This is a genomic window from Streptomyces sp. ISL-1 (genome assembly GCF_018614585.1).
GTDB classification, from domain to species: domain Bacteria; phylum Actinomycetota; class Actinomycetes; order Streptomycetales; family Streptomycetaceae; genus Streptomyces; species Streptomyces maoxianensis.
This window is the reverse complement of sequence record NZ_JAGGOI010000023.1, coordinates 168,215-278,608: the sequence shown is the minus strand read 5'-3', so window position 1 is coordinate 278,608 and position 110,394 is coordinate 168,215. Positions and strand designations below refer to the sequence as shown.

107 protein-coding genes, 2 tRNA genes, 6 pseudogenes and 1 riboswitch (2 of these 116 only partly in view) are annotated in these 110,394 nt (G+C 69.5%); of the genes and pseudogenes, 64 read left to right on the top strand and 51 right to left on the bottom strand.

Annotation, left to right across the window (positions count from 1 at the left end; genetic code table 11):
• On the bottom strand, positions 1–2,039 hold the 5' portion of the coding sequence (locus tag J7E87_RS18065) for an RNA degradosome polyphosphate kinase (protein ID WP_215095123.1). Its footprint begins 190 nt before the window's first position; 2,039 of the gene's 2,229 nt are visible here — the first part of the coding sequence; the start codon lies at positions 2,037–2,039; the stop codon falls past the left edge of the window.
• A gap of 352 nt (positions 2,040–2,391) precedes the next feature.
• Positions 2,392–3,315, bottom strand: a complete 924-nt coding sequence (mshD, locus tag J7E87_RS18060; protein WP_215095121.1) for a mycothiol synthase — start codon at positions 3,313–3,315, stop codon at positions 2,392–2,394.
• Between the two features lie 196 nt (positions 3,316–3,511).
• On the opposite strand from mshD, the gene J7E87_RS18055 reads away from it, so the two are divergent.
• Both J7E87_RS18055 and J7E87_RS18050 read left to right on the top strand, forming a co-directional pair.
• Positions 3,512–5,332, top strand: coding sequence for a bifunctional UDP-sugar hydrolase/5'-nucleotidase (locus tag J7E87_RS18055; protein ID WP_215095119.1), 1,821 nt, complete (start codon positions 3,512–3,514; stop codon positions 5,330–5,332).
• A 142-nt stretch (positions 5,333–5,474) separates the two neighbouring features.
• Entirely contained in the window at positions 5,475–6,350 is an 876-nt protein-coding gene (locus tag J7E87_RS18050; RefSeq protein WP_215095117.1) for a phosphatidylinositol-specific phospholipase C, read from the top strand.
• A 200-nt stretch (positions 6,351–6,550) separates the two neighbouring features.
• On the opposite strand, the gene J7E87_RS18045 is transcribed toward J7E87_RS18050, so the two are convergent.
• The 5 genes from J7E87_RS18045 to J7E87_RS18025 all read right to left on the bottom strand — a co-directional run bounded on the left by J7E87_RS18045 (position 6,551) and on the right by J7E87_RS18025 (position 11,910).
• Positions 6,551–7,993 (bottom strand): cell wall metabolism sensor histidine kinase WalK, encoded by a 1,443-nt coding sequence (locus J7E87_RS18045; RefSeq protein ID WP_215095115.1) that lies wholly within the window; start codon positions 7,991–7,993, stop codon positions 6,551–6,553.
• Positions 7,990–8,712, bottom strand: a complete 723-nt coding sequence (locus J7E87_RS18040) for a response regulator transcription factor (protein ID WP_215095113.1) — start codon at positions 8,710–8,712, stop codon at positions 7,990–7,992. Before J7E87_RS18040 ends, J7E87_RS18045 begins: the two co-directional genes overlap by 4 nt.
• Before the next feature lie 20 nt (positions 8,713–8,732).
• Positions 8,733–9,689, bottom strand: a complete 957-nt coding sequence (locus tag J7E87_RS18035) for a S1C family serine protease (RefSeq protein WP_215095111.1) — start codon at positions 9,687–9,689, stop codon at positions 8,733–8,735.
• A gap of 394 nt (positions 9,690–10,083) precedes the next feature.
• Complete coding sequence (locus J7E87_RS18030; protein ID WP_215095109.1) at positions 10,084–11,106, bottom strand: LacI family DNA-binding transcriptional regulator; 1,023 nt, start codon at positions 11,104–11,106, stop codon at positions 10,084–10,086.
• Between the two features lie 24 nt (positions 11,107–11,130).
• Positions 11,131–11,910, bottom strand: a complete 780-nt coding sequence (locus J7E87_RS18025; RefSeq protein WP_215095107.1) for a response regulator transcription factor — start codon at positions 11,908–11,910, stop codon at positions 11,131–11,133.
• Between the two features lie 638 nt (positions 11,911–12,548).
• On the opposite strand from J7E87_RS18025, the gene J7E87_RS18020 reads away from it, so the two are divergent.
• The 7 genes from J7E87_RS18020 (at position 12,549) to J7E87_RS17995 (ending at position 16,868) form a co-directional block, all read left to right on the top strand.
• The gene (locus J7E87_RS18020; protein ID WP_215095105.1) at positions 12,549–12,803 is read left to right on the top strand and encodes a MoaD/ThiS family protein; all 255 of its coding nucleotides are present in this window, start codon (positions 12,549–12,551) and stop codon (positions 12,801–12,803) included.
• A gap of 10 nt (positions 12,804–12,813) precedes the next feature.
• Entirely contained in the window at positions 12,814–13,968 is a 1,155-nt protein-coding gene (locus J7E87_RS18015; RefSeq protein WP_215095103.1) for a hypothetical protein, read from the top strand.
• A 193-nt stretch (positions 13,969–14,161) separates the two neighbouring features.
• A complete protein-coding gene (locus tag J7E87_RS18010; RefSeq protein WP_215095101.1) occupies positions 14,162–14,911 on the top strand; it encodes a DUF2993 domain-containing protein in 750 nt (249 codons plus the stop codon).
• Between the two features lie 220 nt (positions 14,912–15,131).
• Positions 15,132–15,212 (top strand): putative leader peptide, encoded by an 81-nt coding sequence (locus J7E87_RS36495; RefSeq protein ID WP_355172694.1) that lies wholly within the window; start codon positions 15,132–15,134, stop codon positions 15,210–15,212.
• A gap of 139 nt (positions 15,213–15,351) precedes the next feature.
• A complete protein-coding gene (locus J7E87_RS18005; protein ID WP_215095099.1) occupies positions 15,352–16,197 on the top strand; it encodes a sulfurtransferase in 846 nt (281 codons plus the stop codon).
• Positions 16,198–16,227: 30 nt separating this feature from the next.
• Entirely contained in the window at positions 16,228–16,515 is a 288-nt protein-coding gene (locus J7E87_RS18000; protein ID WP_215095097.1) for a DUF1416 domain-containing protein, read from the top strand.
• Between the two features lie 86 nt (positions 16,516–16,601).
• Positions 16,602–16,868: a DUF3099 domain-containing protein gene (locus J7E87_RS17995; protein ID WP_215095095.1), complete on the top strand. Its 267-nt coding sequence runs from the start codon at positions 16,602–16,604 to the stop codon at positions 16,866–16,868.
• A gap of 99 nt (positions 16,869–16,967) precedes the next feature.
• Here J7E87_RS17995 and J7E87_RS17990 read toward each other — a convergent pair whose 3' ends face one another.
• Entirely contained in the window at positions 16,968–17,330 is a 363-nt protein-coding gene (locus J7E87_RS17990) for a DsrE family protein (protein WP_215095093.1), read from the bottom strand.
• Positions 17,331–17,587: 257 nt separating this feature from the next.
• Between J7E87_RS17990 and J7E87_RS17985 the strand changes: the two genes are divergently transcribed.
• From J7E87_RS17985 to J7E87_RS17975, 3 genes are all read left to right on the top strand, one after another.
• Positions 17,588–18,160: an FABP family protein gene (locus J7E87_RS17985; RefSeq protein WP_215095091.1), complete on the top strand. Its 573-nt coding sequence runs from the start codon at positions 17,588–17,590 to the stop codon at positions 18,158–18,160.
• A gap of 149 nt (positions 18,161–18,309) precedes the next feature.
• Complete coding sequence (locus J7E87_RS17980; RefSeq protein ID WP_215095089.1) at positions 18,310–18,747, top strand: Fur family transcriptional regulator; 438 nt, start codon at positions 18,310–18,312, stop codon at positions 18,745–18,747.
• Positions 18,748–18,760: 13 nt separating this feature from the next.
• On the top strand, positions 18,761–19,726 hold the full coding sequence (locus J7E87_RS17975) for a folate-binding protein YgfZ (RefSeq protein ID WP_215095212.1): 966 nt from the start codon (positions 18,761–18,763) through the stop codon (positions 19,724–19,726).
• A gap of 42 nt (positions 19,727–19,768) precedes the next feature.
• On the opposite strand, the gene dtd is transcribed toward J7E87_RS17975, so the two are convergent.
• A complete protein-coding gene (gene dtd, locus J7E87_RS17970; protein WP_215095087.1) occupies positions 19,769–20,194 on the bottom strand; it encodes a D-aminoacyl-tRNA deacylase in 426 nt (141 codons plus the stop codon).
• 146 nt (positions 20,195–20,340) lie between these two features.
• Here dtd and J7E87_RS17965 point away from each other — a divergent pair, with 146 nt between their 5' ends.
• Both J7E87_RS17965 and J7E87_RS17960 read left to right on the top strand, forming a co-directional pair.
• Positions 20,341–20,982: a hypothetical protein gene (locus J7E87_RS17965; protein ID WP_215095085.1), complete on the top strand. Its 642-nt coding sequence runs from the start codon at positions 20,341–20,343 to the stop codon at positions 20,980–20,982.
• Positions 20,983–21,124: 142 nt separating this feature from the next.
• Entirely contained in the window at positions 21,125–22,372 is a 1,248-nt protein-coding gene (locus tag J7E87_RS17960) for a GNAT family N-acetyltransferase (RefSeq protein WP_215095083.1), read from the top strand.
• An 18-nt stretch (positions 22,373–22,390) separates the two neighbouring features.
• Here J7E87_RS17960 and J7E87_RS17955 read toward each other — a convergent pair whose 3' ends face one another.
• Positions 22,391–22,558, bottom strand: coding sequence for a hypothetical protein (locus J7E87_RS17955; RefSeq protein ID WP_215095081.1), 168 nt, complete (start codon positions 22,556–22,558; stop codon positions 22,391–22,393).
• A gap of 300 nt (positions 22,559–22,858) precedes the next feature.
• Between J7E87_RS17955 and J7E87_RS17950 the strand changes: the two genes are divergently transcribed.
• Genes J7E87_RS17950 through J7E87_RS17935 form a run of 4 tightly spaced genes read left to right on the top strand, consistent with a single transcriptional unit; the run spans position 22,859 to position 26,508 of the window.
• Positions 22,859–23,737 carry a winged helix-turn-helix domain-containing protein gene (locus tag J7E87_RS17950; RefSeq protein ID WP_308312965.1) on the top strand — a complete coding sequence of 293 codons (879 nt, stop codon included), beginning with the start codon at positions 22,859–22,861 and terminating at the stop codon, positions 23,735–23,737.
• A gap of 2 nt (positions 23,738–23,739) precedes the next feature.
• Positions 23,740–24,477: an HAD-IA family hydrolase gene (locus J7E87_RS17945; RefSeq protein ID WP_308312964.1), complete on the top strand. Its 738-nt coding sequence runs from the start codon at positions 23,740–23,742 to the stop codon at positions 24,475–24,477.
• Between the two features lie 36 nt (positions 24,478–24,513).
• Positions 24,514–25,371, top strand: a complete 858-nt coding sequence (locus J7E87_RS17940; protein WP_215095077.1) for a winged helix-turn-helix domain-containing protein — start codon at positions 24,514–24,516, stop codon at positions 25,369–25,371.
• A 33-nt stretch (positions 25,372–25,404) separates the two neighbouring features.
• A complete protein-coding gene (locus J7E87_RS17935; protein ID WP_215095075.1) occupies positions 25,405–26,508 on the top strand; it encodes a phosphotransferase in 1,104 nt (367 codons plus the stop codon).
• Here the strand turns inward: J7E87_RS17935 and J7E87_RS17930 are convergent.
• Together J7E87_RS17930 and J7E87_RS17925 are read right to left on the bottom strand one after the other, a co-directional pair.
• Positions 26,489–27,244, bottom strand: coding sequence for an ABC transporter permease (locus J7E87_RS17930; RefSeq protein WP_215095073.1), 756 nt, complete (start codon positions 27,242–27,244; stop codon positions 26,489–26,491). The genes J7E87_RS17935 and J7E87_RS17930 overlap by 20 nt on opposite strands.
• Positions 27,237–28,169 carry an ATP-binding cassette domain-containing protein gene (locus tag J7E87_RS17925; protein ID WP_215095071.1) on the bottom strand — a complete coding sequence of 311 codons (933 nt, stop codon included), beginning with the start codon at positions 28,167–28,169 and terminating at the stop codon, positions 27,237–27,239. The genes J7E87_RS17930 and J7E87_RS17925 overlap by 8 nt, the downstream gene beginning before the upstream one ends.
• A 115-nt stretch (positions 28,170–28,284) precedes the next feature.
• Between J7E87_RS17925 and J7E87_RS17920 the strand changes: the two genes are divergently transcribed.
• Positions 28,285–29,085 carry a TetR/AcrR family transcriptional regulator gene (locus J7E87_RS17920; RefSeq protein WP_215095069.1) on the top strand — a complete coding sequence of 267 codons (801 nt, stop codon included), beginning with the start codon at positions 28,285–28,287 and terminating at the stop codon, positions 29,083–29,085.
• A 204-nt stretch (positions 29,086–29,289) separates the two neighbouring features.
• On the opposite strand, the gene J7E87_RS17915 is transcribed toward J7E87_RS17920, so the two are convergent.
• Positions 29,290–30,261 carry a zinc-binding dehydrogenase gene (locus J7E87_RS17915; protein WP_215095067.1) on the bottom strand — a complete coding sequence of 324 codons (972 nt, stop codon included), beginning with the start codon at positions 30,259–30,261 and terminating at the stop codon, positions 29,290–29,292.
• Between the two features lie 93 nt (positions 30,262–30,354).
• On the opposite strand from J7E87_RS17915, the pseudogene J7E87_RS17910 reads away from it, so the two are divergent.
• Positions 30,355–30,717, top strand: a pseudogene (locus J7E87_RS17910) (TetR/AcrR family transcriptional regulator); the annotation flags it as partial.
• A 62-nt stretch (positions 30,718–30,779) separates the two neighbouring features.
• Here the strand turns inward: J7E87_RS17910 and J7E87_RS17905 are convergent.
• The gene (locus J7E87_RS17905) at positions 30,780–31,286 is read right to left on the bottom strand and encodes a DinB family protein (RefSeq protein ID WP_215095064.1); all 507 of its coding nucleotides are present in this window, start codon (positions 31,284–31,286) and stop codon (positions 30,780–30,782) included.
• A 107-nt stretch (positions 31,287–31,393) separates the two neighbouring features.
• Positions 31,394–32,458: a YafY family protein gene (locus tag J7E87_RS17900; protein WP_215095062.1), complete on the bottom strand. Its 1,065-nt coding sequence runs from the start codon at positions 32,456–32,458 to the stop codon at positions 31,394–31,396.
• A gap of 62 nt (positions 32,459–32,520) precedes the next feature.
• Between J7E87_RS17900 and J7E87_RS17895 the strand changes: the two genes are divergently transcribed.
• Together J7E87_RS17895 and J7E87_RS17890 are read left to right on the top strand one after the other, a co-directional pair.
• Positions 32,521–33,993, top strand: a complete 1,473-nt coding sequence (locus J7E87_RS17895) for an MFS transporter (RefSeq protein ID WP_215095061.1) — start codon at positions 32,521–32,523, stop codon at positions 33,991–33,993.
• Positions 33,994–34,086: 93 nt separating this feature from the next.
• Positions 34,087–34,542: a carboxymuconolactone decarboxylase family protein gene (locus J7E87_RS17890; protein WP_215095059.1), complete on the top strand. Its 456-nt coding sequence runs from the start codon at positions 34,087–34,089 to the stop codon at positions 34,540–34,542.
• Between the two features lie 496 nt (positions 34,543–35,038).
• Here the strand turns inward: J7E87_RS17890 and J7E87_RS17885 are convergent, their stop codons facing one another.
• Entirely contained in the window at positions 35,039–35,287 is a 249-nt protein-coding gene (locus tag J7E87_RS17885) for a hypothetical protein (protein WP_215095057.1), read from the bottom strand.
• A 7-nt stretch (positions 35,288–35,294) separates the two neighbouring features.
• On the bottom strand, positions 35,295–35,405 hold the full coding sequence (locus tag J7E87_RS35140; RefSeq protein WP_251017615.1) for a DUF6461 domain-containing protein: 111 nt from the start codon (positions 35,403–35,405) through the stop codon (positions 35,295–35,297).
• 153 nt (positions 35,406–35,558) lie between these two features.
• On the opposite strand from J7E87_RS35140, the gene J7E87_RS17875 reads away from it, so the two are divergent.
• The 3 genes from J7E87_RS17875 (at position 35,559) to J7E87_RS17865 (ending at position 37,474) form a co-directional block, all read left to right on the top strand.
• Entirely contained in the window at positions 35,559–36,299 is a 741-nt protein-coding gene (locus J7E87_RS17875; protein WP_215095053.1) for a hypothetical protein, read from the top strand.
• Positions 36,300–36,310: 11 nt separating this feature from the next.
• Positions 36,311–36,829 carry a hypothetical protein gene (locus tag J7E87_RS17870; protein WP_215095050.1) on the top strand — a complete coding sequence of 173 codons (519 nt, stop codon included), beginning with the start codon at positions 36,311–36,313 and terminating at the stop codon, positions 36,827–36,829.
• Between the two features lie 402 nt (positions 36,830–37,231).
• On the top strand, positions 37,232–37,474 hold the full coding sequence (locus J7E87_RS17865; protein ID WP_215095048.1) for a hypothetical protein: 243 nt from the start codon (positions 37,232–37,234) through the stop codon (positions 37,472–37,474).
• Positions 37,475–37,507: 33 nt separating this feature from the next.
• Here the strand turns inward: J7E87_RS17865 and J7E87_RS17860 are convergent, their stop codons facing one another.
• The 8 genes and pseudogenes from J7E87_RS17860 to J7E87_RS17835 form a co-directional block, all read right to left on the bottom strand.
• On the bottom strand, positions 37,508–39,901 hold the full coding sequence (locus J7E87_RS17860) for an excinuclease ABC subunit UvrA (protein ID WP_215095046.1): 2,394 nt from the start codon (positions 39,899–39,901) through the stop codon (positions 37,508–37,510).
• Between the two features lie 154 nt (positions 39,902–40,055).
• Positions 40,056–40,533 (bottom strand): annotated as a pseudogene (locus J7E87_RS35135) (pyridoxamine 5'-phosphate oxidase family protein).
• Complete coding sequence (locus J7E87_RS17855; protein ID WP_127354770.1) at positions 40,534–40,890, bottom strand: VOC family protein; 357 nt, start codon at positions 40,888–40,890, stop codon at positions 40,534–40,536. It lies immediately after the preceding pseudogene.
• A gap of 117 nt (positions 40,891–41,007) precedes the next feature.
• Positions 41,008–41,133: a hypothetical protein gene (locus J7E87_RS35895; RefSeq protein ID WP_285427345.1), complete on the bottom strand. Its 126-nt coding sequence runs from the start codon at positions 41,131–41,133 to the stop codon at positions 41,008–41,010.
• A gap of 633 nt (positions 41,134–41,766) precedes the next feature.
• Positions 41,767–42,846 carry a MerR family transcriptional regulator gene (locus J7E87_RS17850; protein WP_215095044.1) on the bottom strand — a complete coding sequence of 360 codons (1,080 nt, stop codon included), beginning with the start codon at positions 42,844–42,846 and terminating at the stop codon, positions 41,767–41,769.
• A gap of 652 nt (positions 42,847–43,498) precedes the next feature.
• Positions 43,499–44,041 carry a DapH/DapD/GlmU-related protein gene (locus J7E87_RS17845; RefSeq protein WP_215095042.1) on the bottom strand — a complete coding sequence of 181 codons (543 nt, stop codon included), beginning with the start codon at positions 44,039–44,041 and terminating at the stop codon, positions 43,499–43,501.
• 90 nt (positions 44,042–44,131) lie between these two features.
• A pseudogene (locus J7E87_RS17840) lies at positions 44,132–44,976 on the bottom strand (IS5 family transposase).
• Between the two features lie 301 nt (positions 44,977–45,277).
• Positions 45,278–46,195: a GNAT family N-acetyltransferase gene (locus J7E87_RS17835; RefSeq protein ID WP_215095039.1), complete on the bottom strand. Its 918-nt coding sequence runs from the start codon at positions 46,193–46,195 to the stop codon at positions 45,278–45,280.
• Between the two features lie 168 nt (positions 46,196–46,363).
• On the opposite strand from J7E87_RS17835, the gene J7E87_RS17830 reads away from it, so the two are divergent.
• The 3 genes from J7E87_RS17830 (at position 46,364) to J7E87_RS17820 (ending at position 48,008) form a co-directional block, all read left to right on the top strand.
• A complete protein-coding gene (locus J7E87_RS17830) occupies positions 46,364–46,801 on the top strand; it encodes a helix-turn-helix domain-containing protein (RefSeq protein WP_215095037.1) in 438 nt (145 codons plus the stop codon).
• A 33-nt stretch (positions 46,802–46,834) separates the two neighbouring features.
• Positions 46,835–47,437 (top strand): hypothetical protein, encoded by a 603-nt coding sequence (locus J7E87_RS17825; protein WP_215095035.1) that lies wholly within the window; start codon positions 46,835–46,837, stop codon positions 47,435–47,437.
• Positions 47,438–47,669: 232 nt separating this feature from the next.
• Positions 47,670–48,008: a DUF2516 family protein gene (locus J7E87_RS17820; protein ID WP_215095033.1), complete on the top strand. Its 339-nt coding sequence runs from the start codon at positions 47,670–47,672 to the stop codon at positions 48,006–48,008.
• 27 nt (positions 48,009–48,035) lie between these two features.
• Here J7E87_RS17820 and J7E87_RS17815 read toward each other — a convergent pair whose 3' ends face one another.
• The 3 genes from J7E87_RS17815 to J7E87_RS17805 form a co-directional block, all read right to left on the bottom strand.
• Entirely contained in the window at positions 48,036–49,274 is a 1,239-nt protein-coding gene (locus tag J7E87_RS17815; protein ID WP_215095031.1) for a PP2C family protein-serine/threonine phosphatase, read from the bottom strand.
• 209 nt (positions 49,275–49,483) lie between these two features.
• The gene (locus J7E87_RS17810; RefSeq protein WP_215095029.1) at positions 49,484–50,542 is read right to left on the bottom strand and encodes a C40 family peptidase; all 1,059 of its coding nucleotides are present in this window, start codon (positions 50,540–50,542) and stop codon (positions 49,484–49,486) included.
• A gap of 207 nt (positions 50,543–50,749) precedes the next feature.
• Entirely contained in the window at positions 50,750–51,532 is a 783-nt protein-coding gene (locus J7E87_RS17805; RefSeq protein ID WP_215095027.1) for a class I SAM-dependent methyltransferase, read from the bottom strand.
• A 156-nt stretch (positions 51,533–51,688) separates the two neighbouring features.
• Between J7E87_RS17805 and mshA the strand changes: the two genes are divergently transcribed.
• The 3 genes from mshA (at position 51,689) to J7E87_RS17790 (ending at position 55,407) form a co-directional block, all read left to right on the top strand.
• Positions 51,689–53,029 carry a D-inositol-3-phosphate glycosyltransferase gene (gene mshA, locus J7E87_RS17800; protein ID WP_215095025.1) on the top strand — a complete coding sequence of 447 codons (1,341 nt, stop codon included), beginning with the start codon at positions 51,689–51,691 and terminating at the stop codon, positions 53,027–53,029.
• A complete protein-coding gene (locus J7E87_RS17795) occupies positions 53,022–53,537 on the top strand; it encodes a YbjN domain-containing protein (protein WP_215095023.1) in 516 nt (171 codons plus the stop codon). Before mshA ends, J7E87_RS17795 begins: the two co-directional genes overlap by 8 nt.
• A gap of 139 nt (positions 53,538–53,676) precedes the next feature.
• Positions 53,677–55,407: a glycoside hydrolase family 55 protein gene (locus tag J7E87_RS17790; RefSeq protein ID WP_251017578.1), complete on the top strand. Its 1,731-nt coding sequence runs from the start codon at positions 53,677–53,679 to the stop codon at positions 55,405–55,407.
• On the opposite strand, the gene J7E87_RS17785 is transcribed toward J7E87_RS17790, so the two are convergent.
• Positions 55,382–56,689, bottom strand: a complete 1,308-nt coding sequence (locus tag J7E87_RS17785; protein ID WP_215095020.1) for an MFS transporter — start codon at positions 56,687–56,689, stop codon at positions 55,382–55,384. The genes J7E87_RS17790 and J7E87_RS17785 overlap by 26 nt on opposite strands.
• A gap of 122 nt (positions 56,690–56,811) precedes the next feature.
• On the opposite strand from J7E87_RS17785, the gene J7E87_RS17780 reads away from it, so the two are divergent.
• The gene (locus tag J7E87_RS17780) at positions 56,812–57,573 is read left to right on the top strand and encodes a phosphoglyceromutase (RefSeq protein WP_215095018.1); all 762 of its coding nucleotides are present in this window, start codon (positions 56,812–56,814) and stop codon (positions 57,571–57,573) included.
• A gap of 89 nt (positions 57,574–57,662) precedes the next feature.
• Here J7E87_RS17780 and J7E87_RS17775 read toward each other — a convergent pair whose 3' ends face one another.
• Both J7E87_RS17775 and phoU read right to left on the bottom strand, forming a co-directional pair.
• Positions 57,663–57,812 carry a hypothetical protein gene (locus J7E87_RS17775; protein WP_215095016.1) on the bottom strand — a complete coding sequence of 50 codons (150 nt, stop codon included), beginning with the start codon at positions 57,810–57,812 and terminating at the stop codon, positions 57,663–57,665.
• Between the two features lie 113 nt (positions 57,813–57,925).
• Positions 57,926–58,603, bottom strand: a complete 678-nt coding sequence (gene phoU, locus J7E87_RS17770; protein ID WP_215095014.1) for a phosphate signaling complex protein PhoU — start codon at positions 58,601–58,603, stop codon at positions 57,926–57,928.
• A gap of 198 nt (positions 58,604–58,801) precedes the next feature.
• Between phoU and J7E87_RS17765 the strand changes: the two genes are divergently transcribed.
• On the top strand, positions 58,802–60,073 hold the full coding sequence (locus J7E87_RS17765; protein WP_215095012.1) for a cell wall metabolism sensor histidine kinase WalK: 1,272 nt from the start codon (positions 58,802–58,804) through the stop codon (positions 60,071–60,073).
• Positions 60,070–60,750, top strand: a complete 681-nt coding sequence (locus J7E87_RS17760; protein ID WP_108149499.1) for a response regulator transcription factor — start codon at positions 60,070–60,072, stop codon at positions 60,748–60,750. The genes J7E87_RS17765 and J7E87_RS17760 overlap by 4 nt, the downstream gene beginning before the upstream one ends.
• 167 nt (positions 60,751–60,917) lie before the next feature.
• Here the strand turns inward: J7E87_RS17760 and J7E87_RS17755 are convergent, their stop codons facing one another.
• Complete coding sequence (locus J7E87_RS17755; protein WP_215095010.1) at positions 60,918–61,604, bottom strand: DUF461 domain-containing protein; 687 nt, start codon at positions 61,602–61,604, stop codon at positions 60,918–60,920.
• Between the two features lie 577 nt (positions 61,605–62,181).
• On the opposite strand from J7E87_RS17755, the gene J7E87_RS17750 reads away from it, so the two are divergent.
• The 6 genes from J7E87_RS17750 to J7E87_RS17725 all read left to right on the top strand — a co-directional run bounded on the left by J7E87_RS17750 (position 62,182) and on the right by J7E87_RS17725 (position 68,593).
• On the top strand, positions 62,182–62,664 hold the full coding sequence (locus J7E87_RS17750) for a CarD family transcriptional regulator (protein ID WP_050374646.1): 483 nt from the start codon (positions 62,182–62,184) through the stop codon (positions 62,662–62,664).
• Between the two features lie 285 nt (positions 62,665–62,949).
• Entirely contained in the window at positions 62,950–63,696 is a 747-nt protein-coding gene (ispD, locus tag J7E87_RS17745; RefSeq protein WP_215095008.1) for a 2-C-methyl-D-erythritol 4-phosphate cytidylyltransferase, read from the top strand.
• Positions 63,686–64,171, top strand: coding sequence for a 2-C-methyl-D-erythritol 2,4-cyclodiphosphate synthase (gene ispF, locus J7E87_RS17740; RefSeq protein ID WP_215095006.1), 486 nt, complete (start codon positions 63,686–63,688; stop codon positions 64,169–64,171). Before ispD ends, ispF begins: the two co-directional genes overlap by 11 nt.
• A gap of 148 nt (positions 64,172–64,319) precedes the next feature.
• Positions 64,320–65,720, top strand: a complete 1,401-nt coding sequence (gene cysS / locus J7E87_RS17735; RefSeq protein ID WP_215095004.1) for a cysteine--tRNA ligase — start codon at positions 64,320–64,322, stop codon at positions 65,718–65,720.
• 119 nt (positions 65,721–65,839) lie between these two features.
• Positions 65,840–66,790, top strand: a complete 951-nt coding sequence (rlmB, locus tag J7E87_RS17730) for a 23S rRNA (guanosine(2251)-2'-O)-methyltransferase RlmB (protein WP_215095002.1) — start codon at positions 65,840–65,842, stop codon at positions 66,788–66,790.
• A 141-nt stretch (positions 66,791–66,931) separates the two neighbouring features.
• Positions 66,932–68,593 carry a DoxX family protein gene (locus tag J7E87_RS17725; RefSeq protein WP_215095000.1) on the top strand — a complete coding sequence of 554 codons (1,662 nt, stop codon included), beginning with the start codon at positions 66,932–66,934 and terminating at the stop codon, positions 68,591–68,593.
• Positions 68,594–68,687: 94 nt separating this feature from the next.
• Here J7E87_RS17725 and J7E87_RS17720 read toward each other — a convergent pair whose 3' ends face one another.
• The 3 genes from J7E87_RS17720 to J7E87_RS17710 form a co-directional block, all read right to left on the bottom strand.
• Positions 68,688–69,410: a nucleotidyltransferase family protein gene (locus J7E87_RS17720; protein ID WP_215094998.1), complete on the bottom strand. Its 723-nt coding sequence runs from the start codon at positions 69,408–69,410 to the stop codon at positions 68,688–68,690.
• A gap of 50 nt (positions 69,411–69,460) precedes the next feature.
• Entirely contained in the window at positions 69,461–69,883 is a 423-nt protein-coding gene (locus J7E87_RS17715; protein WP_215094996.1) for a hypothetical protein, read from the bottom strand.
• 201 nt (positions 69,884–70,084) lie between these two features.
• Positions 70,085–71,221: an ABC transporter ATP-binding protein gene (locus J7E87_RS17710; protein WP_215095208.1), complete on the bottom strand. Its 1,137-nt coding sequence runs from the start codon at positions 71,219–71,221 to the stop codon at positions 70,085–70,087.
• A 176-nt stretch (positions 71,222–71,397) separates the two neighbouring features.
• On the opposite strand from J7E87_RS17710, the gene J7E87_RS17705 reads away from it, so the two are divergent.
• The 4 genes from J7E87_RS17705 to J7E87_RS17690 all read left to right on the top strand — a co-directional run bounded on the left by J7E87_RS17705 (position 71,398) and on the right by J7E87_RS17690 (position 74,252).
• Positions 71,398–71,474 (top strand) — tRNA-Thr (locus tag J7E87_RS17705).
• Positions 71,475–71,663: 189 nt separating this feature from the next.
• Positions 71,664–72,746: a transcriptional regulator, XRE family protein gene (locus tag J7E87_RS17700; protein ID WP_215094994.1), complete on the top strand. Its 1,083-nt coding sequence runs from the start codon at positions 71,664–71,666 to the stop codon at positions 72,744–72,746.
• Positions 72,747–72,781: 35 nt separating this feature from the next.
• Positions 72,782–73,762: an asparaginase gene (locus J7E87_RS17695; RefSeq protein ID WP_215094992.1), complete on the top strand. Its 981-nt coding sequence runs from the start codon at positions 72,782–72,784 to the stop codon at positions 73,760–73,762.
• Positions 73,763–73,790: 28 nt separating this feature from the next.
• A complete protein-coding gene (locus J7E87_RS17690) occupies positions 73,791–74,252 on the top strand; it encodes a PPC domain-containing DNA-binding protein (protein WP_215094990.1) in 462 nt (153 codons plus the stop codon).
• A 49-nt stretch (positions 74,253–74,301) separates the two neighbouring features.
• On the opposite strand, the gene J7E87_RS17685 is transcribed toward J7E87_RS17690, so the two are convergent.
• Positions 74,302–75,222 (bottom strand): MBL fold metallo-hydrolase, encoded by a 921-nt coding sequence (locus tag J7E87_RS17685; protein WP_215094988.1) that lies wholly within the window; start codon positions 75,220–75,222, stop codon positions 74,302–74,304.
• 954 nt (positions 75,223–76,176) lie between these two features.
• Between J7E87_RS17685 and J7E87_RS17680 the strand changes: the two genes are divergently transcribed.
• Both J7E87_RS17680 and J7E87_RS17675 read left to right on the top strand, forming a co-directional pair.
• The gene (locus tag J7E87_RS17680; protein WP_215094986.1) at positions 76,177–77,049 is read left to right on the top strand and encodes a hypothetical protein; all 873 of its coding nucleotides are present in this window, start codon (positions 76,177–76,179) and stop codon (positions 77,047–77,049) included.
• 160 nt (positions 77,050–77,209) lie between these two features.
• Positions 77,210–77,320, top strand: a tRNA-Tyr gene (locus tag J7E87_RS17675).
• Positions 77,321–77,388: 68 nt separating this feature from the next.
• On the opposite strand, the pseudogene J7E87_RS17670 reads toward J7E87_RS17675, so the two are convergent.
• A pseudogene (locus J7E87_RS17670) lies at positions 77,389–77,827 on the bottom strand (tyrosine-type recombinase/integrase); the annotation flags it as partial.
• 370 nt (positions 77,828–78,197) lie between these two features.
• Between J7E87_RS17670 and J7E87_RS17665 the strand changes: the two are divergent.
• Positions 78,198–79,289: a protein kinase family protein gene (locus J7E87_RS17665; protein ID WP_215094984.1), complete on the top strand. Its 1,092-nt coding sequence runs from the start codon at positions 78,198–78,200 to the stop codon at positions 79,287–79,289.
• A gap of 123 nt (positions 79,290–79,412) precedes the next feature.
• Here J7E87_RS17665 and J7E87_RS36490 read toward each other — a convergent pair.
• Positions 79,413–79,499: pseudogene (locus tag J7E87_RS36490) on the bottom strand (hypothetical protein); the annotation flags it as partial.
• A gap of 69 nt (positions 79,500–79,568) precedes the next feature.
• On the opposite strand from J7E87_RS36490, the gene J7E87_RS17655 reads away from it, so the two are divergent.
• The gene (locus J7E87_RS17655) at positions 79,569–80,048 is read left to right on the top strand and encodes an HIT family protein (protein ID WP_215094982.1); all 480 of its coding nucleotides are present in this window, start codon (positions 79,569–79,571) and stop codon (positions 80,046–80,048) included.
• Between the two features lie 177 nt (positions 80,049–80,225).
• Positions 80,226–81,446: an FG-GAP-like repeat-containing protein gene (locus tag J7E87_RS17650; RefSeq protein ID WP_215094980.1), complete on the top strand. Its 1,221-nt coding sequence runs from the start codon at positions 80,226–80,228 to the stop codon at positions 81,444–81,446.
• Between the two features lie 56 nt (positions 81,447–81,502).
• Here J7E87_RS17650 and J7E87_RS17645 read toward each other — a convergent pair whose 3' ends face one another.
• Positions 81,503–82,243: a peptidase E gene (locus tag J7E87_RS17645; RefSeq protein ID WP_215094977.1), complete on the bottom strand. Its 741-nt coding sequence runs from the start codon at positions 82,241–82,243 to the stop codon at positions 81,503–81,505.
• A 66-nt stretch (positions 82,244–82,309) separates the two neighbouring features.
• On the opposite strand from J7E87_RS17645, the pseudogene J7E87_RS17640 reads away from it, so the two are divergent.
• Positions 82,310–82,627, top strand: a pseudogene (locus J7E87_RS17640) (TerD family protein); the annotation flags it as partial.
• A gap of 10 nt (positions 82,628–82,637) precedes the next feature.
• On the opposite strand, the gene J7E87_RS17635 reads toward J7E87_RS17640, so the two are convergent.
• Complete coding sequence (locus tag J7E87_RS17635; RefSeq protein ID WP_215094975.1) at positions 82,638–84,035, bottom strand: FAD-binding oxidoreductase; 1,398 nt, start codon at positions 84,033–84,035, stop codon at positions 82,638–82,640.
• A gap of 19 nt (positions 84,036–84,054) precedes the next feature.
• Between J7E87_RS17635 and J7E87_RS36485 the strand changes: the two genes are divergently transcribed.
• Positions 84,055–84,372 (top strand): aminoglycoside phosphotransferase family protein, encoded by a 318-nt coding sequence (locus J7E87_RS36485; RefSeq protein WP_215094973.1) that lies wholly within the window; start codon positions 84,055–84,057, stop codon positions 84,370–84,372.
• 4 nt (positions 84,373–84,376) lie between these two features.
• The gene (locus J7E87_RS17625; RefSeq protein ID WP_215094971.1) at positions 84,377–84,880 is read left to right on the top strand and encodes a GNAT family N-acetyltransferase; all 504 of its coding nucleotides are present in this window, start codon (positions 84,377–84,379) and stop codon (positions 84,878–84,880) included.
• 86 nt (positions 84,881–84,966) lie between these two features.
• Here the strand turns inward: J7E87_RS17625 and J7E87_RS17620 are convergent, their stop codons facing one another.
• Both J7E87_RS17620 and J7E87_RS17615 read right to left on the bottom strand, forming a co-directional pair.
• Complete coding sequence (locus J7E87_RS17620) at positions 84,967–85,992, bottom strand: zinc-binding dehydrogenase (RefSeq protein WP_215094969.1); 1,026 nt, start codon at positions 85,990–85,992, stop codon at positions 84,967–84,969.
• A 99-nt stretch (positions 85,993–86,091) separates the two neighbouring features.
• Positions 86,092–86,589 carry a hypothetical protein gene (locus J7E87_RS17615; protein ID WP_215094967.1) on the bottom strand — a complete coding sequence of 166 codons (498 nt, stop codon included), beginning with the start codon at positions 86,587–86,589 and terminating at the stop codon, positions 86,092–86,094.
• Positions 86,590–86,737: 148 nt separating this feature from the next.
• Between J7E87_RS17615 and J7E87_RS17610 the strand changes: the two genes are divergently transcribed.
• Positions 86,738–88,171 (top strand): M1 family metallopeptidase, encoded by a 1,434-nt coding sequence (locus J7E87_RS17610; protein WP_215094965.1) that lies wholly within the window; start codon positions 86,738–86,740, stop codon positions 88,169–88,171.
• A gap of 87 nt (positions 88,172–88,258) precedes the next feature.
• Here J7E87_RS17610 and J7E87_RS17605 read toward each other — a convergent pair whose 3' ends face one another.
• The gene (locus J7E87_RS17605; protein WP_215094963.1) at positions 88,259–88,834 is read right to left on the bottom strand and encodes a TerD family protein; all 576 of its coding nucleotides are present in this window, start codon (positions 88,832–88,834) and stop codon (positions 88,259–88,261) included.
• A 261-nt stretch (positions 88,835–89,095) separates the two neighbouring features.
• On the opposite strand from J7E87_RS17605, the gene arfB reads away from it, so the two are divergent.
• On the top strand, positions 89,096–89,533 hold the full coding sequence (gene arfB, locus J7E87_RS17600; protein ID WP_215095206.1) for an alternative ribosome rescue aminoacyl-tRNA hydrolase ArfB: 438 nt from the start codon (positions 89,096–89,098) through the stop codon (positions 89,531–89,533).
• Between the two features lie 43 nt (positions 89,534–89,576).
• Here the strand turns inward: arfB and J7E87_RS17595 are convergent, their stop codons facing one another.
• On the bottom strand, positions 89,577–90,050 hold the full coding sequence (locus tag J7E87_RS17595; protein ID WP_215095204.1) for a flavin reductase family protein: 474 nt from the start codon (positions 90,048–90,050) through the stop codon (positions 89,577–89,579).
• Between the two features lie 514 nt (positions 90,051–90,564).
• Here J7E87_RS17595 and cdgB point away from each other — a divergent pair.
• Together cdgB and J7E87_RS17585 are read left to right on the top strand one after the other, a co-directional pair.
• Entirely contained in the window at positions 90,565–92,205 is a 1,641-nt protein-coding gene (gene cdgB / locus J7E87_RS17590; RefSeq protein WP_215094961.1) for a diguanylate cyclase CdgB, read from the top strand.
• A gap of 88 nt (positions 92,206–92,293) precedes the next feature.
• The gene (locus J7E87_RS17585; RefSeq protein ID WP_215094959.1) at positions 92,294–93,262 is read left to right on the top strand and encodes a CBM35 domain-containing protein; all 969 of its coding nucleotides are present in this window, start codon (positions 92,294–92,296) and stop codon (positions 93,260–93,262) included.
• Here the strand turns inward: J7E87_RS17585 and J7E87_RS17580 are convergent, their stop codons facing one another.
• The 5 genes from J7E87_RS17580 to J7E87_RS17560 all read right to left on the bottom strand — a co-directional run bounded on the left by J7E87_RS17580 (position 93,263) and on the right by J7E87_RS17560 (position 98,707).
• Positions 93,263–94,114 (bottom strand): class II fructose-bisphosphate aldolase, encoded by an 852-nt coding sequence (locus J7E87_RS17580; protein ID WP_215094957.1) that lies wholly within the window; start codon positions 94,112–94,114, stop codon positions 93,263–93,265.
• A gap of 54 nt (positions 94,115–94,168) precedes the next feature.
• A complete protein-coding gene (locus J7E87_RS17575; RefSeq protein WP_215094956.1) occupies positions 94,169–95,095 on the bottom strand; it encodes a 1-phosphofructokinase family hexose kinase in 927 nt (308 codons plus the stop codon).
• A 117-nt stretch (positions 95,096–95,212) separates the two neighbouring features.
• Positions 95,213–96,415, bottom strand: coding sequence for an N-acetylglucosamine-6-phosphate deacetylase (gene nagA, locus J7E87_RS17570; RefSeq protein ID WP_215094955.1), 1,203 nt, complete (start codon positions 96,413–96,415; stop codon positions 95,213–95,215).
• Entirely contained in the window at positions 96,415–97,353 is a 939-nt protein-coding gene (locus J7E87_RS17565) for an ROK family protein (protein WP_215094953.1), read from the bottom strand. The genes nagA and J7E87_RS17565 overlap by 1 nt, the downstream gene beginning before the upstream one ends.
• A gap of 460 nt (positions 97,354–97,813) precedes the next feature.
• Entirely contained in the window at positions 97,814–98,707 is an 894-nt protein-coding gene (locus tag J7E87_RS17560; RefSeq protein ID WP_215094951.1) for an SIS domain-containing protein, read from the bottom strand.
• A gap of 299 nt (positions 98,708–99,006) precedes the next feature.
• On the opposite strand from J7E87_RS17560, the gene J7E87_RS17555 reads away from it, so the two are divergent.
• From J7E87_RS17555 to otsB, 3 genes are read left to right on the top strand one after another with little or no spacing between them, the layout of a single operon-like run.
• Positions 99,007–100,230 carry a sugar ABC transporter substrate-binding protein gene (locus J7E87_RS17555; RefSeq protein ID WP_215095202.1) on the top strand — a complete coding sequence of 408 codons (1,224 nt, stop codon included), beginning with the start codon at positions 99,007–99,009 and terminating at the stop codon, positions 100,228–100,230.
• A gap of 46 nt (positions 100,231–100,276) precedes the next feature.
• Positions 100,277–100,549 carry a DUF3263 domain-containing protein gene (locus J7E87_RS17550; protein WP_215094949.1) on the top strand — a complete coding sequence of 91 codons (273 nt, stop codon included), beginning with the start codon at positions 100,277–100,279 and terminating at the stop codon, positions 100,547–100,549.
• A 9-nt stretch (positions 100,550–100,558) separates the two neighbouring features.
• Positions 100,559–101,407 carry a trehalose-phosphatase gene (otsB, locus tag J7E87_RS17545; RefSeq protein ID WP_215094947.1) on the top strand — a complete coding sequence of 283 codons (849 nt, stop codon included), beginning with the start codon at positions 100,559–100,561 and terminating at the stop codon, positions 101,405–101,407.
• Between the two features lie 303 nt (positions 101,408–101,710).
• Here otsB and J7E87_RS17540 read toward each other — a convergent pair whose 3' ends face one another.
• Together J7E87_RS17540 and J7E87_RS17535 are read right to left on the bottom strand one after the other, a co-directional pair.
• Positions 101,711–103,105 (bottom strand): trehalose-6-phosphate synthase, encoded by a 1,395-nt coding sequence (locus tag J7E87_RS17540; RefSeq protein ID WP_215094945.1) that lies wholly within the window; start codon positions 103,103–103,105, stop codon positions 101,711–101,713.
• Between the two features lie 129 nt (positions 103,106–103,234).
• Positions 103,235–104,173, bottom strand: a complete 939-nt coding sequence (locus J7E87_RS17535; RefSeq protein WP_215094943.1) for a glucosyl-3-phosphoglycerate synthase — start codon at positions 104,171–104,173, stop codon at positions 103,235–103,237.
• 143 nt (positions 104,174–104,316) lie between these two features.
• Positions 104,317–104,444, top strand: a riboswitch (SAM riboswitch).
• A gap of 17 nt (positions 104,445–104,461) precedes the next feature.
• Here J7E87_RS17535 and thrC point away from each other — a divergent pair.
• The 5 genes from thrC to J7E87_RS17510 all read left to right on the top strand — a co-directional run.
• On the top strand, positions 104,462–105,751 hold the full coding sequence (thrC, locus tag J7E87_RS17530) for a threonine synthase (RefSeq protein WP_215094941.1): 1,290 nt from the start codon (positions 104,462–104,464) through the stop codon (positions 105,749–105,751).
• A 33-nt stretch (positions 105,752–105,784) separates the two neighbouring features.
• Complete coding sequence (locus J7E87_RS17525; protein WP_215094939.1) at positions 105,785–106,063, top strand: MoaD/ThiS family protein; 279 nt, start codon at positions 105,785–105,787, stop codon at positions 106,061–106,063.
• A 410-nt stretch (positions 106,064–106,473) separates the two neighbouring features.
• The gene (locus J7E87_RS17520; protein ID WP_005315736.1) at positions 106,474–106,677 is read left to right on the top strand and encodes a cold-shock protein; all 204 of its coding nucleotides are present in this window, start codon (positions 106,474–106,476) and stop codon (positions 106,675–106,677) included.
• A 461-nt stretch (positions 106,678–107,138) separates the two neighbouring features.
• Positions 107,139–108,761, top strand: coding sequence for a chaperonin GroEL (gene groL, locus J7E87_RS17515; RefSeq protein WP_215094937.1), 1,623 nt, complete (start codon positions 107,139–107,141; stop codon positions 108,759–108,761).
• Positions 108,762–108,945: 184 nt separating this feature from the next.
• Positions 108,946–110,394, top strand: partial view of an alpha/beta hydrolase gene (locus tag J7E87_RS17510; RefSeq protein WP_215094935.1) — the 5' portion only. 63 nt of this gene lie beyond the right edge of the window; 1,449 of the gene's 1,512 nt are visible here — the first part of the coding sequence; it begins with the start codon at positions 108,946–108,948; its stop codon lies off the right edge, out of view.

Sequence of the window (110,394 nt, the reverse complement as noted above, 5' to 3'; positions counted from 1 at the left end):
ACCCGGACCAGAGCCTCGATACGGCGGTCGAGGTTGCGGTGCATCATGTCGGCGCTGCCCAGCCACACTTCGGGCTCGCCGCCGTTGCCGAAGGCGAAGATCCGGGAGTGCTCCAGGAAGCGGCCGAGGATCGAGCGCACCTGGATGTTCTCCGAGAGGCCGGGGACTCCGGGGCGTATCGCGCAGATGCCGCGGACCCAGATGTCCACCGGCACACCGGCCATGGACGCCCGGTAGCAGGCGTCGACGACCGCCTCGTCCACCATCGAGTTGACCTTGAAGCGGACGTAGGCGGGCCGACCGGCGCGGTGGTGTGCGACTTCCTTGTTGATTCGCGAAATCAGGCCGTCACGCAGGGACTTGGGGGCAACCAGGAGCCGGCGGTACGTCTCACGGCGGGAGTATCCCGACAGCCGGTTGAACAGGTCCGAGAGGTCGGCGCCGACCTGCGGGTCCGCGGTCAGCAGCCCCAGGTCCTCGTACAGCCTGGCCGTCTTCGGGTGGTAGTTGCCGGTCCCGACGTGGCAGTAGCGGCGCAGCGTCTCGCCCTCCTGGCGGACCACCAGCGACAGCTTGCAGTGGGTCTTGAGCCCGACGAGCCCGTAGACGACATGGCAGCCGGCCTCCTCCAGCTTCCGTGCCCACTTGATGTTGGCCTGCTCGTCGAAGCGGGCCTTGATCTCTACGAGTACGAGGACCTGCTTGCCCGACTCGGCGGCGTCGATCAGCGCGTCCACTATCGGGGACTCGCCGCTGGTGCGGTAAAGCGTCTGCTTGATGGTCAGCACGTCCGGGTCGGCCGCGGCCTGCTCCAGGAAGGCCTGGACGGACGTCGAGAACGAGTCGTAGGGGTGGTGCAGCAGCACGTCGCGCTCGCGCAGCGCCATGAAGATGTCGGGCGCGGAGGCCGACTCGACCTCGGCGAGGTCACGGTGAGTGCCCGCGATGAACTTCGGGTACTTCAGCTCGGGCCGGTCCAGCGCGGCGATGCCGAAGAGTCCGGTCAGGTCCAGCGGCCCGGGCAGCGGATAGACCTCGGCGTCGGACACCTTCAGCTCGCGGACCAGCAGGTCCAGCACGTAGGGGTCGATGGACTCCTCGACCTCGAGTCGCACCGGCGGGCCGAAGCGGCGCCGCATGAGCTCCTTCTCCAGGGCTTTCAGGAGGTTCTCGGCGTCGTCCTCCTCGACTTCCAGGTCCTCGTTCCTGGTCACCCGGAACATGTGGTGGGCCAGTACCTCCATGCCGGGGAAGAGCTCTTCGAGGTGCGCGGCGATGACGTCCTCGAGCGGGACGTAGCGCTGCGGTGAGGCCTCCAGGAAGCGCGACAGCAGTGGCGGAACCTTGACGCGGGCGAAGTGGCGGTGGCCGCTGACCGGGTTTCGTACCACCACGGCCAGGTTCAGCGAGAGGCCCGAGATGTACGGGAAGGGGTGGGCGGGGTCCACGGCCAGCGGGGTCAGGACCGGGAAGATCTGCTGCCGGAAGAGAGTGAACAGGCGCGCCTGCTCCTTCTCGGTGAGCTCCGGCCAGCGGATGAGATGGATGCTCTCTTCGGCGAGCGCCGGGGCGATGTCCTGCTGGTAGCAGGCGGCGTGCCGGGCCATGAGTTCGCGGGAGCGGTTCCAGATCAGGTCCAGCACTTCGCGGGGCTGCAGGCCGGACGCGGACCGGGTGGCGACACCGGTCGCGATGCGGCGCTTCAGGCCGGCGACGCGGACCATGAAGAACTCGTCCAGGTTGGACGCGAAGATTGCCAGGAAGTTGGCCCGTTCGAGGAGCGGGGTCGCCGGATCCTCGGCGAGCTCCAGGACGCGCTCGTTGAACGCGAGCCAACTGCGCTCGCGGTCGAGGAACCGCCCCTGGGGCAATTCGGTGCCGTCGCCCTCGTGATCTTCCTCGTAGGAGTCGAGGTCGGCGTCGAGATCGGGTTCCAGGTCGGAGACCGTGGCCGCGACGGTGTGCGGCCGGTGGGCGGCTATGGAACCGACGGAAGGCTGGGGGTGCTGGACCGGTACCTCGGCGGGCTGCTGGCTCATGAACCCATTCTTCCGCGTCGAGGGCATTACGGGCGCGTCGGAGAGGCCTGAGGTGAGGGGGATCTTCCCGTTCGGGGAGTGGGGTACAGCGGGCTGCATTGAGTGAGGGTCGCAAGGGCGTCTGAATGCCCGGTAACGACGACATGACGTGAGGGGAAGCGTGGCGGGACCCCCCGGGGTCGATCGCGGGGGGTCCCGTACGGCGTATGGGGCTCTGTGCGGCCTTGCGGGGGCCGGGCGCGTGTGCAGCAGCCAGAATGAGGCGGCGGGGCGGCGGCGGCAAGTGCCGGCGCGATGCCGGTGCCGAAGCGTTGCCGGACAGCGGCCGCCCCGGAGGCGGCCCGTCAGTACATCAGGATTCTGTGCGGTACATCAGGTCCACCTCATGGGTGACGAAGCCGAGGCCCGCGTACACCCGCAGCGCCGCCGTGTTGTCCGCGTCGACGTAGAGCATCGCGGTCGGCACCCCCTGCGCGGCGAGATACCGCAGGCCGATCGCGGTCAGCGCCTTGCCGAGGCCGCCGCCCTGCGCGTCGGGCCGGATGCCGACGACGTACACCTCGCCGAGTTGCTCCTCGGCGTGCACCTTCGTCCAGTGGAAGCCGATGAGCTCCCCGTCCCGCTCGGCGAGGAAGAAGCCCTTGGGGTCGAACCACGGCTCGGCCTTGCGGTCGTCGAGGTCCCGCTGGGTGACCGAGCCCTGCTCGGGGTGGTGGGCGAAGGCGGCGGCGTTCACGGCGAGCCACGCCGCGTCGTCCTGCCCGGGCACGAAGCTGCGTACGGTGACGCCCGCCGGGAACACCGGCTCGGGAATGTCCATCGGGCTCAACGGCCGCCGCAGCTGGCGCAGTTCACGGAAGAGCGTGAGCCCGAGAACCTGCGCCAGATGCCGCGCGGCGGACTTCCCGCCGTGCGCCCACACCCGCAGCCGCTTCCCGGACGCCCCCAGCAACGCGCTGCCGAGCGCCCGTCCGTGCCCACGCCCGCGATGCGCGGGGTGCACGACGAGCTCGGCGGCCGGGGCCTCGACGGGGTCGGTGTCCTCCAGTTGCGCGTACCCGATCAGCTCGCCGCCGACGGTGAGCAGGAGATGCCGTACGCCCTCCCGCTTCCCGCCGCGCAGCTGAAGCCGCCCCTGCTCGGAGACGGCCTGCATCCCGTCCGCGCGGGCGGCCTCGCGGAGCATGCCGAGCACGGCCTCGGCCTGCTCGGGGCTGAGCTCGTCAACCGTCTCGATCTGACGGCCGGGCTCCGGAATCACAGCGTCGATGCTCATGGGTCGAGGGTACGGCTGAACAGCACTTTGTCGGCGATACGGGACGGGTCCTGCGTACGGGTGATACGCGAGGAACCACCCCGATGACGAACAAAGGCAACCAGGTCGTAACCCCTACCCCCCTGTCGCGCTACGCGCGTTGACTCTAGGCTTCCGCTCGCAACCCTCACTCCACGCTGAACTGACAAGGGGACAGATGTCAGCGAGACCACACACCCACCGTGCGGCCCGCCGGAGCCGGCGGGTTCTCGCCGCGGCCGCCGGACTGGCCACCGTCGGCGCTCTCTTCGCCGCGATGCCGGCCGGTGCCGCCGTCGACGAGGGGAGCTCCGGAGCCCGGCACCACCAGCCGCGCACCGTCGATGTGCAGCTTCTCTCCTTCAACGACCTGCACGGAAACCTGGAGCCGCCCGCCGGCTCGGCCGGGCAGGTCACCCGCACGCACGCGGACGGCACCACCGAGAAGATCAACGCGGGCGGCGTCGAGTACCTCGCCACGCATCTGCGCCAGGCCCGCAAGGGCAGCAAGTACTCGGTGACCGCCGCGGCCGGTGACATGATCGGCGCATCGCCGCTGCTCTCCGGGCTCTTCCACGACGAGCCGACCATCGAGGCGCTGAACGGGCTGAAGCTCGACGTCTCCTCCGTCGGCAACCACGAGTTCGACGAGGGCGCCAAGGAACTGGCCCGCATGCAGAACGGCGGTTGTCACCCCACCGCCGGCTGCTTCGAGCAGGACAGGCCGTTCGGGGGCGCGGACTTCCCGTACCTGGCCGCGAATGTGGCGAACGAAAAGACCGGCAGGCCGCTGCTCGATCCGTACTTCATCTGGAAGAAGGACGGGGTCAAGATCGGCTTCATCGGGGTGACCCTGGAGGGCACGCCGAACATAGTCAGCGCCGAGGGCGTCAAGGGCCTCACGTTCGGCGACGAGGTCGAGACGATCAACAAGTACACCAAGGTGCTGGAGCGCAAGGGCGTCAAGTCGATCGTCGCCCTGATCCACGAGGGCGGGGCGCCTGCCTCCTCCTCGTACAACTACAACTGCGACAGCCCGGGCCCCGGCGACGGTGTCTCGGGCCCGATCGTGGACATCGCCAAGAAGATCAGCCCGCAGGTTGACGCCCTGGTCACCGGCCACACCCACCAGGCATACGCGTGCACGATCCCGGACCCGTCCGGCAAACCGCGTACGGTCACATCGGCGGCCTCGTTCGGCAAGCTGTACACCGACACGACGCTCACCTACGACCGTCGCACCAAGGACATCGTCCGTACGGCCGTCGCCTCCGCGAACCATGTCGTCACCCGTGACGTGCCGAAGGCCGAGGACATGACCCGGCTGATCGCCCGCTGGAACACGCTGGCGGCGCCGATCGCGAGCCGGCCTGTCGGCCATATCTCCGCCGACATCGAGAACCCCTTCGACGCGCCCGAGAAGCCGCTCGGCAATCTGATCGCGGACGCGCAGCTGGAGGGTCTCGCCACGGCGGACAAGGGCGGGGCGCAGCTCGCGCTGATGAACCCGGGCGGAATCCGCGCGGGCCTCGTCCACAAGGCGTCCGGCAGTGAGGGCGACGGCGTCGTGACCTACGGCGAGGCGTTCACCGTGCAGCCGTTCACCAACATGATGACCGTCGTCGACCTGACCGGCGCGCAGCTGATCACCGCACTCCAGCAGCAGGTCAGTGGCCTGAACCAGGCTTCCCCGAAGATCCTCCAGGTGTCGGACGGCTTCACCTACACCCTGGATCTGACGAAGACCGGAGCCGACCGGATCGTGGCCGGCTCGGTCAAGCTGAAGGGCGAGGCGATCGACCCGGCGAAGACCTACCGGGTCGCGATGAACGAGTTCCTGGCGGGCGGCGGCGATGGCTTCGCCGTCCTGAAGGAGCACAAGAATAAGCTGGTCGGCGCGTCCGACCTGGACATCCTCATCGCCTATCTGGCCGCGCACTCCAGCGCGAGCGCGCCGCTCGCGCCGCCGGCCACCGGCCGGATCACGGTTGTGAAGTAGCAGTATCCGCAGGCGGGACGGTGGGGCGGTGGGCCAAGTGCCCGCCGCCCCACGCGCGTTGCTGAGGCCTGATTCAGCCGTTGGTTACTGGCCAGTCCTGACCCTGGTGCTACTTGACGTGACCCCGCCATAATCCGGGGCCATGGACCGACGGAGCTTTCTCGTGGGCGCGGCAGCCGTCTCCGCGACCGCACTCATTGGCGCACCGGCCGCTGCCGCCGCGCCGCGCCGCACCCTCTCCGCGCAGGACTGGATGGCGGGGCACGGTGACGCGACCGCCCTGGCGCAGCTGACGATTCCAGGCACCCACGACTCGGGCGCGCGCTTCGGCGGGCTCTGGGCTCAGTGCCAGAACACCACCATCGCCGACCAGTTGAACAGCGGCATCCGCTTTCTGGACGTACGGTGCCGGATCACCGGCGACTCCTTCGCCATCCATCACGGGGCCGCGTACCAGAACATGATGTTCGGCGATGTGCTCATCGCCTGCCGGGACTTCCTGAACGCCCACCCCTCCGAGACGGTCCTCATGCGCCTCAAGCAGGAGTACTCCGAGGAGAGCGACGCGGCCTTCCGCCGGGTCTTCGACATCTACCTGGACGGCAAGGGCTGGCGTCCGCTGTTCCGCATCGGCGACGGACTGCCGGGGCTGGGCGAGGCGCGGGGCAAGGTCGTGCTGCTCGCAGACAACGGCGGACTGCCCGGCGTGCGGTACGGGGACGGGAATCTCTTCGACATCCAGGACGACTGGAACGCCGAACCCGGCGCCAAGTACCCCAAGATCGAGGCGCACTTCCGTAAGGCGGCGCAGCAGCCGGGCAAGCTGTACGTCAATTACGTCAGCACCTCCGCCCTGCTGCCGCCCCGCTGGAACTCCGACCGGCTGAACCCGAGGGTCCACTCCTTCATCGACGGCTCGGAGGCGGGGGGCTGGAAGGGCCTCGGCATTGTGCCGATGGACTTCCCGGGCACCCGCTCGGGCCTGGTCGATTCGCTCATCCGGCACAACCCGGCATGACCGGCTGCCGGCCGCTGAAGGCGGCCGGCATCGCCGGTCGTCGGTGACGGCCACCAGACGCGGATCCGTCGCTCCAGGCCGGCGGTTCGGCGGCCCGTAGCCGACGTTCGCCGGTGGCGGCCGTCAGGCGCGGATCCGCCGGACCAGGCGACCGCGGGTTCGGTCGGCCCCAGGTCGACGGCGATCTCGCCGATGCGGGGTCAGCCGGACGCCGGCGGCGGAGTCGCCGCCCCCGGCAGCCGGATCACCGCGCGCGTACCGCCACCGCCACCCGCGGCGGGCTCGATCGAGATCTCACCGCCCGACTGCTGGACCGTACGGGCCACGATCGACAGCCCAAGACCCGAGCCCGGCAGACTCCGCGCCGACGGCGAGCGCCAGAACCGCTCGAAGACGTACGGGAGTTCATCTGCGGGGATGCCGGGACCGTGGTCCCGTACCGTCAGCTCACCGCCCTTGAGAGCCACCTCGACCGCCGCGCCCGGTGGTGAGAACTTCACCGCGTTGTCCAGGACATTGACCAGCGCCCGCTCCAGCGCGGCCGGCTCCGCCCGTACGTACCAGGGCGACAGCTCCGCCGAGAAGGTCAGCTCCGGCCCGCGCAGCCGGGCTCGCTCCAGAGCGGCCTCGGCGATCTCGTGCAGGGCGACCACCTTCAGCGGCCCCCGGTCCGCCGCGTCGGGCCGCGACAGCTCCTGCAAGTCGCCGATGAGGGCGGCCAGTTCGGTCATCTGTGCCTTGACCGAGGCCATCAGCGCCGTGCGGTCCGCGGGCGGGATCGCCCGGCCCGTCTCCTCGCTGCGGGCCAGCAGCTCGATGTTCGTACGCAGCGAGGTCAGCGGCGTACGCAGCTCGTGCCCGGCGTCCGCGATCAGCTGCGCCTGCCGGTCGCGGGAGGTGGCGAGCGCGGCAGTCATCGAGTTGAAGGAGCGGGACAGCCGGGCGATCTCGTCCTCGCCCTCGACCGGGATGCGCACGGTCAGATCCTCGGTGCGGGCGACATGCTCGACGGCCCCGGTGAGCCGGTCGACCGGCTCGAGCCCGGCCCGCGCGACCCACAGTCCGGCGGCGCCGGCGCCGAGCACGCCGATGCCGGACACGATGAGCAGCAGGAGGGCCAGATCGCCCAGGGTGCCTTCGGTCTCCTTGAGCGGGTACCCGATCATCACGGCGGTGTCGGTCACGACCCCGCCCGCCGGGCCCTGGACAACGGCCGCGGCCGTGAGCACGCGGACATCCTTCCCCTCGGTGTCCTTGCCGTTGCGGAACGTCCAGACGGTCGGGTCCGCGTTCCGTGCCACCTCCTGGTCACCGCTCTCGACCTGGATGGTGCCGGCGGCGTCGGCGGAGACGCACGGTTTGTCGCTGTCGGCCTGGACGAGCTGGAGGTAGAAGACGGGCTTGGGGCCGTAGCCGGTCCGGGCGGAGGGGGTCTGGGAGCAGTTGCGCAGTGTGGCCGCGATTTCGTCTGCCCGCAGGGGTGCGCTCGCGGTTTTCAGCTTGGAGTCGATCTCGTCGTACAGCTTGCCGCGCACGACGAACCAGCAGGTGGTGGAGACGGCGGCGACCGCGACCGCCACCGCGACCGCCACCAGCAGCGCCAGCCGCGACCGCAGCGGCAGCGCACGGAACTTGTCGATCACTCCGGGCCGCCCGACCGCAGCGCGTACCCCACGCCGCGCACCGTGTGGACCAGGCGGGGCTCACCGGCCGCCTCCGTCTTGCGGCGCAGATACATCACATACACATCCAGCGAATTCGAACTGGGCTCGAAGTCGAAGCCCCAGACCGCCTTGAGGATCTGCTCCCGGGTCAGCACCTGGCGCGGATGCGCGAGAAACATCTCCAGCAGCGTGAACTCCGTACGGGTCAGCTCCACCCGGCGTGTGCCGCGGTGGACCTCGCGCGTCGCCAGGTCCATCCGCAGATCGGCGAAGGCCAGCACGTCGTCGTCGGGAGCCGCGCCCGCGGTCGTCGCGTACGAACTGCGCCGCAGCAGCGCGCGGATCCGGGCGAACAGCTCGTCCAGCTCGAACGGCTTCACGAGATAGTCGTCCGCGCCCGCGTCGAGGCCCGTCACGCGGTCGCCCACGGTGTCCCGCGCGGTCAGCATCAGGATCGGCGTGGTCGACCCGGCGGCGCGCAGCCGGCGGGCCGCGGTCAGTCCGTCCATCCGGGGCATCTGGATGTCGAGCACGATCAGGTCGGGCGCATACGCCTCCGCCCGGGCGAGGGCGTCCACGCCGTCGACGGCGACCTCGGTCCCGTACCCCTCGAAGGCGAGAGAACGCTGCAGCGCCTCACGGACGGCGGGCTCGTCGTCGACGATGAGGATGCGGTCGCCTTCGCGGGGGGTCGTCATGACTTCAGCCTCGCACGCGCTCAGCTGTTGCCGCCGGAGCGCAGGTCGTCGAGGCCGGCCTTGACGGTGTCGACGGGGATGGCGAATCCGAGGCCGACGCTGCCGGCGGTGGAGCCGGTGGCCGAACTGGGCGAGTACATCGCGGAGTTGATGCCGATGATCTCGCCGTTCATGTTGATGAGCGCGCCGCCGGAGTTGCCGGGGTTGAGGGAGGCGTCGGTCTGGATGGCCTTGTAGGTGGTCTTGGAGTCGCCGGTGTCGCCGTTGAACTGCTGCCCACCGAACTCGAAGGGCCAGACGTCGCTCTGCTCCTGTTGCTGCCGGCTGGGGTCCTGCTCCTTCGCGACGGTCACATCGCGGTTGAGCGCGGAGACGATCCCACTGGTGACGGTGCCGGTCAGGCCCTCGGGAGAGCCGATCGCGACGACCTCGTCGCCGACGCTGACCTTGCTGGAGTCGCCGAGGGCGGCTGCCTTGAGGCCCCTCGCGTCCTCCAGCTTGATGAGGGCGAGATCCTTGCCGGGGTCGGTGCCGACGACCTTGGCGGTGTACGTCTTGCCGTCGCTGAGCCGCGCCTTGACGGTGTCGGCCCCGGAGACGACGTGGTTGTTGGTGATGACCTCGCCGCCGGCGGTGATGATCACGCCGGATCCGGTGGACTGCCCGGAGGCGGAGGTCGCGCTGATCTCCACGATGCTCGGCGAGACGGCCCGGGCGACGCCGGATACGGTGCCGGTGCTGCTCCGCGACACGTTGGTGCCGGTCACGGAGATGCCGCCGCTCGGGTCGCCGCCGACGAACTGCCCGACGAGCGCGGAGGCCCCGCCGCCGATGACCGCGGCGCCGATGGCCACGGCGGCGATGAGAGCGACGGGCCGCTTGGCCTTGGCCCGATGCGGCGGCGCCGGCGGCGCGGGGGGCGGGGGGCCGTAGGGCTGCGGCTCAGGCTGCTGCGGGTAGCGGTAGTAGTCCGTCATGGGAGTGACTCTGGGGGCGGTACATGAGAGCAGCGTGAGGCGGCGCTGAGAACCGGGCCAGAACGGGGTATGCCCGAGTCAGGGGGTGACCGGGTCTGTGGCGGTCCCGACGGGGAGGGGCCGTGCAGGGTCGTCCCCGCAGGGGTCGAGCCCGGAGGGGCCCCGGAACCCACGCCGTACGGCACCGGGCAACCTCACGACCCGCACCGCGGACCGCCCGCACCCAGGGACCCGCACCGCGGACCGCCCGCACCCGGGGACCCGCACCGCGGACCGCCCGCACCCAGCCGACACGTGACTCAGACGGCCGAACCCAGCGACCCCCGCACCCAGGGACCCGCACCCAGCCGATCCGCACCGCGAACCCCCGCACCCAACCCCACCCCGCCGGAGGCTAACCGCACCCGCACGACCGCCGGATCACCAACCCCGACGGGAACTGCTTCACCCGCTCCCGGCGCGACCCCGCCACCCTCAAGCCGTCGTCCAGCACCAGGTCCACCGCCGCCCGCGCCATCGCCGGGCGGTCCGAGGAGATCGTTGTCAACGGGGGGTCCGTGAGCGCCGCCTCCTTGACGTCGTCGAAGCCCGCCACCGCCAGCTCGCCCGGGACGTCGATCCGCAGTTCACGCGCCGCGCGCAGGACGCCGATCGCCTGGTCGTCCGTCGAGCAGAAGATCGCCGGCGGACGGTCCGGGCCCGCGAGCAGCTTCAGGGCGACGAGATACGCGTCGTAGCGGTTGTACGGGGCCTGGAACAGCCGGTCGTCCACCGAGCGGCCGGACTCCAGCATCGCCCGGCGCCAGCCCTCGACGTGGTCGGCCACCGGGTCGCCGACCGCCGGGGTCGACTCCATGCCGCCCAGGCAGGCCACGTACGGATGCCCGTGCTCCAGCAGATGCCGCGTCGCCAGCTGCGCGCCGCCGATGTCGTCGGTGACGACCGCGACGTCGTCGATCGCCTCGGGGCGTTCATGGAGGAGAACGACCCGCGCGTCCCACGCCTCGATCTCCGCCGCCGCCCGTTCGCTGGGGCCCTGGCTGACCAGGATCAGCCCGGAGACCCGCATTCCGAGGAAAGCGCGCAGATAGTGGACCTCGCGCTCGTCGCGATAGTCGGAGTTCCCGACGAGCACCATTTTCCCGCGCTCCGCCGCGGCCTGTTCCACCGCATGCGCCATCTCCGCGAAGAACGGCTGCCGCGCGTCCGGCACGATCATGCCTATGAGGTCGGTGCGCCGCGAAGCCATCGCCTGGGCAACCCGGTCCGGCCGGTAACCCAGCTCCTTGATCGCGGCGAGCACCCGCTCGCGCGTGGCCGGCGCAACCGGCCGGGGTCCGTTGTTGATGACGTAGCTGACGACCGCGGTCGACGTACCCGCCAGTCTCGCCACATCGTCCCGCGTCACCTTGGCCACGCGCGGCAGTCTACGCGGGGTGACCTACCTCTGTGCAGGGCGTACGGCCGCTTCCCGCACGTCCGCCGGATCCTCCGGCCGGGCGACCGGAGCCGCTTCCTTCGCCTTGGCCTCCTCAGCCGCGCGCTCGACCTTCTCCGGCGCGACGAAGCGGTAGCCGACGTTGCGTACGGTCCCGATCAGCGACTCGTGCTCCGGGCCGAGCTTCGCCCGCAGCCGCCGTACGTGCACGTCGACCGTGCGCGTACCACCGAAGTAGTCGTAGCCCCAGACCTCCTGGAGCAGCTGCGCGCGGGTGAAGACCCGTCCGGGGTGCTGCGCGAGGTACTTCAGCAGTTCGAACTCCTTGAAGGTCAGGTCCAGGACCCGCCCCTTCAGTTTCGCGCTGTACGTCGCCTCGTCGACCGACAGATCGCCGTTGCGGATCTCCATCGGGGAGTCGTCCGCGGTGATGTGCTGACGGCCCATCGCCAGCCGCAGCCGCGCCTCGACCTCGGCGGGACCGGCCGTGTCGAGCAGTACGTCGTCGATACCCCAGTCCGCGGTGACGGCCGCGAGCCCGCCCTCCGTGACGACGAGGATCAGCGGACAGCCGGGTCCGGTGGAGCGCAGCAGCTGGCACAGCGATCGCACCTGCGGCAGATCGCGGCGGCCGTCGATGAGGATCACGTCGGCACCGGGGGTGTCGACTAGAGCGGGGCCCTCGGCGGGGGCCACCCGCACGTTGTGCAGAAGCAGTCCGAGGGCGGGAAGCACCTCCGTCGACGGCTGGAGGGCATTGGTCAGGAGCAGCAGAGAGCTCATCGCGCCCCACCTGCCTCGGTCGTCCTGCGGTCGTGCACGGTTCGCTCGCCCATAACGTCGGTTCCTCCTCGGTCCCTGCGAGGACGTTGCGGCATTGCTTCGTACGTTGGCTCCCGCGTCCTGAGAGCCTTTGTTCACCTATCTGTAACAACGGACAGGAAACAGAAAAGGACCCGGGGGCTACTTTGCCCGGATCCTCTCCCAGCAGGATAACCCAGATAAGTTCCTGAGCAGAGGGGTCTTTCCGCAGATCAATTGTTCTCTCGCTCACTCAGGGGCATCGGCACGCGATGCTCCTTACGGCGAACAGGGTCCGAATTGAGGCGGTATTGAGGCGGTATTGAGTCGGTGGACAAGCCGTGTACGGCAGGTGTCACGGGCGCGGTTTCACCGGGTCACAGTCGCGTGGTGACGGTCGGCTCTGTGCCTCGGCCGAAGGCCGGGATGAACGGCCCGGCAGCGGCCCGGTGGTGCGGCGGCACGCGGCGATGCACGGGGGGCGCACCGAGGCGCGTAACCGGACGAGGCCGCCGCTGTCTGCGCCCCCGCCCGCTGGTGCCGGAGCCGGGCGACGGAATGGCTCGGCGCCGCGTAGCTCATCATGGAAGCCGACGAAAGCCGACGAAAGGAGTGCCGGTATGGCAGCGGGAACGATCCGCTACTGGGCCGCGGCCAAGGCAGCCGCCGGGGTCGCGGAGGAGCCGTATGCCGCTGGAACGCTCGCCGAGGCACTCGACATGGTGCGCGAGCGGCACCCCGGGGAGCTGACGCGAGTACTGCAGCGGTGTTCGTTCCTCATCGACGGTGATCCCGTCGGGACCCGCGGCCATGAGACCGTACGGCTTGCCGAGGGCGGCACGGTCGAGGTGCTCCCGCCGTTCGCAGGAGGGTGAACCGCACATCATGAGCAGCGATCAGCAGTACCCGTACGGACAGCAGCAGTCGCCGCAGCCGTACCAGGGCCAGTACGCCGATCAGCAGCACCAGCAGGCGTATCAGCCGCCCCACCACGAGCCCGGCTACCCGGAGCCCGGCCATCAGGATCCCGCTTACCAGGAGTCGCGCGACGCCGAGGTTTCCCAGACCTGGCAGGCCGAGACCTGGGACACGCAGTATCAGCCGGTCGTGCGGCCCTCGCAGGCCGCCGCCGCCCCGGACACCGCCTATACGCGGCCGAGGGCCGCCTACCCGCTGCCGCCCGAGGCCCCGCTCCCGGCGCCGGCACCCGCCGCGTACGAGCCTCCCGCCGACCAGGCCGACACCTCCGGGTTCAGCGCCCCCACCACCGTCGGGAACGCCCGGATCACCGACGCCCAGCGCGCCCGCGCCGAGGGACGCTCGCCGATCATCGCGCCGGGCGCGCAGCCCGCCGGGCTGACCGCCGCACTCGCGCTGCTGCTCGCCGGTGGCGCGGCCATCGGCCCGTACGCCCTGCTCGTGCCGCTCGTCCTGCTGCAGGCAGTCACCGCGGCCGGCTGGTTTCGGCTGAACGGCATGTGGCCCGCCCGTCAGGGCATCGCGTTCGCCTTCGCGGGCGGCCTCGCCGCCGACGCCGTGCTGCTCTTCGTCGGCCGGGAGAACGCACCCGCCGCGATCATCGGCACCCTCGGCGTCTGGGTGCTGCTCACCCTCGTACTGCAGCTGCGCAGCCACGCCGGCGCGGACGAGAGGATGTACGGCCTGATGGCGACCGTCGCGTCCGCCGCCCTCGCGATCCTCGCGACCGGGCATCTCGCGGGCCCTGACGACGCCGTCGTCGTCGGCGCAATCGCGGTCGCTGTGGCCGTCCTGGCGCGTGCGCTGCCGTTGCCCGGCGTCGCGTCTGTCGCCGTGGCGCTGCTGGCCGCGGCCGGTGCGGGCATCGCGGCCGGCGGCCTCACCGACATGGGCGCCGGCGGCGCGCTGCTCGGGCTCGCCGCGGGTGGCTGCGCGCTGATCGGACTGCGGGTCGCGAGCTACGACTACCCGTCCCGCTTCGTGCACATGACGGCGGGCGTGGCCCTGCCGCTGACCGCCGCGGCCCCCGCCGTCTACCTGATCGGCCGCGCCCTGGTGTGACGGACCATGTCGTGACAGACCCTCTCGTGACCGGCTCCGGTGCGGCGGGTACTGGTGTGACGGGCGCTGTGTCGTCGGCCGGAACCAAAGACCCCACCCGAACGTCGATCATTCAAGGCATGGTCTCGTCCGGACTGGTTAGGCTCGCGGGCGTCACGGGGGCCAGACGGACCAGGGTGGGGGACACCGAGCAATGCGCGCACTGCGAATACTGCTGATCATCGCTGTGATCATCGGGGGCATCTTCGTCGCCGCCGACCGGATCGCGGTCAATATGGCGGAGTCCGAGGCCGCCGACAAGATCAAGAGCAGCCAGGGGCTGAGCTCGACCCCGGAGATCTCCATCAAGGGCTTCCCCTTCCTCACCCAGGTGATGGGCAAGGAGCTCGACGAGGTGGACGTCAGCCTGACCGGCATCACGGCCAACGCGGGCGGCCACTCGGTCAATGTCACCGAGGTCAGGGCCGAGCTGCGCAGCGTACGGATCGACAGCAGCTTCTCCTCCGCCGTCGCGGACCGGGCCGACGGCTCCGCCCGGATCTCCTACGCCGACCTGACGAAGGCCGCGCCGAAGGGCGCCACGATCAGCTATGCGGGGCCCGAGCGGGCGGCAAAGGGCCAGGTCAAGGTCACCGGACCGCTTGCCGAAGTGCTCGAGGGCGCGGGTATACCGGTCCCGGGCGCCCTACAGGGACTGATCCAGGGCCGCATGGTCAGCGCGTACAGCACGGTCGCACTCAAGGGCGGCAGCACGGTCCAGCTCAGGGCGGAAGAGCTGCCGAAGCTGCCGCTCCCCGGCCTGGACGACAGGCTGCGCAAGGCCATCGACTACGACCTGAAGATCGACGGGATGCCGTCGAGCATCAAGCTCGACAAGGTCGAGGCGACGGACGCCGGACTGCGCTTCTCGGGTACGGGCACGAACGTCTCGCTCGCCGGCTAGAACCGGGGGAGGGCAGGGCGGTTTCCGTCGTACACCTGCTCTATCCGGCCACATGGTGAGACAGCCCTGTCCGCTGAGTAGAAGGCGGCCGGACGCGACCCGCTCCGGAAACGCACGAGGGGCCTCCGGGGCTCCCTGCCGTCCCGCATAGTGGACGATCGCGTCTCAGAATCCGACACGCCGGTGACATGGCGGCCGACTCGTCCCTACGATCGGACACATGAAGCGACAGGCGGACCTCACGAAGCGGCGGGCAGTAGACCTGTGCCGCGTCGCCGCCATGCTCTGTCGCGCTTTCTGAGCGGGAGCTCGATTCCCGTATCCCGCCGGCCCTTTGACAGTTGTCAGGGCCACACGCCGTGCCGTACGCCGCACGTTCCGCGTACCCGCACCCCCCTCTTCGCATCACCCGCCGCACACTGCCCCGGAGGAGAAAGAGCATGAGCCGCAGCGACGTCCTGGTAGACGCCGACTGGGTCGAGGCCCACATCGACGACCCGAAGGTGGTCATCGTCGAGGTCGACGAGGACACCACCGCGTACGACAAGAACCACATCAAGAACGCCGTCCGGATCGACTGGAGGGGCGACCTTCAGGACCCGGTCCGCCGTGACTTCGTCGACCAGGAGGGCTTCGAGAAGCTCCTGTCCGCGAAGGGCATCGCGAACGACGACACGGTCGTCCTCTACGGCGGCAACAACAACTGGTTCGCCTCGTACGCCTACTGGTACTTCAAGCTCTACGGCCACGACAGCGTCAAGCTTCTCGACGGCGGCCGCAAGAAGTGGGAGCTCGACTCCCGCGACCTGGTCGACGGCTCCGAGGTCCCCAGCCGCCCGGCCGCCGAATACAAGGCCCAGGCCCAGGACACCTCCATCCGCGCCTACCGCGACGACGCCGTCGCCGCGATCGGCAACCTGAACCTGGTCGACGTGCGCTCCCCCGACGAGTTCAGCGGCAAGCTGCTCGCCCCGGCGCACCTCCCGCAGGAGCAGTCGCAGCGTCCGGGCCACATCCCGTCCGCGCGCAACATCCCGTGGTCCAAGAACGCCAACGACGACGGCACCTTCAAGTCGGACGAGGAGCTCAAGGCGCTCTACGCCGAAGAGCAGGTCGACCTCGCGAGGGACACCATCGCGTACTGCCGTATCGGTGAGCGCTCCGCGCTGACCTGGTTCGTCCTGCACGAGCTGCTCGGCGTCCAGAACGTCAAGAACTACGACGGCTCGTGGACCGAGTACGGCTCCCTCGTCGGCGTGCCGATCGAGCTCGGCGCCGGCAAGTAACCCATCCAGAGACTGACGAAGGACGACCCTATGTGTGGAGCAAAGGCCGGCGGCCCCGACGCTTCGACGATCAAGCCCGGTGAGACGACCATCCAGGGCAGCGTGACCCGTGACGGTGAGCCCGTCACCGGCTACGTCCGCCTGCTGGACTCGACGGGCGAGTTCACCGCCGAGGTCCCGACCTCGGCGACCGGACAGTTCCGCTTCTACGCGGCCGAGGGCACGTGGACGCTGCGCGCTCTCGTTCCGGGTGGCACGGCGGACCGCACGGTCGTCGCGCAGACCGGCGGCCTGGCCGAGGTGGCCATCGCCGTCTGATTCACCACGTACCGGCCGAAGGGCCGCACCCCAGGGGTTGGACGCCACTGGAACGGGGTGCGGCCCTTCGGTCGTACGCTTGAAGCATGTACGCGCGACGTCGCCACGCCTACTTTCTGCTGATGGGGACGTGCCTGGTGCTCTTCGTCTCGGCCTGGGCCGTGGTGCGCCTGTGGTCGATTCCCGTCGCCGTCGGCATGTGCGTCGTCGCCATGGCCATCCCGCCGTTCGCCGCGATGGTCGCGAACCGGCGCGGGCCCGACGACCGCTGGTGGGACGACCCGTCCGGGGACCCCAAGTCCGACGAGTGGTGGGACGAACTGGACGGCAAGAAGCGGCGGAACAACCAATGAGCGCCGGATGAGCTCCGTCGGTGAATGCCGCCGTCAGACAATCGGCCGACCAGAGAATCGGCCCGCCGGTGAATGAGCCCCGTCGGTGAATGAGTCCCGTCAGTAGACGAGGGCCTGGACGCCGTCCGCCATGATCTCGCTGACGAAGACCTGCGCGCCCGCGATCCGTACGCCGTCGAGGACATCCTTCTCCGTGATGTCCCGCCGCGCCGCGCACTGCGTGCACAGCGTGATCTGCCCCGCCGTCCTGATCGACTCGAGCAGATCCGGCAGCGGCGCCGCGTGCGGCAGTTCGAACTCCGCTGCCCTGCCGGGCAGCGCGAACCACGAGGACTCGCCGGTCAGCCAGAGCGACACCTCCACCCCGCTGGCCACGGCGATCGCCGCCACTGTGAAGGCCTGCGAGCAGCGTTCGGGCGCGTCCGCGCCGGCGGTCACCTTGATCACGAGCTTCTTCGCCATGCGCCGAACTGTAATGGGCGGCCTGTCACGCCGACCTCGCGGAGAGGGCCCGGTCCCCACCCATTAGGCTGGGCCACGGCCCCTTTACCGCTCACACAGCACATACCGAGGAGCACCCCGTGCTTGAGGCATTCTTCGAAGCCCTGCTGGTCCTGGTCTGCGTCGGCGTCCTCGCCTTCACCGGTCTGGCCGTGAAGAAGCTGTACCAGGGCCAGCGCTAGTCACACTCGTATCTCTACAGATCGCCAGAGCTGCTCATGATCGAGATTCCGTCCGACCTGAACCCGGACCTCGTCCCCCTCGCGTTCCTCCTCGGCAACTGGGAGGGCGTGGGCGTTTCCGACTTCCCAGGCGCCGAGAAGTGCAACTTCGGCCAGGAGGTCACCTTCAGCCACGACGGCCGGGACTTCGTCGAGTACGTCTCGCACACGTGGGCGCTCGACGCCGAGGGCAAGAAGGTCCGCCCGCTGGAGACCGAGTCCGGCTACTGGCGGATCGACTCCGACCGCAAGATCGAAGTCGTCATGGCGCGTGACCAGGGCATCGTCGAGATCTGGTACGGCGAGCTCGCCGAGAAGAAGCCGCAGATCGACCTGGTGACGGACGCGGTGGCGCGCACGGCGGCCTCGGGCCAGTACAGCGGTGGCAAGCGCCTCTACGGCTATGTGAAGGGCGACCTGATGTGGGTGGGCGAGAAGTCCACTCCGGAGGTCCCGCTGCGGCCGTACATGTCGGCGCATCTGAAGAAGGTCGTCTCCCCGGAGCAGGTCGAGGCGTGGGCCAAGGACATCGGCGACCTCCCCGACGACGGCATCGCCTTCTTCAAGTAGCCCGAATTCTTCAAGTGACCCGAAGAAGTAGCCCGACGAAGTAGCCCGAAGCCGATTCCCGGGCTACTTCGGGGGACGACCGGTGGCCCTGCCCTGGGTCGAGCGCCAGTTCGGGCCCCCATGGCCCGGCCCACGCCTACACTGGACGCGTGGTGAGCACAGACTGGAAGAGCGATCTGCGGCAGCGCGGCTACCGGCTGACTCCGCAGCGCCAGCTTGTCCTCGAGGCCGTCGACGCCCTTGAGCACGCGACGCCCGACGACATCCTGTCCGAGGTCCGCAAGACCGCGTCCGGCGTGAACATCTCCACCGTCTACCGCACCCTGGAGCTCCTCGAAGAGCTCGGCCTGGTCTCCCACGCCCACCTCGGCCACGGCGCCCCCACCTATCACCTCGCGGACCGCCACCACCACATTCACCTGGTCTGCCGGGACTGTACGAATGTGATCGAGGCGGATGTCTCCGTCGCCGCCGACTTCACCGCGAAACTGCGCGAGACCTTCGGCTTCGAGACGGACATGAAGCATTTCGCGATCTTCGGCCGCTGCAAGAAATGCGCTGCTGAGGCTTCAACTACCGAGACGTAGGCTTGGGCCCATGATGAAGAGCCCTCTGTTGTCCCTGCCCGGTGCGGTCGCCGCCGAAGGACGCGACGAAGGAGTCGCCGCGCACTACGGCGATCTGTTCCGCGAACAGCGCGCCCTCGCGGACGGCAACGGCCTCGTCGACCTCTCGCACCGCGGCGTTGTCACCGTCACCGGCGCCGACCGGCTGGCCTGGCTGCATCTGCTGCTCACCCAGCATGTGAGCGACCTCCCGGCGGGCCAGGCCACCGAGGCGCTGATCCTGTCCGCGCACGGCCACATCGAGCACGCCCTGTATCTCGTCGACGACGGCGAGAGTGTCTGGGCGCATGTCGAGCCGGGCACACAGGAGGCGCTGATCGGCTACCTGGAGTCGATGAAGTTCTTCTACCAGGTCGAAGTGGCCGACCGCACCGATGAGTTCGCGGTCGTGCACCTGCCTGCGGGCTCCATCGCGCAGGCACCGGACGGCGTGGTCGTACGGGAGACCCCGCACGGCCGCGACCTGTTTCTGCCGCGCGCCGACCTCGAGTCGTACGCCGCCGAGAACGGCCCGGTCGCCGGAATCCTCGCGTACGAGGCACTGCGCATCGAGACCCACCGCCCCCGCGTCGGCTTCGAGACCGACCACCGCACCATCCCGCACGAACTGGGCTGGATCGGCAGCGCCGTTCACCTTGAGAAGGGCTGCTACCGCGGCCAGGAGACCGTCGCGCGCGTCCACAACCTGGGGAAGCCCCCGCGTCGGCTGGTCTTCTTGCACCTGGACGGCAGTGAGGTCCTCCTGCCCGGCCCCGGCACGCCGATCCGGCTGGCGTCGGAGGGCGCGGAGGGCCGCCAGCTGGGCTTTGTGACCACGTCCGCCCGCCACCACGAGCTCGGCCCGATCGCGCTGGCGCTGGTCAAGCGCAATGTGCCGGTGGACGCGGAGCTGCTGGCGGGCGACACGGCGGCGGCGCAGGAGCCGGTCGTCGAGCCCTGAGCGGGTCGTCGAAGGGGCCGAGCGCGTCGGGCGCTGCGGGCGCTAGATCTCCACGATCACCGTGAACGGGCCGTGGTTGGTGAGCGAGAGCCGCATGTCCGCCCCGAACCGGCCCGTCTCCACGCGCGCCCCCAGCGCCCGCAGCTGCGCCACCACCTCGTCGACCAGCGGCTCCGCCACATCGCCGGGCGCCGCCGCGTTCCAGGTGGGGCGGCGGCCCTTGCGGGCGTCCCCGTAGAGAGTGAACTGCGAAATCACCAGCAGGGGCGCGTTCACGTCCGAGCAGGACTTCTCGCCCTCCAGAATCCGGACCGACCAGAGCTTGCGGGCCAGCTGCGCCGCCTTCTCCCTGGTGTCCTCGTGGGTGACTCCCACCAGCACACACAGCCCTTCGCCGACGATCTCGCCGACCGTCTCGCCCGCCACGACGACGCTCGCGCCGTCGACCCTCTGCACCACTGCACGCATACAGACCAACCTATCTGGGGCTGAACGGGTGCAGAGCACCTGCGTCGGGTGGTTCCGGGGTGGCACGATGCAACAAGGCGGTGCTTCCCCTCGGCCCTTCGGGCCCGGGGAGACCCATGCACCGGTCGAGGGGACGGACAACGCATATGAGCACATCTGGCGCCGGGCAGCCGCCCGGTCCCGTAACGATTCCCGCATCGGCTGTCACGTCGATTCCCAACTTCCCTGCACCCACGGCCCGTGCCGCGCGAGCGCCCCTGCAGCGGGGTACGGGCGCCCTGCCGGAGCCCACGCAGCACGACCTCCCCACGCTGCGGCTGCCGGAGCTGCGCACGTTGCGCCGCGACTCGACCCGCGACGAGGCGGACCTCAGCTATGTACGGCGGCTGCTGCAGGGCCGCATCGACATTCTGCGGGCCGAGCTGGCCCGGCGCGCGGACCCTCAGACCCCGGTCCTTCCGGAGGCCCCGGTCGTCGACCGTCTGTCGGAGATCCTGGCCGACGCTCCTTCGCGGCACCGCTCGTCCGCCCGCCATGTGACGCTGTCCACGCCGCACAGTGAGCAGTACCGGCAGCTGGCCGCCGACATGCTCTCCGAGGTCGAGCTCTCGGACCTCGGCGCCCGTACGGACGAGGAGCTGCACGCGGCCATGGGGCGGCTTGTCCGCTACGAGCAGCAGGTCTCGCGCAGCCGTCAGCTGCTGCAGCGGACGGCCGACGACTGCAGTGCGGAGATCGCCCGCCGGTACCGTGAAGGCGAAGCGCAAGTGGACGACCTGCTCACCTGAAGCGTTCCGACTCATCGGAACCGATCATTCCGGCAGTGGGGTCCCTGCCCCGGAAGGCTTGGGGACCCGTCCGCACCGGTCTTCCCACGCCGCGTCGAAACTCGGATGCGGGCCGGGCGGCGTTCGGCCTAGCGTGGGCCGCATGAGCGTCGAAACCCGCGTCATCACCGCGTCCGAGTACCCCGACTGGCTGCGGGCCCTGACCACCGGATTTCTGCTCCCGCCGGCGGTGGTCTCGGAGGAAGAAATCAGCGACCGCATGGCGCACACCGACCTCGCGCGGGTGCGCGGCGCCTTCGACGACGGCCGCTGTGTGGCCACGTACCGCTCGTTCGCGCAGCGGCTCACGGCAGTTGGAGGCGCGGCGCTCCCGTCGAACGCCGTCTCCAATGTGACGGTGTCGCCTACGCACCGCCGCCGCGGTCTGCTCAGCCGGATGATGACCGCTGACCTGGCCCGGGCGAAGGAGCGCGGCGACGTCGTGTCCACGCTGATCGCCGCGGAGTACCCGATCTACGGGCGGTACGGCTTCGGTCCCGCCGCCTGGATCACCCAGTGGGCGGTCGACGTCCCGCGCACAGGCCTCGACCCCCGCTGGTCGGGCCCGGCCGACGGCGGCCGTATCGACCTGGTCGACGCCACCGACGTACGCAAACTCGGCCCGGAACTGCACGCTCGGCTGGCGGCCGGGCAGCCCGGTGCGGTCAGCCGCGACGAGCGCTGGTGGCAGCTCAACACGGGCCAGGTGCGGCTGGCGGCCCAGCCGTGGACGGAGCCTTTCTACGCGGTCTACCGCTCCGCGTCCGGCGAGGTCGAGGGCCTGCTCGCCTATCAGTCGGACGACAACTGGGGCGACGCCAAGCAGCCGCTGAACACGGCGACGGTGCGGGAGATGCTGGCGCTGACGCCGGCGGCGGAGCGGGCGCTGTGGCACTACGTCTGCTCGGTGGACTGGATCACCACGGTGAAGTCGGGCTACCGCGCCCCGGACGACCTGCTCCCGCTGCTGCTCCCGGACCCGCGGGCGGCGAGGATCCTGACGCAGGCGGACTTCTTGTGGGTGCGGATCCTGGATGTGGTGCGGGCACTTCAGGCGCGTACGTACGCGACGCCCGCGACCCTGGTCCTGGATGTGCATGACGGTTTGGGTCTCGCGGGCGGCCGCTTCCGCCTGGACGCCTCACCGGAGGGCGCGGTCTGCGCGCCCTCGACCGAGACGCCCGATCTGACCTTGGGCATACGGGAGTTGGGGGCGCTGTACCTGGGCGACGAGTCGGCGGTGCGGCTGGCGGCGCTGGGCCTGGTGGACGAGGGGACGCCGGGGGCGGCGGAGGTGGCGGACGGGGTGTTCCGTACGCCGAGGCGGCCTTGGTGCCCGGACGTCTTCTGAGTTTCTGAGGACGACCTGTCAGGTGCCGGAGCTGACGGCCGGTGCTATGAGCAGTGCGCCACCGATCCCGGCGCAGGTTGCGTTTTCCGTCTTCATGCCGATGGTCAGCAGGGTGAACCCCAGCGCGGCCACGACGCCGTATTTCCATTGCACGATCTGCTCGATTCCCATGGTGATCAGAGTCATGGCGGTCACTCCTTCAAGGGGAGATGCAGGGGGCTCGCACACCGTTGTGCTGCTGGGAACGTGCAACTTCAGACGCTCGTCCAACTGTCGTACAAATTTGGCTGGTTGACCTGATGACTTGATGCCCGTCAGGGGGTGATCCGCAAACTTGTCTGGTTGTTCGGCTATGTTGGGCCACTCGGGAAACCGTAGTTGAATGGTTGTGCGGGGCATCTCTGCCTGTCTGTAGGTGAGTTGTATGGTTGTGGGGTGACGAATCGCGGATCTGCCTCCAGAGACGGCACTTACCGGTACCGGTGGGTGGCCGACGAGCTGCGTAAGGCGATCAACGGCCAGGCCCCTGGGTACAGGCCCGAAGAGCGCCTGCCGACAGAGGGCGAACTGGCCACGCAGTACGGCGTTTCACGTGCCACCGTGAGGCAGGCGCTGGACCTGCTCCGGGAGAAAGAGCTGATCGTCACCCGCCAGGGCAGCGGCACATTCGTGAAGGACCAGCCCGGTACTCCGGTGCAGTCGGCCGACAGTGATGACGACGAAGCCTGGGCGGTCGTCTCGGAGCGCGTTCCTCCGGTAATGCTCCAGCCCTATCTTGAAGAGGCTTTCGAGGCCACCCGGGTCACTCTCGATGTCTACTCGATGACTACCGAGTCCCTCGCCGCCCGAGTGTCCGACCAGAAGGCGCGCATCGTGGAGGGAGAGATCCCTCCGCCGCGCAGCATCACCGCCCGGCTGATGCTGCCGGACACCGAGTCGCTCAGTCTGGCGATACCGCGACCGGTGGACGGCGCGGATGATCCGCGGGTGCGTGAGCGGCTGCGAGGCATCCTCCAGAGCCACGCCACCATGCTGCGGGAATCGCTGCTCGAACTGCGCAACCGCAGGCTTGTACCCGAAGTCTCGGTCGAGGTCCGGCTGGTGAAGTTCTCGCCGCAGTTCAAGCTGTACATTTTGAACCGCCGACTGGCACTCCACGGCCTCTACCCTCCGGAAGAGGGGACCATCAGTCTTCCTCCGGACGGCGAAGAGGTGCAGATCCTCGATGCATACGGCACAGGGGCGACTCTGTTCCCCTTCCGTGCCGCAGCCGACTCTCCACCCCAACAAGCCGGCATCGTGCACGCGTTTCAAGACTACTTTGACCGCACCTGGGAGAATCAGGCCGAAAGGGCGGATTTCTGACCGTGCCACCTGCCCCAACCACCCTGGCAGCACCGAACGCGATGCGGAAGGCGCTGTCCCGGGCCCGGTGCCTCGTACTCGATCTCGACGGCCCCGTAGCCCGTGTCTTCGCCGGCGAGCCTGCCGGAGACATTGCCCGCGTCATGCTCGACATCGCCGAGAAGGACGGCTGTCTGGTCGAGGCACTGCGGGACTCGACCGACCCGATCGCCGTGCTGTACGCACACACGCAGGAGAAGGAGGCAAGGGACGGCCGGGGCGGCTGGGACGAAGTCGTGGCGAAAATGCACGACGCGCTCGACGCCTACGAGCGCAAGGCGGCCGAATCCGCTGTACCGACGCCGGGCGCGGCCGATTTCATCAAGGCGTGCCGGGATTCCGGCAGGACCCTCGCAGTTGCGACCAACAACCATGAGGATGTCGCAATCCGCATTCTGGAGCGTCTGCTGGTGCTGGACTGCTTCGACGGCCGCATCGTCGGGCGGTCGCGGGACGCCACGCTGATGAAGCCGAACCCTGACTCCCTGCGCCGTGCGAAGGCGCCCGGCGTTCCGGTCGAACAGCATCTGATGATCGGCGACGCCGGTACGGACTACCGGGCTGCCCTGGCATTGGGCATGCCGTTCTACGGCTACCACCGCTCGGATTCGGGGCGGCGGCGACTGGACGCGGCCGGAGTCAAGTCGATCGCCACCAGCATGACGGAATTTTATCGGGCAGCGAGGGACCTGGGCAGATAAGTGCCTTGCTGCAACCGGCAGTTGTACCGTGCTGGTATGAGCAATGACTCCGGCCGCACAGCGGATGAACTGCGTGAGCGGATCCGGGTCGGCCAGTTGGTGCCAGGCACTCGTATGCCGACGCTGTCCCAGCTGTCGGAAGAGTTCGGCGTCCCGCTCAGCGCCGTCCGGGCGGCGCTGAAGAGGCTGCATGATGAGGGACTGCTCACCAGTGTGCCCAGGGGCTCGCCCGCCCGCGCCGCCGCGCCTGCGGCCGGAGTCCCGGGAGATGACGAGCAGCCCCGGCCCGCCTTGGTCGGTCTGGCGCCGCGGCTGCTGGAGGCGTTCTCGGTGCCCGACGTCCGTATCGACGCCGTATGCCTGAGCGTGGATCTCCTGATGCTCGCGCTCGCTGAGCCTCTTCGTGCGATCCACGCAGGTCAGATCCTTGCGTCGAGCGTGCGGGTCAGGGTCCTGCTGCCAAGCAGCGGTATTCCCCCGGCCTCGTCGGTGCACGTTGAGCCGCGCACCGGCGAGGACCCGGTTCATGAGCAGTGGCCGGCGCAGCGGAGTGCGCAGCGGCTGGTTTTGCTCCACAACCTGCCGGCCCTGCGCCCCGTGCTCGGAATCGACGCTGCCGTCTCCTTCCGTGCCGTGCCTTTCACCCCGCCGGTGAAGCGGTATGTCCTGAATGGAACCGAGGCTCTTTTCGGGTACTGCACCGTTACCGGCCGCGAGGAGGAAATCGGCGGAGAGCCACTGGGGTTGTACGACGTACTCGGCACCCATTCCATGCTCTACTCCTTCGCCCATGGGGCAGGCTCCCGGGACGAAGCCTTCGTGACGGAGTCCCAGCGATGGTTCGACGGGCTCTGGGGCGCGGTCGCGGCCGACCTGGCACTCACCGTCGACTGAGGGGGCGAACGCATCTACGCGGGGGAAAGCAACATGACTGCCGAGCCGGCGCCCAGCCTCCGGCGCCGCCTCGTACAGCTGAGCGCCGGCGAGGAGCTGATCGAAGGGCCGCTCAAGGGCTATCACCACGAGACGTACGCCTTTCCGCTGCCGGACACCTATGGTCGGGTCGGATCGGTCCGGTGGAAGTGCCGGGAGCCGCGGCAGGGAATCCTCTGGTTCGACCGGCGGAGCTTCGCTTCGGAAGGCGCCCTGATCCGCGCTCTTGCCGGGCATGTGACGAGCGTGCCGGAGATCATTGAGGTCGATGACATCGGCCTCCAGCGGTTCATCGAGGGCTCGACCCTCGGCTCGTACGGGCGGCCCGGTGCCGTCGTGGCGGAGCCCTATGTCGACCAGATCGCACGGCTGTTCCGTGAGCTCGCCGCGATCTCCCCGGACATGCTTCCGGTGTCGCAGGCGACCGGGGCCGATGACCGGGTCGTGGACGGGGACAGTGCCGGCTTCGCCGCTCGGCTGATCCAGTTCACCGAGGAGCGGGTCTACAAGGAGCACCTGCAGTTGTACGGGGATCTGTTCGACGGGCTTGGCATTCCGCAGGACGGGTTGCGGCGGCTCATGGACAGGACGCGGTCCTTCGCCTCACGGCCTTTCTGCCTTCTGCACGGCGATCTGCACCGGGAGAACTTCATCGTTGACGGTGCCGGACGGCTGTGGACCATCGACTGGGAACTTGCCACCTTCGGCGATCCGTTGTACGACCTGGCCACTCATCTCCATCTGATGCGCTACCCGGTGCAGCAGGAGGCGACGGTGCTCCTTCACTGGCGAGACGCGATGGAAGCGGCCAGGCCGGGCAGCTCGCTCGGGTGGCAGGAGGATCTTCCGTACCTTCTGGAGTACAAGCGCGCCCAGTCGGTCTACACGGACGTCATCCGGTCCGCCCTCGCCGTCGGCGGCGGGAGGGATTTCAACTGGTCGGCGCTCCGGTCCAGTTCCCGCAAGGTGCAGCGGGTTCTGGCCGACGCCGAGTCCGCGCTGAGCCTGACCGAGCTGCCGACGCTGCGCCAGGTCGCGAAGCGCCTCGTCGACTGGCACCGTGCGGGACGCGGCAACATCACGCCGTCCGCACCCTGAAGAAGACCCCCGACAGCGCGATCGCCACCGCCAGAATCCCCCCGCACCACGCCAGCGCCGTCCACGGCGCCGTCCCCACCGGGTGGCCCAGCAGCAGCCCGCGCAGGGACTCGATCAGCGGGGTCACCGGCTGGTGGTCGGCGAAGCCGTGGAGCCAGCTCGGCATCGTGTGGATCGGGACGAACGCACTGCTCGGGTAGGGCAGGAACATCATGAAGAAGGTGAATCCTGCAGCCGCTTCGGGGGTCTTGGCGAGCAGTCCGACCGCCGCGGAGAGCCAGGAGATCGCCAGAAGAAAGGCGAGAAGGATGCCTGCCGCCGCGAGCCAGCCGAGTGGCGATGCCGCGGGGCGGAAGCCGATGAGGAGACCGACACCGAGGACGAGCGTCGTCGAGAACAGGTTGCGTACGGTGCTGGCGGCGACATGGCCGGCCAGGATCGCGGTGCCGCCGACGTCCAGCGAGCGGAAGCGGTCGATGATCCCTCCCTTCATGTCCTCGCTCACGCTCACCGCGGTGGAGGACGCCCCGAAGGCGGCGCAGAGGATGAGGATGCCGGGGATCACGTAGGTCACGTACTTCGTACCGGTGTTGATCGCTCCGCCGAAGAAGTAGATGAAGACCAGCATCAGCATGAGCGGCAGCATCATCGAGGTGATGACGGCGTCGATATTGCGGCGGGAGAGGCGGATGCTGCGGCCGGCCATCGTGAGGGCGGGCGTGAGGACGTCAGACATGGGCGGGCTCCTTTTCGGTCAGGGAGAGGAAGACGTCGTCGAGCGTGGCCCTTTGGACCGAGAAGCGCGCCACGTCGCGGCGCTCGGGGTCGACCTCGTCCAGCAGCGCGCGGACATGGGCCGCCGTGCCGTCCGTAGGCAGGCCGAGGGTGAGCGTCTCGGGGGAGCGGTGGATCGCGTGTGACTCGAGCCGCCAGTAAGCCGCCGTGTCGTTGAGTACGAGGTCGAGGCGGTGGCCCGCGACCCGGGCCTTGAGTTCGTCGGCCGTGCCCTCGGCCACCACCCGGCCGCCGTCGACGACCGCGATGCGGTCCGCGAGCCGGTCGGCCTCCTCCAGATACTGGGTGGTGAGGAAGACGGTGGCGCCGCGCGTGGAAAGGTCGCGTACCACCTGCCAGAGCTCCTGGCGGCTGCGCGGGTCGAGGCCGCTCGTCGGCTCGTCCAGGAAGACGACCTCCGGGTCGCCGACCAGGCCGGCGGCGAGGTCGAGGCGGCGGCGCATCCCTCCGGAGTACGTTCCGGTCCGGCGGCGGCCCGCGTCGGTGAGGTCGAACCGGTCGAGGAGTTCGGCGGCGCGGCGGCGTGCGGCCGCGCGGGACAGGCCGCTGAGGCGGGCCATCATCCGGAGGTTCTCCTCGCCCGTCTGCTTCTCGTCGACCGCGGCGAACTGTCCGGTCAGGCTGATGGCGCGGCGTACCCGGGCGCGGTCGGCGACGATGTCGTGCCCGGCGACGCGCGCGTGGCCCGAGTCGGCGGTGGTGAGGGTGGCGAGGATCCGCACGGTCGTGGTCTTGCCGGCGCCGTTCGGGCCGAGCAGGGCGAAGACGGCACCGCGCTCGACGCGCAGGTCGATGCCGTCCAGGACGCGGACGTTTCCGTAACTCTTGGCAAGACCGGTGGCCTCGATGGCCGGTGACTGGGGCATGGCTAAGTCGCCCTCTCCTTCTGCGTATGGCATACGCGTTACTGTGTAAGGGTTACGCATTACTAGGATGTGCGTCAAGCGGGAAGTGCCACGGGGTGGGAGAAGGCGGAGAACCATGGCGGCGCACGACAGCGGCAGCAGCAGCGGGGACGGCGGGAGCGGTGCGCGCGGGACTCGCGGCGAGACCGGCCTGCCCGCCAGCATCGAAGCCGCGTGGGGTCTGCGCGAACGCCCCTCGAAGGGGCCGAAGCCGGGGCTCAGCCTGGACCGGATCGTCGAGGCGGCGGTGGGGGTCGCGGCGGCGGAGGGGCTCTCGGCGGTCTCCATGGGGCGGGTCGCCAAGGAACTCGGCGTCTCGACGATGTCCTTGTACCGGTACGTCGCGGCGAAGGACGAGCTCTACATCCTGATGCAGGAGGCGGTGGTGGGCCTGCCGCCCGCCCCGCCGGACCCCGGCACGGGCTGGCGGGAGGCGCTCGCGGCCTGGGCCTGGGCACAGCGCGAGGTGTTCCACCGGAACCTGTGGGTGCTGCGCATCCCGATCTCGGGCCCGCCCGCCACACCCAACTCGGTGGCCTGGTGGGAGCGGGGTCTCACCGCGCTGGAGGAGACAGGTCTGAGTGACGGCGAGAAGATCTCAGTGATTCTGCTGGTCAGCGGCTATGTGCGGAACGAGGCGCTGCTGACGGCGGATCTGGGCGCGGCGATCGAGGCGAGCGGCGGCTCGCCGGAGGAGCTCTTGCGGCGGTACGCGACCACCCTGAAGCGCCTGGCGGACCCGGCCCGCTATCCGGCGGTGGCGCGGATGCTGGAGTCCGATGTGATGTACGAAGCGGACGAGCCGGACTTCGAGTTCGGCTTCGGCCTGGACCGCGTACTGGACGGAATCGAGATCCTGATCCGCAAGCGAGGGTGAGGGGGCGGAGTCGCCCCTCACCGCCTGCCCACGGAGCGGGTTGCCTCCTCGCCGCCCGCTGACGGTCGCGGCTGACGGGTGCGGGGGTCGCCTCCTCGCAGCCCGCTCACGGGAGCGGGTCGCCTCCTCGCCCGCCGATGACGGGTACGGCAGTCGCCTGCTCACCGCCCGCTCATGGGCGCGAGTTGCCCCTCGCCCCGCCACTCAGGTCGTCAGCAGCACCTTCCCCCGCAATCCCCGGCCCTCGATCGCCGCGTGGGCCGCCGCCGCGCGTTCCAGTGGGAACTCACCGCCGATCACCGGGTGAAGGCTGCCCGACGCTGCCGCCGTCAGGGCTTTGGCCGCAAGGCGGACGTACTCCTCGTCGGACAGTTGGACGTCGCCGATGCCGAGCAGTTTGATGCCCCGGCGCTCCGCCTCCGCCGCGTCCACCGGGGCGAAGCCGCCTGTCGGCGCGCCGTGGGCCGAGAAGCGGCCGCCGTCCGCGGTCAGGGGGAAGGCCGCCAGGCCCAGGTTGCCGCCGACGCCGTCCAGCACCACGTCGGCGCCCGCCGGGCCGAGTGCCGTACGGGCCAGGGCGACCCAGTCGGCAGACGTGGCGTCCACTACGGCGTCGGCGCCCAACTCCCTGACCAGGGAAGTCTTCAGCTCGCCCCGCGCCACCCCCACGACCTCCGCGCCCACGGCCTTCGCCAGCTGGATCAGCAGCGTGCCCATGCCGCCCGAGGCGCCCAGGATCAGCACCCGGTCGCCCGACCCCAGGCCGGTCGACTCCAGGAGTGCCGTCGCGGTGACGCCGTCGTGCACCAGGGCCGCCGCATCACGCAGGTCCAGGCCGTCCGGGACAGGCACCAGCTTTACCGCGGAGGCCACCGCCTGCTCCGCGTAGCCGCCGCTGAAGCCGAGCGAAGTGATCACGCGGCGGCCGATCCACGCCTTGTCCACCCCCTCGCCGACCGCCCGCACCGTGCCGGCGATGCCGCCGCCCGGGACGTACGGCGGCTGGACCGGGAAGTGCTCCCCGAAGGTGCCGGACCGGATCTGCGTCTCCACGAAAATCGTGTCCACCACGCAGACGGCGACAACTGCCTCGCCAGGACCCGCCACCGGATCCGGGATCTCGGTGGTGACGAGTACCTCCGGGCCGCCGAACTCGTTGACCTGTGCCACGCGCATGCCGTCCACTCCCCAACTCGACAGTCTGCTGGAAGTCTGAAACGTCAAGCTCGGTTGAGGTCAATTGACCGGCCGCCAACCGGTCGTCCTGGGATGCGTACGCTCGGGGTCATGAGCGGTGAGATGGGCCTCCGGGAACGAAAGAAGCGGCAGACGTACCAAGCGATCTCGGACGCGGCGATCGCCCTCTTCCTGGAGAAGGGCTTCGACGGGGTCTCCGTCGCCGAGGTCGCGGCCGCAGCCGACGTATCCAAGCCGACCCTCTTCCGCTACTTCCCCACCAAGGAGGACCTCGCGCTCCACCGGTTCGCCGACCACGAGGACGAGGCGGCCCGTGTCGTCGCCGGCCGGCCGCCCGGGACCTCCCCGCTGGACGCCCTGCACCGGCACTTCCTCGACGGCCTGGAGCGGTCCGACCCGGTGACCGGGCTCAATGACGACGACGGTGTACTCGCCTGTCACCGGCCCCGTTGTCGCCCCAATTCGGCCTGAATCAGGACCGGTTGGCTGCGGGTCCGTCAGACGCCGACGGTCCCGTCGATTCCCTCGCGGAGGAAGTCGGCGTGGCCGTTGTGGCGGGCGTACTCGTGGATCAGGTGCAGCATGACCAGCCGGAGCGACACGTCCTCGCCCTGCTTGGCCTGATGGCCGGTCACATCGAGCGACTCCGCCCGCTCCTCGATCCGGCGGGCGTGCTCGACCTCCGTCTGCCAGGCATCGAACGCCTCCGCGCGCGTGGACTCGCCCGCGTCGTAAGCCACTTGGTAGTCGCCCTCGTCCGACCAGACGAGCGGGATGTCCTCGCCGTTGATCACCCGGCGGAACCAGGCGCGCTCCACCTCGGCCATGTGCCGGACCAGGCCGAGCAGGGAGAGCGTGGAGGGCGGCATCGACTGCCTGCGCAGTTGCTCGTCGGAGAGACCTTCGGTTTTCAGGGCGAGCGTCGCGCGGTGGTAGTCGAGGAATGCGCGCAGCGTCTCGCGCTCGCCTCCGGTCAGAGGCGGGCCGATGCGTTCGACGGTCACGGCGGATTCCTTTCAATGGCAACGGCAATGGCAACGCCAGCGGCAGCGGTGATCGTGAAGGTACAGGGGCCTCCGGCCCGACGGCCGTACTACCACCGCACGCGCACCTACGGCGGCCCGTACGTCGCGGCGAGTTCGGCTGCCAGGCGCGCGAGCCGCTCGCGCGCCTGTGGGGGATCGAGGACCTCGACGCGCGCGCCCAGCCCGGCCAGCTGTGCCGCCACGACTTCCGGCGACGGCCCGTCCACCTCGATCTCCATCCAGCCGTCGGGGAGCGCCCGCCCGGTCCGCATCCGTCCGCCGAACAGCCCCTCCAGCACCGGTTCTGCGCTTCGCTCGGCCCGCGCGCGTACGGTCGCCGCGAGCATGCGGTCCTCCATCCGCGTGGCGAGGGAACGCCAGGCCGTGGCGAGGTCGAAGCCCTCCGGCCGTACGACGGGATCGCCGGTCGGCTCGACGGAGGTGACGCGGCTGAGCCGGAAGGTCCGCAGGCCGTGGTCGGTGTCAGCGACCAGGTACCCGACGCCGGCCTTGGACGCGAGGCCGAGCGGATGGACCGTACGCTCGCCCGCGGGCTTGCCGGGGCGGGCGTAGCCAAGGCGGATCTGGATGCCGTCCACCACGGCACGCTGCAGTGCGTCGAGATGGGGCGTCGATGCCGTGACGGTGGAGCGCGACCAGTCCGTGCTGTCCGTGACACCGGCCTTCGACGCGGCCTCTGCGCCGGGCCGGAACGTCGCCGGGAGGGCGCGTACCAGCTTGCGCAGTGCCGTTCGCAGCTCGGGTGTGGTCGACAACCCGGGGGGCGGGGGCGACGATCCGGGCGTGGGCGACGACCGCGACGGGCTGGTCGAGTCTCCCGCGACATGGACCGACGACGGTCCCGCGACGTGGACCGACGACGGTCCCGCGACCAGGAACAGCGCCCGGATCTCGCCCGCGGTCAGCCCGGTGAGGTCGGTCCGCGCCCCGCCGACCAGCGACCAGCCGCCGCCCCGCCCGGGCTGCGAGTAGACGGGTACGCCCGCGCTCGCCAGCGCCTCCAGATCGCGCCGCGCGGTGCGTTCGGACACTTCGAGCTCAGCGGCCACCTCGGCCGCGGTCACCCGCCCGTGCGCCTGCCCGCGCGCCTGCAGGAACAGCAGTGTCGCTACCAGACGATCGGCCCTCATGGTGGTCATTCTGCTCCGGAAACTGGCCAGAAGGTGGCCAGTTTGGCCGCCAGTCTGGCGCCATGACCGATATCGCTGACCACACCGGTTCCGAAACCGTGCCCACGCCACGTAACCCGGGCGCCGCCCGCCCCGGCCTGATACTCGCGTTCCTCTGCGTCGCCGGGTTCATGACCTTCCTCGATGTGTCCATCGTGAACGTCGCTCTGCCGACCATCGAGCACGATCTCGGCATCTCCGAGAGCTTCTTGCAGTACGTCGTCACGGCCTACGGGACCGTGCTCGGCGGGTTCCTGCTGCTCGGCGGGCGGCTCGCCGACACCTTCGGGCGTCGTCGCCTGCTGCGCACCGGGCTGGTCGTATTCGCCGCCGCGTCCCTGCTGGCGGGCGTCTCCCAGGGCCCCACCACGCTGATCGCCGCCCGCGCTCTGCAAGGGCTCGGGTCGGCATTCATCGCGCCCGCCGCCCTGAGCCTGCTGACGAACACGTTCGCCGAGGGCCCCGAGCGCAACCGGGCGCTCGGGGTGTGGGGCGCGATCAGCGGTATCGCCTCGGTCGCCGGGGTCATCCTGGGCGGCCTGTTCACAGAGGGGCCGGGGTGGCGCTGGATCTTCTTCATCAACGTGCCGATCGGGCTGGCGGCCGCGGTGCTCGCGCCGCTCGTCGTGCCCGAGAGCCGCGCCGGGACGCCGCGCCGGACCTTCGACACGGCAGGGGCAGTCACCCTCACCGCGGGCCTGGTGCTGCTGATCTACACCCTGGGCCAGACCATCGACACGGGCTGGGCATCGGCCCGGACGCTCGGAAGTCTCGCCGTCGCGGGCGCATTGCTGGTGGCCTTCGTACTGATCGAGCGGCGGGCCGCGGCGCCGCTGATCCCGCTCGGAATCTTCCGGCGCCGGGTGCTGCGAGGGGCGAACATCGTCGCCGTACTCCTCTTCGGCACCCTGGTCACGCTGTTCTTCTTCGCCAGCCTGTTCATGCAACTGGTCCTGGACTACTCACCGGTGCAGGCAGGTCTGGCGTACGTGCCCCTCGCCGTCATCGTGTCGGTCGGCGCGGGCATCGCCTCGAAACTGGTCACCAAGGTGGCGGCGAGGCCTGTGCTCGTGGCCGGTCTCGCACTCACCGCGAGCGGGATGCTGATGCTCTGGCAGCTGCCCGCGGACGGCAGTTACGCCGGCGACGTACTGCCCGCCTTCCTCACCGCCGGCCTGGGCCTCGGCATGTCCTTCGTACCGGTGCAGATCGCCGCGTTTGCCGGGGTCGACAAGACGGAGTCCGGCCTGGCCGCCGGGCTCATCAACACCAGCCAGGAGGCGGGCGGAGCGCTCGGTGTGGCCGTCGCGGCCACCATCGCCTTCCGGCGGACCCGTGATCTGGAGGAATGGGCCCACGGCGACCCGGCTCTGGAGCAGGCGGCGCGGACGAGCGTCTTCCACGAGGCGTTCCTCATCGGCGCCGGGTTCGCCATGGTCGCGATCGCCGTCGCGCTGCTGCTCCCCTCGATGCGGGCATCGAGCGTGAAGAACTGAGCTCCGCCGAGAAGTTGTTGCGGTGCGCCGGTCACATTCTCGCGTCGCGTTCCGTCGGTGTAGTGACGACGAACTTTCTTAGGGAGAGCAATCATGCAGGCACGGATGAACAACCCCGCAACGATCATTCCCGAGGCCCTGCCGGCCATCCTCGACCTGCTGAAGGCGGCGCGGAAGGGCGGTGTGCCGGAGTCGACGCTCGAGCTGGTCCACCTGCGCGCCAGCCAGATAAACGGCTGCAGCTACTGCGTGGTTGGGGGCGTGGCCAGCGCGAAGAAGGGGGGCGAGACCGATGAGCGGCTGCACGCGGTCGCGGCCTGGCGCGAGGCGCCGTTCTTCAACGACGCCGAGCGCGCCGCGCTGGCGCTCACCGAGGCGGCCACCCGGCTGGCCGACCGGCCCGACGCGGTACCGGACCAGGTCTGGGACGACGCCGCCGATCACTTCGACGAGAAGCAGCTGGCGTCCATCATCCTGATGGTCGGCGTGACCAATCTCTTCAACCGCCTCAACGCCACGACCAGGCAGTCGGCGGGTGCGACCTGGTAGCCGAGCGCGGGCAGTTGAGCGCCGGCGGTCGAGCGCCGGCACGTGAGCGTGGAAGCTGAAGCAGCGCCGGGGCGGCGCGGTCACCGCGAGCTGACGCGGTGACCGCGCCGCCGGCAAGCAACGTCCGCCGACGCCGCCGGCCGAGACGGTTTCGCCTGACGGTTGGGTGCGATGCGCATTTTTTTCGGCTCCGACGTCCGGCGCCGTCGGAGGGCGCAGAGCGCATCCTGGCGCCTATGTTCCCGGGACGGATGGCGCTGCAGACGTATTGACCTGAGAAGGGCCAAGGTCGACGCCTGTCAGCTCAGTCTCCAGCGGTAGGGGGATAGTGGCCAACTGAACTGCTCAGTGGTTCCCTGTCCCGGACAAGCCTGGGCAGGGGGAGCCGCCCCTGACCTGCGGTGCCGAGAGTTGTGCGGGACGGGCTCTCCGAGCCCGTCCCGGTCAGGTGCGGGCATCTGCCACTGTGGGCCTGGCGTCACCCTCGGCCGCGGATTCAGCGACGGCAGTCTGCCGATGTGTCCGCCGGCCCGAGCACTGCGCCGTAGAACGCGATGCTGTCCTCGGGGCCAGCGTGGAACTGTTCGATCACGCGCTGGATGGGCCCGATGGCCGCTGTGCGCGGCCATGAACCGTTCGATGTCCCGGAGGCTCTCCGGGGGAAGTCGGCCTTGTAACCAGAGTTGTCGCGAGCACGGGCGATCCACTTGGCGCTGGTCTGGATGTCGTCGAGGAGGGACTTCATGACCGGCTCACCCGATCTCCGCGCTGCCGCAGATGAAGGCGGTGTCCTGGAGGAGTTCCGGCGTGATGTGAACGCCGGTCAGGTGCTCGGTGAGGGCAAATGCTGCTTCTGCGGCCAGGTGCTCTGCGGTGTCGGAGACCTCGTCCCAGAATTGGAAGCCGCTGTGGCGAGGCCATAATTGTGCCCAACGCCGGTGAGGATCTGGAATCGGTGGACAACGCCGACGCCGAACGGGGACCTCGAGAACGCGGAGACAGGCCCCCTCTACGCGATGCGCGACAGCATGGGTGACATCACCGCCGAATACATGGGCTTCCAGCGCACCATGTACAGCGGCGCCCCGGACAAGTTCCCCGCCTTCGGAGACTCCGCGACGTTCGATCCGGACCAGGTCAAGAACTTCCTGTCCGTGGTCGGACAGGACCCGGACGCGTATGCGTCGATCACCAGCGCCCAGCAGGCCTACACCTCGGAGCTGGTGGACGAGGCCATCAACGGCGACACCGCTTCGAAGGCCTCGGTCGACGGGCGGGTGCGCGACGCCGTGGCGCCCGGCGCGGCGATGGCGGGCATCATGAGTGAGGCACGCGCCGATGCGGTCATCGACTACCACACGGCGAAGGACGAGGAGTTCAACGCGGCCGCCGAGGAGAAGGCGGGCTGGGTGAACCGTATCGTCAGCATGGGTACGGCAGGCGTCGGTGAGCGGGTCCCCATCGCCGGAGAGGTGCTTGGCTGGGTGCAGGAGGACATCACGAGCAGCGTCCTCGAGACCATCGCCAAGGACTCCGCCGACGATGCCTCGCAGGCGGCGGGCGAAGAGTACACCTCGGGCCGTACCGCGGCCCTCGACTCCAGCGAGGCGGCCGTGTCCCGGGCCGTTCTCAACAATCAGGAGGGCCCCTACTCCGACCCCGACACGGCGTCACAGTTGAAGAGCGCGGCCAAGACCCAGGCGGGGAACAGTCACGGTGAGGGAGCCAAGTGGTACGCGGCAAGCCATACGTCCTGAGTCGGTCCGCCGTGCGTGCCGCCCTCGCACTGGGTCTCGTCCCGGTCCTGCTCCCGCTCGCCGCGTGCGGGGGCGACGAGCGGGACTACACCGTGCCCACGTCGCTGTGCGGGACTCCCGTCGACAGCGAGCTGCTCGAGCCGCTGCTGCCGGTCGGCAAGGAGATCGGCCAGAAAGAGGGCTTCTCCGGTCAGCAGGGGCCGAAGCAGATGTGCACGGTCCGTGTCGACGGCAAGGCGTGGCTCGTGACTCACGGGGAGTGGCGGGCGGGCAGTTACACGGCGTTGGTTGCCGTGCGGGACCGGCGTGGCCGTGGCGGCGAGCACGCGGCGGACGGCGGCAAGCTCGCCTACTGGGATCAGGGGGCCGCGACGGTCGTCCCCTGCCGGAGCGAGAAGTGGAAGGCGCAGACGTTCTCCGTGGTCGTGGAGAACGTCTACCGGGACGGACGCAAGGGCGACATCGACGCCCTCAAGGCATTCGTCGAGTCCTACGGGAAGGCTGTCGCCGAACGGCTGCCCTGCGCCTAACCAGACTTGCACCGGCATAACCCCTCCCTCACCCAGAACAGCTGACCGAGGCATTTCGTGGCTCGATGACGGGTGCATGGTGAGCGGAGCCGGTGCATGGTGAAGTGCATGCCGCTCGCTTCTACGTGCTGGAGCTCCAGCACGTAGGCGATCACGCAGCTGACGTTGTCGGGGCCGCCGGAGTGGTTGGCCAGGGCGATGAGTTCGCGTACTGCCTGCTCTGGGTCGCTGACCGTTGTGACGACCGGGCGGCCGGGTCAGGCGGCGATGGCTTGCAGGGTCTGTTCGGTCACCTCCTCGGCCGTGGTGCCGAGCCCCCTGTCTCGGTCGGCACCACCACTCTGGCCTGCACTACAGCTCGAACTGGGCCAGACGAACGCCGTCTTCCATAGAGTCCAACCAATGACCGTGACGATCCCCTCACTGCCGCGTCGGCAGGTGAATTGGTGGGCGATCTCTGCCGGGATCCTCATGGTCGGGTATGCCTGCATCGCCCTCGTGGTGTTCGCGCTCCGGGGCGCGGTCGGATTCTTTGTGCCTGGCATCGACTACCCGCATCCAGCGCTTGCGCAGCAGGTTCCTGCTGCTCGTCGCTGCGACAACATCACTTATCGGTCCGCGAGTCGGACGAGTCGAAACAGATGAGAGAACTCGTCTAGGTGTCCGCGACGCCCTTGGTCAGGTGCCGACGTAGGCCGCGAGGTGCTCGCCGGTGAGGGTGGAGCGGGCGGCGACGAGGTCGGCGGGTGTGCCCTCGAAGACGATCCGGCCGCCGTCGTGGCCTGCGCCCGGGCCGAGGTCGATGATCCAGTCGGCGTGCGCCATGACCGCCTGGTGGTGCTCGACGACGATGACCGACTTGCCGGAGTCGACGAGCCGGTCGAGCAGGCCGAGCAGCTGCTCGACGTCAGCGAGGTGGAGGCCGGCGGTCGGCTCGTCGAGGACGTAGACGCCGCCCTTCTCGGTCAGGTGGGTGGCCAGCTTGAGCCGCTGCCGCTCGCCGCCGGACAGTGTGGTGAGCGGCTGGCCGAGGCTGAGGTAGCCGAGCCCGACGTCGGCGAGCCGGTCGAGGATTCGGTGCGCGGCCGGCGTGCGCGCCTCGCCGGCGCCGAAGAACTTCTCGGCCTCGGTGACCGACATCGCGAGCACCTCGCTGATGTCGCGGCCGCCGAAGTGGTGGTCCAGCACCGATGCCTGGAACCGCTTCCCCTCGCACTCCTCGCAAGTGGTGGCGACGCCGGCCATCATGGCCAGGTCGGTGTAGATGACGCCGGCGCCGTTGCAGGTGGGGCAGGCGCCCTCGGAGTTGGCGCTGAACAGCGCCGGCTTCACGCCGTTGGCCTTCGCGAACGCCTTGCGGATCGGGTCGAGCAGTCCGGTGTACGTCGCCGGGTTGCTCCGCCGCGAGCCGCGGATCGCGCCCTGGTCGATCGACACCACACCTCCGCCGGCGGGGATCGACCCGTGCACGAGCGAACTCTTGCCGGAGCCGGCGACGCCAGTGACGACGGCGAGCACCCCGAGCGGGATGTCGACGTCGACGTCGCGCAGGTTGTGCGCCGTCGCGCCGCGGATCTCCAGGGTGCCGGTGGGCGTCCGCACCGTCTCCTTGAGCGCGGCCCGGTCGTCGAAATGGCGGCCGGTGACGGTGCCGCCGGACCGCAGCCCCTCGACGGTGCCCTCGAAGCAGACGGTGCCGCCCGCCGTACCGGCGCCGGGGCCGAGGTCGACGACGTGGTCGGCGATCGAGATCATCTCCGGCTTGTGCTCCACGACGAGCACCGTGTTGCCCTTGTCCCGCAGCCGCAGCAGCAGGGCGTTCATCCGCTGGATGTCATGGGGGTGCAGGCCGATGGTGGGCTCGTCGAAGACGTAGGTGGTGTCGGTGAGCGAGGAGCCGAGGTGGCGGATCATCTTGACGCGCTGCGCTTCGCCGCCCGACAGCGTGCCCGACGGCCGTTCGAGCGAGAGGTAGCCGAGACCGATCTCCACGAACGAGTCGAGGGTCCCCAGCAGCGCGGCGAGCAGCGGCGCCACCGACGGCTCGTCGAGACCTCGGACCCATTCGGCGAGGTCGCTGATCTGCATCGCGCAGGCGTCGGCGATGTTGATCTTTCCGATCCGTGACGACCGGGCCGCTTCGCTGAGCCGGGTGCCGTCGCACTCGGGGCAGGCGGTGAAGGTGACCGCACGGTCCACGAACGCCCGGATGTGCGGCTGCATCGCCTCCCGGTCCTTGGAGAGGAACGACTTCTGGATCTTGGGGATCAGCCCCTCGTAGGTGAGGTTGACGCCCTCGACCTTCACCTTGGTCGGCTCCCGGTAGAGGAAGTCCTGCATCTCCTTCTTGGTGAACTTGCGGATCGGCTTGTCAGGGTCGAGGAGGCCCGACTCGGCGTAGACCCGCACGGTCCAGAAGCTGTCCGACTTCCAGCCGGGGATGGTGAACGCGCCCTCGGCGAGCGACTTGGAGTCGTCGTACAGCTGGGTGAGGTCGATGTCGGAGACCATGCCCCGGCCTTCGCAGCGCGGACACATGCCGCCGGTGATGCTGAAGTCGCGACGCTCCTTCACGGTCCGTCCGGCGCGCTCCAGGGTGACCGCACCCGCTCCACTGATCGAGGCGACGTTGAAGGAGAACGCCTGGGGCGAGCCGATGTGCGGCTTCCCGAGCCGGCTGAAGAGGATGCGCAGCATCGCGTTGGCGTCGGTGGCGGTGCCGACCGTGGAGCGGGGGTCGGCACCCAGCCGCCGCTGGTCGACGATGATCGCGGTCGTCAGCCCCTCGAGTACGTCGACCTCGGGCCGCGCCAGCGTCGGCATGAAGCCCTGCACGAAGGCGCTGTAGGTCTCGTTGATCAGCCGCTGCGACTCGGCGGCGATCGTGTCGAACACCAGCGAGCTCTTGCCCGAGCCGGAGACGCCGGTGAACACCGTCAGGCGGCGTTTCGGGATCTCGATGCTGACGTCCTTGAGGTTGTTCACGCGCGCGCCGTGCACGCGGATCAGATCGTGGCTGTCGGCAGCGTGCAGCGCAGGCGACTGCGTGTCCGTCCTCGTGGCCATGCTCATCGTGTCTCCATCTGTTGGGCGGGGGGCCGCCTTCGCGGTCTCCGTCGGCGTCGCCTGGTTCAATCTGACCAGCTTCGAGCAAGTACGTCTGCTTCTCCTTCGCTGCGGCCGCGGAGCCTCTGGGCCCCGGCCACGCGGCGTGCCCGCCGAGGCGTCAGACCAACCAGCGGCCGTCCCGCATCAGCTCGCGATCGGCCAGCTCGTTCACCTCGCGCCAGGCCCGGATGCAGCGCGGGGAGATGGGGGACCAGCGGTACGGGGTGGCCGGCGCACGCGGGTCGAAGCCGGTGCGAGCGGCGAACCGGTCACCCGCTGCTGCGGCAGCGCGTCGATCTCGAGGACCTCGACTTCGCCCTCGGTCATGGACACGTCGCGGGTGTGGCCCCGCCCCGGCCGAACGGTTCGGTTGCAGGCCAGGTTCTCCCCCGGCCTTCGGCCGGGAGGTGCCCCCAACCGGTCGGGCTGTCGGTCGGCGTGGCCATCCGCAGCGCCTCGCCGTCCCAGTCGAAGGACAGCGGCACCAGATACGGCGCACCGTCCGGCGAGGCACTGGCCACCCAGACATCTTTGTCGTGGCTGAGCCGACGCTCGGTGTCGCGACGACGCTGAGCGCGGGAGCGGGGGGTCGGCACTCATCGGTCCTGAAGCAGCCCGAGGACGTTGCCATCGGGGTCGGTGACGGTGGCCACCAGGCGGCCGCCACCGACGTCGTGCGCGGGCTCCTTCACGGTGGCCCCCGCGGCTGTCACCTCGGCCAGCTTCGCCTCGAGGTCCGGCACGTGCCAGTAGGCCACCGGGGAGGTCATGCCCTGCGGTCCACCGCCCGGCACCAACCCGATGTGCTGGCCCGCGGCCTCGAAGCCGACGTAGTAGGACTCGTCGGTCTGCGGCGGTACGCCGAGCAGGGCGGCGTACACCTCCTTGGCCGTCGCCAGGTCGGAAACGGGATGCAGCACGGTCTTGATTCCCTGAGTGGAAGAGCCGGTCATGGTCACTCCTGAAGTCATGGGTTCTGGTCGGGATTGTCTGGCTCAAAGACGAACGGGAAGTCCGGAAATCGACAGCCCGATCGCCCCGGATGGCGATTTCGCCGTTGGCCGTTCGTCTCAACCGGGCCCGGCCCGCACGAGAAGGAGGACCACCGGGACCACCTCCGGGCGGTTGCGTAAGAAGGCCAGGGATGCGTCCGGAGCGTGGTGCGGGAGGAAGCTCGGGTGAATGGTGATGTCCATGGCGCTCACGCTAGCTGCGGCCCGGGGGCCCGCGCTTCTCGATTCCTGATCGGTCTGGCCACCTGTTTCGCGACGCACGCCGGGATCCCCGCCGTCGCGTGCGTCGCGTGGCAGCTCCGACGCCGCCGCCCTGGTCATCACGTCGGTCAAGATCTCGTTCTGGGAGAGCGTGGATCGCAAGCCGTCGAGCTGCTTATCGAGAGGAAGCCGGCCGAGCACCCGCCTTGCCTACCACGATCACTGGGTCCCACGAGGCGCCTCAGACGCTCTCGCGCCGAGGACAGGGGAGGGCAGGCTTTACGGCAGATGTCCTGCCAAGACGACGACTATCTTGCTCAGCCTCGGTGTCCTGTCTCGGATATGTCTGGACAGGACGGAGCCCTGACCTGCGCTGCCTACGGTTGAGTGGGACAGGCTGGTGCTTGTTGTCCCGCTCAACCGCAGGCAGCGTGGCCTTTCAGCTCCGGAGCCAGGCCGACAGCCGTAGGCGGGTTTGGCCCGGTTTGGTGGTTGTGGCGGTCGGGGACGTTGCTCTGCACTTCCGTGCTTCGCGAGCGAGTCGGTACTCCTCCGCCGCGCGGATCAGTTCTTGAGAGCGGAGCTGGTGCATGGTGAAGTGCATGCCGCTCGCTCCTACTGCTGGAGCTCCAGCACGTCGGCGATTACGCAGCTGACGTTGTCGGGGCCGCCGGATTGGTTGGCCAGGGCGACAAGTTCGCGTACTGCCTGCTCTGGGTCGCTGACCATTGTGACGACGTGGCGTACTTCTTCGGTCGGCACCACGGTGGACAGGCCGTCGGAGCAGAGCAGGTAGCGGTCTCCGGGCTGGGCATCGTGCAGGCGCATGTCGGGGGTGACTTCGCCTCCTCCGGCCAGGGCTCGTATCAGCAGCGACCGCTGGGGATGGGATGTGGCTTCTTCCGGGCTGAGGCGTCCTTCGTCGACCATCGACTGCACCATGGTGTGGTCGTGGGTGATCTGGAAGAGGTCTCCGTCGCGCAGGAGGTAGGCGCGAGAGTCGCCGATGTGGACGAGGGCCAGTTGCGATCCGGTCCAGAGCATCGCGGTGAGCGTGGTGCCGACCTCTTGCGGGGAAGGGTCGGTTTCGGCGACTCCGTGCACGGCTTGATTGGCCTGTTCGATGGCGTCTTCAAGGACGTTGAGGAGATTGCCTGCCGGGATGCTGTCGGTTTCGAGTCGCTTGAGTGCGTCGATGGCAGCGGCGCTGGCGGGGGCTCCGCTGCGGCCGAAGCCGTCGGCGACGGCGAGCAGGCGGGATCCGGCGTAGGCGGTGTCCTGGTTACTCTCGCGGACCAGGCCGGCGTCGGAGAGTGCGGCGTAACGGATGCCCAGGGGCTTGGCGGTTGGGGACACGGCAGCGTCCTTCCAGGACAGGTGGCCGATGAGGAAGGTGGCCAGGTCCCGCCGTGTGGCGGTGTCGGCCTCGACCTGGGCCCAGAAGGCGCGGACCTCCTGGGCCGCCGCGCCTGCCTCCAGCGTGCAGACGTGCTGGATGCGGGCCAGGGGCATACCCAGGCGGCGGAGCCAGGCGACCAGCCGGGCCTGGTCCAGTTGTTCTGGGGCATAGAGGCGGTAGCCGGTCACCGGGTCGACGCGAGCGGGGGTCAGCAGGCCCAGCTGGTCGTAGAGACGCAGCGCCTTCGGTGACAGCCCGGACGCTTTCGCGAACGCCCCGATGGTCAGCAACCCCATGCTCGCTCCTCCTCATGCCGAGCACGTCGCCCGGCCTTTTGATGCTGTGGCCTCCCCCAAGGTGAAGGTCAACTAGCGGCTCTCCGACCGGACAACAAATCCCAGATCTGGCTCCGGGCGATCGTGCTGCGCGACTGCTTCGATGCGCATGGCAGTTAGCTTGAGTTCGGTGAGGAACCACGCCCGGGCCGTGGTCCGGAGCGCCCGTTCTTGTGGCAGTCGTCGGTTGAACTCGGCTTTGAACTGCTCGAACTTCGCTTCGTTGTCGGCGAGGGCGAGGCCCTGCCAGCAGGGCCTGGCTCGTGCAGGTACAGGCGGAGGGTTGTCTCCAAGGAGGCGGCCAGCGACCGCCGTTCGGGTCCCAATGGGAATGGCCCGGTGCGGACGAGTACGCATCGGCCACCGAACTGCTTGCCGCGGACGCTGGTTGTCCTGTGTCAGATGAGTCCGGGCATCATGCTGCGCTGACCTGCGGTGCCCGGACTTGAGCGAGACGGGATGCGTCGGCGTGTCTCACTCAAGTCCCGGTAGGCGGGCCGTGCTCTCGCAGTCCCGACGGGTTGTGGTCGCCGGGATTGTGGTGAGCTCAGAGGTCGTTTTCTCCCGTAGTTTCATCCCGGAATCGGCGGTTGGTGGGGCTTCGGAGAGGCCGTCACCACCGTCGGTGCACGGTGGCTTTGGTGCCGGTCACCAGGCTTGCCGGTGGAACGTCATCGGCAACGACAGCGCCAGCGGCGATCACGGCATCACGGCCAATGCTGACGCCGGGCAGGATCGTGGCACCGGCGCCGATCCACACGTTCTCTGCAACATCGATGGGCGCGCCGGTGAGGTACAGCCGCCGCTCTTCGGGATCGACCGGGTGGCCGCTGGTGATGAACGTGACCTTCGGGCCGACCATCACGCGCTCACCGAGCCGGATGCCGGCGTAGTCCAGGAACGTGCAGTTCTGGTTGATGAACACGCGCTCGGCGAGGTCGAGGTGGAGACCGTGGTCCGTATAAAAGGGCGGATAGATCGTGACTCTCGGCGGCAGCGGCCTGCCGAGGATCTGTTCCAACAGTTCGGCCTTGCCCGCTTCGGCCTCGAAGGGCAGGACATTCAGGCGGGAGGTGAGCTCGGTGACCCGCAGGACCCTCTCGGCCATGGCCTGGAACTCGTCGCTGTGGATACGCATGAGACGGTCGCTGGACATGCCACGATCCTTTCTCGTGTACGCAAACTGGACAAGATCCCGTCAGCGATCTTCCCTCCCAGCACTTCATCCCGGAATAGGATTTCTGGTTCAGGGTGTCGGGTCGCGCCAGGAGATGGTGCTCTCGCCGGTGAGGCGGCGGGCCATCAGGTCGGTCATGGCGAGGTGGGTCACGGCTTCGGAGCGGGCCGGGAGGGTCTCGTAGTCGCGGGCCAGGCGCCGGTTCAACATCAGCCAGCCATAGGTCCGCTCCACGGCCCAGCGCTTCGGCAAAGGGGTGAACCTCCTGGTTCCCGGGGTGCGGGTGGTGACCTCCATGTCGATGCCGAGGGTGGCGGCGTGCTCGACGAAGTACTTGCGGTAGCCGCCGTCGACCCAGACTTTGCGCAGGCCGGGGTGGTCGGGGGCGGCCCGGTCGAGCAGTTGGGTCCCGGCCACGGAGTCCTGGACACTGGCCGCGGTGACCAGGACCGCGAGGAGAAGCCCGAGCGTGTCGGTCATGATGCTGCGCTTCCTGCCCACGATCTTCTTCCCCGCGTCGGTACCCTGACTCGTGACGGGAACGCTGGGGGCGGTCTTCACGCTCTGCGCATCGACCAGACAGGCGGACGGTTCGGTGTTCGGCCCTCCTGCTCGCGCACCAACTCCCGCAGCAGACCGTTGAGCTGGGCGAAGATGCCGTTCTTCTGCCACTTGGCGAAGTAGCCGTAGACGGTGTTCCAGTTCGGGAAGTCGTGTGGCAGATAGCGCCACTGCACCCCGGTGCGGTCCACGTACAGGATCGCGTTCATGATCTCGCGCAGGTCGTGCTCGGGTGGACGGCCGAAGCCCAGGGCCCGGCCATGGCGTTCGTAGCACCAGGCCGCCAGGACCGGCTCGATCAACTCCCAGCGGGCATCGGACAGATCACTTGGGTACGGAAGACGTTCGGTCATGACCTCGGCATACCGCCCGGGATCGAGTGCGCCCAGGCGTGCGCTCGCGACCGCGGAAGCACGGCCGCGGACCGGGCGTCATGGGATGAGACAGGCGCAAGCCGCCTGCTGCCCCCTGCGTCACACCATCCGGCTCTCACGGCTCAAAACCATGAGGCGCCACACCAGCACCGCATTCGAACACCTCGCAAACCCGAATGAATCAGGGTGCTAGAGATGAAAACGACCTCTCAGTAGGTGTTTCTCATCCTGCGCCGCTAATTCGTGGATGAAGAGCAGGGTCAGGTCTCGGCGGGCGAGGTCATCTGATGGCGCGGTCCGCTTGCCTGTCGCCTTCCTGGCTGACTTCCGGTTCGGCATACGCGAAGTCGTACACCGCCCAGTCGGTGAGCGTGCGATAGCCGAGGCGCTGGTAGAGGGCGTTGCTGGTGGGGTTGGACAGATCCGCGAACAGGACGACGTCCCTCGCGCCCGCGGCCAGCGCGGCCCTGCTCACCTCTGCCGTCACGGCGCCCGCGTAGCCGTGCCCGCGCAGGTGGGCGGGGGTGTAGACGATGTCCACCTGGATCTGGCCGCCGATCATCGGGTTCATGCCCGCGAAAGAGACAGGGGTACCGTCCGGGGTCTCCCAAATTGTGTAGCGCTTGTCGGCGAAGCGGGTGTCGGCCCACGTGTCGGCGTCGATGGAAACGTCCTCCCCGACGGCCTTGGCGAACTCGCCGCACCAGAAAATGACTTGCTCAAGGTCCTGCTCGCCCAGGACGCGGCCACGGCCCGTCGGCAGCGGCTCCGGTGGCGTGAGCGTGCCGAGGCGATACAGACGCAGTTGCGTGTCGCGGAGTTTCGACGTCGCCCCGGTGTGCCGCTGCCATGCCTCGGCGAAAGCGGTGGCCGTGCCGTGGTCCGCGCTGGCGCGGGAAAGGGAGTGCCCGAGGGTGGCCAGGCGGGCGGCGAGGGAGTCGGCCTGCTCAGGCGTGAGCGGGGAGAGGCCGAAACCATGGGGCGGGAGGCGGTAGAAGGTGGCGTGGACCTCGCCTGCTCGCTCCAGCACGCCGAAGACAGGAGCCTCAGTGCCGAACGCCTCCGCCCCACGCGCTCGCACTCTTTCGGCCCAGGTCAGCTGCATGACGTGCGGGCCGGGCCGGGAGCGCAGGAAGTCTCCGGCTCGGGCGAGAAAGTCGTCGACGTCTTCGGTGAGGTGCCAGTCATCTGGGCGCATACTTCATGATCCCCGCTGTGCCCGCTGCGGGGAATGCGTATGCCCGGAGACGTGATTCGTCGTCATGCCTGGTGCATCAGCTCAGTCGGTGCTGTGTCACATGTGCCTTGGCACACTATTGCAAGCACCTGCTTGCAATAGTTAGCACGCCTGGTGCACCATCAAGGCATGGCATCACTCAACGTCGGCAATCTCGGCGAGTACCTGCGCGAGCAGCGGCGCACCGCGCAGCTCTCGCTCCGGCAGCTCGCCGATGCCGCCGGGGTGTCCAATCCGTATCTGAGCCAGATCGAGCGCGGGCTGCGCAAGCCGAGCGCGGAAGTGCTGCAGCAGGTCGCCAAGGCCCTGCGGATCTCCGCCGAGACGCTGTACGTGCGGGCCGGGATTCTCGATGAGCGGGAGCGGGACGAGCTGGAGACGCGCGCCGTCATCCTCGCCGACCCCTCGATCAACGAGCGGCAGAAGCAAGTGCTGCTGCAGATCTACGAGTCCTTCCGCAAGGAGAACGGCATAGATGTGAGCGGCACGGATGCATCTGGAATGGGTGCCGACGACGACGGCCCCCGCACGGCCGACGGCAGTGACGCCGACCAACCCTCAGCCTGAACACCGACGTGCGATCCGGGAGGACCCACAGTCATGGCCATCACCGATGACCTGCGTAAGACCCTCACCGACCCGACCCCCCTCTACTTCGCGGCCGGCACGGCCGACCTCGCCGTCCAGCAGGCGAAGAAGGTTCCCGCGCTGATCGAGCAGCTCAAGGCCGAGGCCCCGAGCCGTATCGAGGCCGTACGCAACGCCGACCCCAAGGTCGTGCAGGAGAAGGTGACCATCCAGGCCAAGGAGGCCCAGGCCACCGTTCAGGCCAAGGTCACCGAGGTGCTCGAGACCTTCGACACCGACCTGAAGAAGCTGGGCGAGAGCGCTCAGGACTTCGCGCTGCGCGGTGTCGGCGTGGCCGCCGAGTATGCCGTCAAGGCTCGTGAGGCGTACGAGAAGGTCGCCGAGCACGGCGAGCAGACCGTGAGGTCGTGGCGTGGCGAGGCGGCCGACGAGATCGCCGAGATTGCCGTCGCCGTCGAGCCCCCGGCCGGGAAGGCGGCGCCGAAGGCCGAGGAGAAGCCGGCCGAGGCCAAGGCCGAGACGAAGAAGCCCGCTCCTCCGGCCGCCCGCAAGGCCACGCCGTCCACGTCGCCCCGCAAGCCCGTGGCGAAGAAGGTCACCCCCCCGGCCAAGTAGGCCGGGAGGCCAGTGCCAGGCAGGCCAGTGCCAGCAGGCCCGTGCCGAGCAGGCCAGTGCCAGGCAGGCCAGTGCCAGGCAGGCCGGTACCAGCAGGCCCGTGCCAAGCAGGCCCGTGCTGGGTAGGCCAGTACCGAGCGGACGGGCCGGGCACCTTTCGGGGTGCCCGGCGCGTTCTCCCGGTAGCTTGGCCGCGAGGCGCTACGAAACCACTTCTTAGGCGGTGCTCAGCATGTTGCGTGCGGGATTCGACCTCGGCCTATGGCTGGTGCTCGACCTGGTCTTCCTCGTCTCCTCCGTGGCCGCTTTCGTCATGGCCGCCCTGGCCCGCGAGGACGCCTACCGCGCCGCCGGCAAGCAGAAGAAGTCCTTCTGGCTGATCATCCTCGGCATCACGGTCGCGGTGAACCTGTTCGTATCGGTGCTGTTCCTGTCGATCGCGGGGCTGATCGCCACGATCGTCTTCTTCGTGGACGTGCGGCCCGCCATCAAGCAGGTCTCCGGCGGCGGCCGCAAGGGCGGCGGCTCCAGCAGTGACGGTCCTTACGGTCCGTACAACGGCGGCCGGTAGCCCGGCCCGGGTCCAGGTCCGGGCGCGTTAGCTCCGTGAATCGTTTCTGCTGAGCAGCAGCACGGCCACGTCGTCCGTCAGCTCCCCGCCGTTCAGCTCGCGCACCTCCGCGACCGCCGCCTCCAGCAGCGCCTCGCCGTCCAGCCCCGCGGCCAGCTGCCGATTGATCATCTCGACCATCCCGTCCTGGCCGAGGCGCTGCTTCTCGCCCGGCCCCTGACGGCCCTCGATCAGCCCGTCCGTGTACATCATCAGGCTCCACGCGCCGCCCAGCTCCACCTGGCGGCGCGGCCAGCGGGCCCGCTGCAGCAGGCCGAGCGCCGGGCCGCCGTCCTCGTACGGGAGCAGCCTCGCCGCCCGCCCGGGCCGGGCGATCAGCGGCGCGGGGTGGCCCGCCAGGCACAGCCCGGCCCGCCTGCCGTCCGGCGCGATGTCGACCGTGCAGAGCGTCGCGAAGATCTCCTCGCTCTCCCGTTCGTGCTCCAGGACCTGCTGGAGCGTGGAGAGCAGCTCGTCGCCGCACAGGCCCGCGAACGTCAGGGCCCGCCAGGCGATGCGCAGCTCGACGCCGAGTGCCGCCTCGTCCGGGCCGTGCCCGCAGACGTCGCCGATCATCGCGTGGACCGTGCCGTCCGGGGTGCGGACCGTGTCGTAGAAGTCGCCGCCGAGCAGCGCCCGCGACCGGCCCGGCCGGTAGCGCGCCGAGAACCGCAGATTCGAGCCCTCGAGCAGGGGGGTGGGCAGCAGCCCGCGCTCCAGGCGGGCGTTCTCCTGGGCGCGCAGCCGGGACTCGGCGAGTTTGACCTGGGTCACATCCGCGCGCTTGCGCTCGACGGCGTACCGGATGGCGCGGCTCAGCAGCCGTTCGTCGAGCTCGTCGCGGAACAGATGGTCCTGGGCTCCCAGCCGTACCGCCTCGGCGGCGCGCTCGGCGTCCCCCGATGTGGTCAGGGCGAGGACCGCATGGCGCGGCGCGAGCCGCAGCACGTGCTGGAGCGGGGCGAGCTCCTCATCGCCGGCGCCGGGCAGCGCCAGGTCCACGAGGATGCAGTGGATGTCGTCCGTGAGCAGCCGCTCCGCCTCGGTGAGATTGCGGGCGCTGCGGATACGGACCCGGGTCCCGGCGCCGTCGAGCAGCTCGGGGACGGTGAAGGTGCCCGCCGGGTCGTCCTCGATCACCAGGAGGGTGAGGTCGCCGCCGTTGGTGCTCCCATGGGCGGGGGCCGCGACGGAGGCTGTCCGCTGCCGCGGTACAGGTACGGGCATGTGACTGGTCTTCCTTCCCTCCCCCCGAGGGCAGTCGAGCGACGTTCGACGCCCCACCGGACGAGGACACTAGCGGTACCGGCAGCGGAGCGGAATGGCGTACGACACGGAGTACCGCAAAGAGTCGCTGTCATATGCCGCGCATGGGGAGGTACTTGCCCCATCAGCCCTGAAGGCGGCCATGACGAACGTCACTCGAGTCATCTGCGTCACTTGTCGGGGCGTACGACTCCGAGAATCGCCATCGAGCCCGCGCCCGTAATCGTCACATTCCGCCCCGGCCGGGGGGCGTGCACGATAGCGCCGTCGCCGATGTACATCCCCACATGGCTGGCGTCCGCGTGGTAGATGATCAAGTCGCCCGGCCGCATGTCCTTCACGGCGATCCGGGGCAGCAGCCGCCACTGCTCCTGCGAGGTGCGCGGGATGCCGCGTCCCGCGGCCGCCCATGCCTGTGACGTGAGCCCCGAGCAGTCGTAGGACCCCGGACCCTCCGCGCCCCACACATACGGCTTGCCGATCTGCTGCGTCGCGAACCGGATCGCCTTCTTGCCCTGCGCGCTCGCCTTGCTGTTGACGTCCTTGAGCGCGCCGGTGCTCAGCCACGCGGTCTGCGCGTTGTACTGCGCCTGCTGCTCGAGCTGGAGCAGCCGCTCGCGCTCCTGCTTCTCCAGCCGGTCCTCGATCTTCTTGGCCGCGGCGATCCGGTCGTTGATCTCCTTCTTGGCCTTGGCCTGCTTGAGGCGGTTGGCTTCCAGCTTCCGCCACTGGGCGCTCGCGTCCTTGGAGTACGCCGCCAAGTCGGCCTGTGTCCTGGTCAGTTCGCCCAGGAGATCCCTGGTCGCCTTCTGGCCCTGCTGGATCCTGCCGGCCCCGTCCAGGAAGAGCTGCGGGTCGTCGGTGAGTACCAACTGCGCCTCGGGCGGCAGCCCGCCGCCGCGGTACTGGGCGCGGGCGGTGGCGCCGACGCGGTTCTTGAGGTCGTCGATACGGGCCTGGCCCTTCACGATCTCCTGCGCCAGCCTGACGATCTCGGCCGACTGCTTGTCGGCCTGCTCCTCGGCGAGGTTGTACGCGTCGGTCGCGGAAGACGCCTTGCGGTAGAGCGAGTCGAGCTCCAGGCGCACCTGTTCCAGCGTCTTCTTCGGCACACCCTGGCCGGCCGGCGGCGGGGGCCCGGGGGCCGCGAAGGCCTGGCCGGGTGACGCCAGCACGGTCAGTGCGCAGACCAAAGTGATCGCGGCAGTGGCACAGCGACGTCGGTTCACGACTTCCCCTCCGGACTCCGCACTCCGTACGAGCGCCAGAACAGCTAAATATGATTTACCGTCAGTAACTTACGGATGACGTCGCGATGGTGCCACGACGTCCGCGAAAGTGACAGGGCCGCCCGGCAGGTCTCTGCCGATCGGCCGATCAATCCCACTCGTCAGGGACGAACAACGCGCCTTCCGCGTTCCCTCGTTCGCGCCTGTTCAGACGGAATTGGGTGCGAGTGCGGCCCAGTTCACCGTGACTTCCCCCTGCCGCCACCGCCGGCGGCAGTCCGTCACCGGCCAGTCGCCGGCCAGGTCCCCCGCTGCCTTGATCCAGCGCTGCCGGGCGCCCAGTGAGGCGTATGGAGCCGCCGCCGCCCACGCCCGGTCGAAGTCCCGCAGGAAGGCGTGCACCGGCTCGCCCGGCACATTGCGGTGGATCAGCGCCTTGGGTAGGCGTTCCGCCAGGTCGGAGGGTCGCTCCAGCGAACCGAGCCGGGTCGCGAAGGTGACCGTCCGCGGCCCTTCCGGGCCCAGCGCGACCCACACGTGCCGCCGCCCGATCTCGTCGCAGGTGCCCTCGACCAGCAGCCCGCCGGGTGCGAGGCGCGCGCGGAGCCGCGCCCAGACGGCGGCGACCTCGCGCTCGTCGTACTGCCGCAGCACATTGGCGGCCCGGATCAGCGTCGGCCGTGCCGGGAGTGGGACCTCGAAGCCGCCGTGCCGGAAGCCGAGTCCTTCGCGCTCGTACGGCTTCGCCGCGGTAACGCGCGCCGGGTCGATCTCGATGCCGACGACCTCGCAGCGGGGGTCGGCGGTGCGCAGTCGCTGGAGCAGTTCCAGGGCGGTCCAGGGGGCGGCGCCGTAGCCGAGATCGACGGCGACGGGCGCCTCGCTGCGGCGCAGTGCGGGCCCGTGGGTGGCCGCGATCCAGCGGTCCATGCGGCGCAGTCGGTTGGGGTTGGTCGTCCCGCGGGTCGCGGTGCCTACGGGGCGGTTCATGGAAGCGAGGGTATGCGCTCGCGACACGACGGCCGGAAGGCAATGATTTGGCAAAGCGGGAGGGCTCGGGAAATGGAAGGGAAGAGTCCGCTGTTGTCAGCTGTCGGAAGACTGCTTCCGCAGTTTGCCGTGCCCGGAACGAGGAGGACTCTCGACGTGAGCCAGTACGTCTCCCGCCTCGGCAGCGGTCTGGTGGCTCCACGCATCAGGTTCCCCGGCGGCCATCGCAAGCCGCGCCGAATCGCCATGCTCAGCGTCCACACCTCCCCGCTGCACCAGCCGGGGACGGGCGACGCGGGCGGCATGAACGTCTACATCGTCGAGCTCGCCAAGCGCCTCGCGGCCATCGACATCGAGGTCGAGATCTTCACGCGGGCGACCGAGGGCGGGCTGGCCCCGGTCGTGGAGCTGGCTCCCGGCGTACTCGTACGCCATGTCGAGGCCGGGCCCTACGAAGGCCTCGCCAAGGAAGAGCTCCCCGCCCAGCTGTGCGCCTTCACACACGGCGTGATGCGGGCATGGGCCGGCCACCGCCCCGGCCACTACGACCTGGTCCACTCCCACTACTGGCTCTCCGGCCATGTCGGCTGGCTCGCGGCCGAGCGGTGGGGCGTCCCGCTCGTGCACGCCATGCACACCATGGCCAAGGTCAAGAACGCCGCGCTCGCCGAGGGCGACACACCCGAGCCGGCGTCCCGCGTCATCGGCGAGACGCAGATAGTCAGGGCCGCGGACCGGCTGATCGCGAATACCGCGGAGGAGGCCGACGAGCTCGTCCGCTTCTACGACGCCGACCCGGCGAAGGTCGCGGTCGTGCACCCCGGCGTGAACCTGGACCGCTTCCGGCCGGCTGACGGGCGCGCCGCCGCGCGGGCCCGGCTCGGCGTGCCCCAGGACGCCTTCGTGCCACTCTTCGCGGGCCGCATCCAGCCCCTGAAGGCCCCCGACATCCTGCTCCGCGCGGTCGCCCTGCTGCTGGAGAAGGACCCCTCGCTGCGCTCGCGGCTCTTCGTGCCGATCGTCGGAGGCCCGAGCGGCAGCGGCCTCGCCAAGCCGGAGGGCCTGCAGAAGCTGGCCGCCCGCCTCGGCATCGCGGACCTCGTCCACTTCCAGCCGCCGGTCGGCCAGGACCGGCTCGCGGACTGGTTCCGGGCCGCGTCCACGCTGGTCATGCCCTCGTACAGCGAATCCTTCGGCCTGGTGGCGATCGAGGCCCAGGCGGTCGGCACGCCCGTGGTGGCGGCCGCCGTCGGAGGCCTTCCGGTGGCGGTGCGCGACGAGCTGACAGGCATCCTGGTCCAGGGTCACAACCCGGCGGACTACGCGGCCGCCCTGCAGCGGTTCCTCGCCGACCCGGCCCTCGCCGCCCGCATGGGCGCGGCGGCCGCCCGGCACGCCCAGTCCTTCGGCTGGGACACGGCGGCGTCGGCGACGGCGGACGTCTACACGGCGGCGATGTACGAACACCGGCGACAGGTACGCTCGCACCATGGCTGACGTACAGCAGACCGCGGTACAGCAGGCCGCGCAGGTCATCGAGCGCACCCTGAAGGACGCGGAGCTCGACTGGGAGAGCCCGGACCCCGGTTCGTACGTGGTCAAACTCCCCGGCACCCGCAAGCTGTCGACGACCTGCTCGCTGCTTGTCGGCAGGCACTCGCTGTCCATCAACGCCTTTGTGATCCGCCACCCGGACGAGAACGACGCGGCGGTCCACCGCTGGCTGCTCGAGCGCAACCTGCGTCTGTACGGGGTGAGTTACGCGATCGACCGGCTCGGCGACATCTACCTGGTCGGCAGGCTCCCGCTGTCCGTGGTCACCCCGGAAGAACTGGACCGTCTGCTGGGCACCGTCCTGGAGGCGGCGGACGGCTCCTTCAACACACTGCTGGAGCTGGGCTTCGCGAGCGCGATCCGCAAGGAGTACGCGTGGCGGGTGTCGCGGGGCGAATCGACGCGCAACCTGGATGCGTTCACAAATCTGACTCAGCACCCGCCCAACTGACCCGGCCAACTGCCCCGGACTCAGGCCCGGTTACCTTACGGCTCGCCGCTGCACGACCCCTTCCGTGCGCCGCGGGCTCGTGGCATGCTCGCCGCCGACGCACACCTGAACGCAGTTCACATCCATGGAAGGCGAGCTCATGGAGAACGGTCAACGCGCCATCAGCAGACGGAGTCTGCTCGGCAGTGCCACAGCCGTCGCGGCGGCCTGCGTCGCGGGCGGCATCACCGGCGCCAAAACCGCGGCCGCCGGTGAGCGGAAAGCCACCTCGCCCTTGTGGGCCGAGTTCCGCCGCGCGCCCTTCAGCCACCCCCAGATCCCGTACGTGGGACGGGCCGGACAGCGACGCGGTGCCAAGAGCTTCCCCCGCCGGCCCGTCGTCGCCAACGTCCTTGCGTACGGGGCGAAGCCGGACGGCTCCGCCGACGCCGCCCCCGCGATCAACCGTGCCGTCGCCGCTGCAGGCGAACGCGGCGGCGGCACGATCCTCATCCCCGCCGGCACCTACCGCGTCGACGACGTCATCCGGATCGGCCACAGCAACGTCGTCCTCCGCGGCGCAGGCAGCGCCCGCACCACGCTGTACGCCACAAAGAATCTCACCGAGCTCATCGGCCCGTACGGCAGCCGTTACGGCGGCGACAAGTCCTCCTGGTCCTGGGCCGGCGGCCTCATCTGGCTGTGCCCGCAGGCGCGTTGGAACAGCCTCACCGACGCCATCAAGGCCAAGGCATGGCCCTTCGAGGGCTGGACCGGCAACAAGCGCGACGAGTGGCGCACCCTGGCCACCGTCCGGCCCGCGAGCCGCGGTGACTGGTCCGTCACCGTCTCCGACGCCTCCCGGCTGCGCCCGGGACAGCTCGTCACGCTCCGCCTCGCGGACGACGCCGGCCACACTCTGCTCGAGCACATGGCGGGCGGCGGCGCGGGCCCCGAGGCGTACGTCTGGGACGACAAGACCAAGCTGACCTCGTACGTTCCCTACGAATGGCCCGTGCGCATCACAGCCGTGAAGCGGAACACGGTCACCTTCGAGCGGCCGCTGCCCCTCGACGTACGCCCCGAATGGGACCCGAGAATCACCACCCTCGTAACCCCGCTCACCGGCTCCGGCGTCGAAGGGCTCACCCTCGAAGCCGTCGAGACCCCGCAGTCCCAGCACCTCCTGGACAAGGGGTACAACGGCGTCACCTTCCAGTGCGCGTTTGACTGCTGGGCCGACGACATCACCGTCCGGCACGTCGACAACGGCTTCGGCCTGGTCGCCGCCTCCGCCTGCACCCTGCGCCGCACCCGCGTCGAGGGCCGTGGCTCGCACCACCCGTACTTCTGCCGCGAGGGCTCGCACGACAACCTCATCGAGGACTTCACCATCGCGCAGCGCACTGCCGAGGCGCCCGCGAACACGCAGCTCCACGGCATCAACGTGGAAGGCCTGTCCAGCTACAACGTCTGGTCGCGCGGCCGGATGGAGATGGGCACCTTCGACACCCACCGGGGGATGCCGTTCGCGGGCGTCCGCACCGAGATCACCGTGAACAACAACGGCCGCCACGGCGGCGACGCCTCCGCCGGCCCCCTCTACGGCGCTCGCTTCACCCACTGGAATGTCACCGTCACCAATGAGCGCGCCGGACTGATCAAGATCGACGAGATCGCGCCCTACAGCGCGACCGTGGCCATTTCCACGGTCCGCGAGTTCGACCAGATCGACGTCCCGGACTTCAAGGGGAGCCTCAGCTCCCGCCTGGAGGCATACGGCGCACCCGGCGCCGTACACCCCCGCAACCTGTACGAGGCCCAGCGGGCGCTGCGCATCACGCGGGTGCGGCAGGAGGCGGTGCCTACCGAACGGCAGCCGGCGGAGTGACCACGTCCCGTACCGGCTCACCCGGCACCCGGTCTTCCCATGCCGGCTCGTCCTCGGCCGCCACGTCCTTGCGCTCGGTCTCCGCGGGCAGCGCGCGCATCAGCAGCCAGTATCCGAGCCCGGCAACCGTCCCCAGCACCGCGCACACGCCCCACAGCCACTGCGCGCCGAACCGGTCGATGACAAAGCCGGCCAGCAGCGGGGCGACCAGAGCCGCAACCGACCAGGACATGGTGTGCATGCCCTGGTAGCGGCCCCGGGCGTGCAGCGGCGACAGCCGCACCACAAGTCCGGTCTGGGTGGGCGCGTTGACGATCTCGGCGAGCGTCCAGACGCAGACGGTCAGCGCGTACATGCCGATCGACCCGGCGAATGTGGTGAGCCAGAAGCCGTACCCGGCGAGCAGTGAGGAGATGATCAGCAGCCGGCGCGGGTCGCGGTGCTCGATGAAGCGGGTGACGGGGATCTGCAGGGCGACGATCAGTACGCCGTTGACGGCGATCGCCATGCCGAAGTCCGAGCTGGAGAAGCCGTCCGCGCCCATCGCCAGCGGCAGCCCGATGTACCCCTGCATAAAGATCAGCGCGATGAGGAACGAAAGCCCGACGACGCTCATGAACCGCCTGTCGCGCAGCACGGTCCCCATGCCGATCTCCGGCTCGGCAGGCCCGGCCGCCGTCGCCCGCTCGGGCCGCGACTCCGGAAGCTTGACGAAGACGACGACCGCGCAGATCAGCGTCATCGCGGCCTCGCCCAGAAAGCCCGCGAGATAGCTGTACTCGGCGATGAAGCCCGCGGCCACCGACGAGATGGCGAACCCCAGGTTGATCGCCCAGTAGTTGAGCGAGAAGGCCCGAACCCGGTCCTCGGGCCTGACGATGTCGGCCATCATCGCCTGCACGGCGGGCCGGGAGGCGTTGCTCGCCATGCCCACCACGAAGGCGACGGCCGCGATGGAGACCGGGTGGTGCATAAAGCCGAGGACGGCCACCGAGACGGCCGTCCAACTCTGCGCGATCAGGAGCGTCGGCCGCCGCCCGAGCCGGTCGGCCATCACGCCCCCGCCGAGGGAGGAGACGACACCGCCGAGCCCGTGCAGGGCGACCACCAGTCCCGCGTACGAGGCCGAATAGCCCCCGTCCAAGGTCAGATAAAGCACCATGAAGGTGGCGACGAAAGCCCCAAGTCGGTTGACCAGAGTGCTCGTCCACAGCCACCAGAACTCACGGGGGAGCCCCGAGACGCTCTCTCTCGCGGCACGCCTCAGACCGGCGACTGACATACGGATTCCCCCGGGGTGTAAGTGGCTTGGCAGGCATCCGCAAGTTACATACGCCGGGGTCCCGGCCGCCAGTCAATTGACGCGGCCGTCAACCGTCGGCGGCGTCTATTAGGCTCGGGCACATGGCCGACGCACCGTACAAGCTGATCCTCCTCCGCCACGGCGAGAGCGAATGGAACGCGAAGAATCTGTTCACCGGTTGGGTGGACGTCAACCTGACGGAGAAGGGCGAGAAGGAGGCAGTCCGCGGCGGTGAGCTGCTGAAGGACGCCGGCCTGCTCCCCGACGTACTGCACACCTCACTGCAGAGGCGCGCCATCCGCACGGCGCAGCTGGCACTTGAGGCCGCGGACCGTCTCTGGATCCCGGTCCACCGCTCCTGGCGGCTGAACGAGCGTCACTACGGCGCACTTCAGGGCAAGGACAAGGCGCAGACCCTGGCCGAGTTCGGCGAGGAGCAGTTCATGCTGTGGCGCCGTTCGTACGACGTCCCGCCGCCGCCCATCGAGGACGGCTCGGAGTTCTCGCAGAGCGACGACCCGCGCTACGCGACGATCCCCAGCGAACTGCGCCCGCGCACGGAGTGCCTCAAGGACGTCGTCGAGCGGATGCTGCCGTACTGGTACGACGGCATCGTCCCGGACCTGCTGACCGGCCGCACGGTCCTGGTCGCCGCCCACGGCAACAGCCTGCGCGGACTGGTCAAGCACCTCGACGGCATCTCGGACTCCGACATCACGGGCCTGAACATTCCCACCGGCATCCCGCTGTTCTACGAGCTCGACGGGGACTTCAACCCGATCAAGCCGGGCGGCACCTACCTCGACCCGGAGGCCGCGGCGGCGGCTATCGAGGCGGTCAAGAACCAGGGCAAGAAGAAGTAGCGCGGTACGTACGCGAGAGGGCCCCGTCCGTTGAGGACGGGGCCCTCTCGTATGCGTACGAAGCCATACGCAGTCATGCGAATGATCGGCTAGCCGCAGCAGCCACCGCACTGGCAGGGCGCGCCCGACTGGCAGCCGCAGCCACAGCCCGAGCCGCAGCCGCAGGCGCCGAGGACGGGCAGGAACACCACTTCAACAGGTGTGTCCCGCTGAGGTTCGGTCGTGGGGGATTCGGCCATGGTCCCTCCTCATGGGCGTACGAGATGTGCCGCCTCTGCCCATCCCATGCCCAATGCGGCGGGCGCATCAACAGCGCGCGGAGGCATGGCCCGCCGGCCGGCCCCCGCGCCGGTTACGCGCCCTCGACCTGTGTCGGCGGCTGGAGCTCGTCCGCGTGCTCGCCCGTGACCAAGTACACAACCCGCTTCGCCACCGACACCGCGTGGTCCGCGAAGCGCTCGTAGTAGCGGCCGAGCAGCGTCACGTCCACCGCCGTCTCGATGCCGTGCTTCCAGCGGTCGTCTATCAGGTGCTGGAAGAGCGTGCGGTGCAGCAGGTCCATCTCGTCGTCGTCCGTCTCCAGCTGCAGCGCCAGGTCGACGTCCTTGCTGATGATGACCTCGGCCGCCTTGGCCATCAGCCGCTGCGCCAGCTGCCCCATCTCCAGGATGGTGGCGTGCAGGTCGTGCGGCACGGCCGAGTCGGGGAAGCGGAGCCGGGCCAGCTTGGCCACATGCTGGGCCAGGTCGCCCGAGCGCTCCAGGTCGGCGCTCATCCGCAGCGAGGTCACCACGATCCGCAGATCCGTCGCGACCGGCTGCTGCCGGGCCAGCAGGGCGATCGCCCGTGCCTCCAGGTCATGCTGCAGATCGTCGACCTTCTGGTCGCCGGCGATCACACTCTCGGCGAGCTTGAGATCGGCGTCGAGCATGGCCGTGGTGGCGCGCCCGATCGCCGACCCGACCAGCCGGGCCATCTCGACCAGGCCCTCGCCGATCGAGTCCAGTTCCTCGTGGTACGCGTCCCGCATGGGGTGTCCCTCTCTAGATGTGACCGGGGTCCGGGTGGGGCTCGGACCCCCACGCTCCCACGTTCTGTCCGTTACGCGTCGAGAGCCTCCCTCGCAAATGAACCGGCACTATCCCCTCGGTGAACTCTGGGCGACGACTGTTCGAGGTGCCACCCGTTTGGCTGGGAGCATCTCGGCGACCACGCATAACCTGGGTGCATGGACGTGAACGCGGCGGTTGCCGCAGCGGCAGCGATCGCCGGGTTGTGCACCGGTGTCATCGCCATGCTGGCGTTCCGCTGGAGCGAACGCGACCAGGCGAGACCCACCCGCACTTCCCTGCACACCGACGCCGCGCTGCCGCCTGGCGTCGACACGGTTCTGTCCGTGCTGCGCTCCTCCGCTGTCGTACTCGACGAGAGCGACTCCGTAGTCAAGGCCAGCTCCGCGGCGTACGCCCTCGGTCTGGTCCGCGGCGGAAAGCTCGCCGTCGAGCCGATGCTGCACATGGCCCGCGACACCCGTCGAGACGGCGAGATACGGCAGGTCGAACTGGACCTGCCCAGGCGCGGCACCGGCCGCGGCGAGGCCCTGGCCGTCTCCGCCCGGGTGGCCCCCCTCGGCTCCCGGCTCGTCCTTCTGCTGGTCGAGGACCTCACCGAGGCCCGCCGGATCGAAGCGGTACGGCGGGACTTCGTCGCGAACGTCAGCCATGAGCTCAAGACCCCGGTCGGTGCGCTCTCCCTGCTCTCCGAGGCGGTCATGGACGCCTCGGACGACCCCGAGGCGGTCACCCGCTTCGCCGGCCGGATGCAGATCGAGGCGACCCGGCTCACCAATCTCGTACAGGAACTCATCGACCTCTCCCGGGTACAGAACGACAACCCGCTGGAGGACGCCGAACCCGTACGCGTGGACGAACTGGTCGCCGAGGCCATCGACCGCTCCCGGCAGCCCGCGTCCACCAAACAGATCACGATGGCCGTGGGGGGCTCCGGCCGGGGATCCACCGCCGATCTGCACATCTGGGGCAACCGCGGCCAGCTCGCCGCCGCCCTCGGTAACCTGGTCGAGAACGCCGTCAACTACTCGCCGGCCCGCACCCGTGTCGGCGTATCCGCGCGCCGTGTCTCCGCGCCCGGCGGGGATCTCATCGAGATCGCAGTCACCGACCAGGGCATCGGCATCTCCGAGAAGGACCGCGAGCGGGTCTTCGAGCGTTTCTACCGCGTCGACCCCGCCCGCTCCCGGGCCACCGGGGGCACCGGCCTGGGCCTGGCCATCGTCAAGCATGTGGCTGCCTCGCACGGCGGGGAAGTCACTGTTTGGAGCTCCGAGGGCCAGGGCTCCACATTCACCCTGCGGCTTCCCGAAGCGGGCGCCGTGCGGGACCGTTCAACAACCGGACCGGATCGCGTCGACGAGGACGACGACCGGCCTTACGACACCGATCCGAACGCCGAAATCCCTGCCCCGGAGGTCCTTCCGTGACCCGAGTGCTCGTCGTCGAGGATGAGGAATCCTTCAGCGACGCCCTGTCCTACATGCTCCGCAAGGAGGGCTTCGAGGTCGCGATCGCGACCACCGGGCCCGAGGGGCTGGACGAGTTCGAGCGCAATGGCGCCGACCTCGTTCTCCTCGACCTGATGCTGCCCGGACTGCCGGGCACCGAGGTGTGCCGCCAGCTGCGAGGCCGCTCGAATGTCCCGGTGATCATGGTGACCGCCAAGGACAGCGAGATCGACAAGGTCGTCGGGCTGGAAATAGGAGCCGATGACTACGTCACCAAGCCCTTCTCCTCGCGGGAGCTGGTCGCCCGCATCCGCGCGGTCCTGCGCCGCCGCGGAGAGCCGGAGGAGGTCGCCCCGGCGGCGCTGGAGGCCGGCCCGGTCCGGATGGACGTGGACCGCCACGTCGTCACGGTCTCGGGCGGCAAGGTCGATCTCCCGCTGAAGGAGTTCGACCTGCTCGAGATGCTGCTGCGCAACGCGGGCCGGGTGCTGACCCGTATGCAGCTGATCGACCGCGTCTGGGGCGCGGACTACGTGGGCGACACCAAGACGCTGGACGTCCACGTCAAGCGCCTCCGCGCCAAGATCGAACCGGATCCGGGCGCGCCGCGGTACCTGGTGACGGTGCGAGGTCTGGGCTACAAGTTCGAGCCGTAAACCGGCCCGGTCCCGGCGCTTCGTGACGCGCCCGCGGCGCCGAGCGGTTCGAGGTTCGAGGGGCGTGCGCGCCGTACGCATCCGTCCCCCGGGCGGGCAGCAGCGGACAACATACGAGGGCGCCCCGCCAGAACCTGGCGGGGCGCCCTCGTATGCGTACCGCTGTGTCAGTGGCCCGCGCCGTGGGACGCCGACGACGAGTCCGTCGGGGTGCCCGGCTCGCCCGATTCGCCGTTGCCCGGCTCGCCCGGCGCGCCCGCGTGGCCCGTGGCCGACTCGGACGGGGTGCCGGACGGCGTGGCCGAGGCCTCGCCCTCCGGCGTCGGCGGCTTCGGCACCGAGCTCGGGCCGTAGCCCGTGAAGTAGCTCTCCGCCGGCACCACGAGCGCCTGCAGCTTCACGTCGCCCGTCTCGCTGAAGCGGAAGACGACCTCCTGCACGCCGCCCGTGTTCTCCGACGCCTCCCGGCCGCCCTCGACCACCGCGGACGCGTTGCCCGCGCCGCCGAGGATCACCGAGCCCTGGGCCGGCACGGTGATCGGGCCGGAGCCCTGGGCCGGGGACAGCTTTACGGGCGTCTTCAGCCCCGGCAGCGTGATCGCGTCGAGCGTCTGCTGCGTGGAGCTGTTGTTGAAGACCGTCGCGGAGATGGCCGCGGGGCCTTCGGCGCCCGGCTCCGGCTGAGTGATCACTGTCGCGTTCTGGATCTTGATGGTGTCCACCGCTGTCGCGGCGTTGTCCGGCTTGACCTTGAGAGTCTCCGCGTTGTTGCCCGCACCGCAGGCGGCGAGCGAGGCGATCGAGAACACGATGGCAGTCGCGGCGAGGGCACCGCGTCGAAGGCTGCGGCTCACGGCGCGGCATCTCCTTGGATCTACGGACTGGCTGGGGACGAGCGGGTGAACTGGCGTGTCAACCGGCCCGCGGACCGCCAAGCCTGTGTCAGTTCGCGCTCAGGTTACCGATCGCCCGTGCCCGCCCCGCACCCGACCCGCCCCTTCGCCGGTCCCGGCCGCCCGCCGCCGCGCGCTCTCGCCGTTTCGGGCGCTGTTCACAAAACGGCGTTGATCAATTCCCCGGGGCACCACTCATTCCTTACCGAATAGCCGCCGGTGATCAATTCCGGATTCGACGCGGATCCGTCCGTACGGGTGACCGACCGCCGAACGGAGTACGGGAAGTTCACCACTGGGAACCAGGCAAATCGGGACGTTCATCCCTCCAGAGGGGGGTTGTGCCGTGTGTAGCGTGCGCGTTTCTCTCCGCCCGCACAGCGGCTCCGACCTGCGAATACCCCCTTCCGGAAGCCGTCCGCAGCACGTTCATGTTGCAGTTGTCAAGCCCCGAGATGTGCCCTGACCTGCGAAAACGCCATTCAGAAGAAGCGGTTCTCGTGTTACTCTGGATAGCCACGGAAGGGGTACCTGTCACATGACGTTCAAGGTTGGCGACACCGTGGTCTATCCCCATCACGGGGCCGCGCTGATTGAGGCCATCGAAACTCGCCAGATCAAAGGCGTGGACAAGACCTACTTGGTGCTCAAGGTCGCCCAGGGCGACTTGACGGTTCGTGTGCCGGCGGACAATGCGGAGTTCGTGGGCGTACGCGATGTGGTCGGTCAGGACGGGCTCGAGCGGGTCTTCGAGGTGCTGCGGGCACCGTATGCAGAAGAGCCGACGAACTGGTCCCGTCGATACAAGGCAAATCTCGAGAAGCTCGCCTCCGGCGATGTCATCAAGGTCGCCGAAGTGGTGCGTGACCTGTGGCGTCGCGAGCGTGAGCGTGGGCTCTCCGCAGGTGAGAAGCGGATGCTCGCCAAGGCGCGCCAGATCCTGGTGAGCGAGCTTGCTCTCGCGGAGAACACCAACGAAGACAAGGCCGAGGCTCTGCTCGACGAGGTACTCGCGTCCTGACGCACACAAAGCACAAAAAATGCCGCGGTGCCCGCTGACATGCTGTGACAACAGTTCTGTCGCCGGGCGCTGCGGCATGTCCGTCTCTACTTGTCTCCACTTGTTCGTCGCTGCTCACAGCAAGTCGCTGCTCACAGAATCACGACACCCCGGCCCTTGGCGTGCCGGGCCCGGGCGGCTGGCGCAGACCAGTTGTCACGGAAGGGTCCGGTCAAGGCGTCGCGCCCGGCACGCTGTGGCCATACCCATGTCGGCCGAGGAAACAAACCTGCCGGAGTGCAACCGATGTCAGACGAATCGCGCCCGTACCGCACCGCAGCGGTGATCCCGGCGGCCGGCCGGGGAGTACGGCTCGGCCCCGGTGCCCCCAAAGCGCTCCGTACGCTGAACGGCACGCCCATGCTCATCCACGCGGTGCGCGCCATGGCCGCATCCCGAGCCGTGTCGCTCGTCGTCGTGGTGGCCCCGCCCGAGGGCGCACCCGAGGTCAAGAACCTCCTCGACGAGCACGCCCTGCCGCAGAGGACCGACTACCTCGTCGTGCCGGGCGGTGACACCCGCCAGGAGTCCGTACGCCTCGGGCTCGACGCGCTCCCGGACGACATCGGCGTCGTCCTCGTTCATGACGCCGCCCGCCCGCTGGTGCCCGTCGACACCGTTGACGCCGTCATCGAGGCCGTACGGGACGGGGCCCCGGCCGTCGTGCCCGCGCTGCCGCTCGCGGACACCGTCAAGGAGGTCGAGCCGGGCGAGAAGGGCGCGCCCGAGCCGGTCGTCGCCACGCCCCAGCGGGCCCGGCTGCGCGCCGTACAGACCCCGCAGGGCTTCGACCGGGACACGCTCGTGCGCGCGCACGAGACGGTCGCGCTGAACGGCGAGGGTGCGACGGACGACGCCGGCATGGTCGAGCAGCTCGGCGAGCGCGTCGTGGTCGTGCCCGGCCATGAGGAGGCGTTCAAGGTGACCCGCCCCCTCGATCTCGTACTCGCCGAGGCGGTTCTCGCCCGCAGGAGGGCCAACGATGGTTTTTAAGCTGCCCCAGACCGGCATCGGGACCGACGTCCATGCTTTCGAGGCGGGGCGCGAGCTCTGGTGCGCCGGACTGCTGTGGGAGGGGGAGGACGGGCTCGCCGGGCACTCCGACGGCGATGTGGCCGCCCACGCCGCGTGCGACGCGCTCTTCTCCGCGGCCGGCGTCGGCGACCTCGGCGCCCACTTCGGCACGGATCGCCCCGAGTGGTCCGGTGCCTCCGGTGTCACGCTGCTCACCGAGGCGGCGCGGATCGTACGGGCCGAGGGCTTCGAGATCGGCAATGTCGCCGTGCAGGTCATCGGCGTACGCCCGAAGATCGGCAAGCGGCGTGACGAGGCCCAGAAGGCGCTGAGCGAGGCGGTCGGCGCGCCTGTCTCCGTGTCGGGCACCACGACGGACGGGCTGGGGCTGACCGGTCGCGCCGAGGGACTGGCCGCGATCGCGACGGCACTGGTCTTTCGTACCGCAGGCTGAAACTGGCGTGAAATGCCCGGTGCGAGGGGCGAGTTGTGGACGGGGCGAGTCGGGCCCCACTCGTATTCCGGTCGGGGACAGTCACAAAGTTGTCCCCGCGGCGCAGAAGGGGCGCGGGGCACTGGCATCGGGCCACTACCCTTGATGCGTGACTATTCGCCTGCACGACACCAGCGCCCGGCAGATCCGTGACTTCACCCCGCTGGTTCCGGGTTGTGTCTCGATCTACCTGTGCGGCGCCACGGTGCAGGCCGCTCCGCACATCGGACACGTCAGGTCCTACCTGAACTTCGACATCATGCGCCGCTGGTTCCAGTACCGCGGCTATGACGTGACCTTCATCCGCAATGTGACCGACATCGACGACAAGATCATCGCGAAGTCGGGGGAGCAGAATCGTCCCTGGTGGTCGATCGGGTACGAGAACGAGCGCGCCTTCAACGAAGGCTATGACGCTCTCGCCTGCCTGCCGCCCACATACGAACCCCGCGCCACCGGCCACATCCCCGAGATGGTCGAGATGATGCGCGGCCTCATCGAGCGCGGGCACGCCTACGAGGCCGACGGCAACGTCTACTTCGACGTGCGCTCCTTCGAGGGTTATCTGCAGTTGTCCAACCAGGAGCTGGACAACCTGCTGCAGCCCGAGGGCGAGGGCGAGACCGGCAAGCGCGACCAGCGCGACTTCGCCATGTGGAAGGCGGCCAAGCCCGGCGAGCCGAGCTGGGAGACCCCCTGGGGCCGCGGCCGTCCCGGCTGGCACCTCGAGTGCTCGGCGATGGCGCACAAGTACCTGGGCGAGGCCTTCGACATCCACGGCGGCGGGATCGACCTGATCTTCCCGCACCACGAGAACGAGATCGCCCAGGCCAAGGCCTTCGGCGACGAATTCGCGAAGTACTGGGTGCACAACGCCTGGGTCACGATGAGCGGCGAGAAGATGTCGAAGTCGCTCGGCAATTCCGTGCTCGTCTCCGAGATGGTCAAGCGCTGGCGGCCCATCGTCCTGCGCTACTACCTCGGTACGCCGCACTACCGCTCGATGATCGAGTACAGCGAGGAGGCCCTGCGCGAGGCCGAGTCCGCGTTCGCGCGGATCGAGGGCTTCATCCAGCGCGTCGTCGAGAAGGCCGGGGGGCCGGTCGACGCCGCGCCCGAGGTGCCGCCCGCCTTCGCCGAGGCGATGGACGACGACCTGGGCGTCCCGCAGGCGCTCGCCATCGTCCACACCACGGTCCGCCAGGGGAACTCCGCACTGGCCGCCGACGACAAGGAAGCCGCCGTCGCCCGGCTCGCCGAGGTGCGGGCCATGCTCGGCGTCCTCGGCCTGGACCCGCTGGACGAGCACTGGGCGGCCGAGGCCGACCGCGACGACGACCTCCACGGCGTCGTCGACACCCTGGTCCGGCTCGTGCTGCAGCAGCGCGAGGCGGCCCGCGCCCGCAAGGACTGGGCGACCGCCGACGCCATCCGCGACCAGCTCCAGCAGTCGGGCCTGGTCATCGAGGACGGTCCTGACGGTCCGCGCTGGACCCTCGGACCCCGCTGACCGGCGACAGCCGGGGGGTCCGGGGGCTCCCCGGGACGGCTAAGGGCCGCCCCCCGGCTCGCGGGAGGGCACACTTTCTTACATACATACGCATTCGAAGCTTCAGGAAACAGGTAGTCATGGCCGGGAACAGCCAGCGCAGGAACCGCCGCACGTCCAACAAGAAGGGCGCGCAGGTCGGCAGCGGTGGCCAGCGACGCCGTGGTCTCGAGGGCAAGGGCCCGACGCCGCCCGCTTCCGCCCGTAAGGGACACAAGAAGAACCGCGTCGCCAACGCCCAGGCCAAGCAGACCGCGCGCCGAACCGTGGCCCGGCGCGGCGGCAAGGGCACGTCCGAGATGGTCGTCGGCCGTAACCCCGTCTTCGAGGCGCTGCGCGACGGCGTGCCCGCCTCCATGCTCTACGTCCAGCAGTTCATCGACAACGACGAGCGGGTGCGCGAGGCGCTCCAGCTCGCCACCGGACGCGGCAACATCCACATCATGGAGGCGCCGCGCCCCGAGCTCGACCGGATGACGAACGGGCTCAACCACCAGGGCCTGGTGCTCCAGGTCCCGCCGTACGAGTACGCGCACCACGAGGACCTCGTGGCCGCGGCCTTCGACAACCACGAGGACCCGCTGATCGTCGCGCTCGACGGTGTGACCGACCCGCGCAATCTGGGTGCGGTCGTGCGGTCGGTGTCGGCCTTCGGCGGCCACGGCGTGGTCGTCCCCGAGCGCCGGGCGGCGGGCATGACGGCCGGCGCCTGGAAGAGCTCGGCCGGCACGGCGGCACGCACCCCGGTCGCCCGCGCGACCAATCTGACGCGGGCGCTGGAGTCGTACCAGAAGGCGGGCCTCACCGTGGTCGGCCTCGCGGCGGACGGCGACCACGAGGTCGGTGACCTCGAGGCGCTGGGCGGCCCGGTCGTGATCGTCGTCGGCAGTGAGGGCAAGGGCCTGTCCCGCCTGGTCGGCGAGACGTGCGACTACCTCGTCCGGATCCCCATGCGGGGCGGCGCGGAGTCCCTGAACGCGGGCGTCGCCGCAGGTGTCGTGCTGTACGAGGCGGCCAAGCGCCGGGTCTGAAATAGGCGCCTTGGGAGGGCTTGACGGGTCTCGGACAGATTGGGCCAGTCAGGGCAGTGTCCTAATCACAAGTCACTCGGTTAGATGAGTGTGGACACCAGAACGCCCCGGCCCGGGTTTGATGATCAGCCTGCGCTGAGCATGGTCAAGGTGGACTGCGATCCCGCGCAGGTCATCGTGAACCATGCCAGCTTCCGGGTGCAGCTCGCCCAAAGAGCGCGCCCCGCACGTGCCCTGGCGGACACCGCACGGATTCCTGTCCTCGGCGGAGCCGGGACGGGGATGAGGCGGCGGGCGCCCGTCGTGTGGAGCGGGAAGTCGGCGCCCGGTGACGCCGGGGCGACCGGCCTGCTGCAGGCCGTGCGCAACTCCACCGCGGAGCACGACCCCTACGACACCGGCGCCACGCAGGTCATCCCGCGGCTCGACCTGGACGCCGACACCGCGCAGACGCCGGGCGTCGGGGGGTACGACTCGCCAGGCTCGCACCGTGACCGGAACCGGCCGCTGCTGCCGCCGATGCGGAAGGCGGTCGGCGCGTACGACTCGTACCACTCCTACGGCCAGCAGCCGTACGAGGACGAGGAGTCGGAGCGGACCGCCGGCTTCGAGCGGACCGCGGCCTTCGAGCGGACCGACAGCTTTGAGCGGACCGGCAGTCCCGAGCGTGCCGACGGCGAGACGCACAGGCATCGGCGCGTCGCCGCGGGAGCATCAGCGGCTGACGCGGGGGGCGTGCGCCACGCCTACTACCCCGGGCGGCGGATGAACCTCGGAGTGGTGGTGCTGCCGCTGCGGGTGTTCCTCGGCTTCATCTCCATCTACGCCGGGATGGGCAAGCTCTGCGACCCCGTCTACTTCGACGGCGGCGAGCGCGGCTCGATGATGAAGTGGCTGAACTCCCTGCACCCGTGGGCGCTCGCCGAGCCGCTGCGTGACTTCGCGCTGTCCCACCCGGTGGGCGCCGGCCTCAGCGTCGCCTTCCTCCAGGTCGTCGTCGGTGTGCTCACGGTCCTCGGGCTCTGGCAGCGGGTGGCCGCGGTCATCGGCGCGCTGCTGTCGGCGGCGCTGATCCTCACGGTGAGCTGGAAGACCGTGCCGGCGTACGACGCGCCCGACATCATCTATCTCGCCGCCTGGTCCCCGCTGATCATCGCGGGCGCCCCGGTCTACTCGATCGACGGGCGGCTCGCCGGCGAGGCCTGGCGCAAGCTCGGGCCGCGTTCGGAGCTGTGGGATCTGCGGCGGCGCGTACTGCGGCGCGGCAGCGTCGTCGCCGCCGTCGTGGTCGGCCTCACGCTGCTGATCGGCTCGATGCTCGGCGGGGCGGTGCGCTCCACGGACATGGTGACCGTCCCCGGGCCGGACCAGGACCCGACCAACCACCTTCCCGGGTCGCCGCTGCCGCAGGAGCCCAGCGGCGAACGCAGCTCCTCGGGCACCCGCGGCGAGGACGACAGCCCGTCGCCGTCCGCGACCCGTTCCGACAGCCCGCGGGAGGAGGACCTTACGCCCTCCGAGGACACGGTCCGCGAGAGCGGCCAGGCCGGCGGACAGCCCAGCGAGACGCAGGGCACGGGCCAGCAGCCGCCCGGACAGTCGCAGCCGGTCCAGCCGCCGTCCAGCAGCTCCGGCCCCTCGTCAAGCGGCGGTACGGGCAGTGGTGGCGTCTCGGGCGGCACCTCGGGCGGTGGGTCGAGCGGTGGCTCGGGAGGCGGCTCGGGCGGTGGCTCGGGCGGCTCCGGCGGGGGTGCCAACGGCGGTTCGGGCGGCGGCCGGGTGATCGGCGGCCTGCTCGGCTGAGGCTGAGTAAGCAACGGGAAGGGGCGGTCACCGCGGTGTGCGGTGGCCGCCCCTTCGGCGTGCTCGCTGTGAGCCGGTGAAGCCGGTGAAGCCGTCAACCTGTCTGCGCGGCAAGCTCCTTGGCGGCCTCGGTGAGGTCCTTGGCGGTGTCGATCGCCCGCCAGTACGCGCCGTTCGGCAGCGGGAAGCCGGCCAGTCGGCGCTCGCGGGCGAGACGGGGGAAGGTGGTGCGCTCGTGGTCGCCCCGGTCGGGCAGCAGCGCGGCGAAGGCCGGGGAGAAGACGTACACACCCGCATTGATGAGATACGGCGACGGCGGGGACTCGATGAAGTCCGTGATGTGGCCGAAGGCGTCCGTCTCGACGGCTCCCCAGGGGATCCGGGGGCGGGCCATGGCGAGGGTGGCTATGGCGTCCCGCTCGGCGTGGAAGGCGGCCATGTCGCGCAGCGAGAAGCGGGTCCAGATGTCGCCGTTGGTGGCGTACCAGGGCTGGTCCGGGTGCGGGAGGCTGGTGGCGGCGTACTTGAGGCCGCCACCGCGGCCGAGCGGCTCCGTCTCGACGACGGTGGTGACCCGCAGCGGCAGGTCGGCGCTCTGGAGCCACTCCTGGAGGACCTCGGCGAGATGACCGCAGGAGACGACGGCGTCGGTCACGCCCTCGGCGGCCAGCCAGGCAAGCTGATGGCCGATGATCGGGGTCCCGGTCCCCGGGATCTCGACCATCGGCTTGGGGCGGTCGTCGGTGTACGGGCGCAGCCGCGAGCCCTGGCCGCCCGCCAGGACCACGGCCTGCGTCGGATACGTAGGCGTATGCATGCCGTGAACGATATGCCGCGCGGGCCGGGATCTGCCGGGCAGCTCCCCTGTCAGCTGCCCTGGGCCTGCTGGGAGACGCCGGAGGCGAAGGACGTGTCGCAGACGGGGCGGGAGAAGGTCTGGGCGCGGGTGGGGCCGTACCGGTCCACGGCGGCGCGTCCGAGCGCGCGGGCGATCGTGATGCAGTGCCTGGCGAGCGAGGGGCGCTCCTCGACCGCGCGCTGGAGGTGGGTGAGGGCGGTGCCCGCGTCCTTCTCCTGGAGTTCGGTGAGGAGCTGGTCGCGCAGAACGTCCTGCGGGGCGCGGGACTTGGCGCGGACGGAGACGTTCTCCGACGAGGCGGTGAGCATCTGCGACTCGGTGGTCCGCCCTGCCCACGGGACGCTGGTGACCGCGAGGGTTCCGGAGAGCACCAGGACGACGGGCAGAACGAGGGCGAGAGAGCGGCCGATTCGGCGGGCTGTGTGGGTCACGCGAGCGAGCGTAGCGGGCAGTAATGATTTGGCGACATTTAGTCACCCGGCCGGGGGATGGTTCGACAATGCTTTTCGAATCGGGTGTTGACGTACGGGATCGAAATGACCGCGAAATGACCGATCTGCCGGGGTATTTGTCGACATACGGAAAACGGCCCCGCAGGGAAGTGCGAGGCCGTTCCGTGGAATCGGGGAGTGTCAGTCGCTGAGGCGCTCGCCCGTCGAGGTCGCGAAGACGTGGATCTCGCCCGGCCGGGGCACGACGTGCAGCTCGGCGCCCTTGTCCGGGACGGAACGGCCGCCGACGCGGACGACGAGGTCCTTGTGCTCGCCGCCGACCTGGGCGGAGCCATACACGTAGCCGTCGGCGCCGAGCTCCTCCACGACGTTCACCGAGACGGCGAGGCCGGCCGGGGCGTCCTCGGAGTCCTTGACGAGGGACTTGGCGGCGGACCCGCCCAGCTCGACCACGTCGAAGTGCTCGGGGCGGACGCCGACCGTGACGGTGGAGTCGCCCCTGTCGGCGGCGGCGGTCAGGGCGGCGCGGGAGACCGGGACGACGCTGTTGCCGAACTTCACGCCGCCGTCGGTGATCGGGACCTCGACGAGGTTCATGGCCGGGGAGCCGATGAAGCCGGCGACGAAGAGGTTGGCCGGGCGGTCGTACATGTTGCGCGGCGAGTCGACCTGCTGGAGCAGCCCGTCCTTGAGGACGGCCACCCGGTCGCCCATGGTCATGGCCTCGACCTGGTCGTGCGTGACGTACACCGTGGTGATGCCGAGGCGGCGCTGCAGGCTCGCGATCTGCGTGCGGGTGGAGACGCGGAGCTTGGCGTCGAGGTTCGACAGCGGCTCGTCCATGAGGAAGACCTGCGGCTCACGCACGATGGCGCGGCCCATGGCGACGCGCTGGCGCTGACCGCCGGAGAGCGCCTTGGGCTTGCGGTCCAGGTACTCGCTGAGGTCGAGGATCTTCGCGGCCTCTTCGACCTTCTTGCGGATCTCGCTCTTGTTGATGCCGGCGATCTTGAGGGCGAAGCCCATGTTGTCGGCTACGGACATGTGCGGGTAGAGCGCGTAGTTCTGGAACACCATGGCGATGTCCCGGTCCTTGGGCGGCAGATGTGTGACGTCGCGGTCGCCGATGCGGATGGAGCCGGCGTTGACGTCCTCGAGACCGGCGAGCATGCGCAGGGAGGTCGACTTGCCGCAGCCGGAGGGGCCGACGAGGACGAGGAATTCGCCGTCCTCGGTCTCGATCTCGAGCTGATCGACGGCGGGCTTCTCGGAGCCCGGGTAGATGCGTGTCGCCTTGTCGAAGGTGACAGTGGCCATGGTGATCTTCTCCTTCACCGGCAGGAACGTGCCGGACGATCCGAGTAAGGGAGTGGTGTAGTCCACAGGTGTGAACCTGCCGTGACGCTACCTGGCGTTGTCCGGTCTGTCAGTAGGTGCGGGGCGACGAAATATTCGACCGGGGCGGTGCGGGGGTTGGTTACACTGCTACCGCTGCCTCCTTAGCTCAGCTGGCCAGAGCACCGCTCTTGTAAAGCGGGGGTCGTCGGTTCGAACCCGACAGGAGGCTCCACAGTGGATGTGATCCACGACGCAGTAAGGGCCAGCTCAGAGGAGTGATCCTCTCGGGCTGGCCCTTCGCCATTCTCCAGGACTTTGTTGCGGTCAGTCGGTGCCTTCGAACTGGCCCGACCTGCGGCTCTCCCGCCCAGTGCCCGACTTCGGAGTTGACTGGACTGCCCTCATGCCGGGGGGACGTTCGATGCTCGGTGCCAACATTCCTCTGCAACTGCACCCCGCTCGGATCGATGGCGGCCGGGCACTCGTCTCCATCCCCGACCAACGCCGCGCCGGCAGCTTCTTGGACCGACCGGGACGTGGCCTGCTCATTGGAGCCGCGGGCAACGACGATTCGCCCCAGTTCTATCTGCTCGACGGCCGAAACGCCCGAGGGCGCCTGAGCCGCACCGCAGGCATTCAAGAGGTCACTGCACCCCTTGCCTACGAGCTGGACGATCTGACCTACGGCATCCTCTGGGCTGTCTCCAACTACGACGACGCATTGCAGGCAGACGATCAGGACTTGGCCGAGACGCGGACCGATCTCGAACGCTACGACCGTCTGTCCTCGTCAGCCGTAAGCCGGGAAGCCGCGCCGGGACTCAACTCCGTTGCCCACATGTGGCTCGGATCGGACTTCTGCGCGCGCCACATCCTCAAGGCGTTGCCCGACCTGCCGGAGCTACCGGCGTTCTGGACCCGAGAGCAGCGCGGCGAAGAAGCCAGTGCGTGGCTGATCTTCGATCACAAGTACCCGTACCTTCAAGCGACGACCCAGACACTCGGAGGGCCGAGCACGCGAGCGTTCTGCGTGCCCGAGGCCATCGTTCAAGCTTCACCCCGACATGAGCGGATCTTGCTCTTCCTGGCTGTGGCGCTCATAGAGTCCCTCGGCATCCATGCGCAGTTCACCACGGACGCGTCATACGAAGCCGTCGAAGGGTTCGTCGTCTCGCCCAACAAGGAGGCGATCATCGCCAACTGGGTTCGAGGCGACGGCATGTGGCATGTCGACGTGACCGGACGGACATCGATCGTCCGCGCATTCACCAATGCCGCAGGCGATGTTGCAGCAGATTCGATCATCGAGGCGCCAACGGCAGCGGAACGTCTGCGCGCCCTGGCGCACTACCTCGATCTTCCTTGGGCCTGGCTGATCCATCGATGCGCCCAGCTCGGTAAGTACGGGACATCGGGCCTGATCCAGTCCCGAAGCCGACTCGTATCAGCAGCCGGCCTCGATGCGGCCTGTTCGTACGTCGGTGCACTGCCGATCGACAGCTAGCCTGCAAGCCGCAAACCAGAAAGGGGAAGGCTCAGATGACGGACACGCGTCGACGCGTTGCAGTGTTCTCACTCGGTGGCACCATCGCGATGACCTCGCAGGATGCGGGCGGTGCGACCCCGACGCTCTCAGCCGGTGATCTCGTGGCAGCCGTACCAGGTCTCGCCGAGACCGGTGTCGTGCTCGAGGTCCACGACTTCCGACGACTGCCCGGTGCATCACTGGCCTTCCACGACCTACTCGATCTCGTCGAGGAAATCGAAGCGCTCGATGTGGACGGCGTGGTGATCACGCAGGGCACGGACACCATCGAAGAGACCTCGTACCTGATCGACCTCGTGTACTCAGCCGAGATGCCGATCGTGGTCACAGGGGCGATGCGCAACGCGAGCATGGCGGGCGCAGACGGGCCGGCCAATGTGCTTGCTGCCGTCCGTGTCGCTGCCAGCATCGAGGCCCGGGGGACAGGGGCAGTGGTCGTGTTCGGCGAGGAGATCCACGCCGCCCGTTGGGTACGCAAGGCCCACGCCACCAGCCCTACGGCGTTCACGTCCTACCCGGGACCGATTGGCTACGTAGCCGAGGACCGAGTACGGATCTGGAGCCGGCCGACCGAAGAGCCGAAGATCCCGCGCCAGCAACTCAGCAACGATGCCCGGACCGCGGTGGCGCTGATCGGACTCGGAGATGATGGGGTCGTACTGCGTGCCATCGGAGCGCAGGTCGATGGCTTGGTTGTTGCGGCGTTCGGCGCCGGGCACGTTCCTATGGGGTGCGTCGATGCGCTGGCAGACCTTGCCAAGGAAATGCCGGTGATCCTGGCGACGCGCACCGGGGCCGGACCTGTCCTGACCGATACATACGGGTTCCCCGGATCGGAAGCCGATCTGCTTGCCCATGGGCTCCTCGCGGCCAACACTCTCGGGCCGATCAAGGCGCGGATTCTTCTCCAGCTCCTGTTGATGCACGGTGCCGATCGCAGCGAAATCGCAGAGCATCTCAGCCGCATCCACTGACCCAGGACCACATCCCGAGAGGACTGTCTTGCGCAGCTACGAGTTGACCACCGGCCGAACCTTCGGGGTGGCGTTCGACCACGGCGACGACTTCTTTCCCACGCTCGCCGAGTTCTGCCGCAGCAACGGCGTTCGGCACGGATACATCCCCATGTTCATCGCGGGCTTCGCCGAGGCCGAGATCGTCGGCGCGTGCGAGAAGTTGGAAGACCCAGAGGCCCCAGTGTGGAGCAAGGTCCACTTGGCCGGGGTCGAGGCGATGGGATGCGGAACTCTCGCGTACGACGCCGAGACGGACACCGCGCTGCCGCACATCCATACGTCACTCGGAGAGAAGGCCCGCTCAGCCAACGGGCACACGAGTCATCTGCTCAGCGCCCAGGTGCAATTCCTGGTCGAGATGCTCGTGGTCGAGGTGATCTCACCGGTCATGACCCGTCCGCAGAATCCGGACCTTTACAACGTCCCGCTGCTGACCTTCGGTGCATGAGCTGCACACGCTGCCGCAGCCTGTCTAGGTTCAGTTGAGCCTTGACGGTTCACGCAAGACCGTTGAGGGGGGCGCTGGGTTGCCAGGAAACGGGCAGAACGACGTCGACGCCGTCACGGCGGGCCAGGGGCAGCAGTCGGCTCATGGTGGTGTCGAGGTCGTCGAGCAGGTAGGGCATGGGGCGCAGTGGCCGGTCCAGGCCGAAGAAGAAGTCGTCCCAGTGCACCAGGATGACCCGCCTGGCCCCGGTCGCGGCCACGACCTCGTCCCAATAGGTGTGAAGGAACTCGGCGGGCTGTTTGCCCAGCATGCCGACGCCCAGGTAGATGACGTCGGCGTGGTGACCGCGCAGCGCGCCGGGCCGGTAGTTGGCGCTGGCTTGCAGCAGCACGCGGCCGTGGGGGTGGGTGACGAGCACGGAGTAGGCGGTGCCGGTCTTCCAGGCACCGGCGCGGGCCGGCGGGACCAAGGGCTGGTCGACGGTACCGGGGTAGTGGTCGCCCGGGCTGTGCACGGAGTCCAGGAAGGTCAGCGTGAAGCTGCCGTAGGTGACTGTGTCGCCGTCGCCGACCACCCGCAACGACGACTCGGGGACCCCCAGGCCGCGGCCGATGTTGGCGGTGGACTCCGACCCGACCAGTTCGGCGCCGGTCTCCAGCGCCCACACCGGTGCGTCGAGGGCGTGGTCGTAGTGGGAATGCGCGCACACCACAGCGGCGAGGGTGTCCACCCGCAGCCGCTCGATGGCGGCACGGACCAGCGCGCGGTTCGGGGCGATCTTGCCCACGCCCACTCGCAGCATCCCCGGGCGGGTGACGAACCCGTCGCTGAGCACCGAGGTCTGCCCGTCCGAGAGCAGTACTGAACTGGTGCCCAAGAAGTGAGCGCTCAGCCCCTCACGGTGCGCTGCAGTGCGCTGCTGGTAAGGCAGGTAGGGCCGCAGACTCGGGCGACCGATCGGCACCTTCATACGAGCATCCTCGGACCCCAGGGACAGGAGTGCCACCTCCGGACCTCGTGTGCCCTCTCACAAACGGTCCATTCTGCGAAGCCCGGTCAGCACGCGCTGGTGAGCCGCCGCGAGGCCCGGACTTCTTCTCAGAGCTCGTCCGCGGACAGAGTTTCCCTACGCCTATCAAGTGCTCGCTTCGCTCGCTGCCCGACCGGGGTTCGGTCAGCGAGTCAGATCATTGCCAGCCCAGCCGCCGTCACGCAGCACAGCTATAACGGGCCCGGCTCTGCCCTCGCCCGCCATACGCCCGAGTAGCCCCAGAAGGCTGCACAGACACCAGGCCCAGAGCATCGGAGAGCAGGCGGAAGCTCGGGAGAACACCACAGTTGACGCTTGGGGCGTCTGCGTTCCCGGCCTCCTGAACAGCGATGTTGTCTGACACGAGGTCAGAGGTGCCGCACGGAGTGCGGCGGCGCCGGCCGGACGCCGCCGCGCTTGCCCCTCCATGTCTACGCCACCGGGGCCGCACGTCGTCGCCCGCCCGCGCCCACAAGGGGGCGAAAAGAACCAGGCCGGGGGTGGGGACGGTCGACTCCACGGCTTTACCCACACTCCCCGATTCGGGTCCCGCGTCGAGCAAGACCAGGGGGCCACTCGGACACATTGCGGGCAGAGGTGAAGCCTGCCCGAGTAGCCGGCAAGCGTACGGCCCCCTGATCATGCCCGACCCCAAACCGGGCAGGACACCGGCCAAAGCCCCTCCGCCGACCTCACGAAGTTGGACGCTCAGCCCGATTGGCCGCCCGCCCCCGAGTGCGCATCAGTGAACGAAAGGCGCCCCATCTGAATGTGTCGATTACGCCGATCTGCTGACAATCAGCGCGTTCTTATCGAGCGGGAGGATCGACCGGCTGCACTTGGGTCAAGCTCACCCCTGGTTCGGACAAGTTGAGTGAAACAGGGAGTAAGTGCATGAGTCCTGACAACAGGACAAGGTCCCCGCTGGGACCTGTACCCCGTCGAGACAAGTGGAAGGCCCGCGGCACGATCGTCTCGCTCGCGCTGGTCCTGGCGGCCGGGGTGGCCAGTCCGGTCGCGGCCGCGGCTCAGAGCATGGGCGAACGCGTGAGCGCGTCGAGCGGCCCGGGCGGCGGAGACGATAAGTGCAAGGGCGTGTCGATCGTCGGCGACAGGGACCGTTGCAGAGGAGGGACGGGCCCGACCGGCGCGACGGGTGCCACCGGTCCCGCTGGTCCGACCGGCGCGACGGGTGCAACCGGCGCGACGGGGGCGACGGGGGCGACGGGGGCGACGGGGGCGACGGGGGCGACCGGGGCGACCGGGGCGACCGGGGCGACCGGGGCGACCGGGGCGACCGGGGCGACGGGGGCGACCGGGCCCACGGTCAATGTCGGCGCGAGTATCTTCGCCAGTAGCAGCCAGACCATCCCGACCGACGTCTCCACCCAAATCGCTTTCGACGGCGCCGACTACGACACGGACACGATGTTCGATGACGCGTCCGACACTCTGGTGGTCAACACTGCCGGGCGCTACCTCCTCAAGGGAAGGCTTCTCTGGAGCTACACTCCGACTGCGGAGGCGTTCCGTAGCCTACACATCGAGGTCAACGGCAGTCCCTTCGCCTACGACGAGCAGGACACCGCAGACATCAGTGACGCTTTTGGAAATTCGCAGGAGGTGTCCACGATTGTTCAGCTGAATGCCGGTGACGTGATCTCCCTCAGCGCCGCGCAGACCACCGGAAGCAACGCCTCGTCGCTCGCCGTGTTTGGAGGCAAAGTCGTTGCTCCGCAGCTCCAGGCGGAGTGGGTCGCGCCGTAGGCAGCGCCCACGGCCCGATGGACTCTGTGACGGCCTGCCGGTCTGTCGGCAGGCCGTCACACTGAGCCTCTCAACTCGGCAACTGATCGGGTGACTCAGCACCCGTGCCACAACCGCGCCAGATCAGGCGGGGAATCACGGGGAACTCCAGTGACCGGCAGGGGCAGCGGCCAGCATCCACCGAGATCGGCATCCCGCAGGTCACGCCCGTGATCGCCCCACCTCGCTTGTAAAGCGGGGGTCGTCGGTTCGAACCCGACAGGAGGCTCCAGCGAAAGGACCCCCAGCCAATCAAGGCTGGGGGTCTTTGACATCCGGATCCGACATCAACGGCTGTGGTCACGCAGGGCGCGGGCGGCGCTTGAGCAGCCGGTCCGTGTGACTGATGGCCTCGCGCTGTGTGTCCTGCACCACATGCGTGCAGACGTCCATGGCGAGACTGATCTGACTGTGCCCAAGGATCTCCATCACCACACGGGGAGCGATGCCGGCGGCCGTGAGCAGAGTCGCGCACCCGTGGCGGACATCGTGCAGCTGGACGACCCGAAGGCCGCCGCTTCGCTGACGCGGACGAAGGAGCGGTGCAGGTTGCGCGGTTCGATCGGTCGGTCGGTCCGCGTCGTGAAGACGTAGCCCGTGCCGATCCAGTCGATCCCGGCGCCCTCGTACACCGCGCTCTGCCGCATCCGGTGCCGGCGCAGGGAAGCGATAAACATGGCAGCGGTACGGCGCGGGCACGAAGCCCCTTGGTCTCGTCGCTGTAGAGGACACCGCGGCGGCTCGTTGAGGGCGCGGGCGAGGCCGTCGAGGTTCGTAGCGCGGTCGGTGCTTCGAGTGACGGCGACGAACTCTTCTCTGAACCAGACGAGTCGGTAGCCGAGAAGTGCTTGGGCCACGGCCAGGCAGACGAGTCCAAGTCTTTGGAGCAAGAAGGGGTCTGCCCGAGGCATCGCGTTCCCCCGATCCCGTCGTCGAACTTTACGTAAAATGCGGTCAAGAGGGTGTTCAGGTCTGTCATCACGCACGGATCCTGGACGCCCTCACCCCACTCTGGGTGCCAATCCACAGAGCTACGTGTCGAGCGTGGCCGCGCTTGGCGGGAGTGCGCAGCCCGCAGGATCGAGGTCGGTGCCCAGGTGGAGGCAGCAATGAAGTTCCCTGACATGTCGCACAGTGCGCGTCTCACCGCCCATGGCGCCGTTTCCACAGCCCTGGCCCTGCACAGCGATCGCACCCTCGGCCAACTCGTGGACGCAGCCGCGCCGATCGGTTCCGGCATCGGCGGAAAGTCGGCCCTGCTGGAGATCGCCGGAACCCCGGTTTTCGTGAAGCGGGTGCCCCTCACGGATCTGGAGAGGCAACCGGAGCACGTCCGGTCCACGGCGAACCTGTTCGACCTGCCGGTCTTGTGCCAGTACGGAATCGGCGGCATCGGCGGGCCGGGCTTCGGGGCCTGGAGAGAGCTCGCCGTGCACATCATGACGACGAACTGGGTGCTCGCCGGGCAGTACGCGGGCTTCCCTCTGATGTACCACTGGCGGGTGCTGCCGGACTCGACGCCCCTGCCCGAGGAACTGGCCGACGTGGAACGGGCCGTCGCCTACTGGGGAGGCGAATCGCAGGTGCGCACTCGCATCGAGGCTCTCCAGAAGTCCTCAGCGAGCGTCGCGCTGTTCCTGGAGTACATCCCGCGGAATCTGCACCAGTGGCTGGGCACTCAGGTCGAAGCGGGGGACGAGGCGGCCGACCGCGCATGCGCCATGGTGGAGAAGAACCTGGAAACCGGCACCTCGTTCATGAACAGCCGCGGGCTCCTGCACTTCGACGCGCACTTCGAGAACATCCTGACCGACGGCGAGCGCCTCTACTTCGCGGACTACGGCCTCGCCATCTCCTCCCGGTTCGAACTGTCGCAGGACGAGGCCGACTTCTTCGAGCGGCATCAGACCTACGACCGCTGCTACACCGTCACGTATCTGGTGAACTGGCTGGTCACTGCCCTGTACGGGTACCAGAGGGAGGACCAGGAGGGCCGCTACGCGCTGGTGCGCGCCTACGCGGAGGGCAAGCGCCCGACGGGAATCCCGGAGGAGGCCGCGGGGATCCTCGCCCGGTACGCACCGCTCGCCGCGGTGATGTCGGACTTCAACCGCAAGTTCCAACGCCAGAGCAGGCGGACCCCATACCCGCTGGAGGAGATCCGCCGAATCGGCCGTATGTACAGCTCGTCCGTCGGCTGACGGACCCCTGAGGGCCAGTCTCACACTGACCTGCGAAAACTCTTCCTTTAGTTCAGCCAACGGTTCGTCTCCACCGAGGCGGCCCGCAGTTCCGGTTCGGCCGCACCAGTTGGCGAGGGGGGCGGCCGTGCCGGTGAGGGCCGCGTCTCCGGCGGCGTGGCCGTGAGCATCGTTGAGGTTCTTGAAGTCGTTTTTCTGGACTGGGGAAATGTCGGACGGGCGCAGGTCCCCGAGCTGTCGGCCGCCCGCCGGATGATCGCGGCCAGGTAGGTTCTGGCCATGGTTGACGACTGGCGGATGGACCGGATCGGGAGTGCTCTGCGAGGTGAAAACCCCACTGTCGTGCGGCGCTTGGACGCGGGGTTCGCAGTGATCGGTGATGTGCAGTTCCTGCCGGGCTACTCGGTGCTCCTGGTGGATGATCCGGAGGTAGAGAGACTGTCGGATCTGCCCAGGGACAAGCGGCTGGCCTTCCTGTCCGATATGGACCGGCTTGGAGAAGCAGTCGAGCAGGCCTGCCGCCGTTTGGACACTGCCTTCCGCCGGGTCAATCTGGAAATCCTGGGCAACACCGACGGGTTCCTGCATGCGCACGTGTGGCCGCGATTCCAGTGGGAGCCGTCCGACCTGGTGAGTGGGCCGGTGTGGCTCTATCCCCGAGACAGATGGAGCGACGGGCAGTTCGCACTCGGCTCCCAGCACGACCTGCTGCGCGAGGCGATCGGCCGCGAATTGGACCAACTGCGCTCGGTGCACTGACGGCGGAGTGATCACGGGTTCTCGTGCCGTGTTCCCGCCCTACGACCATGATCCGTTCGTGGAACCGGGCCTGCCGCACGAAGTGGCGACGCGCGCGACGGAGTGATCACGTCGGCGAGGTATCTTCCTCCCGCGGCGCGTCGAGCGTCTCTCCGCGCCGCGTCAGGGAGGGAAGAAATGCGCGTATCACTGCTTCGGCGCCTGGCCACGATGGCCACGACGCTGGGGCTCACCTCGCTCGGGCTCCTCGGTGCGGGCGCGGCGCCCGCACAGGCCGCGATCAGCGACTGCCCGTCGGGCTATTTCTGTGCCTGGAAGACCGACAACGGCACGGGCACCATGTTCAAGACGAACGCGAACAAGGCGACGCTGGGGACCTGGGACAACACGTTCCAGTCCGTCGTGAACCGCACGTCCAAGTTCGCGTGCCTGCACGAAGACACGAACTACAGCCGGAACGGCGGCGTCTCCATCTGGGACCCCGACCCCGCGGGTACCGAGTGGGGCTACTCCCACCGCACCGTCAGCTCGGTGAGCTTCGTCGCCACCGAGCGGGAGTGCTTCCTCCCGGCCTACCCGGAGTGGTACGCCGCGACCGCGCCCCAGGCGGCGGGCTTCGGTGACCTGAACGCCGACCTCCGGGCCGACGTCCTCGTCCGGGACAAAGCGGGCCGGCTGTGGTTCCTTCGCGGCGACGGCACCGGGCAGCTGGTCGGCAACAGTGGCTGGAACGCCATGAACGTCCTCGTCCGCCACGGCGACTTCAGCGGTGACGGCCGCGAGGACGTGATCGCCCGCGAGGCGTCCACCGGGAAGCTGTGGCTGTACCCGGGCGCCGGCACCGGCAGCCTCGGTGCGCCCAAGCTCATGGGCAACGGCGGCTGGAACGCCATGAGCCGGATCGTCGCCTACGGTGACCTCTCCGGTGACGGCCGCTCGGACATGCTGGCCGTCGAGAAGGCCACGGGCAAGCTCTGGCTGTACCCCGGCACCGGCGTCGGCGCCCTCGGTGCCCGCAAGCTCATCGGCAGCAGCGGCTGGACCGGCATGAGCGCCCTGGTGGGGGCGGGCGACATGAACGGTGACGGCCGTGCGGACCTGATCGCCCGCAAGGCCTCCACCGGTGAGCTGTGGCTGTACCCGGGCAAGGCCGGGGCCCTCGGGTCCCGTGTGCTGATCGGCAACGGCGGCTGGAACGGCATGGACTCGTTCCTGGGCCTGGGCGATGTCACCGGCGATGGCCGTGCCGACCTCGTCACCACCACCAAGAGCAGCTATGTCGGCGAAGGCTGCCGAGGCGTCGGCTGCCAGCTCGTGTACCCGGGCCGCGGCAACGGCGCGCTGGACTCGCGCGAGGAGACGGCCACCGACTGGTGGAACCTGAACGGCTTCTTCTGATCGAGAGAAAGGGCCTCCGCTTCCGGGCGGAGGTCCTTTCGCATGTGTTGCCGCTTCTAGCTCCGCTGTCGCGGCAGCAGGCGCGGTTCCATGCGTTCTTCGACGGCCGAGTCGCCGTCGCGCGCAACGAGATAGGCACCCTTACCCGCCACTTCCGCGACAACTTCAACGAGTTCGGTTCCCCGGTAGACGAGGCCGACCCCGTCGTCGGTGCAGTGTGTGGTGGGCAAGGTGCCGTCCGCGACGAGCTGGTGCACCAGTGGACGCCGCCCCTTGTCGCTGTCGTAGTGGACACCGTTCCCGTAGGGCAGGAAGCCGAGTGCGTCGGTGAGCGGCCGTAGTTCGGGGCCGAAGGAGTCGGTGGTGCCGCCCTGGAACCAACAGATCGACCCCGCACTGACACCGCTGAGCACGACACCTGTCTCCCAAGCGCGACGGAAGATGGCGTCGAGCCCGTGGACCCGCCACACCGCCAACAGGTTCGCAACCGAGCCGCCCATCACCCAGACGACGTCCTGATCGAGCACGGCGCCCTCGACGTCCTCAAGGTTCGGCATGGGGAAGAGATGCAGCGGGGTCAGGTCGAATCCTGCGACTCGAGCGGCCTCGCTCATGCGTGCAGTGAAGTGCTCGGCGTCGCCGATTGCCGTACCGACGTACATAACCCGGGGCCGACGTCCATCAACCCCGGACAGGTCGACGGCATGGTGCACGAGAGCGTCGAAGGCCACCATTGTGCGGTCCCCGACGCGGTGACCACCCGAGGTGGCGAGGATGGTCGGCTCTGAGGCAGTCATGCCTCGGGACCCTACCCAGCCGAACCACACAGTGATCTCACTGGCACTCGCCCTCCCATGCGCCCCACCGGCACCGAGCCGGTCGATCTGCTGGGGCGCTACGGTCTGCGCGGGCGGCTTGGTGCGGGCACGGGAGCGTCGGTTCCGGACCCGCTGTCGGAGGCGGACGATGCCGGTGACTTCAACGTGCTGGGTATGACGTGGGCCGGCAGCGTGGCGATGGACGTGTGCGCGCTCGTCTGCCACGGCGGCCGGGTGCTCAGCGACGACCACTTCGTCTTCTTCAACAACACGCGTACGCCTGACGGTTCCGTGCGCGCGGTGACCGCCGCCAGTGGTGACAAGGCGGCGATCCGGGTCTCGTTCGACGCGCTGCCGGACCAGCAGGTAGGGCTTAGTGGCGGCCCGCGATTTTGTCCGCCACCCGCGCGATGCGGTCCGTCTCCACCGTGCGCGCGCCCGCCTCCCGGCGGTCCGCCGCGCGGTAGGCCGCGTACATGCCGTGCACGCCCAGCCAGCGCAGCGGCTCCGGCTCCCACTTGCGGACCTTGTGGTTCACCCAGGGCAGCGAGGTGAGTTCGGTGCCGCCCGCCTGGCCCGAGTCCTGCTGGATCAGGTCGCGCAGGGTCCGGGCCGCGAGGTTGGTGGTGGCCACGCCGGAGCCGACGTAGCCGCCCGCCCAGCCGAGGCCGGTGGAGCGGTCCAGGGTGACCGTGGCGCACCAGTCGCGGGGGACGCCGAGGACGCCCGACCAGGCGTGGTCGATGCGGACGCCCGCGGTGGTCGGGAAGAGGCGGATCAGGATCTCGCGCAGCGCTTCGATGGTGGCGGGCTGGGTGCGGCCGTCGTTGTCGGTCTTCGAGCCGAAGCGGTACGGGACGCCCCGGCCGCCCAGGGCGATGCGGTCGTCCGCGGTGCGCTGCGCGTACATGTAGGCGTGAGCCATGTCGCCGAGGGCCTCGCGACCGTCCCAGCCGATTGTGTCCCAGACGGACGGGGGGAGTGGTTCCGTCGCGATCATGGAGGAGTTCATGGGGAGCCAGTCGCGCTTTTGGCCCTTGAGGCTCGCGGTGAAGCCCTCGGTGCAGCGCAGGATGTACGGGGCGCGGACCGTGCCGTACGGCGTGATGGCGTGCTTGGGCTTGATCTCCGTGACGGGCGTCGACTCGTGGATGGTGACGCCCAGTGCTTCGACGGCCGCCGCCAGGCCCTTGACGAGCTTCACGGGGTGCAGGCGGGCGCCGTGCGGGGTCCAGGTGGAGGCGACGGCTCCGGTGACGCGTACGCGCTCGGCGGTCTCGCGGGCGCCGAGCAGTACGCGGTCCTTCTCGCCGAAGGCGATCTCGACGGCGTGGAAGGCCTTGAGGCGGGTCAACTGGGCCGGGGTATAGGCGACTTCGAGTACGCCGCCCTGGTGAATGTCGGCGTCGACGCCCTCTTCCGCGGCGACGCGCACCACCTCGTCGACGGTGTCGTTCATGGCCTGCTGGAGGCGCACGGCGGCGTCGTGGCCGTGGAGCCTGGCGTAGCGGTCGCGGCCGGCGACCCCGTTGTAGAGCCAGCCGCCGTTGCGGCCGGAGGCGCCGTAGCCGCAGAACTTGCCCTCGAGGACCGTGATGTTCAGGAAGGGCACGGCCTTCTTGAGGTAGTACGCCGTCCACAGACCGGTGTATCCGCCGCCGACGATGCAGATGTCCGCGGTGGCGTCACCGGGGAGGGGCTCCCGGGGAACGGGGGTGCCCTCCTGCGCGTACCAGAACGATATTCCGCCGTTGACGGTGCTCCTGCTCATGGGCGGGAGGCTACCGGCAGTGCCGCGATGCGACGACGGACGGCCCCCGCGTTCGGCCTCGTCAGCGCCGGGATCACCGGAAGAGCCGGCGGCCACGCAGTTCAAGTACGGGGGCGACGCGGGCCGGGAGTTCATCGCCGCGCTGCCGCAGCGGGCCGCCGACTTCCTGGAGCGCTGGGAGCTGCGGCAGACCGGTCGCCCCATGCACGGCTGGTGCGCGCTCGTCCTGCCGGCGGAGCGCCCGGACGGTACGCCCGCCGCCCTCAAACTCGCGGCGGAGCAGGTGTCCATCGGTCGGATACTGCTCGCACAGCGGGCGGGGCGGCAGGCAGGCTGACCGCATGATTCGTCACGCCACACCCGCTGATGTCCCCGAGATCCACCGCATGATCCGCGAACTCGCCGAGTACGAGAAGGCCCTGGAAGAGGCCAGAGCGAGCGAGGAGCAGCTGCACGAGGCGCTGTTCGGCGATCGGCCCGCCGCCTTCGCGCATATCGCGGAGACGGCGGACGGGGAGGTCGCGGGCTTCTCGCTCTGGTTCCTCAATTTCTCGACGTGGCGTGGGGTGCACGGCATCTTTTTGGAGGATCTGTACGTACGGCCGGGGCTGCGCGGCGGCGGATACGGCAAGGCGCTGCTGGTAGAGCTGGCGCGGATCTGTGTGGAGCGCGGCTACGAGCGCCTGGAGTGGTCCGTACTGAACTGGAACACCCCGTCGATCGACTTCTACCGCGCACTGGGAGCGAAGCCGCAGGACGAGTGGACGGTCTACCGGCTGACCGACGAGGTGCTCACCGAACTCGGTTCTCAGGCTCGCTCGGTTCTTGGGCCGCTTGGTTCTTAGGGCGCCGGTCGGTTCTTAGGGCCGGTCGGTCTTGCGCCGGTCGGTTCTCAGGCTCGCTCGGTTCTTGCGCCACTCGGTTCTTGGGCTCAGGGGACGAGGACGACCTTGCCCATCGTGCCCCGGCTCTCCAGTGCGCGGTGGGCCGCGGCCGCCTCGGCGAGCGGGAAGCGCTGCACGGCGGGGCGCAGCCGGCCCGATGCGGCCTCGGCGAGGGAGCGCTCTTCCAGTGCGCGTATGTCGCCGCCCGCCTTCTGGATCATCACCGGGCCGAGCACGCTCTCGGAGGTGATGCCGCGCTCCGCCAGCTCCTCGTCCGTGTAGGTCAGCGGCTCACCGTCGTGCAGGCCCGTGCCCGACCAGCCGAAGACGATGTGCTTGCCGCCCTTGCCGAGGAGGTCGACTGCGGCGCGGGCGGTCGCCCCGCCCACCGAGTCGAACACGACGGTCGCGCGCCGCTCGCCGAGGTGGGCGCGGACCTGGTCGGGCCAGCTCGGGCTGCCCGGGATCTCCCCGACGGATTCCTGGGAGTAGTCGACGGCCAGGTCGGCGCCGTTCTCGAGGACCCGGGAGACCTTGGCGGGGCCGCCCGCGAGGCCGATGACGAGGGCGCCGGCGTTCTTCGCGTACTGCACGAGCAGTGTGCCGATGCCGCCGGCCGCGGCCGGGACGATCGCGATGTCGTCGGGGCCGAGCTCGGTGAACTGCAGGATGCCCATCGTCGTACGGCCCGTCCCGATCATTGCGACGGCCTCGGCCTCGTCGAGGGTGCCCGGGATCTCGTGCAACTTGGCGGCCGCGGCGACGGCGAGCTCCGCGTAGCCTCCGGGCGCCATGCCGAGGTGGACCACGACCCGCTTGCCGAGCCAGCCCGGATCGGTGCCTTCGCCGAGCGACTCGACCACGCCCGCGACCTCGCGACCGGGAATGGTGGGCAGCTCGACGGGGGCCGGGTAGGGGCCGGTCATGCCTTCGCGCAGGGCGGTGTCGAGGAGATGGACGCCGGCCGCGGCGACGGCGATCCGCACCTGGCCGGGGCCGGGTAGCGGGGCATCGGTCCGCTCGTGGTGAAGGTTCTCGGCGGGGCCGAAGGTGTGGAGGCGGATGGCGTGCATGACGGGCTCCTCTGAGCTGACTCGTGGCTCTTCGGGAACACCCTCCAACCTCAAGCCCGCTTGAGGTCAACAGCCTCGGGACGCTGCGGGTCAATACACTTAGAGGCGCGGAAAACGGGCCTGGAGGTCCCATACGACTGGGTTGTCTTCGAGCCCCTCGTGCATGTCGGACAGATCCGCGATCAGATCGTGCAGGAAGTCGCGGGCCTCGCGGCGCAGCTCGGTGTGGCTGAAAGTCAGGGGTGGTTCGTCGCCCGGCATCCAGTCGGCCTCGACATCGACCCAGCCGAAGCGACGCTCGAAGAGCATCCGGTCGGCGGACTCGGTGAAGTCCAGCTCGGCGTGCTGGGGTTTGGCGGCGCGGCTGCCGAGCGGGTCGCGGTCGATCCGCTCGACGATGTCGCACAGCGCCCAGGCGAAGTCGAGCACCGGCACCCATCCCCAGGCTGTGGAGACCTCGCGGTCCTCTTTGGTGTCGGCGAGATAGACGTCCCCGCAGAACAGGTCGTGCCGCAGGGCCTGGACGTCCGCGCGGCGGTAGTCGGTCTGCGGGGGGTCGGGGAAGCGACGGGAGAGGGAGTAGCCGATGTCGAGCACGGGGTGATGGTGTCACGGGGGGCGCCCCACTCCGAGTCCGGCTGCCCCGCCGGGCATCGCCGGCCCTGGGCGCCGTAGATCCGTAGATCCGGGGATCGGCCGGATATGGGCCCGCGGCTCCGATACCCGCACCCATAGGATCAACTGTGTGGATCAGCGAACTCTCGTACGCAATCTGGCGCTACGCACCCTGACGCCCGCCGTCGCCCTGCTTCTCCTCGCGGGATGCACCGACGGCGGGGCGGCCGTGCACGGCAAGCCGGGCGCATCAGGCGTACGCGATCCGCTCTTCGGCGGTCTCGGCAACGGCGGTTACGACGTCCAGCACTACGCCCTCAATCTCGCCTACGAGCCGGAGACGGGCCGCATCGAGGGCACCGCCGAGATCACCGCCCGTGCCACCCAGGACCTGAGCGCCTTCAATCTCGACCTCCACAAGCTGACCGTCGACAGCGCCACCGTCGACGGCAAGAGGGCCGCCGCCAACCACGCGGGTGACGAGCTGACGCTGCGCCCGCACCGCGACATCGAGAAGGGCAAGACCTTCCGCACCGTCGTCCGCTACTCCGGGGAGCCGCAGGAGATCATCAACCAGGGCAGCGGCGGGGAGGTCGGCGACGAGGAGGAAGGCGACGTGGAGGGCTGGCTGAAGACCGCGGACGGCACGCTCGCGGTCGGCGAGCCCACCGGGTCGATGACCTGGTTCCCCAGCAACAACCACCCGAGTGACAAGGCCGCGTACGACATCACCGTCACCGTCCCCGAGCGGCTGAAGGCCATCTCCAACGGGGAGTTGAAGAGCGAGCACACCACCGGCGGCCGCACCACCTTCGCCTGGAAGTCGAAGGAGCCGATGGCCAGTTACCTCGCCACGCTCGCCATCGGCGAGTACAAGGTGGAGCGCTCTCGCACGTCCTCCGGCCTGGACGTCCACACCGCCGTCGACCCGGCTGTGGCCGGCGAGAGCGCGCAGCTGCTCGCCCGTATCCCCGAGATCATGAAGTGGGCGAAGGAGAACTTCGGCCCCTACCCCTTCTCCTCCATCGGCGCGATCGTCGTCCCGACGGACGAGGTCGGGTACGCCCTGGAGACCCAGACCAGGCCCGTCTTCCCGGCGGGAGAATTCGACGTCGAGACGCTTGTCCACGAGATCGCGCACCAGTGGTACGGCAACTCCGTGACGCCCGAGTCCTGGAAGGACATGTGGCTCAACGAGGGCCTCGCCACGTACGCGGAGTGGATCTGGGCCGAGGACTTCGAGGACACCCCGGCCCAGGAGAGCTTCGAGGAGGCCTTCGACAACGAGAAAAACTGGGCCTTCCCGCCTGCCGATCCGCCCTCCGCGGCCGAGGTCTCAGGCCAGCCGGTGTACGGGCGCGGAGCGATGGTCATCCACAAGATCCGCCAGGCGGTCGGCGAGGATTCCTTCTACAGGATCCTGGAGGGCTGGGCGAAGGCGCACCGGCACGGCAATGCCTCGACCGCCGACTTCACCGCGTACGTGGAGGAGCAGTCCGGCATGGACCTGGAGAAGCTGTGGGGCACCTGGCTGTACGGCGACAAGAAGCCGGCGCGGCCGTAGCGGAGCGGGCGGGCAGGCGGAGAGCGGGCGGAGAGCAGGGAGCCCCCGGCCGCGTGGCCGGGGGCTCCCTGAACACTGCGGTGAGCGTCAGAGGTTGACGCCGAAGTCACGGGCGATGCCCTCAAGACCCGAGGCGTAACCCTGGCCGACCGCGCGGAACTTCCACTCCGCGCCGTTGCGGTAGAGCTCGCCGAAGACCATCGCGGTCTCGGTGGCGGCGTCCTCGCTCAGGTCGTAGCGCGCGAGCTCGGCGCCGCCGGCCTGGTTGACGATGCGGATGTAGGCGTTGCGCACCTGGCCGAAGTTCTGGCTGCGGTTGACGGCGTCGTAGATCGAGACCGGGAAGACGATCTTGTCGACGTCGGCCGGCAGACCCGCCAGGTTGACGTTGATCTGCTCGTCGTCGCCGCCGCCCTCGCCGGTGCGGTTGTCACCGGTGTGGACGATGGTCTGGTCGGGCGTCGCCTTGTTGTTGAAGAAGACGAAGTGGGCGTCGGAGGCGACCTTGCCACCGGGGTTGACGCCGATCGCGGAGGCGTCGAGGTCGAAGTCCGTGCCGGTGGTGGTGCGGACGTCCCAGCCAAGGCCGACCGTGACGGCGGTCAGGCCCGGGGCCTCCTTGGTGAGCGAGACGTTGCCGCCCTTGGACAGGCTTACTGCCATTGGGAAGTCCCCTTCGTGGTCGAATGTGCGGTCTTCGAGCGCTCCCGAAGCTACCGTCACCCGTCATAACGCAGGCAGGGGACTGCCAAGTTCCACCCGCCATTCTTTATTTGCCGTACTCGGCTGCACTCGGCCGTGCTGGGTCGCGAAAGCGCGGCGGAAAGCGGCGGCGGGCAGTCACTGCGGACAGACGGCGCGGAAAGCGGGTGCGGAAAAGCGGGTGCGGAAAAGCGGGTGACGCGAACGGCGCGGCACGCGACCATGGGGGGCATGTCCGGTCCCTACATCATCCGCGGTTCGGTCTCCCTGCCGGAGGCCGAGCTCATGTGGCGTTTCTCGCGGTCGTCCGGGCCGGGTGGCCAGCACGTCAACACCAGCGACTCACAGGTGGAGCTCCGCTTCGACCTCGCCAAGACGGAGGCGCTGCCGCAGGTCTGGAAGGACCGCGCGATGGAGCGGCTCGCGGGCCGGATGGTCGGCGGGGTGATCGCCGTACGCTCATCGGAGCACCGCTCGCAGTGGCGCAACCGCGAAACGGCGGCGGTGCGCCTGGCGACGCTGCTCGCAGAGGCGACGGCGCCGCCACCGCGGCCCCGCCGGGCGACGAAGATCCCGCGCGGCATCAATGAACGCCGCCTGCGAGAGAAGAAGCAACGCGCGGACACAAAACGGGGCCGCACGGGCCGCGCCTGGGACTAGGTTCGCCCGGCAGTCGTCCCGGCCGCTGTCCCGCCGCGGAGCGTCAGCTCAACTGGCGGTATCGGCCGCGGAAATGCACCAGCGGCCCCCCGTCCCCGCTCGGCAGCCCCGCCGCCAGCACCCGGCCGATCACCAGTGTGTGGTCGCCCGTCTCGACGCGTTGTTCCGTACGGCATTCCAGCGTCGTCAGCGCGCCCCTGACCAGCAGCGATCCGCTCACCTCACCCCGCGTGTACGGGATGTCCTCGAACAGCAGGCGGTCGCTGACCCGCCCCTTCATCGCGAACCGCCCGGCGATGTGCCGCTGGCTCTCCGACAGCACCGACACCCCCCACAGCGGCTGCTCAGCGAGCAGGTCGTCCATGCGCGAGCCGTTGCGCAGGCTCACCAGCACCAGCGGGGGGTCCAGCGACACCGACATGAACGCGGTCGCGGTCATGCCGACGTCCTCGCCGCGCGGGCCGTCGTCGGGGTCGTGCGCGGTCACCAGCACCACACCGGCGGCCAGCCGGGACATGGCGGCGCGGAACTCCTCGTTGCTCACCCCCTCAGCATGGGGGATGGCATCTGCGGCGGAAGTGGGGGTCGTCTGCAACACACGAGAACGCTAGCCTCCGCCGTCCGGCGCCGCATCGGCCCGGGGGACCAGCCAGGTCCTAGGACCGGCGCAGGACCGATCCGGACCGGCGCACGACCGATCCGGACCGGCACGGGACCGATCCGGGCCCGCGCGGGACCAATCCGGACCGGCGCGCGGCTGCGGCGCAGGGCACCAGGACGGGGCGCAGGACCGGCGCACTACGGGGCGCAGAGCAGGCGCAGTGGATTTGCGTTCAGGAAAGCCACGAAGCGCTCCCACCCCGCGCCCGCAACCAATCACCCTCTTATGTGACTTGAGTCACAGAGTGCAGTAATTGTTGACCCTGTGTACCGAGTGGACAGCTCGCTGTGATTCAGTGGCCGTGATGCCGCACCAAGAATGCCGATGAGAAGCCTGGAGTTTGCTGTCGAGGTCTCGGGGAGAGCGAGCAATGGAGACCGAGTCGGAGCCCTACGTCCGTCTTGCGACCCTGCGGCAGCTGCACCAGGTCGTCGCAGACCTCAACACTGCCCGGAGCCTGGCCGACACCCTGCAGACCGTCGCCGACGGCATCGTCGCGGGACTCGGCTACGAACTGGCCTGCGTCAATCTCGTTCGCCCCGACGGTGACCTCGTCGTCGCCGCGTTCGCCGGCAGCGCCGCCGCGGAAGCCCTGATCACCGGACGGGTCGGCTCGCGCCCCTCCTGGGAGCGGCGGCTGTCCATGGGCGAGGCGTGGGGCGAGCTCCGCTTCATACCGCACACCGAGGGCTGGGTGCTCATCGAGGACGACGTCCCGCAGTGGCACACCGAAGGCCCCGATCCCCGCTTCGAGGACGAGTGGCACCCGCAGGACCGGCTCTACGCCCCCATGTACGCGTCGGGCGGCGGCCGTGAACTCCTCGGCGTCATCTCCGTCGACCGGCCGCGCAACGGACGCCGCCCCGGACCCTGGGGCCAGGAAGCACTCCAGATGTACGCCTCCCAGGCGGCCATTGCGATCAGCAACGCCCGGTTGCGAGCAAACATGCAGCGCGCCCTGGTCCGACTCGAGCGCGAGCAGCAGGCCCTGCGCGCCAGCGAGGAGTCCTTCCGGCAGGCCTTCGAGTACGCGCCGAGCGGCATGGCCATAGCCGAGATGGGCGGCGACCAGCACGGCCGGCTGCTGCGCACCAATGACGCCCTGTGCCGGCTGCTCGGCCGTCCGGCGGCCGCGATGCGCCGGTACTCCTTCGCCGATCTCGTCCACCCCGAGGACGTCGGCACCCTGCTGCGTACATCCGCGGAGGGAGGCCGGGCCGAGCTGCGTCTCGGCCGCCGGGACGGGACGTACCTCTGGGTCTCGCTGCGTAACTCCGTCGTCGCCGACACCGCGGACGGCCCCCGTTTTCTGCTGACCCATGTCGAGGACATCGAGGAGCGCAAGCGCCACGAGCTGCAGCTCGCCCACCGCGCCTCGCACGACTCGCTCACCGGCCTGCCCAACAGCGCCGAACTGCGCGCCCGGCTCAGCTCCCGGCTGTGCGAGCGGCCGCACGCGGCGCGGGAGACGGCAATCGAGGCGCTGGACGCCGCCTACGAGTCCGACACGGAGCGCATCCTCGGCGGTGACGGCTTCGATTTCGAGACGACGGGCGTGCCGTACGACCACCATGTGCACGCGGTCGCCCCCGACGGCGAGGTCGACGACGGGACGAAGGGGCTCGCGGTCCTCTTCTGCGACCTGGACGGCTTCAAGTCGATCAACGACCGGTTCGGGCATCAGACGGGTGACACGGTGCTTGTCGAGGTCGCGCGCCGGCTCACCACTCTCGTACGCGACAACGACACGGTCGCCCGGCTCGGCGGTGACGAGTTTGTCGTCCTCGCCGACGGCCTGGGCGCGGCGGACGCCGCCGACCTGGCCGTTCGCCTGCGGAACGCGATCATCCTGCCGATCAGGGTCGGCGGCAGAGGGGTCCGCGTCGGGGCGAGCTTCGGGATCGGCTGGGCGAGCTGCGGGATGTCGGTGGAAGAGGTCTTGCAATCTGCTGACCAGCGGATGTACATCGAGAAGCGGTCCCGGGCGAAAGTGCACCGGCGGGCCGGCTGAGGGCAACAACACCCTCTGGGTTACTCCGAACCGGGTAGGCTCGCCCGCGTCGGCGATGTGCTGACGACATGGTGAGGAGTGACTAGGGATGACGGCCGCGAACAACGGCGCGAGCACGCCCGAGAACGACGATCCGTTCGGCTACCTCTATGAGGACGGACGGGCAGCGGGCGCCACACCGCCCAGCCAGGGCCGCGGTTACGGCTACCCGGGTCCCGCCGCGCAGCCTGGGGTCCCCAGAACCTCGTACAACCAGGTACGGACGGTCGGCGAGCGCCAGTACGGCCAGGTGCCGCAGCAGGCCTACGCACCGCAGGGCCAGCCGACCGCGCAGTACGCGGCGCCCGAGACCCACCCCGGCGGCGCCCCCACCCGCCAGACCCTGCCCCAGCAGCAGGGCAACGGCCACGGCAATGGCCACGGCCATGGTGGCGGCCGCAGCGGCGGCCCCAACACCAAGGGCCTGCTGATCGGCGCGATCGCGGTGGTCGCGGTCGTGGTGATCGGCATCGGCGCGGCGCTGATGACGAGCGGCGGGGAGGACGACAAGGCGGGCGGCCAGCCGGCCGGGAACGGCGGCGCGACCTCGGGCGAGTCGGTGAAGCCCAGCGATGAGCCGTCGAATCAGGCGGAGCCGGTGGAGCTGCCGAAGCAGGACGCGGCGACGCTGCAGCTGGGCGCGCCGGCGGCGCTGGCGAAGGACATCAAGGGCGCGCAGGGTTCGGGCGGCGCGTTTGTGACCGGCTTCAACGCGGTGGGCGCATCGGTCACCTGGAAGGCGAAGATCACGGAGCCCGGCGCGTACAAGCTCTATGTGCGCTACGCCATCCCGGCCCAGGATGCCAACGCCACGCTGACCGTCAACGGCAAGGCGAACAGCAGCCCGCTGGGGCTGAAGAACTTCATCAAGTCCACCGACCCGGCCTGGGACAAGAACTGGCAGACCACCTGGGCGCCGGTCACTCTGAAGCAGGGCGAGAACGAGCTCAAGATCTCCTGCGAGCAGGGCAACCAGTGCAACGCCATTCTCGACTGGCTCGAGGTCAGGAACGGCTGATCACGCTCGGATCGTCCGCAGGAAACCCGCCACCGTCCCGGCCATCGCTTCGCGAGCCGGGGCGAGGTATTTCCGGGGGTCCACCGTCGACGGGTCGGCCTCCAGGAAGGCCTGGACCGCGCCCGTGAACGCCGTATTGAGCGCAGTACCGACGTTGATCTTGACCATGCCGGCGGCGACCGCGCGGCGGATCTCCTCGTCCGGGACGCCGGAGGAGCCGTGCAGGACGAGGGGGACCGGGACCGCGTGCCGCAGGTCGGCGATCAGGGTGTGGTCCAGCGACGCCGTGCGCCGCGTCATCGCGTGGGAGGAGCCGACCGCCACGGCCAGCGCGTCCACGCCCGTGTCGGCGACGTAGGCCGCGGCCTCGGACGGGGCGGTGCGGACACCGGGGGCGTGGGCGTCGAGCGGGGGCTCGCCGTCCTTGCCGCCGACCTTGCCGAGCTCCGCCTCGATCCAGAGGCCGCGCTCGTGGCACCGGCGCACCGCGTCCGCCGTGGCTTTGACGTTCTCGTCGTACGGCAGCTTCGAGGCGTCGAACATCACCGAGCTGAAGCCCTCGTCGGCCGCCGCCCGCAGCAGGTCCGCGGAGACGACATGGTCGAGGTGGAGGGCGAGCGGGGCGGTGGACGCGCGGGCGACCGCGGATGCGGCGGCGGCGATCGCGCAGAGCTTGCCGCCGTGGAACTTCACCGCGTTCTCGGATATCTGCAGGATCGCGGGCGCGCCTGCCCGCTCGGCCCCGGCGGCGATCGCCTCCGCGTGCTCCAGGGTGATGACGTTGAAGGCGGCGATGCCGCGGCTCTCGGCCGCGGCTGCCGAGACGAGTTCACCGGTGCTGACGAGTGGCATGGCGCCCCCCAATTCCCGGGCGGCTGGGCCCGATTGTGCGCTCGCTGTGGGGGCTCACGCCGCGGCCACGCGCTCGGTCACCGCTATGCGCGGCAGCAGGTCCTCGTACGCGACGGCGTCGAACTCGCCCGCCGCCGGGGCCAGTACGGTCGCCGCCGACAGGGCGACGGCGCGGGCCAGCCGTTCCGGCCACGGCAGCCGTTCCACGAGTCCGGAGAGCAGCCCGGCGACCGCCGAGTCGCCCGCGCCCGTCGGGTTGCCCTTTACCGGGGCGGGCGGGGTCGCCTGCCAGACGCCTTCGGGGGTGGCCGCGAGCACGCCGTCCGGGCCGAGCGAGGCGACCACTGTGTGCGCGCCGCGGCGGCGGGCGTCGCGGGCGGCGCGCAGCGGTTCGCGGGAGCCGGTGAGCCGGGCGAGTTCGTCGGCGTTCGGCTTGACCAGGTCGGGGCGGGCGGCGATGCCGCGGCGCAGCGGTTCGCCGCTGGTGTCGAGGAGTACGGGGACGTCCGCGGCGTGGGCCCGGCGGACCAGTTGGGCGTACGCGCCCACATGGATGCCCGGCGGCAGGCTGCCGCACAGGGCGACGGCCCGGGCCTCCCGCAGGAGGGAGTCGTAGGAGGAGAGGAACGCGGCCCATTCGGCGGGGCTGACCGTGGGGCCCGTCTCGTTCAGCTGGGTGGTGTCGCCGCTCGCGTCGTCCACGACGGCGAGCGTGCGGCGGCTGGTGCCGGCGATCGGGACGAGCGCGTCGTGCGGAGCGAGTGGGGCCAGCAGATCGCGCAGTACGGCTCCGACGGGCCCGCCGGCGAAACCGGTGACGACGCTCTCGTGGCCCAGTGCTGCCAGCACGCGGGCGACGTTGAGTCCCTTGCCGCCGGGGCGTTCGCGGACCTCGCGGACGCGGTGGCTGGCGTGCGGGGTCAATACGGGGACCGTGTACGTGATGTCCAGGGCGGCGTTGAGCGTGACCGTCAGGATCACCCGTTTCACCCCCCACAGAACGCGCTTGCCGTGCTCGTACGGGCCCTGATCATGCCAAACGCAAGGCGGTTGGCCCAGACCCCCGGGCCAACCGCCTTGCCGCAACTTGCATAGAAATCACCCCACTTGGGGCTCAACCACCCATTCGCCCTTGCGCATCACGCCCTTGAGCGTGAAGTCCGCGTCGAGTACCACCAGGTCGGCGTCCTTGCCCGGCTCCAGCGAGCCGACCTTGTCGTACACGCCGAGCAGTCTCGCGGGGTTGGCCGAGATGGCCTGGACGACCTCCTCCACCGGCAGCCTGTCGATGGTCGCCGCGCGCCTGAACGCGGTGTCCAAAGTGAGCGTCGAGCCGGCGATCGAGCCGCCGTCGACCAGCCGGGCGACCCCGTCCTTGACGTCGACCGCGAGCGGGCCGAGCTGGTAGCGGCCGTCGCCGAAGCCCGCCGCGTCCATGGCGTCCGTGATGAAGGCGACGCGGCCCGCGCCCGCGCGGTGGAAGGCGAGCTCCAGGGCGGCGGGGTGCAGATGCGTGCCGTCGTTGATCAGCTCGACCGTGATCCGCTCGTCCTCCAGGAGCGCGGCGATCGGGCCCGGCGCGCGGTGGCCGAGGGCGGGCATCGCGTTGAACAGGTGCGTCGCCACGGTCGCGCCCGCCTCGATCGCCTCGACGGTCTGCTCGTACGTCGCGTCCGTGTGGCCGATCGCGGCGATCACGCCCTGCTCGGCGAGCAGCCGTACGGAGTCGATGCCGCCGGGCAGCTCGGTGGCGAGCGTCATCATCCGCGCGGTGCCGCGCGCGGCGTCGATCAGCTTGCGCACCTCCGCCGGGTCGGGATGGCGCAGCAGCTTCTCGCTGTGGGCGCCCTTGCGGCACGGCGAGATGAAGGGGCCCTCGAAGTGGATGCCGGCGAGGTCCCCCTGCTCGACGAGCTCCGAGAGGAAGCCGGCGCGGTGGGTGAGGAAGTCCATCTCGCCGGTCACGGTGGACGCGACGAGCGTGGTCGTGCCGTGCTCGCGGTGGGTCCGCACGCCCTTCAGTACGTCCTCGGCGCTGCCGGAGGTGAAGGAGGCGCCGCCGCCGCCGTGGTTGTGGATGTCGACGAAGCCGGGGACGACCCAGTGGCCGGTCAGATCGAGGACGAGCGCGTCCGCGTGCGCGTTGTCGGGCGCGACGTCGGCGATCTTCGTGCCCTCGACGACGAGCCGTCCGTTCTCGACGGTCCCGGTCGGCAGGACGACCCGGGCGCCGGTGAGAACGGTGCTTTCGGCGCGTGCGGCGCGTGCGGCGCTTGTGGCGCGTACGGGGCGTGCGGCCATTAGGCGGTTACCTCCGAGTCGGTGGCGAGCAGATCCCAGGCGAGCAGTCCCGCGCCCAGACATCCAGCGGTGTCCCCGAGGGCAGCCGGGACGATGGCGGGCAGCTTCTGGAACGTCACTCGCTCCTCGACGGCGGCCCTCAGTGGTGTGAACAAGGTTTCTCCCGCCTCGGCGAGACCGCCACCGATGATCAGTGTGCGCGGGTCCAGCAAGGTGAGCGCGGTGACGAGGCCGGCGGCGAGGGCGTCGACTGCGTCGTGCCAGACGCGTACGGCCCGCCGGTCACCGGACTCGACAGCCTTCGCGCAGTGGGCGGCGTCCGCGTCCGGGTCGCCGCTCGCCTCGGCCCAGGCGCGGGTCACCGCGGCGGCGGAGGCGAGCGTCTCGAGGCAGCCGCGCTGGCCGCAGCCGCAATCGGGGCCGTCGGGGCGGACGACGATGTGGCCGATCTCGCCGGCGTATCCGTGGGCACCGGCCTCGATCCGCCCGGCGATGCCGATGGCACCGGCGATCCCGGTGCCGAGCGGCACGAACAGGAACCGGTCGGCGCCCTTGCCTGCCCCGATCCGTCCCTCGGCGAGCCCGCCGGTCCTGACGTCGTGCCCGAGCGCGACGGGGACGCCGCCGATGCGTTCGGCGACGAGGGCGCGCAGGGGTACGTCGCGCCAGCCGAGGTTGGCGGCGTAGACGGCGATGCCGCGGCCGGCGTCGACGATCCCGGGGACGGCGACGCCGGCGGCGAGGGCGCTGTGGCCGAGGTGCTCCTGGCCGTACGCGCGGAGCTCGCCGGCGAAGCGGAGGATGGACTCGACGACGGCGTCGGGCCCGCGCTCGCGGCCGGTGGGGCGACGGGCCTCGTGGAGGAGGGTGCCGTCCACCCCGACCAGGGCGGCTTTCATGCCGGTGCCGCCCACATCGAGGGCGATGACGTGTCTCACATGGACAGTCTGAAGGTTGGACCGGAGAAAGGTCTAGTCCACTACGCCGGATTGTTGCGGCACCATACAAACGGCGGAGTGTTCGAGGTGCGGGTCGCTGGGCGCGGCCGGTGCGGGCCCGGGGTTGCCCGGTGGCGTGGGGTGCGGGCGTTCCGCTGTGCGGGCCTGGGGGTTGCCCGGTGGCGTGGGGTGGGGGTTCTGGGGCCCCTCCGGGCTCGACTCCTCGGGGTCGGCGGCGGCAAGGGGTTCGTGTTGATCACTGGGTTCGGCCGCCGATCCCCTGCGGGGACGACGCTGCACGGCCCCTCCCCGGCGGCAGGCCACAGACCCGATCACCCGAGGGGTGGGGTGCGGGGGCCGCGGGCCTGGGGGTTGCCCGGTNNCCCTGCACGGCCCCTCCCCGGCGGCAGGCCACAGACCCGATCACCCGAGGGGTAGGCGCAGGGGTGCCCGCCCCGCCTCAGCTCAAGATCACGCTACGCGTCAAGTTCCTCGGCCGGTCCGGGTCGAAGCCCCGCGACTCCGCCAGCGTCACCGCAAGCCGCTGCGCGCGGATCAGGTCCGCCAGGGGGTCCGTCTCCTGGCGGGCCACCAGCGTGCCGCCGACCCGCGCGACGTCCAGGGACAGGCCCTCCGGGAGCGTGCCGAAGACCCATGCCACCCGGCCCGGGCCCGTGATCGAGATCGGGCCGTGGCGGTACTCCATCGCCGGGTACGACTCCGTCCACGCCCCCGCCGCCTCGCGCATCTTCAGGCCCGCCTCCAGCGCGAGCCCGTATGTCCAGCCCTGACCCAGGAACGTCCACTGCTCCGCCCCGACCACCGCGTCCGCAAGCGGCTCCGTGAGCGCGAGTTCCGCGTCGACCGCCGCCTCGGCGACCGACTTCACGCCGGGGATGTCACCCAGACCGGCCCGCAGAAAGGCCAGCGCGGTCGTGGCGAAACGGGTCTGGACCACCGATTCCTCGTCCGCCCAGTCCAGCACCGCCACCGCGTCCGCCGCGTCCATCACCGGCGTCTTCGGGTCCGCGGTCAGGGCCAGCGTCGGCACCCTGCCGCGCAGTTCGGCCAGCAGGTCCAGGACCTCCGTCGTCGTCCCCGAGCGGGTGATCGCGACGACCCGGTCGTACGTACGCCCCGACGGGAACTCCGATGACGCGAAGGCATCCGTCTCGCCCAGCCCCGCCGCCTCCCGCAGCGCCGCGTACGCGATCGCCATGAACCAGGACGTCCCGCAGCCGGTGACGGCGACCCGCTCGCCCGGCTCCGGCAGTCCCTCGAAGGCGGCGGCGGCTTCGGCCGCTCGGCGCCAGCAGGCGGGCTGGGTGGCTATCTCTGCTGCGGTACGGGACATGCGGCAAGGCTCCTAGCGACGTACTCGTTACTCGGGACCGGCACCGACCACTTCGTGCCGCCACGTGCTTAGCAGGCCGCGGCGCACCCGGGCAATGCCCGCCGGTCCAGGGACAGCGTTGTGGAAGCGATACGCAGTGGAGTAGACCTCATGCGTCCACATGGTGGACAATCGCAGCTCATCTCAGAGGACATCACGGGGGACCGACTGGGACGACACGGGCACGCAACGACAGAGGGTGGGGAAGAGCGGTGCAGCGTCGCTTCTTGGGTCTGACCGCGGCGATCGCCGCACTCGGCATGACGGTGGCCCTCTCGGGCTGTGGCAGCTCCTCGGGTTCCGGCGATGTCACCCTCAAGCTGGTGGCGGCCGACTACGACGTGGCCGGCGGCCAGAGCAGCAAGAAGTACTGGGCCGACCTCGCCAACGAGTTCGAGTCCAAGAACCCCGGCATCAAGATCGATGTCCAGATCGAGTCCTGGAACGACGTCGACCGCAAGGTCGCCGAGATGGTCAAGGCCGGCAACGCTCCCGACATCGCGCAGATCGGCGCGTACGCCGACTACGCCGCGGCAGGCAAGCTGTACTCCGCCGACCAGCTGCTCTCCATCCCCGAGCAGGCCAACTTCCTCACCCCGCTCACCGACGCCGGCGAGGTGAAGGGAGTGCAGTACGGTCTGCCGTTCGTCGCCTCCACCAGGCTGCTCTTCTACAACAAGAAGCTCTTCCAAGAGGCCGGGATCAAGGCAGGCCCGACGACCTGGGACGACCTCAGGAAAGACGCCGAGAAGCTGAAGGCGAGAACGGACGCGAAGTACCCGTTCGCCCTGCCGCTGGGGCCCGAGGAGGCCCAGGCCGAGACCATGATGTGGCTGCTCAGCGGCGGCGACGGATACACCGACCCGGTGGGCAACTACTCCATCGACTCCGCGCAGAACATAGCCACCTTCAAGTGGCTGAAGACGAACCTCGTCGACGCCGGGCTCACCGGCTCTGTCGCCCCCGCCAAACTGAACCGCAAGGACGCGTTCGCCGCCTTCACCCGCGGCGAGGTCGGCATGCTCAACGGTCACCCCTCCCTGATGCAGGCCGCGGAGAAGGCCAACGTCGAGGTCGGCAAGGTGGCCATGCCCGGCAGCGGCGGCAAGCCGAAGGCCACGATGGGCGTCGCCGACTGGATCATGGGCTTCAAGCAGAACGGCCACCAGGCCGAGGCCGGCAAGTTCCTGGACTTCGTCTTCAGCGACAAGAACGTCCTCGACTTCGCCGGCCAGAACGACCTGCTGCCGGTGACGATCTCCGCGTCCGAGGCGATGGAGAAGGATCCGGAGCACCAGGACCTCAAGAAGTTCCTGGAGGAGCTCCCCACCGCGGTGCTTCCACCGGTCGGCAAGACGTCCTGGGCGGCGGTCAGCGAGAACATCAAGAAGAACGTCGGCCGGGCCGTCGAGCCGGAGGGCGTCCCGTCATCCGTCCTCGGCAAGATCGGCCAGGAGGCCAACGCCGCGGAGAACGCGGAGTAGACAGACAGGCTGCCCGGTGTGCCGCGGCGCCGTTATGTTGGGTCGTATGTCCGACGACGAGGCGACCGAGGCGCTCCAGGCGAACCCGGCGCGCAATGTGCTCTCCGAGCGCGACCGTGCCGTACTGGCCGTGGAGCGCACCTCCTGGCCGGGGCCCGGTGCGAAGGAACGCGCCATCCGGGAGCAGCTCGGCATCTCCCCGGTCCGCTACTACCAGCTCCTCAACGCCCTGATCGACGACGAGCGCGCCCTCGCCCACGACCCGGTTACGGTCAACCGGCTCCGCCGTGTCAGGGACGAGCGGCGAAGTCGCCGATAGGGTCGGGGCATGGGCAGCTCCTCGAACGCGCATCCTTTGCCGACGCCGTCCACCCCCGCCGGCCGCGACGGCCTGGCCGCGCTTCTGGCCCGGCCGCGGAAGGCAGTCGTCGGCCTCGACTTCGACGGCACGCTCGCCGAGATCGTGTCCGACCCCGAACAGGCCCGGGCCCACCCCGGCACCGTCCCCGCCCTTGCCGCGCTCGCGCCACGGGTCGCCTCTGTCGCCGTGGTCACCGGACGGCCCGCGGGTGTAGCGGTCCGGTACGGCGGCTTCGCCGGAGTGCCGGGCCTGGACCACCTGGTCGTCCTCGGTCACTACGGCGCCGAGCGCTGGGACGCCGCCACCGGCACGGTCAAAACCCCTGCCCCGCACCCCGGGGTCGCGGCTGCCCGCGCCGAACTGCCCGGTGTCCTCGACGACGTCGGAGCCTGGCAGGGCACTTGGATCGAGGAGAAGGGCCAGGCGGTCGCGGTCCACACCCGCCGCGCGTCCGACCCACAGGCGGCGTTCGAGGCACTGCGGGACCCGCTCGCCGCGCTCGCCGCGCGCCACGGGCTGATCCTGGAGCCGGGCCGCATGGTCCTGGAGCTGCGGCCGCCCGGCATGGACAAGGGCGTGGCCTTGTCGGAGTACGTACGCGAGGTGGAAGCCGAGGCCGTGCTGTACGCCGGTGACGATCTCGGCGATCTGCCCGCCTTCGCGGCCGTCGAGAAACTCCGTTCGGACGGCATGCCCGGCCTGCTGGTGTGCAGCGGCAGCACCGAGGTCTCAGAAGTCGCGGACCGCGCGGACCTGCTGCTGCCGGGCCCGCCGGCGGTGGTGGATTTCTTGGCCTTGCTGGCCCGGCACCTGTAGCCGCGCCCGGGTCGCCGCCGACCAGGACGGCCGCCTTCCCGGGCTCGCCGCGCGGCGCCTTCAGCCGGACCGGGAAGCCGGTCGCGCTCGCCGATGCCGTGTTTGCTGTGTTCGCTGCGCGGTGCCTTCGGCTGACAGCCGGCTCTCGGGCTTGGCGAGCGCCCCGCGCGATGCCTTCTGCCGGCCCGGGCAGCAGCCGCTCGCCGGCCGCGGACTCGCCGGGCGGCCGCCCGCGTTCACCGGTCCAGGGGGGCGGCTACGGACCTGCCGCGCCCTCCGCGTAACCCGCGCCCCCCCCGCCTCCTACGCGCCCTCGCGCAGCGCCCGCAACTGGTCCAGGAACCACTTCTGCGGCGGCAGCGCCGTTGCCGCCGTCGCCAGCCGCTCGGTGTGCCGGGACCGTTCGTCGTCCGGCATCGTCAGTGCCGCGTGGAGCGCGTCCGCCGTGCCGCTCACGTCGTACGGATTCACCGTCACCGCGTCCTCGCCCAGTTCCTCGTGCGCCCCCGCCTCCCGCGAAAGCACCAGCGCGCAGCCCGCCTCCGAGACGAGGGGGATCTCCTTGGCGACCAGGTTCATGCCGTCCCGGATCGGGTTGACCAGAGCCACGTCCGCCAGCCGGTACGCGGCGAGCGAGCGTGCGAAGTCGTCCTTCACATGGAGCACGACAGGGGTCCAACTCTCCGTCCCGTACACCGAGTTGATCTCGTCCGCCAGGCGCTGGACCTCCGCCGTGTAGTCGCGGTAGACCGCCAGGTCCTGCCGGGACGGGTAGGCGAAGGCGACATGGACGACGCGCTCACGCCACTCGGGACGGGTTTCCAGCAGCTGCTGGTACGCCAGCAGCCCGCGCACGATGTTCTTGGACAGTTCGGTGCGGTCGACACGCACGATGGTCTTGCGCCCCGGGCCGATCTGCTCGCGCAGCGCCGCCAGCCGCTCGTCCACGTCCGGCCGGTGCGCCCGCTTACGCAAAAAGTCCGCGTCCGCGCCCAGCCCGTGCACCCCGATCGCCGTGCCGCCGGTGCCGCCCAGCAGCTCCGTACAGCAGGAGACGAAGGCGTCGGCCCACCGCCGGGTCAGGAAACAGGTGCGGTCCGCGCCGAGCAGGCCGCGCAGCAGCTGCTCCGCGATGTCGTCGGGCAGCATCCGGAAGTAGTCGACGGGCGCCCACGGCGTGTGCGAGAAGTGCCCGATCCGCAGATCGGGACGGAGCTCGCGGAGCATGCCGGGCACCAGCGCCAGGTGGTAGTCCTGCACCAGGACGGCCGCACCCTCGGCCGCCTGTGCCGCGAGCGCCTCCGCGAAGGCCCGGTTGTAGGTCTCGTACGACGCCCATTGCCGGCGGAACTCCTTGTCGAAGACCGGCTCCAGCGGCGTCTGGTACAGCATGTGGTGGACGAACCACAGCACGGAGTTGGCGATGCCGTTGTACGCGTCGGAGTGGACGGCCTCGTCGATGTCGAGCATCAGCACTCCGGGCTCGCCGACCCCGCGCCGCACCGCCTCGCGGTCGCCGTCGCCGAGCGCGGCGCACACCCACAGTGCTTCCGCCTCGGAGCCGATGGCAGACAGACCGGAGACCAGCCCGCCCCCGCCACGGCGCGCGTCGAGCGAACCGTCCTCGCTCAGTGTGTATGTGACAGGGCCGCGGTTCGACGCGACGAGGACCTGGGCAGCAGCGTGCTCGGAGACCATGTCGCGAAACCTAGCCCGTCCCACAAACGCTCAAACGTGTGTACGCGATTGGTCGTGGCGTCTTCGTGTGTTGTACGTCTCTCGAGCCCATAACTAGGAAATGTAGACAAAATGACCAGCGATCCACGCTTATGCCGCGCGACGCGCCGCGTACTCACCGATCTCGCGCATCGGCGGCCGCTCCTCCGTGTCCACCGCGTACGTCCGCGGTTCGAAGCCGTCTTCGCCCCGCTCGAACTGCGTAAGTGCGGGACGCACCAAATGGCCGCGGGAGAGCCGGAGTTGGGCCGTGCGGTAGATCGCCGCGGCCATCCGCCCCAGCGCCTGCCCGTCCTGGTGGCGGTGCTTGCGCAGGCCGACGTCCACCTGCGCCAGCGCGTCCAGGCCCACCATGTGCAGCGCATCGACGAGCAGGCCGAGCTCCACTCCGTAACCGACGGGGAAGGGCAGCGCCTCCAGCAGCGAGCGCCGTGCCGCGTACTCCCCGCCCAGCGGCTGGACGAACCCGGCCAGCTGCGGCCAGTGCAGATTCAGCAGCGGACGCGCCACCAGCTCGGTCACCCGGCCGCCCTGACCTGTGAGGTCGCCGAGCGGCCGGTCGTACATCGCCTTCACGAACTGCACATCGGGTTCGGTCAGCAGCGGGCCCACGATTCCGGAGACGAAGTCCGCGGAGAACTCACGCAGATCCGCGTCGATGAAGCAAACGATGTCGCCGCTGGTCACCAGCAGCGAGCGCCACAGCACCTCGCCCTTGCCGGGGACGGCGGGTATCCGGGGCAGGATCGCGTCCCGGTGCACCACGCGCGCGCCGGCCGCCGCGGCCACCTCGGTCGTACGGTCGCTCGAGCCCGAGTCGACGACGACCAGCTCATCGACGAGCGACACGGCCTCCATCAGCTCGCGGCGGATCACGGTGACGATCTCGCCGACCGTCGCCTCCTCGTTCAGAGCAGGGAGCACCACGCTGACCGTCGTCGACCGTTTGGCGGCAAGCAGCAGGTCAAGTGGGCGGTCGGCCGCGGCCCAGGACCGCCGGGCCAGCCAGCGCTCCACCTCATCGAGCACGTGCGCGTCTCCCTAGACTTCCGGTTGGGTGATCCATCTCGCGGTTCGGACGACTATCTCAACCATCCGGGCCTTCGGTTACAGTCTTGAACAACGCGGATGACCGTCGCATGCCGGGGGTCATCACGCTGACAATCGAATACCGCTCATCCAGAGGGGCAGAGGGAACGGCCCGTTGAAGCCCCGGCAACCCTCCCGCCGACCGCGAGGTCACGGTGGGGACGGTGCCAATTCCGTCTCGTGGCGAAATGCGCCACGGGGAAGATGAGGAGAAAGGGCCTCGCCTCCATGGCTGTGCAGACTGTCGCAAGCAACACCACCAGCCCCGTAGACCTGGGACCCGCCGCGGCGCTCTCGTGCCGCGAGTGCGGAGAGCGTTTCGGGCTCGGCCCGATCTTCGCCTGCGCCTCCTGTTTCGGGCCCCTCGAAGTGGCCTACGACCTCCCCGGTGACGACCCCGAGGCGCTGAAGAAGCGGATCGAAGCGGGTCCGAACAACATCTGGCGGTACGCCCCGCTGCTGCCCGTCCCCGCCGACGTGGCCGACAAGCCGAACATCAACCCCGGCTTCACCAAGCTCGTCAAGGCCGACAACCTCGCCCGTGAGCTGGGCGTCACCGGCGGCCTGTTCATCAAGGACGACTCCGGCAACCCGACGCACTCCTTCAAGGACCGCGTCGTCGCCATCGCCGTCGAGGCCGCGCGTGCCTTCGGCTTCACCACCCTGTCGTGCTCGTCCACCGGCAACCTGGCGGGCGCGGTCGGCGCCGCCGCCGCGCGGGCCGGCTTCCGCTCCTGCGTGTTCATCCCGCACGACCTGGAGCAGGGCAAGGTCGTCATGGCCGCGGTGTACGGCGGCGAGCTGGTCGGCATCGAGGGCAATTACGACGACGTGAACCGCTTCTGCTCCGAGCTCATCGGCGACCCGCTGGGCGAGGGCTGGGGCTTCGTCAACGTCAACCTCCGCCCGTACTACGGCGAGGGCTCCAAGACGCTGGCGTACGAGATCTGCGAGCAGCTCGGCTGGCGGCTGCCGGACCAGATCGTGGTTCCGATCGCCTCGGGCTCGCAGCTCACGAAGATCGACAAGGGGCTGCAGGAGCTGATCAAGCTCGGTCTGGTCGAGGACAAGCCGTACAAGATCTTCGGCGCCCAGGCGGAGGGCTGCTCGCCGGTGTCGACGGCCTTCAAGGCCGGGCACGAGGTCGTACGCCCGCAGAAGCCGAACACCATCGCCAAGTCCCTGGCGATCGGCAATCCGGCGGACGGTCCGTACGTGCTGGACATCGCGCGCCGCACGGGCGGGGCGGTCGACGACGTCAACGACGAGCAGATCGTCGACGCCATCAAGCTGCTCGCCCGTACGGAGGGCATCTTCGCGGAGACCGCGGGTGGCGTGACCGTGGGTGTCACGAAGAAGCTGATCGAGCAGGGCCTGCTCGACCCGGCGCTCACCACCGTCGTCCTCAACACCGGTGACGGCCTCAAGACGCTGGACGCGGTGGCGCCGACGACAGGCCCGAGCGCGACGATCCGCCCCAGCCTGGAGGCGTTCCGCGACGCCGGCCTGGCCGGCTGACCGACCACCCGAGACTCAAGGAAGGCACGCAGCATGAGCGTCAACGTCCGCATTCCCACCATTCTCCGCACGTATACGGGCGGCCGGGCCGAGGTGTCGGCTCAGGGCGAGACCCTCTCCGAGGTGATCGCCGACCTGGAGAAGAACCACACGGGCATCGCCGCGCGCGTCCTGGACGACCAGGGCAAGCTGCGCCGCTTCGTCAACGTGTACGTGAACGACGACGATGTCCGTTTCGAGCAGGGACTTGAGACCGCGACACCGGACGGTGCGGGCGTCTCGATCATTCCGGCTGTCGCAGGCGGCTGCTGACTTCGCAGAGTTACCCCTATTACCCCCTCCGCAAGAGAAGCGGAGGGGGTAATTCCATAGGGTTGAGCGCGGTAGAGTTTGGGAAGCCCCCTCCGCTGCTTGTGCCGGGCGCATATGAGAATGCGTCGCCGCGCGACAAGAAGCAGCCAAAGTGCTCGATCTAATTGCCGCATAGGCGCCTTTTGCCGGGCCCGAGTTGCCCCGGAATTCACATAATTCGCATGAATTACCCTTTCGGTCTTGCGCGGAATTCTCGTCCGATTGACCTGTTGCAGAGGGCAGTTGGACAGATACATTCAGCCGCGGTCGACGCGTTCCGGCGCACACCCTCCTCCTGTCGGGTGGGTGAGGTCTGACCCGGGTCCGCGAAGTGCGGTCCTGCGCAAGGGCCAGTAATAGGGGAGTTAGGCATGGCTCAGGGCACCGTCAAGTGGTTCAACGCGGAGAAGGGGTACGGCTTCATCGCGGTCGACGGTGGTGCGGATGTTTTCGTCCACTACAGCGCGATCCAGATGGACGGGTACCGCACCCTTGAAGAGGGTCAGCGAGTTGAATTCGAGATCTCGCAGGGCCAGAAGGGTCCGCAGGCGGACATGGTCAAGCTCGCCGTCTGATCTCGGCGCGATCGGCCACCGACGCACTCACGCCGAGGGGCCCGCATCCCTACCAGGGATGCGGGCCCCTCGTGCGTCCGCGCCCAGTTGGGTACCACGGGAGCCTGCTTGCGCCCTGCTTTCGAGGTCCCCTCGAAGCCGCTTGCGCCGTCCTCTCTCAACTCCCGCTGGGAGGTGCCCCCATCGGCCGCCGCCCCTCATCGAGGCTTGCTCGAAGCCGCTTGCGCCCTCCCGTTGCCCGGCCACCACCCCTCATCGACGCTTCTTCGAAGCGGCTTGCACTCTCGGGGGTCGAGTGCTAATCATTGCGTTAGCACTCTGACAGTGAGAGTGACAACGAGGACCGGGCCGGTGAGGTCCGCAGGCCAGGTGGGGCAAGGAACCACAAGGTTTGCAGGCCGTCCGTCGCGGGCGCCAGCGCGGTCCGGAGAATCCACCCCAGTCCGGGAGGACCACTTCACATGGCCAAGATCATCGCGTTCGACGAGGAGGCACGGCGCGGTCTCGAGCGCGGGATGAACCAGCTCGCCGACGCCGTCAAGGTCACCCTTGGCCCCAAGGGCCGGAACGTCGTCCTCGAGAAGAAGTGGGGCGCCCCCACGATCACCAACGATGGTGTTTCCATCGCCAAGGAGATCGAGCTCGAGGACCCGTACGAGAAGATCGGCGCCGAGCTGGTCAAGGAAGTCGCCAAGAAGACTGACGACGTCGCCGGTGACGGTACGACCACCGCGACCGTCCTCGCCCAGGCGCTCGTCCGCGAGGGCCTGCGCAACGTCGCCGCCGGCGCCAACCCGATGGCCCTCAAGCGCGGCATCGAGAAGGCCGTCGAGGCCGTCTCCGGTGCGCTGCTCGAGCAGGCCAAGGACGTGGAGACCAAGGAGCAGATCGCTTCGACCGCCTCCATCTCCGCCGCCGACACCCAGATCGGCGAGCTCATCGCCGAGGCGATGGACAAGGTCGGCAAGGAAGGCGTCATCACCGTCGAGGAGTCCCAGACCTTCGGTCTGGAGCTGGAACTCACCGAGGGTATGCGCTTCGACAAGGGCTACATCTCGGCGTACTTCGCGACCGACATGGAGCGTATGGAGTCGTCTCTCGACGACCCGTACATCCTGATCGTCAACTCGAAGATCGGCTCGGTCAAGGACCTGCTGCCGCTCCTCGAGAAGGTCATGCAGTCCGGCAAGCCGCTGCTGATCATCGCCGAGGACGTCGAGGGCGAGGCCCTGTCGACCTTGGTCGTCAACAAGATTCGTGGCACCTTCAAGTCCGTCGCTGTCAAGGCTCCGGGCTTCGGTGACCGCCGCAAGGCGATGCTCAACGACATCGCCATCCTCACCGGTGGCACCGTCATCTCCGAGGAGGTCGGCCTCAAGCTCGAGAACGCGAGCCTGGACCTGCTCGGCCGCGCCCGCAAGATCGTCGTCACCAAGGACGAGACGACGATCGTCGACGGTGGCGGTGACAGCGAGCAGGTTGCCGGTCGCGTCAAGCAGATCCGTGCCGAGATCGAGAACTCGGACTCGGACTACGACCGCGAGAAGCTCCAGGAGCGCCTCGCGAAGCTGGCCGGCGGCGTGGCCGTCATCAAGGCCGGCGCCGCGACCGAGGTCGAGCTCAAGGAGCGCAAGCACCGCATCGAGGACGCGGTGCGCAACGCCAAGGCCGCTGTGGAGGAGGGCATCGTCGCCGGTGGTGGCGTCGCGCTCATCCAGGCTTCCTCGGTCTTCGAGAAGCTCGAGCTCGAGGGCGATGAGGCGACCGGCGCCAACGCCGTGAAGCTGGCGCTGGAGGCCCCGCTGAAGCAGATCGCCATCAACGGTGGTCTCGAGGGCGGCGTCATCGTCGAGAAGGTGCGCAACCTGCCTATCGGTCACGGCCTGAACGCCGCGACCGGTGAGTACGTCGACATGATCGCCGAGGGCATCATCGACCCGGCGAAGGTCACGCGCTCCGCGCTGCAGAACGCCGCGTCGATCGCCGCGCTGTTCCTGACCACCGAGGCCGTCATCGCCGACAAGCCGGAGAAGGCCTCTGCGGGCGCTCCGGGCGGCATGCCGGGCGGTGACATGGACTTCTGATCGACCTTTGGTTGATCACCGTCCTGACCGAGGGCGGCACCCCTACTCCCAGGGGGTGCCGCCCTCGGGCCGTTTCCGCCACTGTTTCCGCCGCTGCTTCCGCCGCCGGGGTGGGGAGGGCCCCACCCTCAAGAGGCCGGGAAGCCCGGTAGGCGCCCGGCCGCGGTTCCGCGAGGGTCTTCCCATGCGAATCCTCGGCAGCCGGACATCCGGCTTCACCACAGCGGCTCTCAGCCTCCCCGTCCTCGCGACGACGCTTCTCGCCCTCCCGGCACCCGCTACCGCCGCGGCAACTCCACGACCGGACACGGCAGTTCGCTGGGAGAATTGCCCGGGCACCGGACTCGACCCGCGCCAGGAGTGCGCCACCCTCGCCGTCCCGCTCGACCACGCCGAGCCCGGCGGAGCCCGCATCACCCTCGCGATCTCCCGTATCCGCACCGAACACCCCGAAGCCCGGCGCGGCACGCTCCTGCTGATCCCCGGCGGGCCCGGCGGCTCCAGCATCAACGGCCCGTCCACCACCGGGAAGAAGCTGCCCCAGTCGGTGCGCGACGCCTACGACATCGTGGGCTTCGACCCGCGCGGTGTCGGCCGCAGCACGCCCGTCGGCTGCGGTCTGTCGCACGATGATCTGGCTCTGGTGAAGATACGGTCCTGGCCCGCGCCCGACGGCGGCATCGAGGAGAACACCGCCACCGCCCGCCGCCTCGCGGACGCCTGCGCCACCCACGGCGGCGATGTGCTGCGCAGCATCAGCACCCGCAACGAGGCCCGCGACATCGACCGTGTCCGGCAGGCCCTCGGCGAACGGAAGCTCTCCGCCTGGGGCGTCTCGTACGGGACTTACGCGGGAGCCGTGTACGCACAGATGTTCCCGCACCGCACCGACCGCTGGGTCATGGACAGCAGCGGCGACCCCGACCCGAAGCGGGTGGCGCGCGGCTGGCTCGCCAACTACCAATCCGGGGTCGAGGACGCCTTCCCCGACTTCGCGGCCTGGGCGGCCGAGCCCGGCAACCCCGACCGGCTGGCCGCCACCCCCGGTGAGGTCCGGCCGATGTTCCTCGCGCTCGCCGCACGGCTCGATCGCACGCCGATTCCCTGGCCCGGCGCCAACCCGGAGGAACTCAACGGCAATGTCCTGCGCCAGACCATGCTGGACAGCCTCTACTCCAAGGGGCGCTTCCCCGCGCTGGCCCGGCTGATCACCGCCGCCGGTGCCGGTTCTCAGCTGCCTGCCGCGAATACACCTCCCGACGAGGCCATGCAGAACACGGTCGCCGTCTCCGGCGCGACCATCTGCAACGACGTCGATGCCTGGCCGGACACGAACCCGGCCGCGTACGAGCGGGACATCGCCAAGAGCCGCAAGCGGTACCCGCTCACCGCGGGCATGCCGGTGAACATCTCGCTGTGCGCCTTCTGGCACGACTCGCCGCGCGAGCGCCCCGTGCGCATCACGCCGGACGGCGGCCCTTCGAACGTTCTGATGATCCAGAACCGGCGCGACCCCTCGACCCCGCTGGTCGGCGCACTGAAGATGCGCGCCGCGTTCGGCGACCGCGCCCGGCTGGTGACGGTCGACTCGGTCGGTCACGGCGCCTACCGCGCCAACGGCAACGCCTGTGGG

What these genes read in the sequence shown, in the direction of transcription:
- dtd (WP_215095087.1), bottom strand. Translation starts at nt 20,194, where the DNA reads ATGCGTGCAGTGGTGCAGAGGGTCGACGGCGCGAGCGTCGTCGTGGCG.
- J7E87_RS17555 (WP_215095202.1), top strand. Translation starts at nt 99,007, where the DNA reads ATGACGGTGGCCCTCTCGGGCTGTGGCAGCTCCTCGGGTTCCGGCGAT.
- J7E87_RS17825 (WP_215095035.1), top strand. Translation starts at nt 46,835, where the DNA reads ATGGCCATCACCGATGACCTGCGTAAGACCCTCACCGACCCGACCCCC.
- J7E87_RS17940 (WP_215095077.1), top strand. Translation starts at nt 24,514, where the DNA reads ATGAGCAATGACTCCGGCCGCACAGCGGATGAACTGCGTGAGCGGATC.
- J7E87_RS17605 (WP_215094963.1), bottom strand. Translation starts at nt 88,834, where the DNA reads ATGGCAGTAAGCCTGTCCAAGGGCGGCAACGTCTCGCTCACCAAGGAG.
- J7E87_RS17815 (WP_215095031.1), bottom strand. Translation starts at nt 49,274, where the DNA reads ATGCCCGTACCTGTACCGCGGCAGCGGACAGCCTCCGTCGCGGCCCCC.
- J7E87_RS17525 (WP_215094939.1), top strand. Translation starts at nt 105,785, where the DNA reads ATGAGCGTCAACGTCCGCATTCCCACCATTCTCCGCACGTATACGGGC.
- ispF (WP_215095006.1), top strand. Translation starts at nt 63,686, where the DNA reads ATGGTTTTTAAGCTGCCCCAGACCGGCATCGGGACCGACGTCCATGCT.
- phoU (WP_215095014.1), bottom strand. Translation starts at nt 58,603, where the DNA reads ATGCGGGACGCGTACCACGAGGAACTGGACTCGATCGGCGAGGGCCTG.
- J7E87_RS18000 (WP_215095097.1), top strand. Translation starts at nt 16,228, where the DNA reads ATGTGTGGAGCAAAGGCCGGCGGCCCCGACGCTTCGACGATCAAGCCC.
- J7E87_RS17780 (WP_215095018.1), top strand. Translation starts at nt 56,812, where the DNA reads ATGGCCGACGCACCGTACAAGCTGATCCTCCTCCGCCACGGCGAGAGC.
- J7E87_RS17585 (WP_215094959.1), top strand. Translation starts at nt 92,294, where the DNA reads ATGACGGCCGCGAACAACGGCGCGAGCACGCCCGAGAACGACGATCCG.
- J7E87_RS17540 (WP_215094945.1), bottom strand. Translation starts at nt 103,105, where the DNA reads ATGGTCTCCGAGCACGCTGCTGCCCAGGTCCTCGTCGCGTCGAACCGC.
- J7E87_RS17655 (WP_215094982.1), top strand. Translation starts at nt 79,569, where the DNA reads ATGGTTGACGACTGGCGGATGGACCGGATCGGGAGTGCTCTGCGAGGT.
- J7E87_RS17635 (WP_215094975.1), bottom strand. Translation starts at nt 84,035, where the DNA reads ATGAGCAGGAGCACCGTCAACGGCGGAATATCGTTCTGGTACGCGCAG.
- J7E87_RS18050 (WP_215095117.1), top strand. Translation starts at nt 5,475, where the DNA reads ATGGACCGACGGAGCTTTCTCGTGGGCGCGGCAGCCGTCTCCGCGACC.
- J7E87_RS18010 (WP_215095101.1), top strand. Translation starts at nt 14,162, where the DNA reads ATGCGCGCACTGCGAATACTGCTGATCATCGCTGTGATCATCGGGGGC.
- J7E87_RS18005 (WP_215095099.1), top strand. Translation starts at nt 15,352, where the DNA reads ATGAGCCGCAGCGACGTCCTGGTAGACGCCGACTGGGTCGAGGCCCAC.
- J7E87_RS17955 (WP_215095081.1), bottom strand. Translation starts at nt 22,558, where the DNA reads ATGACTCTGATCACCATGGGAATCGAGCAGATCGTGCAATGGAAATAC.
- J7E87_RS17985 (WP_215095091.1), top strand. Translation starts at nt 17,588, where the DNA reads ATGATCGAGATTCCGTCCGACCTGAACCCGGACCTCGTCCCCCTCGCG.
- J7E87_RS17520 (WP_005315736.1), top strand. Translation starts at nt 106,474, where the DNA reads ATGGCTCAGGGCACCGTCAAGTGGTTCAACGCGGAGAAGGGGTACGGC.
- J7E87_RS17650 (WP_215094980.1), top strand. Translation starts at nt 80,226, where the DNA reads ATGCGCGTATCACTGCTTCGGCGCCTGGCCACGATGGCCACGACGCTG.
- J7E87_RS17765 (WP_215095012.1), top strand. Translation starts at nt 58,802, where the DNA reads ATGGACGTGAACGCGGCGGTTGCCGCAGCGGCAGCGATCGCCGGGTTG.
- J7E87_RS17750 (WP_050374646.1), top strand. Translation starts at nt 62,182, where the DNA reads ATGACGTTCAAGGTTGGCGACACCGTGGTCTATCCCCATCACGGGGCC.
- arfB (WP_215095206.1), top strand. Translation starts at nt 89,096, where the DNA reads ATGGGGGGCATGTCCGGTCCCTACATCATCCGCGGTTCGGTCTCCCTG.
- J7E87_RS35895 (WP_285427345.1), bottom strand. Translation starts at nt 41,133, where the DNA reads ATGGACATCACCATTCACCCGAGCTTCCTCCCGCACCACGCTCCGGAC.
- rlmB (WP_215095002.1), top strand. Translation starts at nt 65,840, where the DNA reads ATGGCCGGGAACAGCCAGCGCAGGAACCGCCGCACGTCCAACAAGAAG.
- groL (WP_215094937.1), top strand. Translation starts at nt 107,139, where the DNA reads ATGGCCAAGATCATCGCGTTCGACGAGGAGGCACGGCGCGGTCTCGAG.
- J7E87_RS17890 (WP_215095059.1), top strand. Translation starts at nt 34,087, where the DNA reads ATGCAGGCACGGATGAACAACCCCGCAACGATCATTCCCGAGGCCCTG.
- J7E87_RS17920 (WP_215095069.1), top strand. Translation starts at nt 28,285, where the DNA reads ATGGCGGCGCACGACAGCGGCAGCAGCAGCGGGGACGGCGGGAGCGGT.
- thrC (WP_215094941.1), top strand. Translation starts at nt 104,462, where the DNA reads ATGGCTGTGCAGACTGTCGCAAGCAACACCACCAGCCCCGTAGACCTG.
- J7E87_RS18040 (WP_215095113.1), bottom strand. Translation starts at nt 8,712, where the DNA reads ATGACGACCCCCCGCGAAGGCGACCGCATCCTCATCGTCGACGACGAG.
- J7E87_RS17550 (WP_215094949.1), top strand. Translation starts at nt 100,277, where the DNA reads ATGTCCGACGACGAGGCGACCGAGGCGCTCCAGGCGAACCCGGCGCGC.
- J7E87_RS17645 (WP_215094977.1), bottom strand. Translation starts at nt 82,243, where the DNA reads ATGACTGCCTCAGAGCCGACCATCCTCGCCACCTCGGGTGGTCACCGC.
- J7E87_RS17975 (WP_215095212.1), top strand. Translation starts at nt 18,761, where the DNA reads ATGAAGAGCCCTCTGTTGTCCCTGCCCGGTGCGGTCGCCGCCGAAGGA.
- otsB (WP_215094947.1), top strand. Translation starts at nt 100,559, where the DNA reads ATGGGCAGCTCCTCGAACGCGCATCCTTTGCCGACGCCGTCCACCCCC.
- J7E87_RS17580 (WP_215094957.1), bottom strand. Translation starts at nt 94,114, where the DNA reads ATGCCACTCGTCAGCACCGGTGAACTCGTCTCGGCAGCCGCGGCCGAG.
- J7E87_RS17595 (WP_215095204.1), bottom strand. Translation starts at nt 90,050, where the DNA reads ATGTCCCGGCTGGCCGCCGGTGTGGTGCTGGTGACCGCGCACGACCCC.
- cdgB (WP_215094961.1), top strand. Translation starts at nt 90,565, where the DNA reads ATGGAGACCGAGTCGGAGCCCTACGTCCGTCTTGCGACCCTGCGGCAG.
- J7E87_RS18025 (WP_215095107.1), bottom strand. Translation starts at nt 11,910, where the DNA reads ATGAGCTCTCTGCTGCTCCTGACCAATGCCCTCCAGCCGTCGACGGAG.
- J7E87_RS17560 (WP_215094951.1), bottom strand. Translation starts at nt 98,707, where the DNA reads ATGTCCCGTACCGCAGCAGAGATAGCCACCCAGCCCGCCTGCTGGCGC.
- J7E87_RS17720 (WP_215094998.1), bottom strand. Translation starts at nt 69,410, where the DNA reads ATGCATACGCCTACGTATCCGACGCAGGCCGTGGTCCTGGCGGGCGGC.
- J7E87_RS36495 (WP_355172694.1), top strand. Translation starts at nt 15,132, where the DNA reads ATGAAGCGACAGGCGGACCTCACGAAGCGGCGGGCAGTAGACCTGTGC.
- J7E87_RS17680 (WP_215094986.1), top strand. Translation starts at nt 76,177, where the DNA reads ATGAGTCCTGACAACAGGACAAGGTCCCCGCTGGGACCTGTACCCCGT.
- nagA (WP_215094955.1), bottom strand. Translation starts at nt 96,415, where the DNA reads ATGGCCGCACGCCCCGTACGCGCCACAAGCGCCGCACGCGCCGCACGC.
- J7E87_RS17820 (WP_215095033.1), top strand. Translation starts at nt 47,670, where the DNA reads ATGTTGCGTGCGGGATTCGACCTCGGCCTATGGCTGGTGCTCGACCTG.
- J7E87_RS17845 (WP_215095042.1), bottom strand. Translation starts at nt 44,041, where the DNA reads ATGTCCAGCGACCGTCTCATGCGTATCCACAGCGACGAGTTCCAGGCC.
- J7E87_RS17620 (WP_215094969.1), bottom strand. Translation starts at nt 85,992, where the DNA reads ATGCACGCCATCCGCCTCCACACCTTCGGCCCCGCCGAGAACCTTCAC.
- J7E87_RS17885 (WP_215095057.1), bottom strand. Translation starts at nt 35,287, where the DNA reads ATGAAGTCCCTCCTCGACGACATCCAGACCAGCGCCAAGTGGATCGCC.
- J7E87_RS17855 (WP_127354770.1), bottom strand. Translation starts at nt 40,890, where the DNA reads ATGACCGGCTCTTCCACTCAGGGAATCAAGACCGTGCTGCATCCCGTT.
- J7E87_RS17625 (WP_215094971.1), top strand. Translation starts at nt 84,377, where the DNA reads ATGATTCGTCACGCCACACCCGCTGATGTCCCCGAGATCCACCGCATG.
- J7E87_RS18020 (WP_215095105.1), top strand. Translation starts at nt 12,549, where the DNA reads ATGGCAGCGGGAACGATCCGCTACTGGGCCGCGGCCAAGGCAGCCGCC.
- J7E87_RS17895 (WP_215095061.1), top strand. Translation starts at nt 32,521, where the DNA reads ATGACCGATATCGCTGACCACACCGGTTCCGAAACCGTGCCCACGCCA.
- J7E87_RS17725 (WP_215095000.1), top strand. Translation starts at nt 66,932, where the DNA reads ATGGTCAAGGTGGACTGCGATCCCGCGCAGGTCATCGTGAACCATGCC.
- J7E87_RS17960 (WP_215095083.1), top strand. Translation starts at nt 21,125, where the DNA reads ATGAGCGTCGAAACCCGCGTCATCACCGCGTCCGAGTACCCCGACTGG.
- J7E87_RS17990 (WP_215095093.1), bottom strand. Translation starts at nt 17,330, where the DNA reads ATGGCGAAGAAGCTCGTGATCAAGGTGACCGCCGGCGCGGACGCGCCC.
- ispD (WP_215095008.1), top strand. Translation starts at nt 62,950, where the DNA reads ATGTCAGACGAATCGCGCCCGTACCGCACCGCAGCGGTGATCCCGGCG.
- J7E87_RS17695 (WP_215094992.1), top strand. Translation starts at nt 72,782, where the DNA reads ATGACGGACACGCGTCGACGCGTTGCAGTGTTCTCACTCGGTGGCACC.
- J7E87_RS17965 (WP_215095085.1), top strand. Translation starts at nt 20,341, where the DNA reads ATGAGCACATCTGGCGCCGGGCAGCCGCCCGGTCCCGTAACGATTCCC.
- J7E87_RS17935 (WP_215095075.1), top strand. Translation starts at nt 25,405, where the DNA reads ATGACTGCCGAGCCGGCGCCCAGCCTCCGGCGCCGCCTCGTACAGCTG.
- J7E87_RS17710 (WP_215095208.1), bottom strand. Translation starts at nt 71,221, where the DNA reads ATGGCCACTGTCACCTTCGACAAGGCGACACGCATCTACCCGGGCTCC.
- J7E87_RS17685 (WP_215094988.1), bottom strand. Translation starts at nt 75,222, where the DNA reads ATGAAGGTGCCGATCGGTCGCCCGAGTCTGCGGCCCTACCTGCCTTAC.
- J7E87_RS17805 (WP_215095027.1), bottom strand. Translation starts at nt 51,532, where the DNA reads ATGAACCGCCCCGTAGGCACCGCGACCCGCGGGACGACCAACCCCAAC.
- J7E87_RS17875 (WP_215095053.1), top strand. Translation starts at nt 35,559, where the DNA reads ATGCGCGACAGCATGGGTGACATCACCGCCGAATACATGGGCTTCCAG.
- J7E87_RS17930 (WP_215095073.1), bottom strand. Translation starts at nt 27,244, where the DNA reads ATGTCTGACGTCCTCACGCCCGCCCTCACGATGGCCGGCCGCAGCATC.
- J7E87_RS17795 (WP_215095023.1), top strand. Translation starts at nt 53,022, where the DNA reads ATGGCTGACGTACAGCAGACCGCGGTACAGCAGGCCGCGCAGGTCATC.
- J7E87_RS17775 (WP_215095016.1), bottom strand. Translation starts at nt 57,812, where the DNA reads ATGGCCGAATCCCCCACGACCGAACCTCAGCGGGACACACCTGTTGAA.
- mshD (WP_215095121.1), bottom strand. Translation starts at nt 3,315, where the DNA reads ATGAGCATCGACGCTGTGATTCCGGAGCCCGGCCGTCAGATCGAGACG.
- J7E87_RS17665 (WP_215094984.1), top strand. Translation starts at nt 78,198, where the DNA reads ATGAAGTTCCCTGACATGTCGCACAGTGCGCGTCTCACCGCCCATGGC.
- J7E87_RS17865 (WP_215095048.1), top strand. Translation starts at nt 37,232, where the DNA reads ATGACCGTGACGATCCCCTCACTGCCGCGTCGGCAGGTGAATTGGTGG.
- J7E87_RS17860 (WP_215095046.1), bottom strand. Translation starts at nt 39,901, where the DNA reads ATGAGCATGGCCACGAGGACGGACACGCAGTCGCCTGCGCTGCACGCT.
- J7E87_RS17790 (WP_251017578.1), top strand. Translation starts at nt 53,677, where the DNA reads ATGGAGAACGGTCAACGCGCCATCAGCAGACGGAGTCTGCTCGGCAGT.
- J7E87_RS17830 (WP_215095037.1), top strand. Translation starts at nt 46,364, where the DNA reads ATGGCATCACTCAACGTCGGCAATCTCGGCGAGTACCTGCGCGAGCAG.
- J7E87_RS18035 (WP_215095111.1), bottom strand. Translation starts at nt 9,689, where the DNA reads ATGACGGACTACTACCGCTACCCGCAGCAGCCTGAGCCGCAGCCCTAC.
- J7E87_RS17925 (WP_215095071.1), bottom strand. Translation starts at nt 28,169, where the DNA reads ATGCCCCAGTCACCGGCCATCGAGGCCACCGGTCTTGCCAAGAGTTAC.
- J7E87_RS17915 (WP_215095067.1), bottom strand. Translation starts at nt 30,261, where the DNA reads ATGCGCGTGGCACAGGTCAACGAGTTCGGCGGCCCGGAGGTACTCGTC.
- J7E87_RS17835 (WP_215095039.1), bottom strand. Translation starts at nt 46,195, where the DNA reads ATGCGCCCAGATGACTGGCACCTCACCGAAGACGTCGACGACTTTCTC.
- J7E87_RS17785 (WP_215095020.1), bottom strand. Translation starts at nt 56,689, where the DNA reads ATGTCAGTCGCCGGTCTGAGGCGTGCCGCGAGAGAGAGCGTCTCGGGG.
- J7E87_RS18015 (WP_215095103.1), top strand. Translation starts at nt 12,814, where the DNA reads ATGAGCAGCGATCAGCAGTACCCGTACGGACAGCAGCAGTCGCCGCAG.
- J7E87_RS17850 (WP_215095044.1), bottom strand. Translation starts at nt 42,846, where the DNA reads ATGGGGTTGCTGACCATCGGGGCGTTCGCGAAAGCGTCCGGGCTGTCA.
- J7E87_RS17995 (WP_215095095.1), top strand. Translation starts at nt 16,602, where the DNA reads ATGTACGCGCGACGTCGCCACGCCTACTTTCTGCTGATGGGGACGTGC.
- J7E87_RS17900 (WP_215095062.1), bottom strand. Translation starts at nt 32,458, where the DNA reads ATGAGGGCCGATCGTCTGGTAGCGACACTGCTGTTCCTGCAGGCGCGC.
- J7E87_RS18055 (WP_215095119.1), top strand. Translation starts at nt 3,512, where the DNA reads ATGTCAGCGAGACCACACACCCACCGTGCGGCCCGCCGGAGCCGGCGG.
- J7E87_RS17700 (WP_215094994.1), top strand. Translation starts at nt 71,664, where the DNA reads ATGCTCGGTGCCAACATTCCTCTGCAACTGCACCCCGCTCGGATCGAT.